At 70.9% G+C, this 112,517-nt stretch carries 103 protein-coding genes, 3 tRNA genes and 1 pseudogene (1 of these 107 cut by a window edge); 35 read left to right on the top strand and 72 right to left on the bottom strand.

From position 1 onward, the window contains the following. Window positions 1-149: 149 nt before the first annotated feature. Window positions 150-226 (bottom strand) — tRNA-Met (locus AC4BGC_RS06165). Window positions 227-293: 67 nt separating this feature from the next. Beyond that, on the bottom strand, window positions 294-1,928 hold the full coding sequence (locus AC4BGC_RS06160; RefSeq protein ID WP_490554829.1) for a DEAD/DEAH box helicase: 1,635 nt from the start codon (window positions 1,926-1,928) through the stop codon (window positions 294-296). Window positions 1,929-2,084: 156 nt separating this feature from the next. Between AC4BGC_RS06160 and AC4BGC_RS06155 the strand changes: the two genes are divergently transcribed. Next, the gene (locus AC4BGC_RS06155) at window positions 2,085-2,828 is read left to right on the top strand and encodes a PIG-L deacetylase family protein (RefSeq protein WP_490554828.1); all 744 of its coding nucleotides are present in this window, start codon (window positions 2,085-2,087) and stop codon (window positions 2,826-2,828) included. 4 nt (window positions 2,829-2,832) lie between these two features. On the opposite strand, the gene AC4BGC_RS06150 is transcribed toward AC4BGC_RS06155, so the two are convergent. From AC4BGC_RS06150 to AC4BGC_RS06140, 3 genes are all read right to left on the bottom strand, one after another. Further along, a complete protein-coding gene (locus AC4BGC_RS06150) occupies window positions 2,833-3,969 on the bottom strand; it encodes an SGNH/GDSL hydrolase family protein (RefSeq protein WP_490554827.1) in 1,137 nt (378 codons plus the stop codon). Window positions 3,970-4,041: 72 nt separating this feature from the next. Continuing rightward, window positions 4,042-5,400, bottom strand: coding sequence for an aspartate aminotransferase family protein (locus tag AC4BGC_RS06145; RefSeq protein WP_490544972.1), 1,359 nt, complete (start codon window positions 5,398-5,400; stop codon window positions 4,042-4,044). Window positions 5,401-5,410: 10 nt separating this feature from the next. After that, on the bottom strand, window positions 5,411-6,904 hold the full coding sequence (locus tag AC4BGC_RS06140; RefSeq protein ID WP_490554826.1) for a CoA-acylating methylmalonate-semialdehyde dehydrogenase: 1,494 nt from the start codon (window positions 6,902-6,904) through the stop codon (window positions 5,411-5,413). A 116-nt stretch (window positions 6,905-7,020) separates the two neighbouring features. Between AC4BGC_RS06140 and AC4BGC_RS06135 the strand changes: the two genes are divergently transcribed. Then, window positions 7,021-8,667, top strand: coding sequence for a PucR family transcriptional regulator (locus tag AC4BGC_RS06135; RefSeq protein WP_490554825.1), 1,647 nt, complete (start codon window positions 7,021-7,023; stop codon window positions 8,665-8,667). Window positions 8,668-8,727: 60 nt separating this feature from the next. Here the strand turns inward: AC4BGC_RS06135 and AC4BGC_RS06130 are convergent. The 3 genes from AC4BGC_RS06130 to dnaG all read right to left on the bottom strand — a co-directional run bounded on the left by AC4BGC_RS06130 (window position 8,728) and on the right by dnaG (window position 11,230). Continuing rightward, window positions 8,728-8,800 (bottom strand) — tRNA-Asn (locus AC4BGC_RS06130). 37 nt (window positions 8,801-8,837) lie between these two features. Then, the gene (locus AC4BGC_RS06125; RefSeq protein WP_490554824.1) at window positions 8,838-9,347 is read right to left on the bottom strand and encodes a hypothetical protein; all 510 of its coding nucleotides are present in this window, start codon (window positions 9,345-9,347) and stop codon (window positions 8,838-8,840) included. A 23-nt stretch (window positions 9,348-9,370) separates the two neighbouring features. Then, window positions 9,371-11,230 carry a DNA primase gene (gene dnaG / locus AC4BGC_RS06120; RefSeq protein ID WP_490554823.1) on the bottom strand — a complete coding sequence of 620 codons (1,860 nt, stop codon included), beginning with the start codon at window positions 11,228-11,230 and terminating at the stop codon, window positions 9,371-9,373. Between the two features lie 123 nt (window positions 11,231-11,353). Between dnaG and AC4BGC_RS06115 the strand changes: the two genes are divergently transcribed. The 4 genes from AC4BGC_RS06115 to AC4BGC_RS06100 are packed head-to-tail and all read left to right on the top strand — an operon-like array spanning window position 11,354 to window position 13,552. Then, window positions 11,354-11,812 carry a phage holin family protein gene (locus AC4BGC_RS06115; protein ID WP_490545034.1) on the top strand — a complete coding sequence of 153 codons (459 nt, stop codon included), beginning with the start codon at window positions 11,354-11,356 and terminating at the stop codon, window positions 11,810-11,812. Next, window positions 11,809-12,078 carry a DUF3618 domain-containing protein gene (locus tag AC4BGC_RS06110; protein WP_490554822.1) on the top strand — a complete coding sequence of 90 codons (270 nt, stop codon included), beginning with the start codon at window positions 11,809-11,811 and terminating at the stop codon, window positions 12,076-12,078. The genes AC4BGC_RS06115 and AC4BGC_RS06110 overlap by 4 nt, the downstream gene beginning before the upstream one ends. Next, entirely contained in the window at window positions 12,075-13,187 is a 1,113-nt protein-coding gene (locus AC4BGC_RS06105) for a YihY/virulence factor BrkB family protein (protein ID WP_490554821.1), read from the top strand. Before AC4BGC_RS06110 ends, AC4BGC_RS06105 begins: the two co-directional genes overlap by 4 nt. Beyond that, window positions 13,184-13,552, top strand: a complete 369-nt coding sequence (locus AC4BGC_RS06100) for a hypothetical protein (protein WP_490554820.1) — start codon at window positions 13,184-13,186, stop codon at window positions 13,550-13,552. The genes AC4BGC_RS06105 and AC4BGC_RS06100 overlap by 4 nt, the downstream gene beginning before the upstream one ends. Before the next feature lie 50 nt (window positions 13,553-13,602). On the opposite strand, the gene AC4BGC_RS06095 is transcribed toward AC4BGC_RS06100, so the two are convergent. From AC4BGC_RS06095 to AC4BGC_RS06040, 12 genes are all read right to left on the bottom strand, one after another. Further along, a complete protein-coding gene (locus AC4BGC_RS06095; protein ID WP_490554819.1) occupies window positions 13,603-14,538 on the bottom strand; it encodes a 2-hydroxyacid dehydrogenase in 936 nt (311 codons plus the stop codon). Beyond that, entirely contained in the window at window positions 14,538-15,887 is a 1,350-nt protein-coding gene (locus tag AC4BGC_RS06090) for a deoxyguanosinetriphosphate triphosphohydrolase (protein WP_490554818.1), read from the bottom strand. The genes AC4BGC_RS06095 and AC4BGC_RS06090 overlap by 1 nt, the downstream gene beginning before the upstream one ends. A 196-nt stretch (window positions 15,888-16,083) precedes the next feature. Then, a complete protein-coding gene (era, locus tag AC4BGC_RS06085; protein WP_490545046.1) occupies window positions 16,084-17,025 on the bottom strand; it encodes a GTPase Era in 942 nt (313 codons plus the stop codon). Beyond that, window positions 17,022-17,825 carry a siderophore-interacting protein gene (locus tag AC4BGC_RS06080; RefSeq protein WP_490554817.1) on the bottom strand — a complete coding sequence of 268 codons (804 nt, stop codon included), beginning with the start codon at window positions 17,823-17,825 and terminating at the stop codon, window positions 17,022-17,024. Before AC4BGC_RS06080 ends, era begins: the two co-directional genes overlap by 4 nt. Before the next feature lie 29 nt (window positions 17,826-17,854). Further along, complete coding sequence (locus AC4BGC_RS06075; protein ID WP_490554815.1) at window positions 17,855-18,934, bottom strand: glycoside hydrolase family 43 protein; 1,080 nt, start codon at window positions 18,932-18,934, stop codon at window positions 17,855-17,857. 96 nt (window positions 18,935-19,030) lie between these two features. Beyond that, window positions 19,031-20,335: a class I SAM-dependent methyltransferase gene (locus AC4BGC_RS06070; protein ID WP_490554812.1), complete on the bottom strand. Its 1,305-nt coding sequence runs from the start codon at window positions 20,333-20,335 to the stop codon at window positions 19,031-19,033. Next, window positions 20,332-21,750 (bottom strand): FAD-binding oxidoreductase, encoded by a 1,419-nt coding sequence (locus AC4BGC_RS06065; RefSeq protein ID WP_490554810.1) that lies wholly within the window; start codon window positions 21,748-21,750, stop codon window positions 20,332-20,334. Before AC4BGC_RS06065 ends, AC4BGC_RS06070 begins: the two co-directional genes overlap by 4 nt. 80 nt (window positions 21,751-21,830) lie before the next feature. Next, window positions 21,831-22,169, bottom strand: a complete 339-nt coding sequence (locus AC4BGC_RS06060; RefSeq protein ID WP_490554809.1) for a cytidine deaminase — start codon at window positions 22,167-22,169, stop codon at window positions 21,831-21,833. 43 nt (window positions 22,170-22,212) lie between these two features. Then, the gene (locus tag AC4BGC_RS06055) at window positions 22,213-23,550 is read right to left on the bottom strand and encodes a hemolysin family protein (RefSeq protein ID WP_490545057.1); all 1,338 of its coding nucleotides are present in this window, start codon (window positions 23,548-23,550) and stop codon (window positions 22,213-22,215) included. A 9-nt stretch (window positions 23,551-23,559) separates the two neighbouring features. Continuing rightward, window positions 23,560-24,078 (bottom strand): rRNA maturation RNase YbeY, encoded by a 519-nt coding sequence (gene ybeY, locus AC4BGC_RS06050; RefSeq protein WP_490545059.1) that lies wholly within the window; start codon window positions 24,076-24,078, stop codon window positions 23,560-23,562. Between the two features lie 7 nt (window positions 24,079-24,085). After that, window positions 24,086-25,141 (bottom strand): PhoH family protein, encoded by a 1,056-nt coding sequence (locus AC4BGC_RS06045; RefSeq protein ID WP_490545061.1) that lies wholly within the window; start codon window positions 25,139-25,141, stop codon window positions 24,086-24,088. 132 nt (window positions 25,142-25,273) lie between these two features. Beyond that, complete coding sequence (locus AC4BGC_RS06040; RefSeq protein WP_490554807.1) at window positions 25,274-25,648, bottom strand: histidine triad nucleotide-binding protein; 375 nt, start codon at window positions 25,646-25,648, stop codon at window positions 25,274-25,276. Between the two features lie 141 nt (window positions 25,649-25,789). On the opposite strand from AC4BGC_RS06040, the gene AC4BGC_RS06035 reads away from it, so the two are divergent. Then, window positions 25,790-26,329 carry a sigma-70 family RNA polymerase sigma factor gene (locus tag AC4BGC_RS06035; RefSeq protein ID WP_490545065.1) on the top strand — a complete coding sequence of 180 codons (540 nt, stop codon included), beginning with the start codon at window positions 25,790-25,792 and terminating at the stop codon, window positions 26,327-26,329. Beyond that, complete coding sequence (locus AC4BGC_RS06030; RefSeq protein ID WP_490554805.1) at window positions 26,326-27,300, top strand: Gmad2 immunoglobulin-like domain-containing protein; 975 nt, start codon at window positions 26,326-26,328, stop codon at window positions 27,298-27,300. The genes AC4BGC_RS06035 and AC4BGC_RS06030 overlap by 4 nt, the downstream gene beginning before the upstream one ends. A 6-nt stretch (window positions 27,301-27,306) precedes the next feature. On the opposite strand, the gene AC4BGC_RS06025 is transcribed toward AC4BGC_RS06030, so the two are convergent. The 3 genes from AC4BGC_RS06025 to hrcA form a co-directional block, all read right to left on the bottom strand. Next, window positions 27,307-28,038, bottom strand: a complete 732-nt coding sequence (locus tag AC4BGC_RS06025; protein WP_490554803.1) for a 16S rRNA (uracil(1498)-N(3))-methyltransferase — start codon at window positions 28,036-28,038, stop codon at window positions 27,307-27,309. Between the two features lie 19 nt (window positions 28,039-28,057). Then, window positions 28,058-29,230 carry a molecular chaperone DnaJ gene (gene dnaJ / locus AC4BGC_RS06020; RefSeq protein ID WP_490545072.1) on the bottom strand — a complete coding sequence of 391 codons (1,173 nt, stop codon included), beginning with the start codon at window positions 29,228-29,230 and terminating at the stop codon, window positions 28,058-28,060. 107 nt (window positions 29,231-29,337) lie between these two features. After that, on the bottom strand, window positions 29,338-30,360 hold the full coding sequence (gene hrcA / locus AC4BGC_RS06015; protein ID WP_490545074.1) for a heat-inducible transcriptional repressor HrcA: 1,023 nt from the start codon (window positions 30,358-30,360) through the stop codon (window positions 29,338-29,340). A 108-nt stretch (window positions 30,361-30,468) separates the two neighbouring features. Here hrcA and AC4BGC_RS06010 point away from each other — a divergent pair, with 108 nt between their 5' ends. Next, complete coding sequence (locus AC4BGC_RS06010) at window positions 30,469-31,317, top strand: MBL fold metallo-hydrolase (protein WP_490554801.1); 849 nt, start codon at window positions 30,469-30,471, stop codon at window positions 31,315-31,317. Window positions 31,318-31,333: 16 nt separating this feature from the next. Here AC4BGC_RS06010 and AC4BGC_RS06005 read toward each other — a convergent pair whose 3' ends face one another. From AC4BGC_RS06005 to AC4BGC_RS05995, 3 genes are read right to left on the bottom strand one after another with little or no spacing between them, the layout of a single operon-like run. Further along, window positions 31,334-32,767, bottom strand: a complete 1,434-nt coding sequence (locus tag AC4BGC_RS06005; RefSeq protein WP_490554800.1) for a short-chain fatty acid transporter — start codon at window positions 32,765-32,767, stop codon at window positions 31,334-31,336. Window positions 32,768-32,820: 53 nt separating this feature from the next. Then, complete coding sequence (locus tag AC4BGC_RS06000; RefSeq protein ID WP_490545079.1) at window positions 32,821-33,222, bottom strand: DUF1707 SHOCT-like domain-containing protein; 402 nt, start codon at window positions 33,220-33,222, stop codon at window positions 32,821-32,823. Next, window positions 33,222-33,917, bottom strand: a complete 696-nt coding sequence (locus tag AC4BGC_RS05995) for a PadR family transcriptional regulator (protein ID WP_490545082.1) — start codon at window positions 33,915-33,917, stop codon at window positions 33,222-33,224. Before AC4BGC_RS05995 ends, AC4BGC_RS06000 begins: the two co-directional genes overlap by 1 nt. 236 nt (window positions 33,918-34,153) lie before the next feature. On the opposite strand from AC4BGC_RS05995, the gene AC4BGC_RS05990 reads away from it, so the two are divergent. After that, the gene (locus tag AC4BGC_RS05990; RefSeq protein WP_490545084.1) at window positions 34,154-35,014 is read left to right on the top strand and encodes a DUF3097 domain-containing protein; all 861 of its coding nucleotides are present in this window, start codon (window positions 34,154-34,156) and stop codon (window positions 35,012-35,014) included. Window positions 35,015-35,167: 153 nt separating this feature from the next. Here AC4BGC_RS05990 and hemW read toward each other — a convergent pair whose 3' ends face one another. After that, entirely contained in the window at window positions 35,168-36,313 is a 1,146-nt protein-coding gene (gene hemW / locus AC4BGC_RS05985; RefSeq protein ID WP_490554798.1) for a radical SAM family heme chaperone HemW, read from the bottom strand. A gap of 99 nt (window positions 36,314-36,412) precedes the next feature. Between hemW and AC4BGC_RS05980 the strand changes: the two genes are divergently transcribed. Next, entirely contained in the window at window positions 36,413-37,372 is a 960-nt protein-coding gene (locus tag AC4BGC_RS05980) for an SMP-30/gluconolactonase/LRE family protein (protein WP_490554796.1), read from the top strand. 79 nt (window positions 37,373-37,451) lie between these two features. Here the strand turns inward: AC4BGC_RS05980 and AC4BGC_RS05975 are convergent, their stop codons facing one another. Beyond that, window positions 37,452-39,281, bottom strand: a complete 1,830-nt coding sequence (locus tag AC4BGC_RS05975; RefSeq protein ID WP_490554794.1) for an AMP-dependent synthetase/ligase — start codon at window positions 39,279-39,281, stop codon at window positions 37,452-37,454. A gap of 181 nt (window positions 39,282-39,462) precedes the next feature. On the opposite strand from AC4BGC_RS05975, the gene AC4BGC_RS05970 reads away from it, so the two are divergent. Continuing rightward, window positions 39,463-40,359 carry a glycoside hydrolase family protein gene (locus AC4BGC_RS05970; RefSeq protein WP_490554792.1) on the top strand — a complete coding sequence of 299 codons (897 nt, stop codon included), beginning with the start codon at window positions 39,463-39,465 and terminating at the stop codon, window positions 40,357-40,359. Here the strand turns inward: AC4BGC_RS05970 and AC4BGC_RS05965 are convergent. Continuing rightward, on the bottom strand, window positions 40,337-41,311 hold the full coding sequence (locus AC4BGC_RS05965; RefSeq protein ID WP_490554791.1) for a sulfotransferase family protein: 975 nt from the start codon (window positions 41,309-41,311) through the stop codon (window positions 40,337-40,339). The two genes, AC4BGC_RS05970 and AC4BGC_RS05965, sit on opposite strands and share 23 nt — an antisense overlap. A gap of 85 nt (window positions 41,312-41,396) precedes the next feature. On the opposite strand from AC4BGC_RS05965, the gene AC4BGC_RS05960 reads away from it, so the two are divergent. Continuing rightward, window positions 41,397-41,852, top strand: a complete 456-nt coding sequence (locus AC4BGC_RS05960) for a hypothetical protein (RefSeq protein ID WP_490554789.1) — start codon at window positions 41,397-41,399, stop codon at window positions 41,850-41,852. Continuing rightward, a complete protein-coding gene (locus tag AC4BGC_RS05955; protein ID WP_490545097.1) occupies window positions 41,849-42,154 on the top strand; it encodes a winged helix-turn-helix domain-containing protein in 306 nt (101 codons plus the stop codon). Before AC4BGC_RS05960 ends, AC4BGC_RS05955 begins: the two co-directional genes overlap by 4 nt. Here the strand turns inward: AC4BGC_RS05955 and AC4BGC_RS05950 are convergent. Further along, window positions 42,151-42,795 (bottom strand): MOSC domain-containing protein, encoded by a 645-nt coding sequence (locus AC4BGC_RS05950; RefSeq protein WP_490554787.1) that lies wholly within the window; start codon window positions 42,793-42,795, stop codon window positions 42,151-42,153. The genes AC4BGC_RS05955 and AC4BGC_RS05950 overlap by 4 nt on opposite strands. A 31-nt stretch (window positions 42,796-42,826) precedes the next feature. Beyond that, window positions 42,827-43,756, bottom strand: coding sequence for an aminoglycoside phosphotransferase family protein (locus AC4BGC_RS05945; RefSeq protein WP_490554786.1), 930 nt, complete (start codon window positions 43,754-43,756; stop codon window positions 42,827-42,829). 97 nt (window positions 43,757-43,853) lie between these two features. Between AC4BGC_RS05945 and AC4BGC_RS05940 the strand changes: the two genes are divergently transcribed. Beyond that, the gene (locus AC4BGC_RS05940; protein ID WP_490554784.1) at window positions 43,854-45,692 is read left to right on the top strand and encodes an MDR family MFS transporter; all 1,839 of its coding nucleotides are present in this window, start codon (window positions 43,854-43,856) and stop codon (window positions 45,690-45,692) included. A 4-nt stretch (window positions 45,693-45,696) separates the two neighbouring features. Here the strand turns inward: AC4BGC_RS05940 and lepA are convergent, their stop codons facing one another. Beyond that, the gene (lepA, locus tag AC4BGC_RS05935; protein WP_490545104.1) at window positions 45,697-47,577 is read right to left on the bottom strand and encodes a translation elongation factor 4; all 1,881 of its coding nucleotides are present in this window, start codon (window positions 47,575-47,577) and stop codon (window positions 45,697-45,699) included. Between the two features lie 242 nt (window positions 47,578-47,819). Here lepA and AC4BGC_RS05930 point away from each other — a divergent pair, with 242 nt between their 5' ends. Both AC4BGC_RS05930 and rpsT read left to right on the top strand, forming a co-directional pair. After that, entirely contained in the window at window positions 47,820-48,467 is a 648-nt protein-coding gene (locus AC4BGC_RS05930; RefSeq protein ID WP_490554783.1) for a Rossmann-fold NAD(P)-binding domain-containing protein, read from the top strand. 135 nt (window positions 48,468-48,602) lie between these two features. Continuing rightward, window positions 48,603-48,863 carry a 30S ribosomal protein S20 gene (rpsT, locus tag AC4BGC_RS05925; protein ID WP_490554781.1) on the top strand — a complete coding sequence of 87 codons (261 nt, stop codon included), beginning with the start codon at window positions 48,603-48,605 and terminating at the stop codon, window positions 48,861-48,863. A 121-nt stretch (window positions 48,864-48,984) separates the two neighbouring features. Here rpsT and holA read toward each other — a convergent pair whose 3' ends face one another. Continuing rightward, the gene (gene holA, locus AC4BGC_RS05920; protein WP_490545109.1) at window positions 48,985-49,968 is read right to left on the bottom strand and encodes a DNA polymerase III subunit delta; all 984 of its coding nucleotides are present in this window, start codon (window positions 49,966-49,968) and stop codon (window positions 48,985-48,987) included. 36 nt (window positions 49,969-50,004) lie between these two features. Next, complete coding sequence (locus tag AC4BGC_RS05915; RefSeq protein WP_490554779.1) at window positions 50,005-50,856, bottom strand: PhzF family phenazine biosynthesis protein; 852 nt, start codon at window positions 50,854-50,856, stop codon at window positions 50,005-50,007. Between the two features lie 105 nt (window positions 50,857-50,961). Here AC4BGC_RS05915 and AC4BGC_RS05910 point away from each other — a divergent pair, with 105 nt between their 5' ends. Further along, on the top strand, window positions 50,962-52,428 hold the full coding sequence (locus AC4BGC_RS05910) for a serine/threonine-protein kinase (RefSeq protein ID WP_490554777.1): 1,467 nt from the start codon (window positions 50,962-50,964) through the stop codon (window positions 52,426-52,428). 5 nt (window positions 52,429-52,433) lie between these two features. Here AC4BGC_RS05910 and AC4BGC_RS05905 read toward each other — a convergent pair whose 3' ends face one another. The 3 genes from AC4BGC_RS05905 to AC4BGC_RS05895 form a co-directional block, all read right to left on the bottom strand. Then, a complete protein-coding gene (locus tag AC4BGC_RS05905) occupies window positions 52,434-54,752 on the bottom strand; it encodes a ComEC/Rec2 family competence protein (protein ID WP_490554775.1) in 2,319 nt (772 codons plus the stop codon). Further along, window positions 54,749-55,645, bottom strand: a complete 897-nt coding sequence (locus AC4BGC_RS05900) for a ComEA family DNA-binding protein (RefSeq protein WP_490554773.1) — start codon at window positions 55,643-55,645, stop codon at window positions 54,749-54,751. The genes AC4BGC_RS05905 and AC4BGC_RS05900 overlap by 4 nt, the downstream gene beginning before the upstream one ends. Before the next feature lie 89 nt (window positions 55,646-55,734). Next, a complete protein-coding gene (locus tag AC4BGC_RS05895; RefSeq protein WP_490554772.1) occupies window positions 55,735-56,595 on the bottom strand; it encodes a DegV family protein in 861 nt (286 codons plus the stop codon). A 153-nt stretch (window positions 56,596-56,748) separates the two neighbouring features. On the opposite strand from AC4BGC_RS05895, the gene AC4BGC_RS05890 reads away from it, so the two are divergent. Continuing rightward, the gene (locus AC4BGC_RS05890) at window positions 56,749-57,414 is read left to right on the top strand and encodes an SDR family oxidoreductase (protein WP_490554770.1); all 666 of its coding nucleotides are present in this window, start codon (window positions 56,749-56,751) and stop codon (window positions 57,412-57,414) included. Between the two features lie 86 nt (window positions 57,415-57,500). Then, window positions 57,501-58,784: an ArsB/NhaD family transporter gene (locus tag AC4BGC_RS05885; protein WP_490554768.1), complete on the top strand. Its 1,284-nt coding sequence runs from the start codon at window positions 57,501-57,503 to the stop codon at window positions 58,782-58,784. A gap of 7 nt (window positions 58,785-58,791) precedes the next feature. Here the strand turns inward: AC4BGC_RS05885 and AC4BGC_RS05880 are convergent, their stop codons facing one another. Then, window positions 58,792-59,445: a response regulator gene (locus AC4BGC_RS05880; protein ID WP_490545123.1), complete on the bottom strand. Its 654-nt coding sequence runs from the start codon at window positions 59,443-59,445 to the stop codon at window positions 58,792-58,794. Next, the gene (locus tag AC4BGC_RS05875) at window positions 59,442-60,443 is read right to left on the bottom strand and encodes a sensor histidine kinase (RefSeq protein ID WP_490554767.1); all 1,002 of its coding nucleotides are present in this window, start codon (window positions 60,441-60,443) and stop codon (window positions 59,442-59,444) included. The genes AC4BGC_RS05880 and AC4BGC_RS05875 overlap by 4 nt, the downstream gene beginning before the upstream one ends. Window positions 60,444-60,678: 235 nt before the next feature. Between AC4BGC_RS05875 and AC4BGC_RS05870 the strand changes: the two genes are divergently transcribed. Beyond that, complete coding sequence (locus AC4BGC_RS05870; RefSeq protein ID WP_490545126.1) at window positions 60,679-60,987, top strand: hypothetical protein; 309 nt, start codon at window positions 60,679-60,681, stop codon at window positions 60,985-60,987. Window positions 60,988-60,989: 2 nt separating this feature from the next. Continuing rightward, window positions 60,990-62,510, top strand: coding sequence for a potassium/proton antiporter (locus tag AC4BGC_RS05865; protein ID WP_490554764.1), 1,521 nt, complete (start codon window positions 60,990-60,992; stop codon window positions 62,508-62,510). A 7-nt stretch (window positions 62,511-62,517) separates the two neighbouring features. Here the strand turns inward: AC4BGC_RS05865 and AC4BGC_RS05860 are convergent, their stop codons facing one another. From AC4BGC_RS05860 to AC4BGC_RS05840, 5 genes are all read right to left on the bottom strand, one after another. Further along, a complete protein-coding gene (locus AC4BGC_RS05860) occupies window positions 62,518-64,692 on the bottom strand; it encodes a glutamine synthetase III family protein (RefSeq protein ID WP_490554763.1) in 2,175 nt (724 codons plus the stop codon). 144 nt (window positions 64,693-64,836) lie between these two features. Then, window positions 64,837-65,880, bottom strand: coding sequence for a winged helix DNA-binding domain-containing protein (locus AC4BGC_RS05855; protein WP_490554762.1), 1,044 nt, complete (start codon window positions 65,878-65,880; stop codon window positions 64,837-64,839). A gap of 981 nt (window positions 65,881-66,861) precedes the next feature. Beyond that, a complete protein-coding gene (gene leuS / locus AC4BGC_RS05850; protein ID WP_490554760.1) occupies window positions 66,862-69,351 on the bottom strand; it encodes a leucine--tRNA ligase in 2,490 nt (829 codons plus the stop codon). A gap of 187 nt (window positions 69,352-69,538) precedes the next feature. After that, window positions 69,539-69,829, bottom strand: a complete 291-nt coding sequence (locus AC4BGC_RS05845) for a hypothetical protein (protein ID WP_490545135.1) — start codon at window positions 69,827-69,829, stop codon at window positions 69,539-69,541. A gap of 11 nt (window positions 69,830-69,840) precedes the next feature. Next, window positions 69,841-71,541, bottom strand: coding sequence for a sodium:solute symporter family protein (locus AC4BGC_RS05840; protein ID WP_490545137.1), 1,701 nt, complete (start codon window positions 71,539-71,541; stop codon window positions 69,841-69,843). Between the two features lie 108 nt (window positions 71,542-71,649). Between AC4BGC_RS05840 and galE the strand changes: the two genes are divergently transcribed. The 7 genes from galE to AC4BGC_RS05805 all read left to right on the top strand — a co-directional run bounded on the left by galE (window position 71,650) and on the right by AC4BGC_RS05805 (window position 77,371). Next, window positions 71,650-72,609 (top strand): UDP-glucose 4-epimerase GalE, encoded by a 960-nt coding sequence (galE, locus tag AC4BGC_RS05835; protein ID WP_490554758.1) that lies wholly within the window; start codon window positions 71,650-71,652, stop codon window positions 72,607-72,609. 69 nt (window positions 72,610-72,678) lie between these two features. Further along, window positions 72,679-73,452, top strand: coding sequence for an SDR family NAD(P)-dependent oxidoreductase (locus AC4BGC_RS05830; RefSeq protein WP_490545141.1), 774 nt, complete (start codon window positions 72,679-72,681; stop codon window positions 73,450-73,452). A gap of 54 nt (window positions 73,453-73,506) precedes the next feature. Then, window positions 73,507-74,010: a YflT domain-containing protein gene (locus tag AC4BGC_RS05825; RefSeq protein ID WP_490545143.1), complete on the top strand. Its 504-nt coding sequence runs from the start codon at window positions 73,507-73,509 to the stop codon at window positions 74,008-74,010. Window positions 74,011-74,055: 45 nt separating this feature from the next. Beyond that, window positions 74,056-75,501 (top strand): flavin-containing monooxygenase, encoded by a 1,446-nt coding sequence (locus AC4BGC_RS05820; protein ID WP_490554755.1) that lies wholly within the window; start codon window positions 74,056-74,058, stop codon window positions 75,499-75,501. A gap of 96 nt (window positions 75,502-75,597) precedes the next feature. After that, entirely contained in the window at window positions 75,598-76,575 is a 978-nt protein-coding gene (locus AC4BGC_RS05815) for an iron-containing redox enzyme family protein (protein WP_490545147.1), read from the top strand. Then, complete coding sequence (locus AC4BGC_RS05810; RefSeq protein ID WP_490545149.1) at window positions 76,572-76,757, top strand: CDGSH iron-sulfur domain-containing protein; 186 nt, start codon at window positions 76,572-76,574, stop codon at window positions 76,755-76,757. Before AC4BGC_RS05815 ends, AC4BGC_RS05810 begins: the two co-directional genes overlap by 4 nt. Next, entirely contained in the window at window positions 76,754-77,371 is a 618-nt protein-coding gene (locus AC4BGC_RS05805) for a methyltransferase (RefSeq protein ID WP_490545151.1), read from the top strand. Before AC4BGC_RS05810 ends, AC4BGC_RS05805 begins: the two co-directional genes overlap by 4 nt. Before the next feature lie 22 nt (window positions 77,372-77,393). On the opposite strand, the gene AC4BGC_RS05800 is transcribed toward AC4BGC_RS05805, so the two are convergent. Continuing rightward, window positions 77,394-77,861: a CinA family protein gene (locus AC4BGC_RS05800; protein WP_490545153.1), complete on the bottom strand. Its 468-nt coding sequence runs from the start codon at window positions 77,859-77,861 to the stop codon at window positions 77,394-77,396. A gap of 119 nt (window positions 77,862-77,980) precedes the next feature. Beyond that, window positions 77,981-78,925 carry a LysR family transcriptional regulator gene (locus tag AC4BGC_RS05795; protein ID WP_490554753.1) on the bottom strand — a complete coding sequence of 315 codons (945 nt, stop codon included), beginning with the start codon at window positions 78,923-78,925 and terminating at the stop codon, window positions 77,981-77,983. 38 nt (window positions 78,926-78,963) lie between these two features. On the opposite strand from AC4BGC_RS05795, the pseudogene AC4BGC_RS05790 reads away from it, so the two are divergent. After that, window positions 78,964-79,830, top strand: a pseudogene (locus AC4BGC_RS05790) (EamA family transporter); the annotation flags it as partial. Between the two features lie 47 nt (window positions 79,831-79,877). On the opposite strand, the gene AC4BGC_RS05785 reads toward AC4BGC_RS05790, so the two are convergent. Continuing rightward, on the bottom strand, window positions 79,878-80,171 hold the full coding sequence (locus AC4BGC_RS05785) for a MerR family transcriptional regulator (RefSeq protein ID WP_490554751.1): 294 nt from the start codon (window positions 80,169-80,171) through the stop codon (window positions 79,878-79,880). A 137-nt stretch (window positions 80,172-80,308) separates the two neighbouring features. On the opposite strand from AC4BGC_RS05785, the gene AC4BGC_RS05780 reads away from it, so the two are divergent. Continuing rightward, complete coding sequence (locus AC4BGC_RS05780; protein ID WP_490554749.1) at window positions 80,309-80,737, top strand: Hsp20/alpha crystallin family protein; 429 nt, start codon at window positions 80,309-80,311, stop codon at window positions 80,735-80,737. Window positions 80,738-80,876: 139 nt separating this feature from the next. Here AC4BGC_RS05780 and AC4BGC_RS05775 read toward each other — a convergent pair. The 15 genes from AC4BGC_RS05775 to AC4BGC_RS05705 form a co-directional block, all read right to left on the bottom strand. Further along, window positions 80,877-80,949, bottom strand: a tRNA-Ala gene (locus AC4BGC_RS05775). 55 nt (window positions 80,950-81,004) lie between these two features. Then, window positions 81,005-81,673 (bottom strand): histidine phosphatase family protein, encoded by a 669-nt coding sequence (locus AC4BGC_RS05770; protein ID WP_490554748.1) that lies wholly within the window; start codon window positions 81,671-81,673, stop codon window positions 81,005-81,007. After that, a complete protein-coding gene (rsfS, locus tag AC4BGC_RS05765; RefSeq protein WP_490545300.1) occupies window positions 81,663-82,043 on the bottom strand; it encodes a ribosome silencing factor in 381 nt (126 codons plus the stop codon). Before rsfS ends, AC4BGC_RS05770 begins: the two co-directional genes overlap by 11 nt. Continuing rightward, window positions 82,043-82,672 (bottom strand): nicotinate-nucleotide adenylyltransferase, encoded by a 630-nt coding sequence (nadD, locus tag AC4BGC_RS05760; protein ID WP_490545302.1) that lies wholly within the window; start codon window positions 82,670-82,672, stop codon window positions 82,043-82,045. Before nadD ends, rsfS begins: the two co-directional genes overlap by 1 nt. Before the next feature lie 35 nt (window positions 82,673-82,707). After that, window positions 82,708-82,851: a hypothetical protein gene (locus AC4BGC_RS05755; RefSeq protein ID WP_490545303.1), complete on the bottom strand. Its 144-nt coding sequence runs from the start codon at window positions 82,849-82,851 to the stop codon at window positions 82,708-82,710. Between the two features lie 118 nt (window positions 82,852-82,969). Continuing rightward, on the bottom strand, window positions 82,970-83,428 hold the full coding sequence (locus tag AC4BGC_RS05750) for a hypothetical protein (RefSeq protein ID WP_490545305.1): 459 nt from the start codon (window positions 83,426-83,428) through the stop codon (window positions 82,970-82,972). Further along, on the bottom strand, window positions 83,425-84,672 hold the full coding sequence (locus tag AC4BGC_RS05745; RefSeq protein ID WP_490554747.1) for a glutamate-5-semialdehyde dehydrogenase: 1,248 nt from the start codon (window positions 84,670-84,672) through the stop codon (window positions 83,425-83,427). Before AC4BGC_RS05745 ends, AC4BGC_RS05750 begins: the two co-directional genes overlap by 4 nt. A 33-nt stretch (window positions 84,673-84,705) precedes the next feature. Continuing rightward, window positions 84,706-85,023, bottom strand: a complete 318-nt coding sequence (locus AC4BGC_RS05740; RefSeq protein WP_490545310.1) for a DUF8830 family protein — start codon at window positions 85,021-85,023, stop codon at window positions 84,706-84,708. Between the two features lie 94 nt (window positions 85,024-85,117). Next, window positions 85,118-86,227 (bottom strand): glutamate 5-kinase, encoded by a 1,110-nt coding sequence (gene proB, locus AC4BGC_RS05735; protein ID WP_490554746.1) that lies wholly within the window; start codon window positions 86,225-86,227, stop codon window positions 85,118-85,120. After that, complete coding sequence (gene obgE / locus AC4BGC_RS05730; RefSeq protein ID WP_490554745.1) at window positions 86,224-87,738, bottom strand: GTPase ObgE; 1,515 nt, start codon at window positions 87,736-87,738, stop codon at window positions 86,224-86,226. The genes proB and obgE overlap by 4 nt, the downstream gene beginning before the upstream one ends. A gap of 146 nt (window positions 87,739-87,884) precedes the next feature. After that, window positions 87,885-88,142 carry a 50S ribosomal protein L27 gene (rpmA, locus tag AC4BGC_RS05725; protein WP_490545319.1) on the bottom strand — a complete coding sequence of 86 codons (258 nt, stop codon included), beginning with the start codon at window positions 88,140-88,142 and terminating at the stop codon, window positions 87,885-87,887. Between the two features lie 35 nt (window positions 88,143-88,177). Then, entirely contained in the window at window positions 88,178-88,480 is a 303-nt protein-coding gene (rplU, locus tag AC4BGC_RS05720; RefSeq protein WP_490545321.1) for a 50S ribosomal protein L21, read from the bottom strand. 224 nt (window positions 88,481-88,704) lie between these two features. Further along, entirely contained in the window at window positions 88,705-92,277 is a 3,573-nt protein-coding gene (locus AC4BGC_RS05715; protein WP_490554744.1) for an Rne/Rng family ribonuclease, read from the bottom strand. A gap of 200 nt (window positions 92,278-92,477) precedes the next feature. Then, on the bottom strand, window positions 92,478-93,221 hold the full coding sequence (locus AC4BGC_RS05710) for a TIGR03936 family radical SAM-associated protein (protein WP_490545325.1): 744 nt from the start codon (window positions 93,219-93,221) through the stop codon (window positions 92,478-92,480). 10 nt (window positions 93,222-93,231) lie between these two features. Beyond that, on the bottom strand, window positions 93,232-94,404 hold the full coding sequence (locus AC4BGC_RS05705; protein ID WP_490554743.1) for a winged helix DNA-binding domain-containing protein: 1,173 nt from the start codon (window positions 94,402-94,404) through the stop codon (window positions 93,232-93,234). Between the two features lie 77 nt (window positions 94,405-94,481). On the opposite strand from AC4BGC_RS05705, the gene AC4BGC_RS05700 reads away from it, so the two are divergent. Then, window positions 94,482-95,693 carry an MFS transporter gene (locus AC4BGC_RS05700; protein ID WP_490545329.1) on the top strand — a complete coding sequence of 404 codons (1,212 nt, stop codon included), beginning with the start codon at window positions 94,482-94,484 and terminating at the stop codon, window positions 95,691-95,693. A gap of 9 nt (window positions 95,694-95,702) precedes the next feature. Here the strand turns inward: AC4BGC_RS05700 and AC4BGC_RS05695 are convergent, their stop codons facing one another. Then, window positions 95,703-96,782 (bottom strand): ScyD/ScyE family protein, encoded by a 1,080-nt coding sequence (locus AC4BGC_RS05695; protein ID WP_490545331.1) that lies wholly within the window; start codon window positions 96,780-96,782, stop codon window positions 95,703-95,705. A 198-nt stretch (window positions 96,783-96,980) separates the two neighbouring features. Next, window positions 96,981-98,918: a TIGR03960 family B12-binding radical SAM protein gene (locus AC4BGC_RS05690; RefSeq protein ID WP_490554740.1), complete on the bottom strand. Its 1,938-nt coding sequence runs from the start codon at window positions 98,916-98,918 to the stop codon at window positions 96,981-96,983. A gap of 86 nt (window positions 98,919-99,004) precedes the next feature. Between AC4BGC_RS05690 and AC4BGC_RS05685 the strand changes: the two genes are divergently transcribed. Further along, the gene (locus AC4BGC_RS05685) at window positions 99,005-100,936 is read left to right on the top strand and encodes a sensor histidine kinase (protein ID WP_490554739.1); all 1,932 of its coding nucleotides are present in this window, start codon (window positions 99,005-99,007) and stop codon (window positions 100,934-100,936) included. A gap of 206 nt (window positions 100,937-101,142) precedes the next feature. Continuing rightward, a complete protein-coding gene (locus AC4BGC_RS05680) occupies window positions 101,143-103,113 on the top strand; it encodes a sensor histidine kinase (protein WP_490554737.1) in 1,971 nt (656 codons plus the stop codon). Between the two features lie 51 nt (window positions 103,114-103,164). Here the strand turns inward: AC4BGC_RS05680 and rodA are convergent, their stop codons facing one another. The 8 genes from rodA to AC4BGC_RS05640 all read right to left on the bottom strand — a co-directional run bounded on the left by rodA (window position 103,165) and on the right by AC4BGC_RS05640 (window position 111,437). Then, window positions 103,165-104,337 (bottom strand): rod shape-determining protein RodA, encoded by a 1,173-nt coding sequence (gene rodA / locus AC4BGC_RS05675; protein WP_490545338.1) that lies wholly within the window; start codon window positions 104,335-104,337, stop codon window positions 103,165-103,167. Beyond that, complete coding sequence (mrdA, locus tag AC4BGC_RS05670) at window positions 104,334-106,472, bottom strand: penicillin-binding protein 2 (RefSeq protein WP_490545339.1); 2,139 nt, start codon at window positions 106,470-106,472, stop codon at window positions 104,334-104,336. The genes rodA and mrdA overlap by 4 nt, the downstream gene beginning before the upstream one ends. Continuing rightward, window positions 106,469-106,987 (bottom strand): rod shape-determining protein MreD, encoded by a 519-nt coding sequence (gene mreD, locus AC4BGC_RS05665; RefSeq protein WP_490545341.1) that lies wholly within the window; start codon window positions 106,985-106,987, stop codon window positions 106,469-106,471. The genes mrdA and mreD overlap by 4 nt, the downstream gene beginning before the upstream one ends. Then, on the bottom strand, window positions 106,984-107,979 hold the full coding sequence (gene mreC / locus AC4BGC_RS05660; RefSeq protein ID WP_490554735.1) for a rod shape-determining protein MreC: 996 nt from the start codon (window positions 107,977-107,979) through the stop codon (window positions 106,984-106,986). The genes mreD and mreC overlap by 4 nt, the downstream gene beginning before the upstream one ends. A gap of 3 nt (window positions 107,980-107,982) precedes the next feature. After that, window positions 107,983-109,008 carry a rod shape-determining protein gene (locus AC4BGC_RS05655; RefSeq protein ID WP_490545345.1) on the bottom strand — a complete coding sequence of 342 codons (1,026 nt, stop codon included), beginning with the start codon at window positions 109,006-109,008 and terminating at the stop codon, window positions 107,983-107,985. Window positions 109,009-109,181: 173 nt separating this feature from the next. After that, the gene (gene ndk / locus AC4BGC_RS05650; protein ID WP_490554733.1) at window positions 109,182-109,604 is read right to left on the bottom strand and encodes a nucleoside-diphosphate kinase; all 423 of its coding nucleotides are present in this window, start codon (window positions 109,602-109,604) and stop codon (window positions 109,182-109,184) included. Between the two features lie 10 nt (window positions 109,605-109,614). After that, entirely contained in the window at window positions 109,615-110,007 is a 393-nt protein-coding gene (locus tag AC4BGC_RS05645) for a DUF4233 domain-containing protein (RefSeq protein WP_490554732.1), read from the bottom strand. Continuing rightward, a complete protein-coding gene (locus AC4BGC_RS05640; RefSeq protein WP_490554730.1) occupies window positions 110,007-111,437 on the bottom strand; it encodes a bifunctional folylpolyglutamate synthase/dihydrofolate synthase in 1,431 nt (476 codons plus the stop codon). The genes AC4BGC_RS05645 and AC4BGC_RS05640 overlap by 1 nt, the downstream gene beginning before the upstream one ends. Window positions 111,438-111,494: 57 nt before the next feature. Here AC4BGC_RS05640 and valS point away from each other — a divergent pair, with 57 nt between their 5' ends. After that, window positions 111,495-112,517: the start of a valine--tRNA ligase gene (valS, locus tag AC4BGC_RS05635; RefSeq protein ID WP_490554728.1), read on the top strand. 1,596 nt of this gene lie beyond the right edge of the window; the window shows 1,023 of its 2,619 coding nt (coding positions 1-1,023); the start codon lies at window positions 111,495-111,497; its stop codon lies beyond the right edge, outside the window.

Raw genomic sequence — 112,517 nt, 5'->3', positions numbered from 1 at the left:
CGGGAGTGGTCTCGACTGTCCGCTCACTGCGTTCGCTGCTCGACCACCGCGGGGTCGCCGCAGTGGTCACTGCTCGACCACCTTGGGGTCGCCACTGCGCGCGTTGCTCGACCACCTTGGGGTCGCCAGCGTTCGCTGCTCGACCACCTTGGTAGGGAGGGTGGGGCTCGAACCCACGACCCAAGGATTATGAGTCCTTTGCTCTAACCGACTGAGCTACCTCCCCGAGGCGGCTGAGCCTACCGAGGCGGGCGCGCCGCCGGTCGGCGGCACGCACGCCGTGGGGCTACGGCTCAGCTGTCCCGGTGCTTGTGGCGAGGCTTCTTGCCGCCGTGATGTGCCGGTCCGTCGTCGTTGAAGCGCTTGGGGCCCGACCGCGGGGCCGGTCCCTTGTCGCGCTGCAGGTCGATCAGGACACCGGAGATGCGGGTCGACGAGAGCCGGTCCAGGGTGTCGGCGGGGAGCTCCGGCGGGAGCTCGACGAGCGAGAAGCCGGGCTTGATGTCGATCCGGCCGAAGTCCGAGCGCTTGAGGCCGCCCTCGTTGGCCAGTGCACCCACGATCTGCCGCGGCTCGACATGGTGCCGCTTGCCGACCGAGATCCGCCAGCGGACCAGGCCGGTCGCGGGCTCGCGCCGCTCGCGACGCTCCTGGGCGGCGGGCTCGGGCATGTCCTCGAGGAACAGGGGCTCCCCGTCCTGGGCGAGTACGGCGATCGCGGCCGCGATGTCCTGGGCAGGGACGTCGTGCTCCTGCTCGTAGGCCTGGACCAGCTCGCGGAACATCCCGACCTGCGGGTCGGTGAGGGCCTGGCCGATCGCCTCGGTGAACTTGGCGACGCGGAAGGCGTTCACGTCCTCGACGGTCGGCAGGCTCATCGGCTGCAGCGTGGTGCGGTTGGCCTTCTCGATCGCGCGGAGCAGGTAGTTCTCCCGCGGGGTGACGAACGAGATCGCCTCGCCGCTGCGGCCCGCGCGGCCGGTGCGGCCGATGCGGTGCACGTAGGACTCGGTGTCCGTGGGGATGTCGTGGTTGATCACGTGGCTGATCCGCTCCACGTCGAGGCCACGGGCGGCCACGTCGGTAGCGACCAGGATGTCGAGCTTGCCCTTGCGGAGCTGGTCGATCGTCCGCTCCCGCTTGTCCTGGGCCACGTCACCGTTGATCGCCGCCGCCGCGAACCCGCGGGCGCGCAGGCGTTCCGCGAGCTCCTCGGTGGCGTGCTTGGTGCGCACGAAGACGATCATCCCGTCGAAGTTCTCCACCTCGAGGATGCGGGTGAGCGCGTCCAGCTTCTGGTGGTGCGCGACCTTGAGGTAGCGCTGGGTGACGTTGGTGGCCGTGCCCGACTTGGACTTCACGGTGATCTCGGTGGCACCGGGCGCGTACTTCTTGATGATGCGCCTGATCTGCGCCGGCATCGTCGCGCTGAACAGCGCCAGCTGCTTGCTGTCCGGGGTCCCGGCCAGGATCGTCTCGACGTCCTCGGCGAAGCCCATGTTCAGCATCTCGTCGGCCTCGTCGAGCACCACGAAGCGGATCTCGCTGAGGTCCAGCGTGCCCTTCTCGATGTGGTCCATCACGCGGCCCGGTGTGCCGACGACGACGTGCACGCCGCGCCGCAGTGCGCTCAGCTGGACGCCGTACCCCTGGCCGCCGTAGACGGGGAGCACGTGCAGTCCCTTGAGGTGCGCGGCGTAGCGGCCGAACGCCTCGGAGACCTGCAGCGCCAGCTCACGGGTCGGCGCGAGGACGAGGACCTGCGGCTTGGTCTGGGAGAGGTCGATGCGAGAGAGGATCGGGAGAGCGAAGGCAGCGGTCTTGCCGGTGCCGGTCTGCGCCAGCCCGACGACGTGCTGGCCGGCCAGCAGGGGCGGGATGGCCTCGGCCTGGATCGGTGAGGGAGTCTCGTAACCGACGTCACGCAAGACCCTCTCCACCTTGGGGTCAAGTCCTAGTTCGTCGAAACGGGGGGCTGATTCATTGCTCTCACTCACCGGACAATGGTAGGGCCGCGAAACGCTCGGACCTATTCGGCTCCGGTGGCGCTCCCCCGCCGTGCAGCGCGGGCGTAGGTTCGGCCCATGGACGCACCTGAGCCGCTGGAGCCCCTCGACGAGACCTGGCGCCGCGCCCTGTGCGTCGTCGCCCACCCCGACGACATGGAGTTCGGCGCAGCCGCGGCGGTCGCGAGGTGGACCGGACAGGGCAAGTGGGTCGGCTACACCATGGTCACCAGCGGCGAGGCCGGGATCGACTCGGTCCACCCCGACACGTGCCGCGTCGTGCGCGAGGCCGAGCAGGTCGACTCCGCGCGCATCGTGGGCGTGGACACGGTCGACTTCCTGCGCGAGCCCGACGGCATCCTGGAGTACGGCGTGCCGCTGCGCCGCCGGATCTGTGCCGAGGTACGCCGCCACCGACCCGACGTCGTCGTGACCGGCAACTTCCGCGACACGTGGGGCGGGCGCAACCTCAACCAGGCCGACCACATCGCTGTCGGCAAGGCGGTGCTCGACGCGGTCCGCGACGCCGGGAACCGCTGGATCTTCCCCGAGCAGCTGACCGACGGCACCGAGCCGTGGGGCGGCGTGCGTGAGGTCTGGGCCTTCGGCTCACCCCAGGCCCAGCACGCGGTCGACACCACCGACACCTTCGACGCCGGGGTGCAGTCGCTCGAGGCGCACCGCGCCTACATCGACGGGCTCGGCTGGGACAACTGGGACCCGCGCGAGTTCCTCGAGGGCGCTGCGCGGGCAGCGGGGCAACGCCTCGGGGTCGCCTTCGCCGCGCCCTTCGAGGTGATCCCGATGGGGTGGGGCGACTAGCCGGTCACCGGGCCTTGCTGATCGGCGCCTTCCGGCCGGGGACCCGGACCCGGGTGACCGGCCCGAGCGGCGTGGCCAGCCTGCCCCGGACCATCTGGATCCGGAACTCGTAGGTCGCCCGACGGGCCAGGAGCCCGGTGCGCAGCGTCGACCTCGGTCGCACGGCGACCGGGAACGACGCCTTGCGTCCCTTGCGACGGGTCCAGACCCGGACGCCGTCGATCGTCTGCCCGTCCCAGGTGAGCACCGCTCGACGCCCCTGGAGGACCACCCGGACGCGCGGCTGACGGTTCCAACCGGTGGTGCGGAACAGCGCCGAGGTCCGGGGAAGCACGCCGATCCGGTGGAAGGTCTCTGCCAGCCGCTGCGCGATCAGGGTCTCCCCCGTCGGGTTCGGGTGCAGGTTGTCGTAGGTGTGTGCCGCCGCCGACCACCCGCGAGCCGTGTCGGCCACGGTGATCGGCGAGACCGGCGTGCTCAGCTCCACCGCCGCGGACCGCAGCAGCCCGTTGTACTCCGAGATCCTCCGCCCCAGCGACGGGCGCGTGGGCATCGAGGACCCCAGCACCGGCGAGAGGACCAGGCGTACGTCGGGCCTCGCCTGCCTCGCGGCGTGGACCCAGGCACGCAGCCGTTGCGCCGTCTGCGCAGGAGAAGCGCCCCGGCGCAGGTCGTTGATCCCGGCTGCCAGCAGCACGATGTCCGGGCGCTGCGACCGGACCTCCCGCTCGATCTGCCCGGCGTGCCATGCCAGCAGCGAGCCACCCTGCGCGAAGTGGTTGCGGTCGAACCCCGGGGCGAGGTACGACGAGCCGGGGTAGCCGGGCGAGACGTACGGCGCGGAACGGGAACCGACGAAGTCGACCGCGACCCGCTGCCGACGGAACTCCCCCCACAGCCGGTAGCGCCAGGAGTAGTCCCCGTGGAAGCCGTGGGTGATCGAGTCCCCGGTCATCAGGATCCGCAGCGGTCCCCGGCTGGTCGCGGGAGTGACTGCGCGCGCCGCTGCCGGGGCCGCCGCCAGCACCGCTGCTGCCGGGCTGCCTGCTCCGGTGACGGCGTGGGTTGTCTCGGTCGGCAGCAGGGCCCCGAGCAGGGCCACGACGGCGAGCACGAGGGAGGTGGATCCGGTCCGAGACACCGCGAAATTACATCGGCCCAGCGGCCCGTTGTCCGAAGAATCCCGAAACCTCCCCTGGGTGGGTCAGTTCTCTCAGCCGGCGGACCCCTGGACGTGCGTGTCCGCGACACTCAGCGCCCGGTCCAGGATGGAGAGCCCGTCCTTCACCTCGGTGTCGGTGACCGTGCACGGCGGCACCACGTGGATGCGGTTGAAGTTCACGAACGGGAGCAGTCCCCCGTCCTTGCACGCCGCCACGACCGCCTGCATCGCCGGCGAGGTGCCGCCGTACGGCGCCAGCGGCTCGCGCGTCGCCGGGTCCCGGACCAGCTCCACCGCCCAGAAGACGCCCATGCCGCGGACCTCGCCCACGCTGGGGTGACGCTCCGCGAGGTCGCGCAGCCCGGGGCCGATCACGTCGCGGCCCACCCGCGCCGCGTTCTCCACGATGCCCTCGTCCTTCATGGCGCCGATACTGGCCACGGCTGCGGCACACGCCAGCGGGTGGCCGGAGTAGGTGAGGCCGCCGGGGTAGACCCGGTCGGCGAAGGAGGCCGCGATCCGCTCGGAGACGACCACTCCACCCAGGGGCACGTAGCCGGAGTTGGAGCCCTTGGCGAAGGTGATCAGGTCGGGGGTGATGTCCCAGTGGTCCACCGCGAACCACTCACCGGCCCGGCCGAACCCGGCCATCACCTCGTCCGCGACGTAGACGATGCCGTGCCGGTCGCAGATCTCGCGCACGCCGGCCAGGTAGCCGTCCGGCGGGACGAGGACACCGGCGGTGCCCGGGATGCTCTCCAGGACCACGGCCCCGATCGTCGCCGGTCCTTCGAAGGCGATCACCTGCTCGAGGTGCTCCAGGGCGCGCTGGCACTCCTGCTCGCTGTCGTCGGACCAGAACGGCGAGCGGTAGGGGTAGGGACCGAAGAAGTGCACCACGCCCGTGGCGCCCCCGTCGTTGGGCCACCGGCGGGGGTCGCCGGTCATCTGCACCGCGACCGAGGTGCCGCCGTGGTAGCTGCGGTAGGTCGTCAGCACCTTGTGCCGTCCGGTGTGCAGCCGCGCCATCCGCACGGCGTGCTCGATGGCGTCCGCTCCGCCGTTGGTGAAGAACACCTTGTTCAGGTCCCCCGGCGCCAGCTCGGCGATCAGCCTCGCGGCCTCGGACCGCTCGGCGTTCGCGTGCTGGGGGGCGATCGTGCACAGCTTGGCCGCCTGGGCCTGGATCGCGGCGACGACCTTGGGGTGCTGGTGACCGATGTTGGTGTTGACCAGCTGGGAGGAGAAGTCGAGGAACCGGTTGCCGTCGTAGTCCCAGATGTAGGACCCCTCGGCACCCGCGATCGTCATCGGGTCCAGCTGCTCCTGGGCCGACCAGGAGTGGAAGACGTGGGCACGGTCGAGCTCGTAGGCGCGTGCTCCGACCGGGTCGTGCGGCAGGTTCGACATCGAGAGCTCCTCAGGTGTTCTGCGGGAAGCCGAGGTTCAGGCCTCCGTGGCCCGGGTCGAGCCACCGCGAGGTGATGACCTTGCCACGGGTGTAGAACGAGACGCCGTCGGTCCCGTGCGCGTGTGTGTCACCGAACAGGCTGTCCTTCCAGCCCCCGAAGGAGTAGTACGCCATCGGGACCGGGATCGGGACGTTGACCCCGACCATGCCGACCTGGACCTCGTTCTGGAACCGGCGGGCGGCGCCGCCGTCGTTGGTGAAGATGGCCGTGCCGTTGCCGTAGCGGTTGGCGTTGACCAGGTCGAGTGCCTCGTCGTACGACGTCGCGCGGATGACCGAGAGCACCGGGCCGAAGATCTCGTCGGTGTAGATGCTCATCTCCGGCGACACGTGGTCGAACAGGGTGGGGCCGAGCCAGAAGCCGCCCTCGTCCCCGTCGAACTCCTGGGTGCGGCCGTCCACCACCAGCGTGGCGCCCGCCTCCTCGCCCGCGGCGACGTAGGAGACCACCTTGTCGCGGTGCTCCCCGGTCACCAGCGGCCCCATGTCGGTGCCGCGGCGGCCGTCGCCGGTGCGCAGGGTGGAGACCCGCTCCACGATCTTCTCGACCAGCTCGTCGCCGACGGGGTCGACGACGACCAGTGCCGAGATCGCCATGCACCGCTCACCGGCCGACCCGAAGCCGGCGTTGACCGCTGCATCCGCCGCGAGGTCGAGGTCGGCGTCCGGGAGGACGACCATGTGGTTCTTGGCACCGCCCAGGGCCTGCACCCGCTTGCCGTGCGAGGTCCCGGTCTCGTAGACGTAGCGCGCGATCGGGGTGGAGCCGACGAAGGACACAGCGGCGACGTCGGGGTGGGTGAGCAGCCGGTCCACGGCGACCTTGTCACCGTGGAGGACCGAGAAGACCCCGGCGGGCAGGCCCGCTTCCTCCCACATCTCGGCCAGCAGCATCGAGGCGGAGGGGTCCTTCTCGCTCGGCTTGAGCACGACGGCGTTGCCGCAGGCGATCGCGATCGGGACGAACCACAGCGGCACCATCGCGGGGAAGTTGAACGGGGAGATCACCGCGACCACCCCGAGGGCCTGCCGGATCGAGTAGACGTCGACCTTGGTGGAGACGTTCTCGCTGAACCCGCCCTTGAGCAGGTGCGGGGCGCCGCACGCGAACTCGACGACCTCGAGGCCGCGGGTCACCTCGCCGAGCGCGTCGGAGAGGACCTTGCCGTGCTCGGCCGTGATGGCCGCGGCGACGTCCTCCTTGCGCTGGTCGAGCAGGTCGCGGAACTTGAACAGCACCTTGGTGCGCACCGACAGCGAGGACTGGCCCCAGGCGCGCGCGGCGCTGGAGGCTCCTGCGATGGCCAGGTCCGCGGTCTCCCGGTCGGCCAGGTCGACCTGGGCGGCCACCTTGCCGGTGGCGGGGTCGAAGACGTCCCCGGACCGTTCCGTGGTGCCGCCGAACGGCTTGCCGTCGATCCAGTGGGTGATCCGTCGAGTCATCCGAGCCTCCGCAGCCGTCGCGTCATGGGGGTAGGTGTCCGAGCCTGCCGGGACCGGGGGTGCGCACACAAGGGACAACCTGGTCAGAGATGAACAAGAAGTCTTACAGTGTGTAAATGCTGCCCTCGGTCCGCGAGATCCTGGCCCTGCCCGTACTGCGTGAGGGCGGCCCCACGGTCGCCGCCGGCGCCGCCGGCCTCGACGCCCCCGTCCGGTGGGTGCACGTGAGCGAGCTGGCCGACATCGCCTCGCTGCTGCGCGGCGGCGAGCTGATCCTCACCACCGGGATCGCGCTCCCGGCACGGGCCGCCGGCCAGCGTGCGTACGTCGAGGAGCTCAGCAACGCCGGCGCGCACGGGGTGGTCGTGGAGCTCGGGCGGCGCTGGGCCCGGCTCCCGGCAGCCCTGGTGAACGCCGCCGAGGAGCACGACCTGCCCCTGGTCACGTTGGAGTCACCGGTGCCCTTCGTCGCGGTCACCGAGGCGGTGCACGCCCGGATCATCAACGCGCAGTACGAGCTGCTGCAGCAGTCCGAGGCGGCACACCGCGCGTTCACTACCTTGTCGGTGGAGGGGTCCTCCGTGGCCGACATCGTCTCGCGCGCGGCCCAGATGAGCGGGCACGCCCTGGTGCTGGAGGACCTGTCGCACCGGGCGGTGGCCAGCGACCCCGGGCCGTCCTCCACCCCGGCACTGCTCGTCGACTGGGAGAGCCGCTCCCGGGCGAACCGGGACCAGCCCCCCGCCGACGGCACCTGGGTGAGCGTCCCCGTGGGGCCCCGGTCCCAGCAGTGGGCCACCCTGGTCGCCCCGGAGGCAACACCCGACGACCTGCACCTCGCGATCGTGCTGGAGCGCGCCACCGAGGCCCTGGCCCTGCACCGCCTGCTGGAGCAGGACGAGGTCAGCCTCGAGCAGCAGGCCCACCGAGCGGTCCTCGAGGACCTGCTCTCGGAGCACGAGGAGGGGCGCACCACCGACGAGGAGGCGGCCCGGGCACGGGTCCGGGCGCTGGGGCTGCCGGTCGAGGACCGCGCCTTCGTGGCGGTCGCCGTCTGGTCCCCCTCCCCCGTGGCCCTGGACCCGATCGCCCTCGAGCGCCGGGACCGCTCCCTGGCCGAGATCGTCGCCCGGGCCGCTCGGCGGGGCCGGGTCGCAACCCTGGTCGCGACCGTCGCGTCGGGCCAGGTGCTCGTGCTGTGCTCCCTGCCCGCGCGTCCCACTGCCGACCTCACCCGGGCCGCGCGACGACTCTCGACCGCGGTCGAGGAGGAGCTGCGCAGCGCCGGGTGGTCGGCGCCGCACACCGTCGGGGTGGGCGACCCGGTCGGCACCATGGCCGAGACCGGCTCCTCCCTGGTGCTCGCGGCGCACGTCGCGCAGGTGGCCTCCGCACTTCCCGGCACCCGCCGCTCGTACTACGTCAGCGCCGACCTGCGGGTCCGCGGGCTGATCAGCGCGCTGGGCGACGACCCCCGCCTGGTCTCGTTCGCGGAGTCGGAGCTGGGCCGGCTGCGGGCGCACGACCGGCGCCACGACTCCGACCTCACGGCGACCCTGCACGCCTTCCTGGCCGCTCGGGGCAACAAGAGCGAGCTGGCCCGGCGCAGCCACCTGAGCCGGCCCGCGCTCTACGCCCGGCTGGCGAGGATCGAGCAGGTGCTGGGCGTCGACCTCGAGGACGCGGAGTCGAACGTCTCCCTGCACGTGGCGCTGCTGGTCACCGAGGTGCGCCGGCACCGTCGCGGACCCCACAGCGCATGACCTACCCCGGGAAACAGCGAAGGCCCTGATCCGCAAGGATCAGGGCCTTCGTCTTGTGTGCTCCCCCGGTTGGACTCGAACCAACAACCCTCCGATTAACAGTCGAATGCTCTGCCAATTGAGCTACAGGGGATCGCGCTCGCAAACCCTAGCAACTGAGTCCGGAGTTGCTAAATCGGCCCGCTGAAGTCCTCGCCGATCTCGCTGCGGGCACCGGCCAGGGCCGCGTCCGCCACCGCCGCCACCTCGGGGTCATCGGGGTCCAGGCCGCGGTCGTAGGCGTGCATCCAGGCGACCGGACCACCCACCGGGCTGCGGCGGCCGATCACGGTCACCGCCAGCTTCCCCCGCACGGGCACGCGGCGCTGCAGGACGATGCTGGCGGTCACCCGCTCGCGGACCAGCTGGAGCAGCAGCTCGGGGTCGTCGAGCTCGAAGACGTACGCCGGCCGCTGCTCGCCGTACGTGCCGATCTCGGTGACCTGCAACCGGTCGGTGTCCTGGTCCCAGGTGGCGTCCTCGACCTGCTCCCAGGGCAGCCGGCGGACCGGGGCGTCGACCGGCAGGATGAACAGCGACCGTCTGCCGCCCAGCAACCAGGTCCCGTCGGCCGCACAGGCGTGGGCGAGCAGCTTCTCGCCGCGTGGCAGCTCGATGCGTGCCAGCACCTCGGGGGGCACCCGCTCGCCTCGCCGGAACGTCCTCACTGGCTCTCCAGCGCGCGCTCGCGCAGGCTGCGCCGGTGCTGCTCGAGCGCGACCAGCTCGCCGAACATCCGGTTGTACTCGGTCGCCTGCTCCACCGGGTTGGTGCGCTGCAGGCGCGACTTGAGGTCGGCGATCCGGCGCATGGCGGTGACCTCCCGGAGCCGGTAGACGTGCTGGGCGACGTACGCGTCGTCGGGCTGCTTGTCCGAGAGCAGCGGCTCCACGGTGAGCGCGCTGATCAGGGACTGCAGTCGCTCGTCGGTCTGGGCGTCGCGCAGGGTGGAGGCCCAGTGCGCGTCCGCGGCGGTCGGGCCGCCCGCTGCCTGGATGCCGGTCCACAGGGCCCGGTAGGCGCCGTGGGTGAAGTCCTCGGGGGCCACGTCCCGGGCGGTGCGGCCGACCACCTGGGGGTACTGCACCACCAGCTTGAGCGTCTCGCGCTCCAGCAGCAGCCTCGGGTCGCGCGGGTCCGGGAGCTCGGCGGCCCGCCTGACCGGACCGTGGGCGCCGGCCGGACCGGGGCCGGAGACGCGCTGGGCGGCCCGGCGCACCTCACGCTGCACGTCGGCGGGCTCCACCCCGATCATCCCGGCCAGCTCGCGGGAGAACGCGTCCACCTTGGAGCGGTCGCGGATGGCGGTGACCAGCTTGGCCGCCTCACGCATCGCGTCCACCCGGCCGTCGGCCCGGTCGAGGTCGTAGCGCTTCACGACGTTGGCCAGCACGAAGCGGTAGAGCGGCACCCGGCGGGCCACGAGCTCGCGCACCTCGGCGTCACCGGACTTCAGCCGCAGGTCGCAGGGGTCCATCCCGGTCGGCTCGACGGCCACGTAGGTCTGGCCGGCGAAGATCTGGTCGCCCTCGAATGCCCGCAGCGCGGCCTTCTGGCCCGCCTCGTCGCCGTCGAAGGTGAAGATCACCTCGCCCCGGAACTCGTCGTGGTCGTGCAGCAGCCGGCGGATCACCCGGGCGTGGTCGTCACCGAAGGCAGTGCCGCAGGTCGCGACCGCCGTCTTCACCCCGGCGAGGTGGCAGGCCATCACGTCGGTGTAGCCCTCCACGATCACCGCCTGGCTGGCACGGGCGATCTCGCGGCGGGCCAGGTCGATTCCGTAGAGCACCTGGCTCTTGTGGTAGATCGGCGTCTCGGGGGTGTTGAGGTACTTCGCGTCGATCCGGTCGTCGTCGAAGATCCGCCGCGCGCCGAACCCGATGGTGTCGCCGCTGCTGTCCCGGATCGGCCACATCAGCCGGCCGCGGAACCGGTCGTAGAGACCGCGGCCTTCGCCGATGAGCCCGCTGGTGACGAGCTCCTCGTCGGTGAAGCCCTTCTGGCGCAGGTGCTTGAGCAGGTCCTCTCCCCCGCGCGGAGAGAAGCCGACCCCGAAGGTGGTCGCGGCGTCGGCGTCGAAGCCCCTGGAGTCGAGGAACTGGCGCGCGGTGAGCGCCTCGGGGGTGGCCAGCCGGTCGGCGTACCACTCGGCGGCGTGCTTGTGCGCCTCGACCAGCCGCGGCCGGTGCGGGCCGCTGCGCTGCCGGGGGGCCCCGCCCTCCTCGTAGCGCAGCTGGACACCGACCTTCTCGGCCAGCCGCTCGACGGTCTCGGTGAAGCCGAGGCCGTCCATCTCCATCACGAACTTGATCACGTCGCCACCGGCCTGGCAGCCGAAGCAGTGGTAAAAGCCGCGGGACGGGGTCACGTGGAAGGAGGCGGACTTCTCGTCGTGGAAGGGGCACAAGCCCTTCATCGAGCCACCGCCGGCATTGCGCAGGGTCACGTAGGAGGAGACGACATCATCGATGCGTGCCTTCTCGCGAACCTCCGCGATGTCTTCTTCCCTGATCCTGCCCGCCACGCTGCGGAGTCTACGGGCAGCCGGTCCGCCGCCGCCGGTGCTGCACAGGCCGTGATGGACTTATCACGTAAGTCCTCTCGGCCAGAGGGTTTAAATCGGCCCTGAATGGCTACCGGGTTAGGCATGACTGAACCAACCGTGACCCACACCGGAGCTGGCGCCTCACCGTCACCCCAGGACTCCCGCTCCCCCGGCACGGGATCGGAGCCGCCGCTGGGCGCCATCGTGAACCAGCTCACCACCCAGGTCCCCGAGCTGATCCGCTCCGAGATCCGCCTCGCCCAGGCCGAGGTCACCGAGAAGGGCAAGCGCGTCGGCATGGGCATCGGCATGTTCAGCGGCGCCGGCCTGATGGCCTTCTTCGGCTTCGGCACACTGCTCGCGACGATCATCCTGGCGCTGTCCCTGGTGATGGACGCGTGGCTGGCGGCGCTGATCGTGACCGTCGTGCTGTTCATCGTGGCGGCGATCTTGGGCCTCTTGGGCAAGAACAAGGTCCAGGACGGTACGCCGCTCCAGCCCGAGCGCGCCGTGGAAGGCGTCAAGGAAGACATCGCGACCGTGAAGGGACAGCACTCATGAGCACCCCCGAGGACATCCAGGCCGACATCGAGAAGCAGCGCGAGCAGCTTGCCGAGACCGTCGACCAGCTGACCCACAAGCTCGACGTCAAGGCGCAGACCAAGGCCAAGGTCGACGACGTGAAGTCCCAGGCGCAGGTCCGGCTCACCGAGGTCAAGGAGATGAGCACCACCGACGACGGCAAGCCCCGCCCCGAGGTGCTCGGCGCGGCTGCCGCCGTCGTACTCGGCGTCGCGCTCCTCATCTGGCTCAGGAAGCGCCGATGAGTCGTCCCGAGGTCAAGCAGGACGCAGCCAGCGAGGAGGACCGCGCCCAGCAGGAGATGCCCGACCCCGACGACAGCCGCAAGCCCGACGGTCCGGGGGACCTCGACAAGCGGTCCTGGTTCTACGTGCTGCGCAAGACCATGCACGAGTTCAGCGAGGACCAGTGCACCGACCTCGCAGCGGCGCTGACCTACTACGCGGTGCTCGCGATCTTCCCGGCGCTGCTCGCGCTGATCTCCGTGCTCGGCGTGCTGGGCCAGGCCGGGGAGGCCGTCCGCACCATCGAGGACACCCTGCGCCCGCTTGTCTCCGACCAGGTGCTCGACACCATCACCAAGGCCCTGGACCAGGTCGTGAACTCGCAGGGAGCGGGCCTCGCGCTGGTGATCGGTCTGGTGGCGGCGCTGTGGTCGGCGTCGGGGTACGTCGGGGCCTTCGGCCGCGCGATGAACAGGATCTACGAGATCGAGGAGGGGCGACCGTTCTGGAAGCTCCGCCCGATCATGCTGCTGCTCACCCTGATCGCGGTGACGCTGGCCGCGGTCGCGCTGCTGCTGCTGATCGTGTCCGGCCCGGTCGCGGAGTCCATCGGCAACGTGATCGGCCTCGGGGGCACCGCGCTGACGGTGTGGTCGATCGCCAAGTGGCCGGTCCTGGCCGTGATCGTGATCGTGGTCGTCGCCCTGCTCTACTACGCGACCCCCAACGTGCAGCAGCCGAAGTTCCGGTGGGTCTCGGTCGGTGCCGGCGTGGCCATCGTGACCTGGGTGCTGGCCTCGGTGGCGTTCGCGTTCTACGTCGCGAACTTCTCCAGCTACAACAAGACCTACGGATCACTGGCGGGCGTCATCGTCACGCTGCTGTTCCTGTGGATCACCAACCTGGCCCTGCTGTTCGGGGGTGAGCTCGACGCAGAGCTCGAACGCGGACGTCAGCTCCAGGCGGGCATCGCGGCCGAGGAGGAGATCCAGCTCCCGGCCCGCGACACCCGGAACATCAAGAAGGCCAAGAAGAAGCGGGACAAGGACGCCGCTCTGGGTCGCAGGATCCGCCGTCAGGCGGCAAAAACCAATGATCGGGAGCAGGGCTCCCAGAAGGAGGAACAATGATCATCAAGAGGCTCCCGCTGCTGATCGCAGGCGGCATCGGCTACGTGCTGGGGACCAGGGCGGGCCGTGAGCGCTACGAACAGCTCACCCAGACCTTCAACAAGGTCAAGGACGACCCCCGGGTGCAGGAGAAGGCCCACCAGGCAGCAGACATGGCCAAGGACAAGGCCCCGGGCCTCAAGGACAAGGTCAGCGGTGTCGCCAGCTCCGCGACCGGCAAGGTGACCGGATCTGGCAGTTCCGGGAACGACAAGGTCAAGCCGTCCGGCAGCAACGGGATCGGCTCCGACGAGCCGGCCGCCAAGCTCAACCCGGAGAGCACGGTCTTCCAGGACAACCCCGGGCCGCAGGGCCCGCTTCCCTGATTCTGGGCCCGACGCTCGGCTGACCTGGGCCCGGTCCTGCGGGGCCGGGCCTAGTAGTCGCCGGTCATCACGTTCGCGAGCGGCTCCCCCGCAGCAAAGCGGTGGAGCTGCTCGCGAACGAGCTTGTGCGCCCGCGGCTCCATCGCCGTGCTGTTGCCCCCCACGTGCGGTGAGATCAGCACGTTGGGCGCCGACCACAGCGGATGCTCCTCGGGCAGCGGCTCCGGGTCGACGACGTCGAGCGCCGCGTGGATCCGGCCCTTGCCGAGCTCGGCGACCAGCGCATCGGTGTCCACCACCGGTCCGCGCGCCATGTTCACCAGCAGGGCGCCGTCCTTGAGGTGGGCGAGCATCTCCGCGTCGAAGAGCCCCTTGGTCTCCTCGGTGCCGGGCACGATCAGCACCACCACGTCGGCGTGCGGCAGCAGCTCGGGCAGCTCGTCGATCGCGTGCACGCCGTCGCGGGCGCTGCGGGCGACCCGGGTGACCTCGGCCTCGAACGGCCTCACCCGCGCCTCGATCGCCTCGCCGATCTGGCCGTAGCCGACGATCAGCACCGACCTGTCGGCCAGCGAGGGCCGCAGGTCGGGCTTCCACTGACCGCTGTCCTGGGCGCGGACGAAGTCCGGGATGCCGCGCAGGCTGGCGAGGATCAGCGTCAGCGCCAGCTCCGCGGTGGAGGTGTCGTGGATGCCGCGGCCGTTGCACAGCTCGACCCCGTCAGGGACGTAGTCCCGGATGTGCTCCACGCCGGCCGACATCGTCTGCACCACCCTGAGCTTCGGCAGCCGCGCCAGCACCTCCCCGTCCGCGGGGCGGAACCGGTAGGGCAGCACGTAGAGCTCCACGTCGCCCGTGGTGTCCGGCAGGTCGTCGGGATCGATCTCCTGGTAGCGCAGGCCCTCGGGGAGGTCGCCGAGCACCTCGGGGTCGAAGGGCAACCAGACCAGGGGTCCGTCTCCAGGTGCGTACGCCGACGTCTCCATCACTCGCCTCTCCCGTGCATTGGTGACCGGCCGCCGACCAGCCTGGCGTGCCAGGTGAGGGCCGAGGCGTCGGTGAGGCTGGCGATCTGGTCGATCACCACGCGGGTGCGACCGGCGTCGTCCGCGGCCTCCTCGAAGTCCCCGCGCAGGGCCGCGTCGAGGCCCTCGCTCCCCCGCTTCCACAGCTCCTCGAACAGCTCCACCAGCAGGCTGCGCTGGCGCTCCATCAGGTCGATCCGGTCCTGGGCGCGCATCACGTAGTGCGCGGCGATGCCCTTGAGCACCGAGATCTCCTGCAGCGTCGTGTCGGGCACGACGAGGTTCGCCTGGTGACGCACCAGCGGCTGCTCGCCGTACTCCAGGCGGGTGGCGCGCTGCACGCTGCCGCAGAAGATCCCGATCAGGTCGCTGGTCAGGTTCTTCAGCGCGGCCAGGCCCCGCCTGGTGCCGTCGTAGGGCCGCTCGGGCCACGAGGTCACCGCACGCACCCGGCCCAGCGCCTCGTCGAGCAGCTCGTCGGTGGCGTCGGGGAGGTACCACTCCCGCACGGTCTGCCAGGTCGCAGCGCGCTCCTCGGAGTCGTCGAGCAGGCCCAGGTCGATGCGGCCACCCACGATGCCGTCCTCGAGGTCGTGCACCGAGTAGGCGACGTCGTCCGCGACGTCCATCACCTGCGCCTCCACACAGCGCCGGTCCCCCACCAGCCCGGCCCGCAGCCAGACGAAGACCTCGCGGTCGTCGTCGTAGACCCCGAACTTCCCCTGGGCCCTCGCCGCGGAGGTCGAGCCGTCCCCGTCGGTCGAGCCGTCCCCGTCGGCCGAGCTGTCCCAGTCGGTCGAGCTTGTCGAGACCCGCGGCCAGGGGTACTTCGTGCAGGCGTCCAGCGTGGCCCGGGTCAGGTTGAGCCCCACCGAGCGGCCGTCGCGGTCGGTGGACTTGGCCTCCAGCCGGGTGAGGATGCGCAGCGTCTGGGCGTTGCCCTCGAAGCCGCCGCACTCGGCGCCGAGCTGGTCCAGGGCGACCTCGCCGTTGTGCCCGAACGGCGGGTGCCCCAGGTCGTGGGCGAGCGCCGCGGTCTCGGCGAGGTCCGGGTGGCAGCCGAGCGGGTGCGCCAGGTCGCGCGCGATCTGCGCGACCTCCAGGCTGTGGGTGAGCCGGTTGCGGACGAAGTCGTCGGACTGGGGACCGAGCACCTGGGTCTTGGCGGCCAGCCGGCGCAGCGACGCGGAGTGCACCACGCGGGCCCGGTCGCGCTCGAACGGGGTGCGCTCGGGCGCGTCCACCCGCTTGGCGGGCTCGTCGACCAGGCGCTCACGCGACGCCTCGTCGTACAGCTCGTCCCAGGTCACGCCCCGACGCTACCGCCCGCCTTCCCCGCCCCGACCACCCAGCACGCCGACCGGGCGGCCAAGCCGGCCAGGAGACCACCTCAGGAGCCGCTACGCGCCGTTGGTCGCCGGCGCCCGGGCACGGCCGCAGTCGGCTGCGGGGCGGAGGCGGTCACCCGGAGCAGGATGCCAGAGCAGGGTGCCTGGGCAGCAGGGCCTAGAAGCCGAGCTTGCGCAGCTGACGGGGGTCGCGCTGCCACTCCTTGGCGATCTTCACGTGCAGGTCGAGGTAGACCGGCGTACCGAGCATCGCCTCGATCTGCTTGCGGGCGGCGGTGCCGACCTCGCGCAGCCGCTTGCCCTTGTGCCCGATCACGATGCCCTTCTGGGAGTCGCGCTCCACGAACAGGCTGGCGTGCACGATCAGCAGGGGCTTGTCCGCGGGACGGCCCTCCTTGAGCGCCATCTCCTCCACGAGCACGGCGATCGAGTGCGGCAGCTCGTCGTGCACGCCCTCGAGGGCGGCCTCGCGGATCAGCTCGGCGACGATCACCTCCTCAGGCGAGTCGCTGAGCTCCCCGTCGGGGTAGAGCGGCGGGCCCTCCGGGAGCAGCCCGATCAGCAGCCGCTCCAGCAGCCCGACCTGGTCCCCTTCCACAGCCGAGACCGGGACGATCTCGGCCCACTCCGTGCCGGTCTCCTGGCCGAGGGCGGCGATGTCCATCAGGTGCTGGGCGATCTGGTCCGGGGTGGCGAGGTCGGTCTTGGTGGCGATCGCCACCTTGACCGTACGACGGACCTTGCTCAGCTCGTTGACGATGAACCGGTCGCCCGGCCCGATCTTCTCGTTCGCCGGGAAGCACACCCCCACGACGTCGACCTCGGACCACGTGCTGGTGACCAGGTCGTTGAGCCGCTCGCCGAGCAGGGTGCGTGGCCGGTGCAGCCCTGGGGTGTCGACCAGGATCAGCTGGGCGTCGGGGCGGTGCACGATCCCGCGCACCACCGTCCGCGTGGTCTGCGGCTTGGAGCTGGTGATCACCACCTTGCTGCCCACCAGCGCGTTGGTCAGCGTGGACTTGCCGGCGTTCGGCCGCCCCACGAAGCAGGCGAACCCTGAGCGGTGAGCCGGGGCCTTCGTCGAGCTGTCGGAGCTCATGTGTCTTCCCTTCCCGGGGGCCGCTGCTCGACCCCAGGTTCCGTGGCGGCGGCATCGTAGTCCGCCCAGATCTGTTCGTTGGTGCGGCCGAGCGCGCGCCCGCGGGCGACGATCGGGCCCGGGTCGACCTGCCGTGCCTGTCGTCCCCGGCTGCCGCTCCAGTAGCCCATCACGTCGTAGTGCCGGGTGTCCCAGCCGAGGTCGTGGCGCGCGTGCCGGCGGATGTCGCGCATCTGCGCGGACTCACCGGCCATCCAGAAGTAGCCGGGCCCCTCGGGCCACTGGATCCCCCGGACGATCTCCGCGAGCTTGCTGGTCCCGGAAGCGGCGTCGTGCCACTGCACCGGCGCGTCGACGTACCCGGGCATCTCCCCGTCCGGCACCTCCGCGTGGATCTGCACCGGGACCGTCTCCGGGTCGAGGCTCTCCGCGATCCGGGCCATCGCCGGCAGCGCGGTCAGGTCCCCGGCCAGCACCACCCAGCGAGCGTCGGCCGGCAGCTCGAAGGACCCCTTCGGGGCGGAGATCCCCACTGTCTGTCCCACGCAGTCGGTCTGGGCCCACTCCGTGACCAGGCCGTGCTCGTGCACCACCACGTCGAGGGTCAGTACGCCGCCCGCGACCGAGCGAACCGTGTAGTAGCGGGTCTGGAACTGGCCGGGCACGGTCAACGCCACCCACTCGTCGGGGACACCGGTGGAGGTGAACCCCTCGGGGGTCTCGAGCTCCAGGCGCACCAGGTGGGGTCCGAGCACGTCACGACGGCGCACGACAGCGTCGAGGGGGGTCCGGGAGGTCACCGACCAAGGCTATCCGCCGCGCGGACCCCTCAGAACCAGCTGGAGAGCCGGAGCCGACCACGCTTCGCGGGGACCAGGTGGGCCAGGTGCAGCCGCCGCTGCGCACACCCGCGGGTGGCGGCACGACAGCTGGTGTCCGAGGCGTAGCCGACGTTGCCCGCCTGCCAGGCGTGGAAGGCCAGCCTCAGCCGCCCGGCCGTGTCCAGGAACGGAGTGGCCCCGCCCGGCCCCGCGACGTAGCGGCCGGTGGCCAGCAGCAGCCCCTTGCGCTTGCAGGGGCCGGTGACGCGCTTGCAGACGGCGTACCCGGTGGCGTAGCGCGAGGTGGTCCAGTTGTTGCCCGAGTAGAACAGGTAGAGCTTCTTGCGGAACCGGATCATCGCCGCGTTCTCCACCACGCCTCCCTCCCACCTCGGCTTGGGCTTCAGCAGCGGGTAGTGCCGGGTGCCGAGCGCGAAGCCGGTGAGGTTGGAGTTCAGCTGCCGCACGAACGTGCCGCCGCCGTACCCGACCACCTTGAACAGCAGCCAGGTCGCCCCGCGGTCGACGAAGACCTGCGGGTCGATCACCCCGGGACCGCAGAGCAGCGCGGTGCGCGAGGAGTCCACGAACGGCCCCATCGGCGAGGCGCTGCGTGCCAGCGAGATGCACCGGCGCCCGTCGCTCGCGCGCGGCACGGAGTACGCCGCCAGGTAGCCGACTCGGGTACGCGCCACCGAGGGCGCCCACGTGGCCATGAACGTGCGGCCACCCTGGGTCGTGCGCACCTGCGCCCACGGCGGCGGCGTCGGCAGGCCGTCGTTGCGTCCGGGCCTGGCCCGGTCGGGTGCCGCCCGGGTGGTCCAGGTGCGCAGGTTCCTCGAGGTCATCAGCGGCAGGCTCAGGCCCGCCACCGTGGTGGAGGCGGCGTAGTAGCGCGCACCCACCCGGATCACGGTCGGGTCCGGGAAGTCGCCACGGTAGGCCGCGCCGGGTCTGAACGGGTCGCTGCCGTTCGGCGCCGGAGCCTGGGTCTCGGCGTCGGCGACGACCTGCCCCGAGACGAGCAGGGCGGCCAGCACCCCACCCACCAGCAGGCACCGGACGGCACGTTGGGCTCTGGTGGCCATCGACGGGCTCCCGGGATGTAGGCGAACGTGTGCTCGCGCACTATCTCCCGGGCCCGGCCGGTGCGCACCCGCAACGGGAAAACGTCTCGGCGCGGCTCACCAGGTGGGCCGCAGCGGGAACCCGCTCCGGCCGTCGTCGCGGGTGCGTCCGGCGAGCACCTGGTGCAGCTGGATCTCGTTGCGGTCGAAGCTCATCCGCGAGCCCGCCATGTAGAGCCCCCACACGCGCGCGGTGCCTTCCCCGACCTCGGCGACCGCCTCGTCCCAGTGGCGTTCCAGGTTGGCGCTCCAGCCGGCGAGCGTCAGTGCGTAGTGCTCGCGCAGGTTCTCCTCGTGGTGGACCTCCAGCCCGGCGTTCTGGGCCTCGGTGATGATCCGCCCGGAGCCGGTCAGCTCACCGTCGGGGAACACGTAGCGGTCGATGAACGCGCCGGTCTGCTTGGGCTGGTTGTCGGGCCGGGTGATGCAGTGGTTGAGCAGCCGGCCGCCCGGGACGAGCTTGTCGCGCAGGAAGCCGAAGTACGCCGGGTACTGGTCCACCCCGACGTGCTCGGTCAGCCCGATGGAGCTGACCGCGTCGAACCCGGTCTCCTGCACGTCGCGGTAGTCGAGGTGACGCACCTCGACGAGGTGGTCGAGGCCCTCCTCGATGTTCTTCGCCCGGGCCCACTCCGCCTGCTCGCGCGAGAGCGTCACGCCGAGCACGCTGACGCCGTACTCCCGGGCCGCGTGGCGTGCCATGGCGCCCCACCCGCAGCCGACGTCGAGCAGCCGCTGACCGGGCTTGAGGTCGAGCTTGCGGGCCACCAGGTCGTGCTTGGCGAACTGCGCCTCCTCGAGGGTCTTCGACTCGGTCTCGAAGAGCGCGCAGGTGTAGGTCATCGAGGGGCCGAGCACCATCTCGTAGAACCGGTTCGAGACGTCGTAGTGGTGCTGGATGGCCTTGCCGTCGCGCTCCTGAGAGTGCCGGAACCCCTCGACCACGCGTCGCCACCGGGGCAGGTGCTCCTGCGGCGGGGGCGGCGGGGGCACGAGGTGGCTCAGCCCCACCGACCTCAGCAGGGTGAGCACGTCGCTGGGCGAGGGACGGCGGAAACGCATCGACCGCAGCAGCATCACCGCACCCGCGTAGGGGTCACCGGGGTGCACCCCGATCACGTCGAGGTCGCCGGACACGTAGGCACGGGCCATCCCGAGGTCTCCGGGCGCCGTCACCATGTAGGCGAGTCCGCGCTCGTTCTTGAGGTTCAGCCCCACCGGGGCATCCTCGGGGCCGTAGGTGCTGCCGTCGTAGGCGGTGAACCGGACCGGCGCCGGCCCGGCCAGGAGGGTCTCGAAGACCTGCGCCAGGGACAGCTTCGGGCTGTTCAGCGCGGAGGCCTGGTCCTTGATCTGCGTCACTGTCGTCGCACCGCCTTGTCGTAGAGACTGGTCAGCCTGTCGTCGGGGTCATAGCGTTTCTTCACTGCTGCGAGGTTGGCGCCGTCGTAGAGCCGGTCGAAGGTCCCGCGGTCGTAGAACGACTCCGAGTACAGCGACTTGTGCCCGTCGAGCTCGGCGACCTTGTCCTCGATCGCGCGGTTCAGCGGGCTGTTCGGGGCGTCCTCGCCCACCGGCACCGCGCCCCAGAACCCGACGTTGACGTAGGTCCGTCCCGGCTCCAGGGGGTACGACGGCCAGGTGGGTCCCGCCTGCCCGGCCACCGGGTCCGCCGGATCCGCCGGCGAGCGCAGCCGCAGCGGGCACAGCCACACCGGCCGCATCCCGACGCATCCGTCGAACCAGGCGAGGAACTCCCCGAGCCGCTCGACCGGGACCTCCACGTCCTGGATCACCCGCTCCCGCTGGGGGCGCCCCGCCCTGCGGTCGAGCCGGTCCATGATCGAGAACCGACGGTCCAGGCCGACGAGGCGCTGGTACGTGTCCGAGCGGCGCAGCCGGCGCGGCCAGACCCGGCGTACCCACGGGTTCTGGGCGCCGAAGGCCCGGGAGCACCAGAACCAGTCGGTGTCCCACCGCCACAGGTAGTCGTAGGTGGTGAGCAGGTCGATCTCGCGCTGCTGGATCGAGCGCCAGTAGATCTGCTGGCCCGCGTAGTCGGACCCGTCGCCGTCGGGGGCGTCGGTCCAGGTGCCGAGGGTGAGGTAGTACTCCCCCGGTTCGAAGGCGGTGCCGTCCATCGCGTCGATGCGCTCGCCGTGCCACTCGCCGGTCTCGGTGATCGTGGCGATCGCCCGCTGCAGGGACTCGGTGTCGCTGAACCGCACGTGGCGCAGCGCGACGTGTGACCTGACCGGCTCGAGCTCGATCCGCAGCCGGGTGGCGTAGCCGAGGGAGCCGTAGGAGTTGGGGAAGGTGACGAACAGCTCGGAGTGCTCGTCGGGGACCCCCGGAGCCGGACGCCGGGCGGTGACGACCTCGCCGGCGCCGGTGAAGATGTCCATCTCGAGCACGGACTCGTGCGGCAAGCCGTTGCGGAACGACGTGGACTCGATGCCGAGCCCGGTGACCGCGCCGCCCAGCGTGATCGTGCGCAGCTGGGGCACCACGAGCGGGATCAGGCCGTGCGGCAGGGTGGCGTCGACGAGGTCCTCGTAGGTGCACATCCCCTGCACGTCGGCCGTGCGGCCCGCGACGTCGATGCCGATCACCCCGTCGAGCCCGGACACGTCGAGACCGGAGCCGGCAGCGGCCTCACGGGGGCGGAACAGGTTGGAGGTGCGCTTCGCCAGCCGGACCGGGGAGTCGGGCGCCAGCGCGTCGTAGGAGCTCGTCAGCCGGCGTACGGCGTCATGGTGCTGCGTCAGCGAGTCCACATCGGCACCCTCCGGCTTTTGGTTGCCAGATGCAACCCGAATCGCGTCGTTGCTTAAGGATCCTCTCAGGATCCCCAAAATCAGGACCAGCGAGTTTCCTCGACCTGGCCCGCAGGGGTCCCCCGGTGGACCGGGGTCCCAGGGCCGGCGAAGTCGCGGACGACGTCGAGATCCGCCTCGCTGATCCCGGTCTCGGTGAGCACCACGACCGCTTCCGCGCCCCTGGCGCCGCTGGCCACGGCCATCGACACCGCGACGCCAACGGCGGAGACCTGGAGGGAGGGGAGGTCGACGGTGGCGGCGGCGTAGGTGCGACCGTCGAGGTCACGCAGTGCGGCGCCCTCGGCAGCACCCACGCGGGCCCGGGTCGCCCGGGCCAGCACGACCAGCTTGTTGTCCTCGGGAGGCAGCGAGATCACGTCGCTGAGTCTATGGCCCTCTCCGGAGCGGTGGCCGCGGGCCTCAGCGCTGTGCGCGGGCGTGGGAGCCGCGCTCGGACTCGTGGTCGGCCGGGCCGGTGAGGGCCGTGGACTTCGCCAGCGGCGTGATCAGCACCGTCCCGACCCGGTTGCGCCGGCCCTTGGCCTCCTCGGCGGTGAACCGGAGCCCGGCCACCTCGACGGTGGAGCCGGGGATCGGGACCTTGCCGAGGTGCTTGCCCATCAGGCCGCCCACGGAGTCGACCTCGTCGTCGTCGATCGAGATGCCGAGGATCTCGTCGAGGTCGTCCACGGGGAACCGCGCCGGGACCCGGCGCGAGCCGTCCTCGAGCTCCTCGACGGACTCCGCCTCGGCGTCGAACTCGTCGGTGATCTCGCCGACGATCTCCTCGAGGATGTCCTCGATGGTCACGATGCCCGCCGTGCCGCCGTACTCGTCGACGACCACGGCGATGTGGCGCCGTTGGGCCTGCATCTCGCGCAGCAGGTCGTCGACCGGCTTGGAGTCGGGGACGTGGAAGACCGGGCGCATCATCGACTCGACGTGCTCGGTCGTCTGGGCGGCCTGCCGGTCGAAGACGCGCTTGCTCACGTCCTTGAGGTAGACGAACCCGAGGATGTCGTCGAGGTCCTCCCCCACGACAGGGACGCGGGAGAAGCCGCTGCGCAGGAACAGCGACATCGCCTGGCGCAGGGTCTTGCCGCTCTCGATGTAGACCACGTCGGTGCGGGGCACCATCACCTCGCGCACGAAGGTGTCGCCGAGCTCGAAGACCGAGTGGATCATCTTGCTCTCGCCCGACTCGATCAGGCTGGACGCCTCGGCCAGGTCGACCATCTCGCGCAGCTCGACCTCCGAGGAGAACGGCCCCTCGGAGAATCCCTTGCCCGGGGTCAGCGCGTTGCCCAGCAGGATCAGCAGCCGGGGCAGCGGGCCCAGGACCCGGCCCACCGCGACCACCAGGCCGGCCGAGGCCAGGGCGATGGCCTCGCTGCGCTGCCGCCCGACCGTGCGCGGTCCCACGCCGATCAGCACGAACAGGACCAGGAACATCACCCCGATCGCGACGAGCACCGAGGTCCACCGGCCGGGGCCGAGCAGGTCGAGCACCACCGCGGTGGCGAGCACGACCGCCGAGGTCTCGGTCAGCAGCCGGACCACGAGGACCGCGTTGAGGTAGCGCGGTGCGTCCTCGAGCATCCGCAGCAGCTGGCGGGCGCCGGGGCGCTGCTCCTGCTCGAGCTCGAGGGCGCGGGCCCGGGAGAACCCCGACAGCGCGGCCTCGACACTGGTGATGACTCCGGCCAGCAGGACGAGGCCCACGACCACCACGATCAGGCCCGGACTGTCTCCACTCATCTCTGGGCCTCAGCCCTGGTCGGGGTCGGAGCCGGGGTCGGGCACATCAGGTACGTCGGACGCCGCGGCCCCCTCGGCTTCCCGGGCCAGCCACTCCTGGAGGAGCTGGGCCTGGAGGCCGAACATCTCCCGGTGCTCCTCGGGCTCCGCGTGGTCGTAGCCGAGCAGGTGCAGGATCCCGTGCACGGTGAGCAGGTCGAGCTCCTCGACCGTGGAGTGCCCAGCGGTCCGGGCCTGCTCGGCCGCGATGCTGGGGCACAGCACCAGGTCACCGAGCACACCCTCCTCGGGCTCCTCGTTGACCATCCCGGGACGCAGCTCGTCCATCGGGAACGCGAGCACGTCGGTGGGGCCTTCCTTCTCCATCCACTTCTCGTTGAGCTGGGAGATCGTGTCCCGGTCGACCGCGGTGACGCACAGCTCGGCGAGCGGGTGCACGCGCATCCGGTCCATCACGAACCGGGCCAGCCGCTGGGTCCGGAGCTCGTCGATCTCGACGCCGGACTCGTTGAGGACCTCGATGGTCATCGTCCGCTCACCGGCGTTCGTGGTCGCGGCGGCCGTCAGGACGGCGCTCGTCGTGGGCCTCGTACGCCGCGACGATCTGCCCGACCAGGCGGTGCCGGACGACGTCGTGGGCCGTGAGGCGGTTGAACGAGACGTCCTCGATGCCGCCGAGGATGTCCTCGACGACTCGCAGCCCGCTCCGGATGCCCGAGGGGAGGTCGACCTGGGTGACGTCACCGGTGACCACGATCTTGGACCCGAACCCGAGCCGGGTCAGGAACATCTTCATCTGCTCCGGGGAGGTGTTCTGCGCCTCGTCGAGGATGATGAACGCGTCGTTGAGCGTGCGTCCGCGCATGTAGGCCAGCGGCGCGACCTCGATCGTCCCGGCCGCGAGGAGCTTGGGGACGGTCTCCGGGTCGAGCATGTCGTGCAGCGCGTCGTACAGCGGGCGCAGGTAGGGGTCGATCTTCTCGCTCAGCGTGCCGGGCAGGAACCCGAGGCGCTCCCCTGCCTCCACGGCCGGGCGGGTCAGGATGATCCGGTTGACCTTCTTGGCCTGGAGCGCCTGCACGGCCTTGGCCATCGCGAGGTAGGTCTTGCCGGTGCCCGCGGGGCCGATCCCGAACACGATCGTGTTCTTGTCGATCGCGTCGACGTAGCGCTTCTGGTTCAGCGTCTTGGGGCGGATCGTCCGGCCGCGGTTGGACAAGATGTTGAGGGAGAGCACGTCGGCGGGACGCTCGGAGGTCTCGGCGCGCAGCATCGTGATCACCCGCTCGACCGTCTCGGTGGTCATTCCCTGCCCGGTACGGATGATCGTGACGAGCTCGTCGAGCATCCGCTCGGCGAGCGCGATCTCCGAGGGCGCGCCGCGCAGCGTGATCTCGTTGCCGCGCACGTGGAGGTCGGCTTCGAAGGCCTTCTCCATCGAGGCGAGGTGCTCGTCGGCGGGGCCCAGGAGCGAGACCATGTTGATGCTGGTGGGCACCACCACGAGGTGCTGGGTCTCGTCGGGGCCTCCGGGACCGGAGGCGGGTTGCGTGCCGGTGCCGACTGTGTCGGCCTTGCTGGTCTCAGACATGGATGCCCGGTGGGGGGCGGCCCTTCGTTCGGAAGTACTGACGGGTCAATGCTACGCAGCCCGCGCACGGGGCGCACCCGGGTTGTGGATCGTGGGCAACACCCAGCCCGGATCGGCCCGGATCAGGCCCGCTCAGCCGGGGGGCCAGCCCATGGTGCGGCCGCCGATGAGGTGCATGTGCACGTGGAACACGGTCTGGTTCGCCGCGGGCCCGGTGTTGAACACCAGCCGGTACCCGTCCCCGAGCCCCTCGCTCTGCGCGATCGCCCCGGCTGCGGCGAACAGGTCCGCCGCGGTCGTGGGCTCCCCCGCCGCGAGCGCCGCGGCGTTCGGGTAGTGGCTGCGCGGGATCACCAGCACGTGGGTCGGCGCCTGGGGGCTCAGGTCCCGGAACGCCACGGTAGTGGGCGTCTCGTGCACCACGTCCGCCTCGATCTCGCCGGCCACGATCTTGCAGAACAGGCAATCCTCGGCCGGGTTGTCCTCGGTCACACCATCTGTGCTCATCGCCCCAGCATGCCCGATCGGGCGCCCGGGATCGATCTCGCCCGATTTGCCGGGTCGGCGGGTAAACCGATCCATCCACCCCCGCGTCCCACTAGCGTGACCATCGTCTTGCCGGCGCAGCAGCCCGGCCCAACCCAGGGGGTGCCCATCCACGCAGATCCGTGGGCCGACGCGGCCCTGGAGCGGCTCTACGACGAGCACTACGTCCGACTCGTGCGGCTCGCCGTGCTGCTGCTCCGCGACGCGGGCCGCGCCGAGGAGGTGGTGCAGGACACGTTCGTGGCGATGTACCAGCGGTCGCAACGATCCGGCTCCGCCGCGATGCCCGACGACGCGCCGGCGTACCTGCGTCAGGCGGTGGTCAACCGGTCGCGCTCGGTGCTGCGCCACCTCGCGGTGGTCTCGCGGCACCCCGCCGAGTCGCTCTCGCCCGACCGCGATCATCCCGGGGCGGACCACGACGCGCTGCACGCCGTACGCCGCCAGGCGGTGCTGGAAGCGATGGCGCGGCTGCCGCGCCGGCAGCGTGAGGTGCTCGCGCTGCGCTACTACCTCGACCTCTCCGAGCGGGAGATCGCCGAGACCCTGGGCATCAGCGCCGGGGCCGTGAAGAGCCACGCATCGCGTGGGGCAGCCGCCCTGCGTCTCCACCTCTCAGCCTTCCTCGAGGAGACCTCATGACCACTCCGAACAACGACGGCCCGACCAACGACGAGCCGGAAATGCGCGCGCTGCTCGGCGACGCCGTCTCCGACGTGCACCCCACCGGCACCAGCGACGACATCCGTGCCCGCGTGAAGCGGCCCTCGGCTGCCCGCGGCTGGCTGCCGGTCACGGTGGCGGCCGCCGTGGCGACCGTGCTGGTGATCGGCGGGACCTCCTGGCTGGCACAGCGCGACCCCTCGGCCCCGGCGGCGTCGCCGGGCACTGCCGAGGCGGATCCTGCGCCGACCGACGTCGAGGTGCCCGCCTACTACCTCGGCGCGACGGCGGCGGGCCAGCGACTGTTCAAGGAGACGCACGCACTCCCCGACGGCGCCGACTCGGAGCTGCAGGCCGCGGTGGAGCAGACGATCTCGGGGCGTCCCCTGGATCCCGACTACACCGCGTGGCGGTTTCCGGTGACGCCCACGGCCAGCCTCGGCAGCGACCGGATCACCATCGACCTCGCCTTCCCGGCAGCCGCCACCGTCGCGATGCCGGCCGACCCCGAGCGACTCGTCGAGGCGCTCGTGCGCACCGCCCAGGACGCGACCGGCACCAAGCTGCCCGTGCTGATCACGGTGGACGGGAGCCCCGGGGACCTCTTCGGGGTCGACACCCTCGAGCCCCTGCAGCCCACCGGTGCCGACACCATGCTGGCCCCGGTCTCGATCGCCACGCCGACGCAGGGCGCGACGGTGGGCACCGAGTTCGAGGTCACCGGCCAGGCATCGGCCTTCGAGGCCAACGTGGTCTGGGAGCTCAGGCAGGGCGACCGGGTCGTCCGCACCGGCTTCGCCACCGCGAAGGAGTGCTGCACGCTCTCGCCGTACGAGTTCACGGTGACCGCCGAGCCCGGCGACTACACGCTCGTGGTGCGCGACACCGACGAGTCCGACGGAGAGGGTGTCGGCGTCAGCCAGGACACCAAGGAGATCACCGTCGAGTAGGGGCGTTCAGCCCCAGCGCGGGGTCCGGGACAGCAGCGCTGCCACGGCGGCGAGCCCGGCGGTGGAGGTCCGCAGCACCGACTCCCCCAGGCGTACGACGTGAGCCGCGCCGAGGACCTCGAGCTCCTCGTCGCTGATCCCGCCCTCGGGGCCGACCACCACCACGATGGACTCCACGCCCTCCAGGGAGAGCGCCGAGAGCGGGGCCGACGCCGCCTCGTGGAGCACCACGGCCAGGCCGGCGGCGTCCACGAGGGCGGCGACCTCGGCCGTCGTGGCCATCTCGGTGACCTCGGGCAGCCAGGACCGCCGCGACTGCTTGCCGGACTCGCGGGCGGCCGAACGCCACTTGGCCAGCGACTTCTGGGCCCGCTCGCCGCGCCACACGCCGACCGAGCGGGCCGCGGCCCACGGAACGATCCGGTCGACGCCCACCTCGGTGAGCACCTCGACGGCGAGCTCGGCCCGCTCGCCCTTGGGGATCGCCTGCACCACGGTCACGTGGGGCACCGGCGCCGGCGCCAGGGCCACCGAGGTGACCGTGGCGGTCATCGACGACTTCGAGGTCGCCTCCACCACGCACGTGGCGGCGGTGCCGCGGCCGTCGGTGAGCACGACCTGCTCCCCCACCCGGATCCGGCGCACCACGACGGCATGCCGGGCCTCGTCGCCCTCGAGGACCACGGAGTCCCCCGAGGCCGTCCCCGTGACGGGTCCCAGGAAGACCGGCAGCGTCACCGGGCGACCCGGACGGCGCTCACTTGAAGGCGTTCTTCAGGCGCCCGAACACCGACTTGTGCGGCGAGTGGAGCTGCCCGTCGGGCGTCTCCTCGTGCCGGAGCCGGGCCAGCTCGCGCAGCAGCTCCTCCTGCTGTTCGTCGAGACGACCGGGGGTCTCCACGTCGACCGTGACCACCACGTCACCGCGGACCTGGGAGCGCAGGTGCGGGACGCCGCGCCCGCGCAGCACCGTCTCGGTGCCGGACTGGGTCCCGGGCCGGACCTCGAGGTCCACCCACAGCTCCATGTCGGAGTCGCCCTCGGCCACGTCGGCCTCGAGCAGGGGCAGCTGGATCGTCGTACCGAGTGCCGCGGCGGTCATCGGCACCGTCACGCGACAGCGCAGGTCGGTGCCGTCGCGGGTGAACACCGGGTGCGGCACCACCTGGATCTCGACGTAGAGGTCGCCGGCGGGACCACCGCCGGGGCCGACCTCGCCCTGCTGGGCGAGCTGGACACGGGTGCCGGTGTCGACGCCCGGGGGGATCTTCACGGTGATCGAGCGGCGCGAGCGGACCCGGCCGTCCCCGGAGCACTCGCGGCACGGCTCGGGAATGATCTCGCCGAAGCCCCGGCAGGCGGCACAGGGACGCACGGTGCGGATCTCGCCGAGGAAGGAGCGCTGCACCTGCTGGACCTCGCCGCGGCCGTGGCAGGTCTCACAGGTCACCGGCTTGGAGCCGGGCGCAGCGCCGCTGCCCTCGCACACCGTGCACAGCACGGCCGTGTCCACCTTGAGGTCGCGGGTGACGCCGAACGCCGCCTCGGCGAGCTCGATCTCGATGCGGACCAGGGCGTCCTGCCCGCGGCGCATCCGCGGACGCGGGCCGCGGCCCTGTCCGCCGGCCGCGCCACCGGCCTGGCCGCCGAAGAAGGCGTCCATGATGTCGGTGAAGGAGAACCCGGCACCCTGGCCGGGACCGCCGCCGCCGCGACCGAAGGGGTCACCACCGAGGTCGTACATCCGGCGCTTCTCGGGGTCGGCGAGCACCTCGTAGGCGGCCGACACCTCCTTGAACCGCTCCTGGGTCTCCGGGTCGGGGTTGACGTCGGGGTGGAGCTGACGGGCAAGACGCCGGTAGGCCTTCTTGATCTCGTCGGCCTCGGCGTCCCGGGAGACGCCGAGGATCTCGTAGGGGTCCTGGCTCACGTGTCATCTTTCGGCTGGGCGGAATCTCTGGGCGGAATCTCTGGGCTGAATCTCTGGGCGGAATCTTGGGTCACTTGCGGGTGGTGCTGGTCTGCGGCAGGCGCGGGTCAGGCCTGGTCGAGGAGGGTGGAGACGTAGCGGGCGACCGCGCGTACGGCGGCCATCGAGCCCGGGTAGTCCATCCGGGTCGGCCCCACGATGCCGAGCGACCCCACGGGCTCCTCCCCTGGACCGTAGCCCGTGGCGACCACAGAGGTCCCCGAGAGCTCCTGGAAGGGCCCCTCGTGCCCGATCCTCACGGTCAGGGAGTCAGAGGAGGTCGCCTCGCCGAGCAGCTTGAGCAGCACGACGTGCTCCTCGAGCGCCTCCAGCATCGGCTTGATCGACTGGTCGAAGCTCTCCCCGAAGCGGGCGAGGTTCGCGGTCCCACCGACCACCACCCGCTCGGTCTGCCGCTCGCTGGACATCGCCTCGACCAGGGCGGTGGTGATCACCGCCACGTGCGTGCGGTCGAGGTGGTCGGTCTGGTCGGTGAGCGCGCCGAGGGCGTTGGAGGCATCGGCGATCGACTTGCCCACGCACGCGAGCAGCACCCGGGAGCGGAGGTCTGCGAGGGCGTCGGTCTCGAGCTCGACGGGCAGCTCCACGACCCGCTGCTCGACCCGGCCGGTGGACAGGATCAGCACGGCCAGCAGCCGGGACGGGGTCAGCGCGACGAGCTCGACGTGCCGCACGGTGGACCGGGCCAGCGATGGGTACTGCACGATAGCGATCTGCCGGGTCAGCTGGGCGAGCACCCGCACGGAGCGCTGGATCACGTCGTCGAGGTCGTAGGCGCCCTCGAGGAACGTCGAGATCGCGCGGCGCTCGGCCGCCGACATCGGCTTGATCTGGGTCAGCCGGTCCACGAAGAACCGGTAGCCCTTGTCGGTGGGGATCCGGCCCGCGCTGGTGTGCGGCTGGGCGATCAGCCCCTCCTCCTCGAGGGTGGCCATGTCGTTGCGCACGGTGGCCGGTGAGACGCCGAGCTGGTGCCGCTCCACGAGCGCCTTGCTGCCGACCGGCTCCCGGGTCGAGACGTAGTCCTCGACGATCGCCCGGAGCACGGCAAGCCTGCGGTCGTCCTGCATGTCGCTCCTCCAGTGTCCTGTCCGGCGCTGTCCCTGACCCGTGCCGACCGGTCTAGCACTCGTCGCGCCGGAGTGCCAATCCTACTAGGCAAACGTAGGGTCTCGTTCGTGTCGGACTTCACGGAGATTGGCCAGCGGATCTGGGTGGCGCGCTACGAGTGGTACGACGTGAACGTCACCGTCGTCGAGGGCGAGGCGGGCCTCCTCGTCGTGGACACGCACGCCTCGAGCAGGGCCGCGGGCGAGGTGATCGCCGACCTGCGGCGACTCTCCTCGCGTCCGGTGGTCGGGATCGTGAACACCCACGACCACTTCGACCACACCTTCGGCAACAGCGCCTTCCGAGAGGCCTGGGGCGCGGTGCCGATCACGGCCCACGAGGCCACCGCCCAGACCACCGTGGCCACCGGCGAGCGGGCCAAGGAGCAGCTGCGCGAGGCCGGCGACGACCGCGCCGCCGAGGTGCTCGAGACGCCGGTCGTCCCGGCCGACACGACGTTCTCCTCGGTCGCGGCGATCGACCTCGGCGACCGCTCGGTCGAGCTGGTGCACCCCGGACGCGGGCACACCGCCGGGGACCTCGTCGTACGCATCGACGACGCGGACGTGCTGCTGGCCGGCGACCTCGTCGAGGAGTCCGACATGCCGTCGTACGGTGAGGACTGCTTCCCGCTGGAGTGGCCGCTCTCCCTCGACCTCGTGCTGCAGCTGATCGGGCCGGCCACCGTGGTCGTGCCCGGGCACGGCGCCCCGGTCGACAAGGAGTTCGTGGAGGAGCAGCGCTCGGCGATCGGCGTGGTCGCCGAGACCATCCGCGACCTCGCCGGGCGCGGCGTACCGCTGCGCGACGCACTGGAGGCAGCGGCCTGGCCCTACCCGAGCGAGCGGCTGGGCGACGCCGTACGACGTGCCTACGAGCAGCTGCCCCGCGACGCGAAGCGACTGCCGCTGATCTGAGTGGCCGCCGGCGGCGTCAGGGCACCTTCGGGGGCACGAACTCGAAGGTCATCCCGAGGAGCCACAGCAGCAGGAGCACCACCGGCAGGTGGAAGAGGAACTGCACGAACGTGAACCCGATCAGGTCCCGGGCGCGCAGCCCCAGGACCGCCAGCAGCGGCAGCATGAAGAACGGGTTGACCAGGTTGGGCAGGGCCTCGGCCGCGTTGTAGATCTGCACGGTCCAGCCGAGGTTCATCCCCACGTCGGTGGCCGACTGCATCACGTACGGCGCCTCGACCAGCCACTTGCCCCCACCGGAGGGCACCAGGATCCCCAGGATCGCGGTGTAGATGGCGATCACGATCGCGAACCCGCCACCGCCGCCGAGGTCGGTGAACAACTCGGCGAGGTGCTCGGAGACCGAGAGCCCGCCACGTCCCGCGGCGCCGGTGAGGACCGCGGCCATCGCGGCGTAGAGGGGGTACTGCACCAGGACGCCCGCCGTGGTGGGCACCGCCTTCGCGGTCGCGTCCAGGAAGCCCCGCGGGGTGCCGTGCAGCACCAGCCCGAGCACGACGAAGACGAGCAGGTAGGTGTCCAGGCTGCTGATCACGCTCAGGAACGGGTTGTCCAGGAGCTGGTAGACCAGCCACAGCAGCGCCAGGGCCCCGATGAACAGCGGCAGGATCATCGACCGCTCCAGCCACTCCCCCGGGCGGGTGCTCGGCGGGGGCGGGTCGACGGTGTCGTCGAGGTCGACGCCGAGGTCGTCGGCGGTCTTGATCGCCCCGCCCTGCGGCGCGGAGAGCCACGCGATCACCACGGTGAGCACGATCAGGATGCCGGCCATGGTCAGCGACTGCCAGGTGAGGATCGTGTCGCCGAAGTCGAGCACGCCGGTGATCTTGAGCAGGTCGGGAGGCAGCGATGACGCGGTGGCCTGGAGCTGCGCCGCGGAGGAGGAGAGCCCCAGCGCCCAGACCGCACCGAGTCCCATGTACGCCGCCGCGCCTATCGCCCGGTAGTCCACCGTGAGGTCGTCTCGCCGAGCGATGGCCCGGGCGAGGAGCCCACAGAAGACCAGGCTCAGCCCCCAGTTGAGCATGGAGACCGTGCACGAGATCAGCGAGACGAAGGCGACCGCTCCCCGCGGCGTGGACGGCACCCGCGCGATCCGCACGATCGCCTTCGCCGCCGGCGGGGAGGTCGCGACGACGTAGCCGCTGAGCACGACCATCGCCATCTGCAGGGTGAACTCGGCCAGGCCCCAGAAGCCGCCGCCGAAGGACTCCGCCACCACCTTGGGGCTGGAGCCGTTGACGAGCGCGGCGAGGGTCACCACCACGACGCCGCCGAGGGCGAAGACGTAGGCGTCGGGGAACCACTTCTCGGTCCACCCGGCGAGTCGCTGTGCGAACCGCGCCAGTCCGCGTTCCTGGACCTCTGCGGTCGATGAGGTGGTCGCCATGGCGTCCCTTCCCGAAAGGATGGGATCAACCTAGGCCCGGGATCGCTCCGCGGCTAGTGCCTGCTCGTTCGGCACCTGCTCCACGACGGGGTCGCGATGCCGAACCGGCGCGAGAGCACGAACCAGATCAGCAGCCCGACCAGCACGATCGGGAGGTGGGTGAGCACGGTCAGGGCGATCAGCACGAACAGCACCGGCGCCAGTGGGAACGGCGGGCGTCGCCATGCCCGGGTGGCCGAGGTGACGGCGCCCGCCGTTCCCGCTGGCGCCATCGAGGACGAGCGCACCGGCAGGTCGGCGAAGAGCGGGACGAGGTCGCCCCGCGTTCGCGCCGACCACACGGCATCGCTGCGTTCGTCGAACTCGTCCTTGGTCAGCCGGCCCTCGGAGTACTGGTCGCCCAGGAGTCCGACGGCCTCCGCACGTTCCGCGTCGCCGATCCGCAGCGTGTCCATCACTCCTCCTCGAAGGCGTCGTCCGGCTCGGTTCCGTCAGGGCCCTCGGCGAGCAGGCCGTAGAGCCGCCTGCGGGTGTCGCCGAGGATCTCGATCGCCTTCTCGCGCTGGTCCGGCGTGCCGGTGGTCGCCACCTGCACGATGGCGCCGACGGTCTGGCCGATCACCTGCTTGAAGTTCACGGCCTCCTCGTCGTCGGCCTCGGTCACGAACGGCGCCCAGACCGCTGCCATCTCCTCGGGGTGCGCCTCGACGTACGCCGTGCCCTCGGCGGTGAGCCGGATCGCCTTGCGGCCGGTGGGCGCGTCCTCGACGAGGCCCTCGTCCTCGAGCTGGGCGATGGTCGGGTAGACCGAGCCGGGGCTCGGCTTCCACACCCCGTCGGTGCGCTCGGCGATCTGCTGGATCACCTGGTAGCCGTTCACCGGCTCGTTCGAGGTGTGCAGCACGTCGAGGATCGCGGAACGGACGTCGCCGCGGCGTACCCGGGGGCGGCCGCGGCCGCCGCCGCGTCCTCCGGAGAAGTCACCTCCGAAGCCGGGGCCGAACATCTGCGCGACCCAGGGCGGCGGTCCGCCCATCGGGCCGGCCCAGGGGCCGCCCCAGCCGCCGTGCGCGCCGTGCCGGCCGCCTCCACGCCCGCCGCGCTGGCGCCGGGTCGGTTCGAAGTCTGGTGTCCACATCGGGTGTCCCATGTCGAGAGCTCCTTTCGTCGGCGTGCCGGTCCCGGTGGTGCTCCTCGGGTGACAACGACACTGTCTCGATATGTTGACGATATATCGCGAGTGTTCGTGAGGCAAGACCGGATCTCCGGGTAGTCCCGATCATTTGGCACCCTGATCGACCCCGTGGACCGGCCGATCGAACGGGACTACCCGGATCTCGGGCGAGCCGGTCAGCGCCCGGTGGGCCGGCGTCGTAGCGTTTCCCGGTGACTCCTTCCCCGCACGACCGCTACGGCTCCGACGTCCTCGCCACCGACTGGCGTACGCCGAAGAAGGGCCGGGCCGTCGAGATCGACGCCGACCTCGGACTCGTGGTCGAGGAGGTGACCACCGACTGGTGCGGCGAGATCGTCAAGGTCGAGCGCGACCTCGGCACGGTCACGATCGAGGACCGGCGACGCAAGCGCCGCACGTTCCCGCTCGGGACCGGTTTCCTGCTGGAGGGGCGCCCGGTGATCCTGGTCCCGCCGACCCGCAAGGGACCCGAGGCCCCGACCCGGACGGCGTCGGGCTCGGTGGCGGTGCAGGGCGTCAAGGCCCGAGTCGCCCGCGGCAGCCGGATCTTCGTCGAGGGGCGCCACGACGCCGAGCTCGTGGAGAAGGTGTGGGGCGACGACCTGAGGATCGAGGGCGTCGTCGTGGAGTACCTCGAGGGCATCGACGACCTCGGCGAGAAGCTGCGCGACTTCGGCCCCGGGCCCGAGCGGCGGGTCGGCGTACTCGTGGACCACCTCGTGCCCGGCTCCAAGGAGAGCCGGATCGCCGCGTCGGTGCGCAAGTCGGCCGTCGGCAAGCACGTGCTGATCGTGGGCCACCCGTTCATCGACATCTGGGCCGCGGTCAAGCCCGAGCGCCTGGGCAAGAAGGCCTGGCCGCAGATCCCGCGCAACGTGGAGTGGAAGCACGGCGTGTGCCAGAGCTTCGGCTGGCCGCACCGCGAGCAGGCCGACATCGCCCGCGCCTGGAAGCACATCCTCGGCGGCGTACGCGGCTTCCAGGACCTCGACCCCGCCCTGCTCGGCCGCGTCGAGGAGCTCATCGACTTCGTCACCCAGCCCGGCACCTGATCCCTGCCGTCCACTGAGTCCCGGTCCAGATCTCGCACACGCGCGGACACAAGTTCGGAATCGCGCACCGCTTCACGCTCAGCCGGGCCGCTCGACCGGTACTTCTGTCCGCGCGTCTGCGAGAGGAGGGGCGCTCCCAGGTACGTCGGGGAGCTAGTCGACGAGGTCGCGGACCACGGCGTCGGCGAGGAGGCGGCCGCGGCGGGTGAGGACGAGCCGCTCCCCTCCGAGTACGGCGAGCCCGTCCTCCACCACGGTCTCGGCGCGGGAACGGTCGACGAGATCGAGGGGGAGGCCGTCGCGCAGGCGCACCTCGAGGAGCACCCGCTCCAGGTGACGGGTGTCCTCGTCGAGCAGCTCACCGTCGAGGGCCGGAGACTCCCCCGCGGCGATCCGGGCGGCGTAGGCGCTGGGGTGCTTGACGTTCCACCAGCGCTCGCCGCCGACGTGGGAGTGCGCGCCGGGACCGATCCCCCACCAGCTCGCGCTGGTCCAGTAGAGCTCGTTGTGCCGGCACCGCGCGGCCTCGCTGCGGGCCCAGTTGGACACCTCGTACCACTCCAGGCCCGCCGCGCCGAACGCCTCGTCGGCCAGGACGTACTTCTGCGCCAGGTCGTCGTCGTCGGGCGAAGGGATCACCCCGGTGCGCACCTGCCGCGCGAGGCGGGTGCCGTCCTCGACGATCAGGGAGTACGCCGAGACGTGGTCGGGCCCGCAGGCCAGCGCAGCGTCCACCGAGCGCTGCCAGTCCGCGACCGACTCCCCCGGCGTGCCGTAGATCAGGTCGAGGCTGACCTGCTCGAACCCCGCCTCGCGCGCCCACGCCACCGCGCGGGCGACGTTGGCCGGGTCGTGGGTGCGCTCGAGCACCCGCAGCACGTGCGGCACCGCCGACTGCATCCCGAAGGAGATCCGGTTGAAGCCGCCCGCACGCAGGGCGGCGAGGCTCTCGGGGGTGACGCTGTCGGGGTTCGCCTCGGTGGTCACCTCGGCTCCGGGCACCAGCCCGAAGGTCGTGTCGATCGCGGCCAGGACGGCGACCAGGTCGGCGGCCGGCAGCAGCGTCGGGGTGCCGCCACCGAAGAACACCGTCTCCACGGGCGGCCGGTCCGGCCCGAGCACCCGTCCGGCGTACTCCACCTCCGCGACCGCGTGCCCGGCGTACGCCGCCTGCGACCCGCCCCCGCCGAGCTCGGTCGCGGTGTAGGTGTTGAAGTCGCAGTAGCCGCACCGGACCGCACAGAACGGCACGTGCACGTAGACACCGAACGGCACGCCGGGTGGAGCTTGGGGAGACACCGCCCCAGTGTCACACCGGCTGCCACCCGGAGAGAAAACGAGCCGTGACGGGGCCGCACCGACGGAGGTAGCGTGACGAAAAGTCGAAGGGATCCCCAGATGACTCTCGGACGCCTCGCCCGCACCCTCACCCCGGCCCTGACCAGTGGCTTGGCGACCGTCGTCGCCACCGGCCTCACGGTCGGGCTCACCGCCGCCCCGGCCCAGGCCGACTCGGCGCGACCGGCACCCACGCGGATCAACCTCCCCGCCGGGTTCCAGCCCGAGGGCATCACCATCCGTGGCGGCCCCACGGCCTACCTCGGCTCCCGCGCCGACGGCAGCATCTACGCCGCGAACCTGCGCACGGGCAAGGGCCGGGTGATCAGCAGGGGCGACGGCACCCCCGCGGTCGGCCTCAAGCTCGACGGCCGCGGCCGGCTCTGGGTGGCCGGCGGCGACGACGGTGACGCCAAGGTGGTCAGCGCCCGCACGGGACGCGTGCTGGCGCAGATCGACCTGGCGAGCGGCGACTCCTTCGTCAACGACGTCGTGCTGCGCGGGAGGTCCGCCTGGTTCACCGACTCCTCCCGGGCGGTCCTCTACCGGGTGACCCCGCGCAACGGCCAGCCCTCCCAGGCAGCGGTGCGCACCGTCGCGCTGCGCGGCGCCTGGCAGCAGCAGCCCGGGGTGATCAACGCCAACGGGATCAGCACCACCCCCGACGGCCGCGCCCTGCTGGTGGTGCAGTCGCCCACCGGCTACCTGTTCCGCGTGAACCCCCGCACCGGCGTCGCCACCCGGGTGGCCCTGGGGTCGGCCACCCTGACCAACGGCGACGGCATGCTGCGCCGCGGCCGCACCCTGTACGTCGTCCAGAACCGGCTCAACAAGGTCGCGGTGCTCGAGCTCGGCAAGCGCGGGAAGGCCGCCCGGCTGGTCCGGACCCGCACCTCCGGCGACTTCGACGTCCCCACCACCATCGCCCGGTACCGCAACCGGCTCTACCTGCCCAACGCCCGGTTCGGGACGCCGGAGACACCGACGACGCCGTACTGGATCACCCGGCTGGGGCGCTGAGCTCCCCCGGACGCGACCGTGCCCGGCGCCAGCGTCGGCTGGGACCGGGCACGGAGCGATCCGATCGGCGAGCGACTGCTCAGGTGTAGAGCTTGTCGATCTCCGCGGCGTAGTTGCTCTCGACGACGTTGCGCTTGACCTTCATCGAGGGGGTCAGCTCACCGGACTCGACCGAGAGGTCGTGGTCGAGCAGCTGGAACTTCTTGACCGTCTCCCACCGGTTGAGCTGGGAGTTGAGCGTGTCGACGTACCCCTGGACCATCTCGCGGGTCTTCGGGGCGGCAACGATCTCCGCGTAGGACTTCCCGCCGAGGCCGTTCTCCTTGGCCCAGTCGGCCGCGGCGTCGGGGTCGAGGGTGACCAGCGCGACGCAGTAGTTGCGGTCGTTGCCGAACACCATGAACTGGCTGGCGTAGGGGCACACGGCCTTGAACTTCGCCTCGATCGCCGGCGGCGCGATGTACTTGCCGCCGGAGGTCTTGAACAGCTCCTTGATCCGGCCGGTGATCGTCAGGAACCCCTCGGAGTCGAGCGATCCCTTGTCACCGGTGCGCAGCCAGCCGTCCTCGGTCAGCGTCCTCGCGGTCTCGTCGGGCAGGTTGTGGTAGCCGTCCATCACGTTGGGGCCGTTGATCTGGATCTCGTCACCCTCGCCGAGACGGACCCGGCTGCCGGGGAAGACCGAGCCGACGGTGCCGAACTTGTAGGAGTCGGGGTGGTTGACGAATGCGCCGGCCGAGGTCTCGGTGAGGCCGTAGCCCTCGAGGATCAGGATGCCCGCGGCGTGGAACCACTCAGCGATGTCCTGGTTGAGCGCAGCGGCGCCGGAGATGAAGAACCGGACGCGTCCACCGAAGCGGTCGCGGATCTTGGAGAACACCAGCCGGTCGAAGAGTGCGTGCTGCACCTTCAGCGGCAGCGGGACCGACTTGCCGTCCCGCTTGAGCGCGTCCACCTTGCGACCGACCTCGAACGCCTTGAGGAAGATCTTCTCCTTGGCGCCGCCCTCGGCGGCCTGCATCGTGACGATGCGCGCGTGCGCCTTCTCGAAGATCCGCGGCGCCGCACCCATGAAGGTCGGCTTGACGACCGCGAGGTTCTCGATGATCTTGTCGACGCGGCCGTCCACCGCGGTGGCGAAGCCACAGGCGAGCTGGGTGGAGAGCAGCACCTTGCCGAAGGAGTGCGCCATCGGCAGCCACAGGAACTGCACGTCGCTCTCGTCGAGGATCTGCTGGGCCTGGATCGCCGCACCCTCGTAGGTCCACGAGGAGTGCCGCAGGCGAACGCCCTTGGGCTTGCCGGTCGTGCCGGAGGTGTAGATCAACGTGGCGAGGTGCTCCGGCTCGATGGCCGCCGTCGCGTTCTCCACCGCATCGGCGTTCGCCGCGAGGTGGGCGTCACCCAGCACGCTCAGCTCCTCGAGGCTGATCACCCAGTCACCGTCGCCCTCGCCGTCGATCAGGACGACCTTGGACAGATGCGGCAGCTCGGACTTGTACTTCGTGAGCTTCTCGACCTGGCTGGCGTCCTCGGCGAAGACCACGCGGCACTCGGAGTCGGCGAGGATGTAGGAGACGTCCTCGGCGTGGGTCGTGGGGTAGACGGTGGTCGTCGCACCCCCCGCACACATGATCGCGAGGTCGGCGAAGATCCACTCCACCCGGGTGTTGGAGGCGATCCCGACCCGCTGCTGCGGCTCGAGACCCAGTGAGAGCAGGCCTGCGGCGATCCGGTCGACCGCGTCCTGGGTCTCCTTCCAGGTGTACGACGGCCAGGGCTCCCCCTCGGCGCCGGGGCGGCTGTAGGCCACCAGGTCGGGGGTCTTGGCAACGCGTTCACGGAACTGGGCGGCCACGTTCGGCGACCGGTTCTCGATGAACGACGTGTCAGTTGCGACGGGCGACATGGGGTGCTCCTGGGGTGGCTGAACAGGCCCGCCGGGCGGACCAAGGGTGGGTGACTTGTGAGTAACCTAGATCACAGGTCAAGTCCGCACCCCCCACAGGCACTCGGTCGCGCCAAAAAATTCCGCCCCGAACCGCGTCCCGGCGACCCCCTTAATTCGACTCTTTTAGTAGACTAAACCGATGGAACTCGTCGCGGTCCCCCTTCCCACGCTGGACGATCCCCGCGTCGTCGTACCCGCACCGGGATCGGGCCCCGGCAACTGGGCCGGCGCCGCCTCGGCAGTACTGGTTGACGGGGTCACCTATCTCACCTACCGGTTGCGGCGCCCCCTGACCCAGGGCCGCGGAGTCGCCACGGTGGTGGCGCGGTCCACCGACGGGCTCATCTTCGAGCCGGTCTGCGAGGTCTACCGCGACGACTTCGGCGCGGAGTCCTTCGAGCGCCCGGTGGTGCTGCGGCGCCCCGACGGGGGCTGGCGGCTCTACCTCTCCTGCGCGACCCCGGGCAGCAAGCACTGGTGGATCGAGGCCCTGGACGCGGACCGGCCCGAGGACCTGCCTTCCGGCCGTCGCACGGTGGTGCTGCCCGGGAGTGCGCAGGTGGCGGTCAAGGACCCCGTGATCACCCTGCACGAGGGGAAGTGGGAGATGTGGCTGTGCGAGCACCCGCTCACCGACCCCGGGCACGAGGACCGCATGTCCACGTCGTACCTCACCAGCACCGACGGGCTGGAGTGGACTCGTCACGGCACCGTGCTCGCCCCGCGCCCCGGGGCGTGGGACTCCCGCGGCGCCCGGGTGACGACCGTGCTCAGCCACGACCCGCTCGTGGTGCTGTACGACGGCCGCCCCACCGCCGAGGACAACTGGCACGAGACGACGTCGGTCGCCCGCGCCGACGCCACCGGCCTGCTCCAGGCCGACCCGGAGGCGCCGGTGCTGCGCTCACCGGACTCCGACGGCGCCCTGCGCTACGCCTGCGCCGTGCCCCAGCCGGACGGGAGCACGCGGTTCTACTTCGAGCTCGCCCGCCCCGACGGCGCGCACGACCTGGTCACGACGCTGAGTCCTGCGTGACCGTGCGCCTGGTGTGGAACGAGCCGCCGTCGCGGTAGGTCCGCCACTGCTCGAAGGACTCCCCGGTGATCTGCTCGAGGACCGCGATGTCCTCGAGGTGCGGGGCGAGCAGCCGCTCGCGCTGCTCGGGCGTGAGCCGCGGCCGGGACGGGTCGCCGCCCTTGTGCAGCTGGCTGATCAGCGGCTTGCTCACCGTGCGCCAGACCTGCGGCGGCAGGAACTGCCCCACGGCCGCCCCCGCACGGATCACCGGCCCCACGGTGCGGGCCCGGACGCCGTCGCGAACGAAGACCCGCGAGTTGTCCGAGGGGATCGAGTCGACCTCCGCCCCGTCGACGCCGAGGAAGCCGAAGACCCGGTTCAGCGTCTGGTCGGGCTCGTCGACGAGCTCGCGGTAGCGCAGCAGCAGCACCTGTCGCCGTGGGAAGTGGTCGTAGAGGTCCGCCAGCTGACGGCCGTACATCCCCAGCCGGGAGTAGTGCCAGAACGGCGCCCACCCGGCCTCCACACGCTGCGGCTCGCGCGCGACGGCCTCCACCACGTCGGACTCCGGCTCCAGTCCGTCCATCCACAGGTGCATCCAGTTGGAGTACGCGCGGTCCACCGGGTCGCGCAGCACGGCGATCAGCTTCGCGTCCGGACGGTCCGCCGCGATCCGTCGGCGGGCGTCGCGGTTGTAGAGGTAGAACGGCGTGCTCTCCCCGCGCAGCATGCCGGGGGGTGCCGCGTCGAAGAGGTCGAGGTAGCGCTGCCGCTGCCAGATCCACTCCTGGTTGCTGTGCGCGTCGCCCGGACCCTTGTACGCCGGCGGCGGGGAGTCGCCGCACATGTAGTACTTCGGCTCCTTGACCGGACTCATGAACAGGCCCGGGTGCGCCGCCAGGGCCGAGTGCAGCGCGCTCGTCCCTGCCTTGGGGGCACCGATCAGGAAGAAGTCAGGCGGACGACTCATCGCATAAGTCTATCGACATTGTGGCGATTGGGCGATGCCCCAGAAGTACTTGCCACCCTGGAAAGTTCACTGCATACTTTCCATCATGGAAACTCCCCTCGACCCCGCCACCCAGCTGCACGAGCAGGAGCGGGCGGCCGCCCTTCCGTGGCTCGAGTACCCGCGGACCCCCTGGTTCCCGCTCGCCGGGGGACTGTGGTGGACCGCGATGCTCGCCACCTACCTGTACCTGTGGCGCAACCCATGGTTCGTCGCGGCGGTGATCGTGCTCGTGGGCCTCGAGGGGGCCTTCTTCGGCTGGTACCGACGCAAGCGGGGCACGTGGCCTTCGCTGCGTCGTGCCCCACGCGAGTTCCGATCCGCCACCACGGCGTACTTCGTGGGTCTCGCCGTGGTCGTCGCCGCGGTGGCCCTGTGCGTGGCCACACTCCCGGCAGCGGCAGCCGTGGCGATCTGCTTCGTGCTGGCCACCGGTGGGCTGCAGGCCTACGAGGTCGCCTACCAGCGCGCGGCCACGGCCACGCGGGCCCGGCTGGGATGAGCTTCGCCGACCTGGACCCGGTCATCCACGCGCCCAAGCGACTGGCGATCATGTCGGTGCTCGCCACCACGACCTCCACCGACTTCGGGTTCCTGCGCGAGCACCTCTCGGTGAGCGACTCCGACCTGTCCAAGCAGATGTCCGCGCTCGAGGCCGCCGGCTACGTCACGGTGACCAAGTCGCGCGGACGCGGTGGCGTGACGTCCTACCGGATCACCCGGCAGGGCAGCGCCGCGTTCCGCAAGCACGTGTCGGCGCTGCGGGCGATCGTCGGCGAGACCGTTCCGGACGAGCGCGGTTAGAACGAATCCACGAAGGCCTCGAGCCTGGACCGGGCCTCTCGGGCGAGGTTGTCGACCTTGCGCAGCTCAGGGAGCAGGAACCGCTCGCTGGTCAGCGCCCGGAACATCATCGAGACGGTCACCCCGTGACCGGGCTGGTGCACGACCTCGAGGTCGTCCCCAGCCTGGATCTCGCCCTCCTGGACCACGCGCAGGTAGGGGCCGGGACGCGCCCGCTGGGCGAACCGCTTCACCCAGGCCCGGCTGTCGTAGCCGCTGAGGTCCTGCCAGCTCTTGAAGTCGTTGCACGGGATCCGCACCATCGCCACCTCGAACGTGGCGGTGCCGATGCGCCAGCGCTCCCCCACCTCGGACTCGTTGACGTCGAGTCCGCGGGTGGTGAGGTTCTCGGCGAACTGGCCGTCGCGGATCTCCTGGCCGAGCTCCTGCTGCCACCAGTCGAGGTCCTCGCGGGTGAAGGCGTAGACCGCCTGGTCCACGCCACCGTGGTACTTGGTGTCACCGACCTGGTCACCCTCCAGCCCGAGCCGGTGCACCGCCACCGGTCCGTGCACCGGCTGCTTGTCCATCGCGGTGCGGCCGATGCCGGCCCACGCGGCCTCGCGCACCCTGCCGACGTTGACGGAGATCACCTGTGCCATGCGGGCAAGTGTGTCAGTCCGGCGCAGCGGCTCAGTCCTGAACGGCCTTCGCCACCGCGATGCACATCGTCAGGTAGTCCTCGGTGCCGATCTGCCGTTGCGCCTCGGGAGGGTCCTGGAGCCGGTCGCAGGCGTTGGCGAGCATGCGTACGACGACCCAGTCCCGGGCGCGCTGCTCGTCGAGCTCGGCGTGGTCGACCAGGGCGTGGAACCGCATCCTGATCCCGTCCCGCACGGTCCCCACGGCGGTGGGCGCGGAGAGCTCCTCGAACCTGTTCCACAGCATCGGCGCCGGCTCGTAGTGCGGGTCCCCGTTCACCGGCTTGGGGTCGATCGCCAGCCAGGGCTCCCGGTCCGAGGCCATCACGTTCTCGTAGTGCAGGTCCCCGTGCACCATCGTCCCGGTGGTGGCGGGGTCGGAGGCGAAGTCGCGCGACAAGGAAATGGCCTGCTCGACGAGCCGTCGCGGCAGCGGGGCGTTGCGCGGCAGCTGCCCCAGCGAGTCGGCCACCCGGGCGGCGTACGACGTGAGCGTGCGCAGCTGCGGCAGCGCAGGCACGTGCAGCAGGCGGTAGAGACCGGCGACGACCTCGCACGCCTCGAGGTCCCACATCTGGTCGAGCCGCTCCTGGTGCAGGCGCTCGAGCAGCATCGCGCGCCGGTGCGGGTCAGCGCGCAGCAGCTTCACCGCACCCCGGCCGCCCCAGTGCTGTAGCGCCAGGTGCTCGTGCCGGGTCTCCTCGTCGGCGAAGCTGATCTTGAGGACGGCGGCCCGTCCGCCCGCCGTGCGCACGGGTACGACGAGCGCGACGAAGCCGTGCATCATCAGGCCGTCGGGGGTCAGCTGCCACTCCTCCACCACCGTGGTGAGCAGGCCGGGCAGCCGGTCCACCCAGGCGGCCCACTCCGGTCCCCGCCGGGCCATGCCGAGCACCCCGTCGGGCAGCTGTGACGCCTTCACGGACCGATGATCCCACCACCCGGATCCCACCCCGCCCAGACGCTTGTGCGCCACAACCATCTGGTCAGGCAACCGGTTGAGGGAGAGGATTGGTCAGGTGACCTCCACCACACCCAACGGGGACGGCTCGGTCGGCCCCAGAAGCCAGGCACAGGCCGACGGGCAGGCCCCGGAGCCGGCCCCGGAGCAGGCACGGCAGCAGCCACCGGCAGGACCGCCGGAGGAACCCGGGGCCCGGAAGCCGGGCCAGGGCGGGGAGGCGACCGGGGACGCACCCGGTGAGTTCACCCACGCCCAGATCCTCACCATCCTCTCCGGGCTACTGCTCGGGATGTTCCTCGCAGCGCTGGACCAGTCGATCGTCGCCACCTCGATCCGCACCATCGCCGACGACCTGAACGACTACTCGGCCCAGGCCTGGGTGACCACGGCCTACCTGATCACCTCGACGATCACCACCCCGATCTACGGAAAGCTCGGCGACATCTACGGGCGCAAGAAGCTGTTCCTGTTCGCGATCAGCGTGTTCGTGCTGGGCTCGGCGGCATGCTCGTTCGCTGATTCGATGTACCAGCTGGCTGCACTGCGTGCCCTCCAGGGCCTCGGTGCCGGCGGCCTGTTCACCCTGGTGCTGGCGATCATCGGCGACATCGTCTCGCCGCGGGAGCGCGCGAAGTACACCGGCTACTTCATGGCCGTCTTCGCCACCTCGAGCGTGCTCGGCCCGGTCCTCGGCGGCCAGTTCGCCGGGCAGGCCTCGATCCTCGGGATCACCGGGTGGCGCTGGGTCTTCCTGGTGAACGTCCCGATCGGCATCGCGGCGCTCTTCGTGGTGACGCGCAACCTGCACCTGAACCAGGTGCGGCGCAAGGCCCGCATCGACTGGTGGGGCGCCGTGTGCCTGGTGGTCGCGCTGGTCCCGCTGCTCACCGTCGCCGAGCAGGGCCGGACCTGGGGATGGGGCTCCCCGCGCTCGATCGGGTGCTACGTCGTGGGCCTGATCGGCGCAGCCGCCTTCGTGGGCGCGGAGCGGCTGATGCACAACGACGCACTGATCCCCCTGCGGATCTTCCGGCTGCGGGCCGCGGCCGTGGTGATCGGCTCCAGCGTGATCGTGGGCGCCGGGATGTTCGGGGCGATCACGGTGCTGCCGCAGTACATGCAGATCGTGCACGGAGCCTCCCCCGAGGAAGCCGGGCTGATGATGCTCCCGATGGTCCTCGGGATGATGACCGCCGGCGTGGCCGTCGGCCAGGTGACGTCGCGCACCGGCCGGATCCGGATCTTCCCGATCTTCGGTTCCGCCATCGCCTCCGCGTCGATGATCGCCCTGTCCTTCGTGGGAGCCGACACCAGCCTGGTGTGGGTGATGGCCGGGATGCTCGCGCTCGGGCTCGGGCTCGGCCAGTGCATGCAGCCGCTGACGATCATCGTGCAGAACGCCGTGCCCCCTCGCGAGATCGGGGTCGCGACGAGCTCCGCGACCTTCTTCCGTCAGCTCGGCGGCACCCTGGGGGTCGCGGTCTTCCTCTCCCTGCTGTTCAGCACCCTGGGCACCAACGTGCAGGATGCGTTCAAGTCGGCGGCGCCGGAGATCCAGCGGGCCGCGGCCGCGGGCCAGGTCCCGCACACGCCCCTGAACGACGAGGTGCTGGCCGGCCTGAGCGGCAAGTCCCAGGGCGGCGGTGGCGTGTTCGCCCGGATCCAGAACGACACCTCGATCATCAACGACATGAGCCCGGTGATCGCGCACCCGTTCAAGGTCGGCTTCGCCGACTCGATGGGCACGGTGCTCCTCGGTGGCGGCCTGATGATGGCCCTCGGGTTCCTGATCCTGCTGCTGCTGCCCCCGATCACGCTGCGCAAGACCTCGGCCAGGACCGCGGCAGCTGAGGAGGAAGCGGCCGCAGAAGCCGCTGCCGAGCCCCCGATCTGAGGCGCTACTTCTTGGGCTTGTCCCCGGGCGCACCGCTGGTGGAGAGGGCTGCGATGAAGGCTTCCTGGGGGACCTCGACACGGCCCACCATCTTCATCCGCTTCTTGCCCTCCTTCTGCTTCTCCAGGAGCTTGCGCTTGCGGGTGATGTCACCGCCGTAGCACTTGGCGAGCACGTCCTTGCGGATCGCGCGGATGGTCTCGCGCGCGATCACCCGAGCCCCGATCGCAGCCTGGATCGGCACCTCGAACTGCTGGCGCGGAATCAGCTCGCGGAGCTTGCCCGCGAGCATCACGCCGTAGCTGTACGCCGCGTCGCGGTGCACGATCGCGCTGAACGCGTCGACGGTCTCGCCCTGGAGCAGGATGTCGACCTTGACCAGGTCGGCTGCCTGCTGCCCGGTGGGTTCGTAGTCCAGGGAGGCGTAGCCCTTGGTCTTCGACTTCAGCTGGTCGAAGAAGTCGAACACGATCTCGCCCATCGGCAGCGTGTAGCGCATCTCGACCCGGTCCTCGGAGAGGTAGTCCATCCCCTCGAGCTGCCCGCGCTTGGACTGGCACAGCTCCATGATCACGCCGATGTAGTCGCTCGGGCTCAGGATCGTGGCCTTGACCACCGGCTCGAGGACCTTCTCGATCTTCCCGGCGTTGGGGTACTCGCTCGGGTTGGTCACCAGCTGCTCGCTGCCGTCCTCCATCACCACGGTGTAGACGACGTTCGGCGCGGTGGAGATCAGGTCGAGGTTGAACTCACGCTCGAGCCGCTCGCGCACGATCTCCATGTGCAGCAGCCCCAGGAACCCGCAGCGGAAGCCGAAGCCCAGCGCACCGGAGGTCTCCGGCTCGTAGGCGAGCGCGGCGTCGTTGAGCTGCAGCCGCTCCAGCGCGTCACGCAGCGTCGGGTAGTCGTCGCCGTCGATCGGGTAGAGCCCGGAGTACACCATCGGGTTCGGGTGGCTGTAGCCGCCGAGGGGCGTCTCGGCGCCGTGGTGCTGGCTGGTGACGGTGTCACCGACCCGGGACTGGCGCACGTCCTTCACGCCGGTGATCAGGTAGCCGACCTCGCCCACACCGAGGTCGCCGGCCTTCACCGGCTCGGGGCTGATCACCCCGACCTCGAGCATCTCGTGGACCACGCCGTTGGACATCATCTTGATCCGGTCGCGGTGGGTCAGCTTGCCGTCGACCACGCGCACGTAGGTGACCACGCCGCGGTAGGTGTCGTAGACGGAGTCGAAGATCAGCGCGCGCGGCGGGGCGTCGGGGTCCCCCACCGGGGCGGGGGTCTGGGCGACGATCTCGTTGAGCAGGTGCTCCACGCCCATCCCGGTCTTCGCCGAGACGTGCAGCACGTCGGAGGGCTCGCAGCCGATGATGCCGGCCAGCTCCGTGGCGTACTTCTCCGGCTGGGCGTTGGGCAGGTCGATCTTGTTGAGCACCGGGATCACGTGCAGGTCCGCGGCCAGGGCGAGGTAGAGGTTGGCCAGCGTCTGCGCCTCGATGCCCTGGGCGGCGTCGACGAGCAGCACGGCCGCCTCGCACGCCTCCAGGGATCGCGAGACCTCGTAGGTGAAGTCGACGTGGCCGGGGGTGTCGATCATGTTCAGCACGTAGGTGCCCGGCTCGGCCAGCGCGTCGTTGTCCGGGGCCACGGTCCAGGGCATCCGGACCGCCTGGCTCTTGATCGTGATGCCGCGCTCGCGCTCGATGTCCATCCGGTCGAGGTACTGCGCGCGCGCAGCCCGCTCGCTGACCACGCCGGTCAGCTGCAGCATCCGGTCGGCCAGCGTGGACTTGCCGTGGTCGATGTGCGCGATGATGCAGAAGTTGCGGATGATCGCGGGGTCGGTCTTGCCCGGGACGGGCGCAGCGCTGTTCGGGGGCACTAGGGCACAGACGACTCTCGTTGATGAGCAGGGGACGCCCTCATTCTCCCATATCGGCGGAGCCCGACCGCGCCCCGCCGACCCCGGTCCGGTTTCCCAGGTGATGAACCCGAACTGCCTCTTCACACACCCCACGCCGTGTGTGAAGAGGCAGTCTGCTGTGTGGAGTCCGAGGCGTGGAGTACGACGGCCGGCGGCCGCCTCCGCGAGCCCGCCGCCTCGCCCGCCCCTAGGCTGACCGCGTGGACGCACAGGGACGAGTCGCGGTACTGGCAGGCGGGACCGGACTGGTCGGGGGACACCTGCTGCGACAGCTCCTCGAGCACCCGCGCTGGGATCGCGTCGTCAGCATCGGCCGGCGCGAGATCGACCTGCGCCACGACAAGCTCGAGCAGCGCGTCACCGCCCTGCCCGACGTCGGGGAGCTGCCGGTGTGCGACGACGTCTTCTGCGCACTGGGCACCACCATCAAGAAGGCAGGCAGCCGGGCGGCGTTCCGGTCCATCGACCACGACGCTGTGGTCGCGCTCGCTCGCGCAGCCGCAAAGGGCGAGGCATCCAGCTTCCTGCACGTGACCTCGATGGGCGCCGACGCCGGCTCACGCGTGTTCTACAGCCGGGTCAAGGGCGAGACCGAGCGCGACGTCGCCGCGGCCGGGATCACCACGACCGTGGCGTTCCGGCCCTCGATCATCGACGGCGAGCGAGGCGAGTCGCGTCCCGCCGAGCAGGTCGGACTGGTCGTGATGCGGGCGCTCGCCCCCGTCCTCGGCCGGTTCCGGCCCACGCGCGCCGAGGACATCGCCACGGCGATGATCCGTGAGGCGGAGCGACTGGATCCCGGCGTACGCACCGTGTCCGCCGCCCAGATCCCCCGACCGGCACACTGAGAGTCGATCCGGCACGAATCAGGTGGGCCGCCGATTTGGGCACGCCCGCTGCGCGCTGATATCGTTTCTCTTCGTGTGTGGACACTTGGCCAGACACCCCCCGAACCTATTCTCAGCAAACGAGGCGAGCCTGTAGTGGCGAACATCAAGTCCCAGATCAAGCGCAACAAGCAGACCGAGAAGGCGCACGAGCGCAACAAGGCTGTGAAGTCCGCACTGAAGACCTCCGTGCGCAAGTTCCGTGAGGCCGTTGCCGGCGGCAACGCCGACGAGGCGAGGACGGCTGCTCTCGACGCCGCCAAGCGCCTCGACAAGGCCGCCTCCAAGGGCGTCATCCACAAGAACCAGGCCGCGAACCGCAAGTCGGCCATCCACAAGCAGGTCTCCTCGCTCTGAGGTCCACCACCTCCAGCGAGTCCAGGGGCTGACCAGCCCCTCGCAACAGGCGTCGCCTCCCCTCGGGGGGACGGCGCCTTCTTGCTGTCCCCGTGCGGCCCGCAGAGCAGACCGGGCCCGGCTACCTGCTGGGGCGCGCGCGGACGATGTCGAGAACCATCTTCTCCAGCGCGTACGCCGGGTCGCTGGCGCGTCCCTTGATGTCGGCATCGGCACGGGCCACCACACGGATCGCTCGGCCGACCCCGTCCTCGTCCCAGCCGTGCGACTGACGCCGCAGGGCGTCGAGCTTCCACGCGGGCACGCCGACCTCGCGCATCAGGTCGTTGTTGCGCATCCCCCGGGGCGCCGCCATGAACTTCGCCAGGCTGCGCAGCCCGCCAGCCATCGCGCTGGTGACCAGCACCGCAGCGGTGCCGCGGTCCAGCGCCCAGCGCAGCTCCTCCAGCGCCCGTGCGGTCTGTCCGTAGAGGGTGTGGTCGGCGACGGCGAACGACTTCGCCTCCGCCCGGCCACCGAAGTACTGCTTGACCATCTCCACGGTGATCGGCTTGCCCTCGAAGTCGTCGGCGAGCTGACCGGCCGCGCCGGCCAGTGATCGCAGGTCCTGCCCGACCGCCTGGATCAGGAAGTCGGCGGCGTCGGGGTCGATCCGCACCTTGCGCGCCCGCAGCTGGTTGACCACGAAGCCGGGGAACTCCCGGTTGGTCAACGGCGCGGACTTGACCTCGGTGACCGCCGGCAGCTTGCGCAGCTTGGTGAGCAGGCCGCTCCCCTTCTGGCCGCCGCTGTGGGCCAACACGAGGGCCACGTCCTCGGCCGGAGCCGCCGCGTAGTCGAGGAGACCGGCCGCGGACTCCTCGGGCAGGTCCTCGAGGCGGCGTACGACGACGCAGCGGGTCGTCGAGAACAGCGAGGGCGCGGCCAGCTCGCCGAGGGTGGCCATCGTCAGCGAGCCCGCGGAGGTCTCGGAGAACTCGGCCTCGACGTCGTGGCGGCGTACGGCGGAGCGGACGTCGGCCACCGCTCGCTCGCCGAGGAACTCCTCGGGCCCGGTCACCAGGGTGACCTTGCCGAGCACGTCCTGCGGCTGCGGGTTGACCATGAGCGCAGCCTCTCACGCGGCGGTGACACCGCTGGGTCAGAGGGTCAGCGTCCCGCTCACCACGGTGCGGCAGGACCCGCCGACCCACACCTGGCCGGCGTCGTCGGTGCTCACCAGCACCCGGCCGTCACGGTCGATCGCCGTCCCCTGCCGGACGACGTACGCCGGCGGCAGGTGCCCCTCCCCGGTCAGCCACAGGGCCAGCCCGGCGTTCAGGCTCCCGGTGACCGGGTCCTCGGGCACCGAGTACCCCGGGCAGAACGCACGCACCTCGTGGTCGGCCCCGACCGCCTCGCGCTGCTGCTCGTCCAGGGCCCCGACCACCCCGAGCTTCAGCTCTCCCATGGCAGCGAAGTCGGGCCTCAGGCCGAGGACGTCGTCGGCGCTGCGCAGCTGCAGGCCGATCCAGCCGGGCCCGTTGTCCACCCAGGCGGCACGCAGCACCCGCTCCCGGGCGATTCCGAGGGACGCGACGGCCTGGGCCAGGTCCTCCTCCCCGACGCTCCCACTGCGCAGCAGTCCGGGCGCGCGGAAGGCCATCGCCTGGTCCTCGGCGCGCAGCTCGACGAGACCGACACCGCACTCCTGGACGAGGCGTCCGGGGGCTGTCGGCACTCCGCCGGCGGCCAGCCAGGCGTGCGCGCTGCCGAGCGTCGGGTGGCCGGCGAAGGGCAGCTCCCCACCGGGAGTGAAGATCCTCAGCCGGTAGTCAGCGGCAGGATCGGTCGCGGGCAGCAGGAACGTGGTCTCGGAGAGGTTGGTCCAGCGTGCGAACGCCGCCATGGTCGCGTCGTCGAGCCCGGTCGCGTCGTGCACCACCGCCACCGGGTTGCCTGCCAGCGGGCGGGGCGCGAACACGTCGACCTGGGTGAAGGCGTACGAAGACACCGGCCCACCCTGCCACCTCCTGTGGCCCGCGACACGCGTAGGGGCGCGTGCGGCGGGTATGCCTAGAGAGTTGGAAGCAACCGAGACCACCCGTGAGAGGAACCCATGCAGCCGGAGCTGATCGGCGGCCGCTACCGCGTGCAGTACGCCATCGGCCAGGGAGGCATGGGGACCGTCTGGCTGTGTCGCGACGAGACCCTGCACCGCGAGGTTGCGGTCAAGCAGGTCGGGCTGCTGCCGGGTGAGTCGGTCACCGACTCGACCCGCGCGTTCCGGGAGGCCAGGTCGTCGGCGGGCCTTAACCACCGCAACGTGGTGACGATCTTCGACGTCGTCGAGGAGTCCGGCCACATCTGGCTGGTGATGGAGCACGTGCCCGGACGCTCGCTCTCCCAGATCATCAAGCAGGACGGCCCGCTGCCTCCGGAGGTCGTGGCCGACATCGGCGCGCAGGTCGCCGACGGACTGGCGGCACTGCACGCAGCCGGCACCGTCCACCGCGACGTGAAGCCCGGCAACGTGCTCGTCCGCGAGGACGGCGTCGCCAAGATCAGCGACTTCGGCATCTCGCGGACGGCAGGCGACCCCTCCCTGACCCAGTCGGGCTTCCTGACCGGCACTCCCAGCTACTTCTCCCCCGCTCTGGCACGCGGTGCCGAGCCGGGCACCGCCGACGACGTCTGGGCGCTCGGCGCGACGCTGTACGCCGCGGTCGAGGGCCGGGCGCCGTACGAGAAGCAGAGCAACCCGGTCGCGGTGCTGCACGACATCGCCTCGAACCAGCCGTCGGCACCGGAGCGGGCGGAGTTCCTCGGCCCGGCGCTGCTGCGGATGATGGACCGCGACCCCGCTTCCCGGTGGTCGATGCTCGACGCAGGCCACGTCCTGCGCCAGCTCGCCGACTCCCACCGGTCCGACTCGACCCTGGAGGCCACGCTGCGCCAGGTGGAGCTGGCCCCCTCCCCGGCGCCCGCCCAGGTGCCCGACCCGGACCCGGAGCCGACCTCGGTCGGCACCCCGACACCTGCTCCGCCGAGGCTCCCCAGCCGCGGCCGAACCGCCGCTCGCAAGCCCGCTCGCAGCTCGGGTGGCAGGTCCGGCCGCGTCCTGCTCGCCCTGGTGGTGCTGCTCCTGGTCGTCGGCGGCGCGGTCCTCCTGGTCAACCGTCCCGACGGCGGCAACGAGGCGGGCAGCTCGGAGAACTCGAAGCCGGCGAACCCGGACAAGGGCAGCACCGACGCCAGCGGCTCCGGCAACGAGAGCTCCGCCGAGGAGGCCAAGGAGCAGTTCGTCCGCGACTACTACGAAGCGGCGCCCGGTGGCAGCGACGAGGCGTGGGAGATGCTCGGGCCCGGGCTCAAGGAGCAGGGCCGCGCTCCCTACGACGGCTTCTGGAGCACGATCGAGTCGGTCGAGGTCCGGGAGGCCGAGGCCCTTCCCGAGGAGGACACGGTCGAGGTCACCCTCGTCTACCGCAACACCAAGGGCGCGACCAGCACCGAGCGCAAGATCGAGACCCTGACCCCGACCGACGACGGCTACCTGCTGGAGTCCGACGAGCCGGCGAGCTGACCCGGTCAGGGAGCTCGGCCCCGTCCGCGTACTCCCAGCCGTCCCTCGGTCGAGGTGACCGCGACGTCGCCCTCCTGGTCGGTGCGCACGACCCGCATCCGCGCGTCGCGCAGCAGCGCCAGCAGTGACGGCGCCGGGTGGCCGTAGTCGTTCTCGGCGCCCACGCTGATCACCGCCAACCGCGCCCCCAGTCCCCGGAGCAGGGCAGGGTCCTGACGGGCACTGCCGTGGTGGGCCACCTTCACGACGTCGACGCGCAGCGCCCGGCCCGTGTCCCGTCGCAGCTGCGCCTGGGAGGCGTCCTCCTGGTCGCCCATCAGCAGCACCCTCGTCCCGGCCACCTCCACGAGCAGGACCAGGCTGGCGTCGTTGGCCGGGGACTCCGACCCGGTCGGGGGCGGGCGCGAGGGGGCCAGCACCTGCCAGCGCAGCGGACCCACCCGCCTGCTCACGCCGTACGCCGCCCGCTGCACCGGCACCCCGGCACGTGCCGCCACCGCCTCCACCAGGCGCACCCCGGAGAGCGGATCGGCCAGCGTGGTCACCTCGACCGCACCCACCTGCCGCCCCGCGAGCACCCCGGCCAGGCCGTCCACGTGGTCGGCGTGGAAGTGCGTGAGCACCACCAGCGGGACACGGTCGATGCCGAGCCGGTCCAGGCACCGGTCCATCGCGGTGGGGTCCGGGCCGGCGTCCACCACCACCGCGCTGCCGGCACCCGCGTTCAGCACGAGCCCGTCACCCTGCTCGACGTCGCACGCGACCAGCACCCACCCCCGTGGCGGCCAGCCCAGGGTCGGCAGCGGCACCAGCAGAACACCCACCATCACCACGCCGAGGCACAGGGTCGCGCCCCGCCTGGCCAGCAGGGAGCCCAGCAGCAGCGCGAGCCCGCCGCACACCAGGGTCAGGGTGGCGATGCCGAGCAGACCGGCGGACCACCCGACCGCGGCCACGGGCAGCTCGGCGCTGCGCTCGGCCACGGCGATGATCCACCGCGCGCACCAGGCCGCGGGCGTTGCGGTCACCCGCCCGAGCGGCTCGGAGAGCAGGCCCAGCACCCCGCCGGCGAGCCCGAGAACGGTGGCCGGCCCGACCGCCGGGGCGGCCAGGAGGTTGGCCACCACCGCGACCAGGCTGACCTGTCCGGAGAGGGCCGCGACGAGCGGGGTGCACGCGAGCTGCGCGGCCAGCGGGACCGAGATCACCTCGGCGAGCCAGCGCGGCATCCACCTCATCAGCCGGTCCCGCCACCCCGGGGCCAGCCACAGGATCCCCGCGGTGGCCAGGGCGGAGAGTGCGAACCCCAGCGACAGCGCCAGCCACGGGTCGAGCAGGAGCAGCAGGAGCACCGCGGCCCCGAGGGCACGCGTGCCGCGGCGGCGGCCGTGCTGGCCCATGCCGAGGAGCCCGACGGTGCCCATCGCGGCTGCCCGGACGACGCTGGGCTCGGTGCGGGCCAGCAGCACGAAGCCGACCACGCCGAGGGCACCGACCACCATCAGCCCACGTGCGCGTACGCCCGCCCACCGGGCCAGGAGCAGCAGGCAGCCCACGACCAGGGTGAGATTGGTGCCGGAGACGGCCAGCAGGTGGGTGAGCCCCGCGGTCCGGAAGTCCTCGGTGAGCTCCTCGGGCATACCGCCGTCGTCGCCGTCGACCAAGGCGGGCACGAGCACCCGCGGCCCGGTCGGCTGGTGCGAGACCGCTTCCCTGATGGAGGAGCGCAACCCGTCGGCGGCACGCATCCACGGCGCCGGCCGCGAGACGAGGACCGGCGGCCCGCGGGTGCTCAGCACCCCGGCGAGCTCGCGGGTGCTCGCCACCTGCAGTCCCCCGGACGCCTCCACCCGCGAGCCGGGTGTCAGCCCGGACCAGCTTCGGTCGGCGAGGACCAGCACCGGCGCTCGCACCCGGTGCCGGATTCCTCGCCCGGTCACGGACTCGGTCCGGGCCCGCAGCACGACGTAGTCGCCGAAGCGCCCCTCGCGGACCACCGGGTCGGAGGTCACCACCAGCCGGGTGAGCACCGACGCGTGCTCCCGGGCCAGCCCCTGCACAGCGTTGTCCTGGACGGCGTCGGCGCGCAGCAGCGCGGACACGGCGACACCGCAGGCGGCGACCACCCAGGCCACGTGGCTGAGCACCTCGCGGCCGCGGCGGCGTCGCTGCGCCAAGTGCAGGAGCGCCAGCGCGAGCGCCGTACCGACCACCCAGGCAGGGGCCAGCAGCGCGGTCAGTGCGGACGCCCAGGCGACCGCGGCCAGCACCGGTGCGCGCAGGTCGATCCGGGCGCGACCCGCGGATGGAGCGGGTGCTTTCACAGGGTGACGTGTGGCGCCAGCTCGGCCAGCGTCTTCTCCCCGATCCCGTCCACCTCGAGCAGCTCGTCGACCGAGGAGAAGGCCCCGTGGGCACCGCGCCAGTCCAGGATCTTCTGGGCCGTGACCGGGCCGACGCCGGGGAGGGTGTCGAGCTGCTCGGAGGTGGCGGTGTTCAGGTTGACCAGGGCTCCGGTCGCGTCCGGCGCGGCCGTGCTGGCGCTCGCGGCGATCCCCCCGGGCTGGACGGCGCGCCCGACCAGGATCTGCTCACCGTCGACCAGGACGCGCGCGAGGTTGAGCGCACTGAGGTCGACCCGTCCCCGGGGCCCTCCGGCCCGTCGCAGCGCGTCGACGACCCGGGAACCGGCCGGCAGCGTGGTCACCCCGGGCCGGCGCACCTTGCCCGCGACGTCGACCGTCACGCTGCCGGTGCCTGCCGTGCCACCCGCGCCAGCAGCCGCCGAGGTCGCCCCGCCGGGCGTGGGCACCGGCACCAGCGGCGACGCCGACCCCGAGGGAGCACCGAGGGCCGTGGGCCGCGTGACCGGCTCCGCGTCCCCGCCGGTGCGCCACACCACCACGGCCGCAGCGAGCACCGCGACAGCGGCCAGCGCTGCGACAAGGAGCACCGACCCCGACTCCAGCCCGACGCGCCCGCGCAGCGTGTCCGGCACCTGGTCGCCGAGCCATCCCCGCAGCCGGCGCACCACCCCGGGCCGGCCAGGTCTCAGGTGTCGTCCGGCGGGCGCCACCGCGGATGCGGGCGGAAGCTCCGGCTGCTCCTCGGGTTCCTCCTCGAGACGTCGCAGCCCCGCGCGGTCGAGCTCCTGGCCCAGCAGGTCGAGGCGGCGACGCGCCGCGGCCGAGACCTCCTCCTGTGACTGCCTGTGCATGCCCCGACGCTAGGAACCGCAGCCACCCCGGCGGAAGGCCGTTCGGGCGACCTGTGGACAACTGCCGTCCGGCAGCAGGCTGTGCGGGCTCAGGTACGCCGGGACATCGCGACCGCGACCATCCCGGGGCCCACGTGGGCGCCGAGGACCGCCCCGATCTCACCCAGCGACACCTCACGGTCCCCCAGGCCGTCGGCCAGCCGGTTGCCGAGCCGCTCGGCCAGGGCCGCGGCCCGGTCGGGGCTGGCGAGGTGGGCCACCGCGACGTCGACCTCCGCGTCGCCGGCCGCCTCCACGATCAGCTCCTCCAGGCGCGAGAGGGCCTTGCCTGCGGTGCGGACCCTCTCGAAGGGACCGATCCGGCCGTCGTCGACCTTGAGGATCGGCTTGACCGCCAGGGCGGAGCCGAGCAGCGCCGCAGCAGCGCCCATCCGGCCGCCGCGGCGCAGGTACTCCAGGGTGTCGACGTAGAACAGCGAGGTGGTCTCGGCTGCCCGGTGGCGCGCTGCGGCGCCGGCGGTCTCGGCGTCGGCTCCGGCGGCGATCGCCTCCGCGGCGGCCAGCACGGCGTACCCGGTGCCCATGCCCACCTGCCGGGAGTCGACCAGCGTCACCGGCACCGGTGACCGCTTCGCAGCGAGCTGCGCGGACTCGAACGTCCCGCTCAGCTCGGCCGAGATGTGCACCGAGACGATCGAGTCGAACCCGTCGGCCGCCAGCTTCTCGTAGGTCTCCAGGATCACCTCGGGGTTGGGTCGCGAGGTGCTCACCGGGGTCCACGCCTTGAGTGCCTCGGCGAGCATCTGCGGGGTGACGGAGCCGTCCTCCCCGGACTCGTCGTAGGACGTGGCACCGATGATGACCTGCAGCGGGACCACGGTGACGCCGTGCGCAGCGGCCGTCCCGGCCGAGAGCGAGGCGGTCGAGTCGGTGACCAGGGCGACAGGCATGGGCAGAGGCTATCGCCGCGACCTCGCGAGGCCCCACCCCAGCGTGCCGGGCCGCCCCTGGCGGCGTGGAGTTCGGCTGGGGTGGGTACACATGACGCAGGAGCCGTGGCCTCGTCCACGGCACAGACCGAGCAGAACCAGGACAGGAGATCCATGCGCATCGTGATCGCAGGCGGCCACGGGCAGATCGCCCGGCAGTTCGGGAAGCTGGTCGCCGCCGCCGGCCATCACCCGGTCGGGATGATCCGCAAGGCCGAACAGGTCGGTGACCTGGAGAAGTACGGGATCGAGCCGGCGATGATCGACCTGGAGGACACCGACGTCGTCGCGATGTCCGACATCATGCGCGGCGCCGACGCCGTCGTCTTCGCCGCGGGTGGCGGCCCCGACGGCAACGCCCAGCGCAAGGAGACCGTGGACAAGGGCGCCGCGATCATGCTCGCCGACGCCGCCGAGCTGACCGGCGTACGCCGCTACCTGATGGTGTCCGCGATGGGGACCGAGCAGGCCGCTCCCCCGCCCGCCGACGGCTCGGAGGAGGACGTGATGCAGGTCTACCTGCGGGCCAAGCAGGAGGCGGACGACTACGTGCGGGGCCGGAGCCTGGACTGGACGATCGTGCGTCCGGGGGCCCTGACCAACGACGTCCCGACCGGACGGGTCGAGGTCGGCCGGCTCGACTACGGCTCGGTCACCCGGGGGGACGTGGCGCACGTGCTGGCCGTGACCCTCGAGCGCGAGCACACCATCGGGATGACCTTCGACGTGATCAACGGCGACAAGTCGGTGGACGACGCGATCGCCTCGCTGCGCCCCTGACGCTTCCCTGAGTGCCTCGCTGGCGCCTCCAGGATGGGGAGCAGACCCAATGGCGGGGTCTGCCCCCGACCGCCAACCTCTCCCGGGTGGATGTCTTCCTGGCCTGCGCCATCTTCCTCGTTACCTATGCACTGATCGCCACGGAACGCATCCACCGGGTGACCGCCGCGATCGGCGGCGTGGCGCTGATGATGTTCGTCGGGGTGACCGACACGGAGACGGCCTTCGGCTCCCCCGAGAGCGGTGTCGACTGGAACGTCATCTTCCTGCTGTTCGCGATGATGCTCATCGTCGGCGTGCTGGAGATGACCGGCCTCTTCGAGTTCCTCGCCATCTGGGCCGCGCAGAAGTCGCGGGGCCGACCGTTCCGCCTGATGGTGCTGCTCATCGTGCTGACCGCGGCGGCGAGCGCGCTGCTCGACAACGTCACCACGGTGCTGCTGATGGCACCGGTCACCCTGACGACCTGCCGGCGCCTGGGGCTGCGGAGCGCGCCGTACCTGATGACGCTGGCGTTCGCCTCCAACATCGGCGGCACCGCGACCCTGATCGGTGACCCGCCCAACATCATCATCGCGAGCCGGGCTGGGCTCAGCTTCAACGACTTCCTCATCCACCTGGCACCGCTCGTGGTCGTGCTCGTGGGGGTCCTGGTCCTGCTGTGCCGGGTGATGTTCCGCAAGCACCTCGTCGGCAATCCTGCGCGGGCTGCGGAGGTGATGGGGCTGCGGCCACGCGACGCGATCACCGACCCGGTGCTGCTGCGGCGCAGCCTCGCCGTCGTCGCCCTGGTCACGGTCGGCTTCGGCCTGCACAGCGCCCTGCACATCGAGCCCTCCCAGGTCGCGCTGCTGGGGGCGTGGGTGCTGATCCTGATCTCCAGGGCCACCCCGCAGAAGTTCCTGGCCTCGGTGGAGTGGCCGACGCTGGTGTTCTTCATGGCGCTGTTCGTCCTCGTCGGCGGACTGGTCGAGGTCGGCGTGATCGGCTGGCTCGGCGAGCGCGCCATCGAGGCCACCGGTGAGAACTGGCTCGGCGCCGCCACCGCGCTGCTCTTCGGCTCGGCCGTGCTCGGCGCGTTCGTCGACAACATCCCCTACACCGCCGCGATGGTGCCGATCGTCCAGGACCTCGTGGCCGCCGCCCCGGGGAGCCAGGGACAGGGGCTGTGGTGGGCCTTCGCCCTCGGTGCCGACCTCGGCGGCAACACCACTGCCGTCGCGGCGGGCGCGAACGTGGTCATCCTCGGGATCGCCGCGACGAAGGGCGAGCCGATCAGCTTCTGGACCTTCACCAAGTACGGCCTGATCGTCACCAGCACCACGCTCGTCGTCGCGTGGCCCTACGTCTGGCTGCGCTACTACGCCTAGGACCGGCTCACGGCTCGATCAGGCCGACGCGGATCGCGTAGCGGGTCAGCTCGGTGCGGTCGCGCATCCCGAGCTTCTGCAGGATGTTCTCCCGGTGCCGTTCCACGGTCTTGACGCTGATGGTCAGCTCCTTGGCGATCTCACGCGAGGACCAGCCCTCCGCGATCAGCTTGACCACCTCGTCCTCGCGCGGGGTGAGCACCGCCCTTGGGAGCCGTTCCCCGCGCCGCATCCGCTCGAGGTAGTCCTTCACCAGCGCGCTCTCCGCCCCCGGGTAGAGGAACGACGCCCCGCGCAGCGCGGCCCTGCAGGCGTTCACGAGGTCGCGGTCGGCCACCGACTTCAGCACGTAGCCGGAGGCCCCGACGCGCAGCGACTCGAAGAAGTACTGCTCGTTGTCGTGCATGGAGAGCATCAGGATCTTGGGCGGGTTCGGCAGCCGTGAGATCTCCCGGGCCGCCTGGAGCCCGGTGAGCCGCGGCATGGCGACGTCCAGGATCGCGAGGTCCACCTCGGTCTCCCGGACCAGCTGGACGGCCTCCATGCCGTCCTCGGCCTCGGCGACGACCTCGAGGTCCGGCTGCGTCTCCAGGATCATCCGTACGCCGCGGCGTACCAGCCCGTGGTCGTCGGCCAGCAGGATCCGGGCGGGCGCGCTCACCGGCTTGCCTCGGGCAGCGGCACGCGCAACCGCACCACGGTTCCACCACCGTCGCGGCGCCGGACCTCCAGCGTGCCGCCGACGAGCAGCGCCCGCTCGCGCATGCCGCGCAGGCCGGTGCCGTCGGCCCGGTGACCGATGCCCACGCCGTCGTCGCTGACCACCAGCTCCACCTCGTTGCCCACCACGCCCAGCGTCAGCTCCACGGTACGGGCCTGCGCATGGCGAGCGACGTTGGTCATCGCCTCCTGGGCGACCCGGAACACGACCAGCTCGACGGCGTCGTCCAGCGGCGGGAGGCCGGGGTTGATCCCGCGGCGTACGTGGGTGTCGACGTGGGTGAACAGGTCGGTGGTGAGCGCGGCGAGCGCGCTGCGCAGCCCGAGGTCCTCGAGCACGTGCGGCCGTAGTCGCCGGGCGACCTCGCGGACCTCGTCGAGGCCGGACCGGGTGCCCTCGCGCAGTCGCTCCAGCGCCTCCCTGGTCGGCTGGGTCTCCACGAGCATCCCGGTCTCGAGCAGGAGCGCGGTCAGTGACTGGCCGACGCCGTCGTGCAGCTCCTGGGCGATGCGCGAGCGCTCGGCCTCCTGGGCGGCGAGCGCGGCGATGTTGCTCTGCCGCCGGCCTGCCTCGATCCGGTCGAGCAGGTCGTTGACCGACGTGGCCAGCCGGGCCGCGATCCCCGAGGACGGCACCGGGAGGCGCTCGATGGGCTCGGTGCTGCGGGCCCGGTCGAGCTGCCTGACCAGCCGGTCGAGCGGGCGCAGGGCGGCCGCGACCAGGAGGGCGTTCGCCGCGATCATCACGCCCAGCCCCACCACCAGCACCGCGACCTCGGACAGCAGCGGGTCGGAGGAGACGGTCGCCGGCGAGAACGCCAGCAGCGCCGTCCCGAGGGCGAACAGCAGCCCGTTGGTCAGCACCACTCGCGTGGTCAGCGAGAGATCGGGCATGGACATCATCTGGTCACCCTTGCCGACGGCGTACGCCGTGTCCACGCGGCCCACCTCACGCCCGCGGAAGTGGGGACAAGGCCCCATGTGATCCGGTGTCCCCCTCGACAACACTGACGGTGCGGGGCCCGAACCACATACCTGGGGGGCGGGTCACCGCACCAGCCTTGAGGAGGTCGAGATGTCGTTCCTGCGACGTGCACTCCACCGGCTCCTCGCGCCGGGACAACGTTCCCGTCGTTCGCGCGCACCACTGCACCTGTGGGCGACGGTGACGGCAATGACCGCGGACGGAGTCACCGCCCACCTCCAGACGGAGTTCACGATGCGGCCGCTCGGGGGGACGGCCGGGGACTCTGCAGTCTCCGTGGACCTCGCGGACCTCGCCATGGACGCAGTCGAGCGCGTGCTCCGGCGAGAGATCGGGAGCCGGACCGCCACCGAGCTGCCGTCCGTGGGGTCCGCGGTGGACTGGGTCCCGGTGGACCTGGTGCCCGGAGCAGTGATCGAGGCAGTGCACGTCCTGGGGTCCGACATCGAGGTCACCCCTGAGCTGCAGCGACTCCTCGCAGGTTCCCTGACCACCTGAGGATGGACCTCAACCTCGCGATCCTGCTCGGTGCGCTGGTGCTCCTGGTCGGTGTCGCTGCCGTCCGCGTCTCGGCGCGCGCCGGCCTGCCCAGCCTGCTGCTGTACCTCACGATCGGGCTGGCGCTGGGAGAGTCCGGTCTCGGCCTCGGCTTCGAGGACGTCGACCTGACGATGGTCCTCGGCACCCTCGCGCTGGCGGTCATCCTCGCCGAGGGTGGGCTGAGCACCAAGGCCGAGGTGATCCGGCCCGTGGCGTCGCTGGCCGGGCTGCTCGCGACGCTCGGGGTGGCGGTCAGCGTGGCGATCACGGCGGGCATCACCTACGCGGTGCTCGACGTGGACCTGCGGACCGCGTTGCTGCTCGGCGCGGTGGTGGGCTCCACGGACGCCGCGGCGACCTTCTCCATCATGCGCCGGCTGCCGATCAACGCCCGGGTGCGCGCCACCCTGGAGGCCGAGTCCGGGTTCAACGACCCCCCGGTGATCATCCTGGTGACCCTGGTCGCCAGCGACGCGTGGTCGTCGGCCGACCCGCTGCAGATCGGCGGACTGCTCGTCTACCAGTTGCTCGGCGGCCTGCTGATCGGGTTGGCGGTCGCGCGCGCCGGCCAGTGGCTGCTGCAGCGCAGCGCGCTGCCGGCGGCGGGGCTCTACCCCCTGGCCACGATGGCGATCCTGTTCCTGGCCTTCGCCCTGGCGGGCACGGCGCAGGCCAGCGGCCTGATGGCGATCTACGTGGCCGGGATGTGGCTGGGCAACGCCCGGCTCCCCCACCGGCAGGCGACCGCGGGCTTCGCCGACGGGTTGGCCTGGCTCGCCCAGATCGGGCTGTTCGTGATGCTGGGGCTGCTCGCCTCGCCGAGCCGGCTGCCCGAGGCGCTGGTGCCCGCCCTGATCGTGGGGGTGGCCCTCACCTTCGTCGCCCGGCCGGCCTCGGTGGCCCTGTGTGCCCGGTGGTTCCGGGTGCCGTGGCGGCACCAGCTCTTCATGTCATGGGCCGGTCTGCGGGGCGCCGTACCGATCGTGCTGGCGACCATCCCGATCGGGCGCGGCCTGCCCTCGGCCGACCGGATCTTCGACGTGGTGTTCCTGCTGGTGGTCGGCTTCACGCTGGTGCAGGCACCGACGCTGCCCTGGCTCGCGCGACGTACCGGGGTCGCCCTCGAGGGCACCCCGAACGAGCTGACCGTCGAGTCGGCGCCGTTGGAGGAGATCCACGCCAGCCTGCTGCAGCTGCAGATCCCACCGGGCTCACGGCTGGCCGGCCTCTACGTCATCGACCTGCGGCTGCCCCGGAACGCAGCGCTCGCCCTGGTGCACCGCGAGGGCCAGATCTTCGTGCCCGACGAGCACACGTCCCTGCGGGTGGGCGACCATCTCCTGCTCGCCGTCTCCGACTCCGCACGGGCCGAGACCGAGCACCGGTTGCGGGCGATCGGTGCCTCCGGGCGGCTCGGCGTCTGGTACGGCGAAGCGGGCTCACCGGACGCCGAGCCCGTCAGGCTGCGCAGCGGCCCCTGACCCGGCCTCAGAGGATGTAGAGCATCTCCTGGTAGGTGGGCAGCGGCCACAGGTCGTCGGCCACGACGCCCTCGATCAGGTCACCGGCGGCTCGCACCGCCGCCATCGCGGGCAGCAGCGCGTCCCTCGCGTGCTCCGCCTCCGCGACGGGAGTGCTCGCCGACTCGTCCGCGAGCGCCTCCCCCAGGGTGGCGAGGGCCGCGCGGAGGTCGGCCAGTGGCACGGAGATCGCGTCCAGGGCCGAGGTGTCTGCGTCCACGCCGGCAGCCTTCAGCGCTCCGAGGTTGAGCGCCACCTCGGTCTGGTAGCGCATGGCGGCCGGGAGCACGGCGGTGTTGCCGATCTCCAGCGTGGACCTCGCCTCCACCCCGATGCTGAGGGCGTAGTGCTCCAGCCCGATCTCGTAGCGGCTGTGCATCTCGCGGTGGTTGAAGACCTTGTAGTGCTCGAAGAGCTCCATCGCCTCCTCGGTGATCAGCTCGGGCAACGCGTCGAGCGTCGTACGCAGGTTCGGCAACCCACGCGCCTCGGCTTCGGCCTCCCACTCCTCGGAGTACCCGTCGCCGTTGAACACGGCTGCGCCGTGGTTGGCGATGATCTCGGCGAGGACGTTCTGCACCGAGGTGTTGAAGTCGGTGCCCTCGGCCTGGGCCGCCTCCAGGTTGGTGGCGATGTGGTCCAGGGCCTCGGCCATGATCGTGTTCAGCGTGACCATCGGGCCGGCGACCGTCTGCATCGATCCCGGTGCGCGGAACTCGAAGCGGTTGCCGGTGAAGGCGAACGGGCTGGTCCGGTTGCGGTCACCCGGGTCGGTCGGGAGGACGGGGATCGTGTCCACCCCCACCATCAGGGTGCCGTTGTCCTTCGAGGAGGTGGCGCCCCCCTTCGCGATCTGGTCGAAGACGTCGGCGAGCTGAGCACCGAGGAAGATCGAGATGATCGCGGGAGGCGCCTCGTTCGCCCCGAGCCGGTGGTCGTTGGAGGCCGAGGCCACCGACGCGCGCAGCAACCCACCGAACTTGTGCACCGCTCGGATCACCGCGGCGCAGAACACGAGGAACTGCGCGTTGTCGTGCGGGTTGTCACCCGGCAGCAGCAGGTTGCCCTCGGTGGCGTTGCCCAGCGAGAAGTTGACGTGCTTGCCGGAGCCGTTGACGCCCTCGAAGGGCTTCTCGTGGAACAGGCACTCCATCCCGTGCTTCTTCGCGACGGTCTTGAACGTCGTCATCAGCAGCTGCTGGTGGTCGGCCGCGACGTTCGCACGCTCGAACATCGGGGCGATCTCGAACTGCCCGGGAGCGACCTCGTTGTGCCTGGTCTTGGCCGGGATACCGAGCTTGAACAGCTCTCGCTCGGTGTCCATCATGAAGCCCAGCACGCGCTCGGGGATGGCGCCGAAGTAGTGGTCGTCGAACTCCTGGCCCTTGGGCGGCTTGGTGCCGAACAGGGTGCGCCCGGAGTTCAGCAGGTCCGGGCGGGCCAGGAAGAAGTGCCGGTCGACGAGGAAGTACTCCTGCTCGGCGCCGCAGTAGGAGACCACGCGGTCCGGCTCGTGCCCGAAAAGCCGCAGGATGCGCTCGGCGTGGTCGGCCATCGCCTGCTGCGAGCGCAGCAGCGGCGTCTTGTGGTCGAGGGCCTCACCGGTCATCGACACGAACACCGTCGGGATGCACAGGGTGTTGCCGTGCGGGTTCTCCAGGACGTACGCCGGGCTGGTGGCGTCCCAGCCGGTGTACCCACGGGCCTCGAAGGTGTTGCGCAGCCCGCCGTGCGGGAAGCTGGAGGCGTCGGGCTCGCCCTGGACCAGGGTCTTGCCGGAGAACTCCGCGAGGGCGGAGCCGTCACCGGCCGGCTCGAGGAAGCTGTCGTGCTTCTCCGCGGTGAACCCGGTCAACGGGTAGAACACGTGGGCGTAGTGGGTCGCCCCCTTCTCCATCGCCCAGTCCTTCATCGCCGACGCGACGGCGTCGGCCATGGTCGGGTCGAGAGGAGCGGCGTGCTCGATCGTGGCGAGGACGGACTTGAAGACCGACTTGGGCAGCCGCTTCTGCATCACGGTCTTGCTGAAGACGTTCTCACCGAAGATCTCGCCGGGAGTCTCGGTGAGCGCGAACGTGGTTGCGGGAGGAACATGGGCCTCGACGGCCTTGATCGCTTCGAGGCGAACGTTGTTTCCACTCACTGATGACATCCCTTGATGAGTCCGCTGGGCGGCGACGGAGAAGCTGACTCATCCAACCTAGGAGCGCTTCCGCACTGCACGAGTCGGCGGTGTTTCGGTCTCGTGAACCAATGCCACGTCTCGCCCATGCAGGCTCCAAAGGGCTCAGCGGGACAGGAGCTCGGTGACCCGCTGGACCTCGTCGTCGAGCTCGGCCGCCTGGCTCCGGGTCGGCTTCACGAACAGGTCCGTGACCACGCGGCCGTCGCGGAACCACCACAGCCCGGCCATGAAGCCGTCCACGAAGATCGTGTGCCCGACTCCCCCGTTCGTCCCCGCCCAGCGCGGGCGAACCTCCGCCGGGACGATGTGGTCACGGCTCGCCGTGGAGAGCCAGACGTTGTCGTAGGTGCCCAGCAGCCTCACCGGCGCCGGGGTGTCCCCGTCGGCGTACGGCGCGTCCGGGACGTCGTAGCGCCTCCGCCCGTCCTCGCACTCCACCACGACCAGCTCGTCCTGCATGGACGCGAACACCGGCCCGAGCCTGGTCACCCGTGACCACGCCGTCATGTCGGCGGCGGTGCCGGGACCGAACGCCCGCAGGTAGCGACGCACCAGCTCCGGGAGGTCGACCTGCTTGGGGCTGCCCAGGTAGTTCTCCACGGTGTCGTAGACGACCCCACCGGAGCGCTTCCAGAGTCCCCGCGGGGGCAGCTGCACCAGGGGCACCCGCTCCCGCGCCACGTGGGCGAGCGCGCCGGGCGGCACCCCGGTGAAGGTCTCGGCCAGGCGCTCCCCCAGCTGCTTGACCGGGAGCGGGCCCGCGGTGGCGAGCACCCGTCGTACCTCGGCGACGACGTCCTCGACCGGTACGCCGCGGGCAGCCCGGTTCATCTGGTTGGAGGAGCTCTGCTGGTCCAGCGTCCGCTGCACCCACGGCCGCAGCGTGAGCGCGTCGTCGGGCAGCAGCACGTGGATGGTCCCGCGCATGGTCAGCAGCCGCACGGCCTCCCGGCTCTCCAGCGCCGCGGAGAGCTCCAGCGGGTCGAACCCCTCGATCCGCGCCGCCAGCGACAGGTACGGCGGCAGGTTGTCCTGCGCCTGCAACCCGATCAGGTGCCTCACCATCCCCAGCGCCGGCATCTCCACCCGCTCCAGCAGGTGCTGCCGCAGCAACAGCGTGCGGTTCAGGTCGCGAAGGCTCAGCACCCCGGCAGCCTAGATCGCCGAGCCCCGACGGCCCTCCCAAGGTGGTCGAGCAGCGAGCGCCAGCGAGCGCCGGCGCGGCTCCGACCCAAGGGTGCGTAGCCGGGCGCGCGCGACCACAAGGTGGTCGAGCAGCGAGCGAAGCGAGCGGATAGTCGAGACCACTAAGGTGAGCTCGGAGCGGGACGTACGACGGCGCGGGCTCCGCCCCAGGCGTACGCCGGGGCAGGCCACCCCTCAGGTGGTCGAGCAGCGAGCGAAGCCTCGCGTCGAGCAGCGAGCGCCAGCGAGCGGACAGCCGAGACGAGCGGATAGTCGAGACGAGCGGATAGTCGAGACCACTCAGGTGAGCCGGGAGCCAGACGTACGACGGCACGAGGGCCCCACTCGGACGTACGACGGGACAGCCCACCCAAGGTGGTCGAGCAGCGAGCGCCAGCGAGCGGACAGTCGAGACCACTCCAGGTGAGCCCGCAGTCAGACCCACCCCACGCAGAGAGGGCGGAGTCAACAGAAGTGCGGCGGCGCGTCCGGCCGCGGCGGCGGCCGATCCGCGGTGACATCAACCGTCCCGTGGTGATCCCGCAGGAACTGGAGCCCGTGCGGGTTGGTCCAGTTTCCGGCGAGAATCCCCTTGTTTCACTGGGGATCGGGAAAATAGTTGGAGAGATTTTCGAGTTCCTGCCCCCGGGCCGGCCGGGTCCTTTGCGTGCCTCGGGTCTGCTTTCCGCCTCACCCAGCGTGGTCTCGACTATCCGCTCGTCTCGACTGACCACTCGCTGACGCTCGCTGCTCGACGCAAGGCTTCGCTCGCTGCTCGACCACCGTGGGGTTGCGTGCCCCGTCGTACGTCTGCGGGCACGGAGCCTCTGCCGTCGTACGTCTGGCTCTCGCCTCACCCAGCGTGGTCTCGACTGACCGCTCGCTTCGCTCGCTGCTCGACCACCTACGGGTCGGGTGCGCCGTCGTACGTCTGCGCGGCCGTCAGCTGACTACGAGGTTGACCAGCTTGGGGGCGCGGACGATGACCTTGCGGACTGTCTTGCCCTCGATGGCTCGCTGGACCGACGGGTCGGCCAGGGCTGCGGCCTCGAGGTCGGCCTCGGTGATGTCGGGCGAGACCTCCAGGCGGGCGCGGAGCTTGCCCTGGACCTGGACCACGGCCGTGACCGACTCCTCGACCAGCAGGGCCTCGTCGACCACCGGCCAGCCGGCCTTCGCGACCGTGGGCTGGTGGCCGAGGCGCTCCCACATCTCCTCCGCGGTGTACGGCGCCACGAGGGACAGCAGGATCGCCACCGCCTCCGTGGCCTCGCGCACGGCGGGGTCCTCGGGGCCGCAGCCGGAATCGATCGCCTTGCGGGTGGCGTTCACCAGCTCCATCATCCGGGCGACCATCACGTTGAACCGGTGCGACTCGATCAGCTCGGCGGCGTCGTGCAGCGTCCGGTGGGTCACCCGGCGCAGGGCGACGTCGCCTGCGTCCGGCGAGGTCCCCGCCGGGCTGGTCACGTCGCCGGACAGTCGCCAGGCGCGCTGCAGGAACCGCAGCGACCCGGCAGGCGACATGTCGGCCCAGTCGATGTTGTCCTCCGGCGGACCCGCGAAGACCAGGGTGAGCCGGACGGCGTCCACGCCGAACTCCTCGAGCTGGGCACCGAGGTCGACGCCGTTGCCCAGCGACTTGCTCATCTTCTTGCCCTGGTTGATCACCACGCCCTGGTTGAGCAGCGCGGTGAACGGCTCCTCGAAGTCCACCAGGTCCATGTCGAAGAGCACCTTGGTGAAGAACCGGCTGTAGAGCAGGTGCAGCACCGCGTGCTCGACACCGCCGACGTACTGGTTGACCGGCAGCCACTGCTTGACCAGGTCGGGGTCGAAGGCCTGGGTGTCGTCGTTGGGCGAGGCGTAGCGCAGGAAGTACCAGCTCGAGTCGACGAAGGTGTCCATCGTGTCGGAGTCGCGCTTGGCGGGTCCCCCGCACTTCGGGCAGTCCACGTTGACCCAGTCCTCGGCCGCGGCCAGCGGCGAGACGCCCTTGGGCTTGAGGTCGGCGCCCTTGAGCTCGGGCAGCACCACCGGCAGCTGGTCCTCGGGTACGTCGACCTCGCCGCAGGCCGGGCAGTGCACCACCGGGATGGGGCAGCCCCAGAACCGCTGGCGGGAGAGCAGCCAGTCGCGCAGCCGGAAGTTCACAGCGCCGCGCCCGGCGCCGCGCTCCTCGAGGTAGCCGATGATGGTGCGCTTGGCCTCGTCGACGTCCATGCCGTCCAGCGACACGGACTCGTTCGAGGAGTTGATCGCGGGGCCGTTGCCGGTGAACGCCTCACCCTCCCAACCCTCGGGAGGCTGCACGGTGCGCACGATCGGCAGGCCGAACTTCGTCGCGAACGCCCAGTCGCGCTGGTCCTGCGCGGGCACCGCCATGATCGCGCCGGTGCCGTAGTCGGCCAGCACGTAGTCCGAGGCCCACACCGGCACCCGCTCGCCGTTGACCGGGTTGAGCGCGTAGGCGCCCAGGAACACCCCGGTCTTGGGGCGGTCGGTGGCCATCCGGTCGATGTCGGAGGCCTTGCGGGTCTCGGCGAGATAGTCGTCGTACGCCGCCCGCTGCTCCGGCGCGACGATCTCCTCGGCCAGCTTCGCGTCGGCGGCGACCACCATGAACGTGGCACCGAAAAGCGTGTCCGGGCGGGTGGTGTAGACGCTGACCGTTCGGGTCGCACCGGTGCCCTCAGTGGTGACCTCGAAGTCGACGTGCGCGCCCTCGGAGCGACCGATCCAGTTGCGCTGCAGCGTCAGGACGCGGTCGGGCCAGTCCAGGGTCTCCATGTCGTCGAGCAGCCGCTGGGCGTAGTCGGTGACCTTGAAGTACCACTGGGTCAGCTCACGCTTGGTGACCTCGGCACCGCAGCGCTCGCAGGCGCCGTCCACGACCTGCTCGTTGGCCAGCACGGTCTGGTCGTTGGGGCACCAGTTCACCGGGCTGGACTTGCGGTAGGCCAGCCCACGCTTGCGCAGCTGGAGGAACAGCCACTGGGTCCAGCGGTAGTACTCCGGATCGGAGGTGTGCAGCCGCCGCGACCAGTCGAAGCTGATGCCGTAGCGGCGGAACGACGCCGCCTGGGTCTCGATGTTGGCGTAGGTGTACGTCGCCGGGTGCTCGTTGCGCTTGATCGCGGCGTTCTCGGCCGGCAGGCCGAAGGAGTCCCAGCCGATCGGGTTCATCACCTCGTAGCCGCGCTGCCACCAGTAGCGGGCGATCACGTCGTGCAGGGCGGTGACCTCGGCGTGCCCCATGTGCAGGTCGCCGCTCGGGTAGGGGAACATCGTCAGCGCGTAGCGCTTCTCACGCGGGCTGTCGTCGTCGGCCCGGAACGGGTCCAGCTCGTCCCACACCGGAAGCCACTTGGCCTCGGTGGCGTGGACGTCGTAGCCCTCGATCGGGGCTCGGGTCTGGTCCTGCTCGCTCATCGTCTCTGACAACTTCCTGGTTCGTCGTGCTCGGGAAGGGCGCCTGCAGCGGGCACAAAAATGCCCCTCGGGAAGAGGGGCAGCCGCCTCGGAGGTACGACGCGGCTAGTCGAGGAGCGGGGCGCGCTTCATGGGACCATCCTATCCCCGCCGTTCACGGGCGCCCACGGCCCTCGGTCCCGGCTCCTCAGTGCGCCGGCCCATCGGCCTGAGGGGCCTCCTGGGACGCCTCCCCCTCGGGCTCGGGAGGCACCACGATCGGCCGCAGCCTCGCCCAGGTGCCGAAGACGATCCCGGCGACGAGCATGCCGATACCGGCCCACAGGTTGATGTTCAGGTCGTCGGCCTTGGCCATCTGGGAGTCGCTGGTGAACAGGCCGGCCACGATGAGGATCAGGCCGTAGATCCCGATCAGCGACCCGATGATGACGCGGATGTCGAAGAGTCCGGCGCGGTGCGGTGCTTCGTTCTCAGCCATGTGGGCGCTCCTTACCAGAACACGATGTTGAGGATGATGACCATGACGAGGCCGACGCCCGCGAGCTTGGTCGGCTGCTGGTACCACGCGAGGACACCTTCGTTCTCGTCGTGGAAGTCCGACCTCGGCGTGAGCGAGTAGACCAGCCCCCTGAGCTCGGACTCCGGCTTCGGCCGGGTCATCAAGGTGACCACGACGCTGACCACGATGTCGGTCACGAACGCCGCACCGGCCGCCACGAAGCTTGCGCCCTGGCCGCTGAGCGAGATCAGGTTCAGCGACATCGGCCCGAGCACGTCGGTGCCGATCACGCCGACCACGATGGCGGCGAGCGTGCCGCTGACCAGCCCCACCCAGGCAGCGGTCGGCGACATCCGCTTCCAGAACATGCCGAGGATGAAGGTGGCGAACAGCGGGGCGTTGAAGAACCCGAACAGCGTCTGCAGGTAGTCCATGATGTTCTGGTAGTTCCTGGCGATCAGCGCGGTCCCGATCGCGACCACCGTGGCCCCGACCGTGGCCACCCGCCCGATGCGCAGGTAGTAGTCGTCGTCGCGGTCCTTGACCACGTAGGTCTGCCACAGGTCGTAGGAGAAGACCGTGTTGAACGCCGAGATGTTGGCCGCCATACCGGCCATGAACGAGGCCAGCAGACCCGCGATCGCGATGCCCAGCATCCCGTTGGGCAGCAGGTCGCGGATCAGGTAGAGCAGCGAGTTGTTGTAGTCGAAGTTCGGGTCCCCCGACGCCTTGGCGTTGGCCACCTCGGAGGCGACGACCGCGGCGATCATGCCCGGGAAGATCACGATGAACGGGATGAACATCTTCGGGAAGGCGCCGATGATCGGCGCGCGCTGGGCCGCGGAGATCGAGCTCGAGGCCATCGCGCGCTGGACCTCGACGAAGTTGGTGGTCCAGTAGCCGAACGAGAGCACGAACCCGAGACCGAAGACGAGACCGATCACCGACAGCAGCGGGCTGTCGATGCCGGTGAGGTTCGTGCCCGGCCAGGAGGACAGCTGCGCGGTCCCGTCGCCGGCGGCGATGATCTTCTCCTTCAGCCCGCCGTACCAGCCCACCTTGTGCAGCCCCACCAGGGTGAGCGGCAGCAGCGCCGCGACGATCACGAAGAACTGCAGCACCTCGTTGTAGATCGCCGCGGAGAGGCCACCGAGGGTGATGTAGGACAGGACGACGATCGCTGCGACGACCAGTGAGAGGTAGAGGTTCCAGCCGAGCAGGATGTTCACGATCTTCGCCAGCAGGAACAGGTTGATGCCCGCGATGAGCAGCTGCGCGGTCGCGAAGCTCAGCGCGTTCACCAGGTGCGCCCCGGTGCCGAACCGCTTGCGCATGTACTCCGGGACCGAGCGCACCTTCGAGCCGTAGTAGAACGGCATCATCACGACGCCGAGGAACAGCATCGCCGGGACGGCGCCGATCCAGAAGTAGTGCACCGTCGGGATGCCGAACTGGGCCCCGTTCGCGGACATGCCCATGATCTCGACCGCGCCGAGGTTGGCGGAGATGAACGCCAGCCCCGTGACCCAGGCGGGCAGCGAGCGGCCCGAGAGGAAGAAGTCGATGCTCGAGGAGACCGAGCGCTTCGCCATGACGCCGATGCCGATCACGAACGCGAAGTAGAGCGCGACGATCAGGTAGTCGATCCAGTTCGCGTCCAGCCGGAGCTGTGCGTCTGCTGCCAGTACCATCGAGCCTCCCGGAGATCGGACGTCGGATCCAACCCGACTACAGCACGTTACCTTCCCGATCGCCGTGGGCTCGCCCGCCATGAAGCACTTCTCGTCCTGGAGGAAAACATGTCCTGGTTGGTGACCGGAGGTGCCGGCTACATCGGCGCGCACGTGGTGCGGTCGTTCCAGGAAGTCGGCATCGACGTCGTCGTCGTCGACGACCTCTCCAGCGGCCACCGTGAGTTCGTCGCCCCCGACGTGCCCTTCGTCGACGGCAGCATCGTGGACACCGCGCTGATGGAGCAGACCATGCGCGATCACGCCGTCGAGGGCGTGGTCCACCTCGCCGGGTTCAAGTACGCCGGCGTCTCGGTCGATCGGCCGCTGCACACCTACACCCAGAACGTGACCGGCACCGTGAACCTGCTCGAGGCCATGGAGCGCACCGGGGTGCAGTCGATGGTGTTCTCCTCCAGCGCCGCCACCTTCGGGACCCCCGACACCGACCTGGTCACCGAGCAGACGCCCACGCACCCGGAGTCGCCGTACGGCGAGACCAAGCTCATCGGCGAGTGGGTGATCCGCGACCAGGCCCGCGCCACCGGCCTGCGGCACACCTCCCTGCGCTACTTCAACGTGGTCGGCTCGGGCAGCGACGACCTCTACGACACCAGCCCGCACAACCTGTTCCCGATCGTCTTCGACATGCTGCTCGCGGGGAAGACGCCGCGGATCAACGGCGACGACTACGACACCCCCGACGGGACCTGCGTGCGTGACTACGTCCACGTCAGCGACCTCGCCGCGGCCCACGTGGTGGCAGCGCGGCGACTGGCCGCCGGGGACGACCTCGACCCGGTCTACAACCTCGGCAGCGGGACGGGCTCCTCGGTGCGCGAGATCATGGACGCGATCGCCGCGGTGACCGGGATCGACTTCACGCCCGAGATCGGCCCCCGCCGGCCCGGGGACCCCGACCGGATCGTGGCCACCGGCGAGGCCGCGGCCCGCGACCTGGACTGGGCCAACCGGCACCCGCTGGAGGAGATGGTCCGCAGCGCCTGGAGGGCCCGCAGCTCGCACTGAGCGGCGCCCTCCGGCACGACGGGCGCGCGACCAGCGCATGAGCGGGCCCGGAACGGGCATGATCTGCCCATGACTTCCCACAGCCCGATCACCGACCTGTTCTCACTCGACGGCAAGGTCGCCGTCGTCACCGGGGCCTCCTCCGGCCTCGGAGTGGCCTTCGCCCAGGCCTTCGCGGAGGCCGGCGCCAACGTCGCGCTCGGCGCCCGGCGGGTGGACCGGCTCGGAGCGACCGCTGACCTCGTCGAGGCGGCCGGCCGCAGCGCCGTCAGCGTCGCGACCGACGTCTCCTCCCCCGAGTCGTGTGCCGCGCTGGTCGAGGCGGCGATGCAGGAGTTCGGCCGCGTCGACGTACTGATCAACAACGCCGGCATCGGCACCGCGGTCCCGGCCACCCGGGAGACGCCCGAGGAGTTCCGGCAGGTGATCGACGTCAACCTCAACGGCTGCTACTGGATGGCGCAGTCGTGCGGACGGGTGATGGAGCCCGGCTCCTCGATCATCAACATCTCCTCGGTCCTCGGCATCACCACCGCCGGGCTCCCCCAGGCGGCGTACGCCGCCTCCAAGGCCGGCCTGATCGGGCTGACCCGCGACCTCGCCCAGCAGTGGACCGGCCGCAAGGGGATCCGGGTCAACGCCATCGCACCGGGCTTCTTCACCTCGGAGATGACCGACTCCTACCCCGAGGGCTACCTGGAGAGCCAGCAGTCCCGCATCCCGGTGGGGCGCAAGGGCGACCCGCGCGAGCTCGCGGCCACCGCGGTGTTCCTCGCCTCGGACGCGGCGGGCTACATCACCGGCCAGACACTGGCGGTCGACGGGGGCATGACGATCACCTGACCTGCGCCTTTGCGTCCCGGTGACGCTCACCACTGCGGTGGAAGACTCTGAAACATGAGCCAGCAGCGAAGCGCCAGGTTTCCCACGTCGGCACTCAGCCTGGAGTTCCCGATGTCCCTCGGGGTCTACGAGCACTACGCGAAGGCCCAGGAGGCGGTCGACTTCCTCGCCGACCACGAGTTCCCCGTGGAGAACTGCATGATCGTCGGCACCGACCTCAAGCAGGTCGAACGCGTCACCGGGCGGCTCACCACCGGCAAGGTGGCCCTGGGGGGCCTCGCCTCGGGCATCTGGATGGGCCTGTTCGTGGGCCTGGTGGTCTCGCTGTTCAGCACGGCCAGCACCGCGCTGGCGATCATCTTGTCCACGGTGCTCTTCGGTGCGCTGTTCGGGCTCGTCTTCGCCCTGGTGGGGTACGCCGTGAGCCGCGGTGCGCGCGACTTCACCTCCGTGTCCCAGGTCGTCGCGACCCGCTACGAGGTCCTCGTCGAGCACAAGTTCGCCGACCAGGGACGCCAGCTGCTCGCCACCATGCCGGGCGCGACGCAGCAGGCCTGAACGACTCCTGACAGGGCTTCCTGTCAGATCCCCTAGGGTGCTGCCATGCAGCAGCCCTCAATCACGATCATCGGCGCCGGTTTCGGCGGTCTCGGCGCGGCCGTCGAGCTCACCCGAGCCGGCTACACCGACGTCACCATCCTCGAGAAGGCCGCCGGTGTGGGCGGCGTGTGGCGGGAGAACAGCTACCCCAACGCCGCGTGCGACGTCCCGTCCTCGCTCTACTCCTGGTCGTTCGCCCCGAACCCGCGCTGGCCGCACCGATACTCCCGGCAGGACGAGATCCTCGCCTACATCGAGCGCACCGCCGCCGATCAGGGAGTCCTCGAGCTCGTGCGCACCGGCGTGGAGGTCACCGCCGCGGCGTACGACGAGTCCACCAGCTCCTGGCACCTCACCACTGCCGCCGGCGAGCACCTGGAGACCGACGTGCTGGTCACCGCGACCGGGCAGCTGTCCCGGCCCGCGATCCCGCCGCTGCCCGGCATCGACACCTTCACCGGTCCCTCGTTCCACTCCGCTGAGTGGCGCCACGACGTCGACCTGCGCGACCAGCGCATCGCGGTGCTCGGCACCGGCGCCAGCGCGATCCAGTTCGTCCCCGGCATCCAGCCCGACGCCGGGCACGTGACCGTCTTCCAGCGGTCGGCCCCCTACGTGGCGCCGAAGCTGGACCGGGAGTACACCTCGCTGCACCGCTGGCTGTTCAAGAGGTTCCCGCGCACGCAGGCGTTCGGCCGCCAGCTGACCTGGGTGATCACGGAGCGGTTCAACAAGGCGCTCCTCGAGGACGACTGGCTGAAGAAGGCCGTGAAGCTGTACTGGCGGGCGCAGCTGCACCTCCAGGTCCGCGACCCCGAGCTGCGCGCCAAGCTGGTGCCCGACTACGAGTTCGGCTGCAAGCGGGTGCTGTTCTCCAACGCGTGGTACCCCGCGCTCGCGGCCCCCAACGTCGACGTCGTCAACGAGCCTGTCCTCGAGGTCCTCCCCGAGGGCGTGCGCAGCGCGGACGGCCAGGTGCACGAGGTCGACGTGATCATCTATGGCACCGGCTTCGCGGCCACCGACTTCCTCGCCCCCATCACGGTCACCGGCCTCGACGGCGCGGACCTGCACGAACGATGGGCGAAGGGCGCGCACGCCTACCTCGGGATGTGCGTGCCGGACTTCCCGAACCTGTTCGTGGTCTACGGCCCGAACACGAACCTCGGCGGCAGCTCGATCATCAACATGCTCGAGGCCGCCTCGGGGGCCATCGTCAGGCTGCTGCAGCACACGGAGGCGAAGGGGGCCAGCTCGATCGTCGTACGCCGCGAGGCCGAGGACCGGTTCGACGAGGAGATCCAGCAGCGCCTGGGCGACAGCGTCTGGGCCAGCTGCGACAACTGGTACCGGGACGGCGGCCGGATCAGCACGAACTGGCCGGGCCTCGTGGTGGAGTACCAGCGTCGCTGCGCGGAGATCGATGTGGATGACTTTGTGACGACCTGAGATGGTGGGTGGTCCGGGAGATCTGCATCACCTAGGTGTGACGCAAGCGGTCCACGGGGTAATGGACCAGCACTCACCATCATGGAGGTACGACGCATGCGCCTTCCCCAGGAACGGGGACCCATCAGCCGGCACGTCATCGAGACGCTGACGATCGCGCGCGAGCAGACCACGCTTGCGCTCGGCCCCGGTCCGATCATGACCGACGAGGACGCCCAGCTCGCGCTGTGGATCATCTACGAGCTCCACTACCGGGGCTTCGAGGGTGTCGCCGACGACCGCGAGTGGGACCTCGGGCTGCTCTCGCTGCGCCTCGACCTCGAGCGGCGCTTCGAGCGCGAGCTGCGGGAGGCGACCCGCGAGACGGTGCAGGCCGTGCCCACCGACGGTGACCTCGGGGCGCTGCTGCTGGCCCTCGTGGCCGCCGACGACGGTCCCGCCGCCGCCGCGTACATGCAGCGCAAGGCCACCCGCGAGCAGCTGGTGGACTACCTGCGCGAGCGCAGCGTGCAGCAGCTCAAGGAGTCCGACGCCCAGTCCTTCGTCCTCCCCCGGCTGGCCGGCGCCGCCAAGGCCGCGCTGGCCGAGCTCCAGTACGACGAGTACGGCGGTGGCCGCGCCGAGCGGCTGCACGCGACGCTGTACGCCGACGCGCTCGAGGCAGCCGGTCTCGACCGGACCTACGGCGCCTACATCAACGACATCTCGGCGCTGAGCCTCGCCTGCACGAACCTGATGACGATGTTCGGGCTCAACCGTCGCCTGCGGGGCGCGGCCATGGGGCACCTGGCCGCGTTCGAGGCGTCGAGCTCGGTGCCGTGCCGCAAGATCGCCGGCGGGCTCGAACGCGTCGAGCTGCCGGACGCCGTGGCGGTGTACTTCCACGAGCACGTCGAGGCGGACGCGGTGCACGAGCACGTGGCCGCGCACGACATCTGCGGCTCGATGGTGGCCGAGGACCCCACGCTGCGCGAGGACATCCTGTTCGGCGCCGCAGCGTGCCTCTACGTCGACGGTGCGGCCGCCGGCGAGCTGCTCGACCGCTGGACCGCCGAAGTGGGGGTGCCGGCATGAACGGCGACGTCTCCGTGCGGCTGTGCCCGGGCGGGCCGCTGCTGGTCCGCGGCGCCGACACGGTGAGCGACGACGACGGTGTCGAGCACGAGGTCACCCGTCCTGTCGTGGCCGTGTGCGCCTGCGGCAAGTCGAACCGCAAGCCGTGGTGCGACAGCACGCACAAGTCCATCCCGGCATGACCGAGACGATGGACTTCGGCGGTCTCACGATCGCCTTCGACGACCGCGTCCTGCGTCCCCGGACCTGGACCGCTCAGCAGTCGCTGTGGGCCGCAGAGCTGCTCCCGGACCTGCCTGCAGGCGACGTGCTCGAGCTGTGCTCGGGGGCCGGGCAGATCGGGCTCCTCGCCGTGGCGGAGTCACGCCGACGGCTGGTGTGCGTGGACGTGAACCCGGTCGCGGCCGAGCTCACCGTGGCCAACGCGAAGGCCGCAGGGATCAGCGAGCGCCTGGAGATGCGTCATGGACCCATCGAGGAGGTGCTCTCCCCCGGCGAGAGCTTCCCGCTGATCATCGCCGACCCACCGTGGGTACCCCGGGCCGAGACGCAGCGCTTCCCCGAGGACCCACTGCTGGCCATCGACGGCGGGGACGACGGGCTCAGCGTGGTCCGGGTGTGCCTCGCGGCGATCGTGGAGCACCTCGCCCCCGGAGGCGTCGCGCTGCTCCAGCTCGGACCGCGCGAGCAGGCCGCCGCGGTCGCCCAGCACCTCGAGGGCACCCGTCTGGTGGCGGGCGAGGTGCGCGAGTTCGGCGAGCGCGGCGTACTGCTGCGCCTCGATCCCCGGGACTGAGCGGCGCTCGGCCCCGGACAGTTCAGTCGGCGCCGAGCACCTCCTCGAGGAGGCTCAGGCACTGCGAGGTGGTCTGCTCGAGCACCTCGTCGGGCTTCCCCTCGAGGGAGAGCTCACGCACGTCCACCCCGTCGACGGTGGCCACCGCGACGATCACGGTGCCGGCCGGCTTGCCCTCGCTCGGGTCGGGACCGCCGACGCCGGTGCAGGAGACCGCGACATCGGCCATGAGCAGCTCTCGCGCACCACGGGCCATCTGCTCGGCGCACTCGCGAGTGACCACCGGACCCTCCGGAACACCGAGGACATCGAACTTGATCGGCTCCTGGTAGGCCACGATGCCGCCCCCGAACCACTCGGCCGCGTTCGGGCCCGCCCCCAGCGTCGCCGCGACATTGCCGCTCGTCAGCGACTCCGAGGTCACCACGCGCACCTTCCTCGCTGCTGCGAGATCGGCGATGCGCTCGATGCGGTCAGGGTCGATGCTCATGGGTCACGCTCCACTCGGTTGGGGGTCAGGGAAGAGAGGGGTCGGGACTCCGACGCCGTCGGACCTTCTACCCATTGCGGCGACGACCCTCACACCCCGAGCTCCGTGCGTGGTGTGACTCACTTTGCCGATTCACCCGTTGGGGCTGGTTCTCCGGGCCACCGACCCGCCCGCCCAGTCCTGGCGCCTTCCGCTACGGCGTCGGCGACGTCGCGGAAGGCCGCCAGGACGCGGCGGACTGCGAGGCGTTCGGCGCGGTCGGGGCGCATCAGGGCGTAGATGTGGCGGGCGGCGAGGACGCCGACCAGGGGGCGGAGGACGACGGGACCGGAGGGAGTCGTGAACCGCGGGAGTACGGCGACCCGGCGGCTGTCCGCGACCAGCGCCTCGATCAACCGGTTGTCGCGCAGCCGCAGGCCCACCGCGACGGGGCGGCCGACCGACTCCTCGACCGCGAGCCGGACCGCGTCGAAGGGGAACCCGATCGGCACCCCGATCCACTCCTCGTCGGCGAGGTCCGCGGCCGTGAGCACGTCCCGGGCGGCCAGCGGATGGCCCGCGGCGAGCGCGACGTCCAGCGGCTCGCGGACCAGCAGCGATGCGCCGGTCGGCAGGGCCCGCGAGGTGCTGTGCCCCACCACGAGGTCGTGGTCGGCTGCGAGGGCCGGGTAGGCGTCCTCGGAGAGGTCCACGTCGCGGCAGTCCAGCTCGATCGGCAGCCCCGCGAGAGCTCGGTAGACCCCCGGCAGGAGGAAGGTTGCCGCGCTCGGCAGGGCGGCCACGCTCACCGTCCCCGCGGGCTGGCCGTGGAACTCGTCCCAGCGGGCCTGCACGCGTTCCAGGGCCGCGGAGACCTCGCCGCCACCCGCGGCCAGGAGCCGCCCGGCATCGGTCAGCCGGATCCCCCGACCTGCCGGCTCGACCAGCGGCGTGCCCAGCTGCCGCTCGGCGGTCTTCAGCTGCTGCGAGACCGCCGAGGGGGTGCGGTGCGTGGCTCGTGCCACGGCGGTGATCGACCCGCGCTCCGCCAACTCTCGCAGCAGCGTGAGGTGACGAACGTCCATGTAGGCAACCTACAAGATCTTGGTAGCAGTATTCGCTGGTGCTTAATGCTCAGACGCACCACGATGGGACTGTGCCCGTGACCCATCGCCTGCTCGCAGCCTCGGTCGCCGTGATGTGGGGACTCAACTTCCTGGCCATCGACGCGTCGCTGCAGCAGTTCCCACCGATCTTCCTGGTCGCCCTCAGGTTCGGACTGATCGCCATCCCCACCCTGCTCCTGATCCCGCGGCCCGACGTGCCGCTGCGCTGGCTGGTTGGGTACGGCGTCGGCTTCGGGATCCTGCAGTTCCTCTTCCTCTACCTCGGCATGGATGCCGGGATGCCGCCCGGCCTGGCGTCACTGGTCCTGCAGTCCTCGGCCCCGTTCACGGTGCTGCTGGGGGCCACCGTGTTCCGCGACCGGGTCACCGGACGGCAGCTCGCCGGGCTGCTGCTCGCGTGCGGGGGCATGACGGTCGTGGGGTGGGCCCAGACCGGGACCGCCACCCTGGTGCCGTTCCTGCTCGTGGTGGCCGGCGGGTTCGGGTGGGCGATCGGCAACGTCTGCGCCGCCCGAGCCAAGGCCGCCAAGCCGCTGCACCTGGTGCTGTGGATGTCGGTGGTGCCGCCCGCCCCGATGCTCGCGGTCGCCCTGGCGATCGAAGGGCCAGGGCGGGTGGGCCGGTCCCTGACCGGCTGGAACGACTCGACCGCCCTGCTGGCCCTGGTGGGGCTCGCCTACACGATCCTGGTCGGCACCCTGCTGGGCTCCGGGATCTGGAGCTGGCTGATGGCGCGCCACCCGGCCGGGATGGTCGCACCGTTCTCGATGCTGGTGCCGGTCGTGGGGATGAGCACCGCGTGGCTGCTGCTCGGCGAAGCCAGAAGTCTCCCGGAGATCGCCGGCGCCGTCGCCGTGGTGGGCGGGGTCGCGCTGGGCAGCACCCGGTTCGGCTCGCGGGGCGGGCCGCCTCAGCCCCTGGCCGCACCTCGCCGCAGCCTCGCGTTGGCCCGCTCGAGGCGGCGCACCTCCTCCTCCAGCGCCAGCACGCGCGAGATGCCGGCCAGGTTGAGCCCCTCGGCCAGGAGGTCCCGGATCCGGGCCAGCTGATCGAGGTCCTCGTTGCTGTAGAGCCGGGTCCCTCCCGGCGTACGTTCCGGTTCAACCAGGCCGTGGCGTTCGTAGACCCGCAGGTTCTGCACCTGCATGGAGAGCATCTGTGCCGCGACCGAGATGGCATAGACGCCCGTAGTGCGATCCGCCATCGGCTCCTCCAAGAAAGTTCGTAGGTGGGGCTTGACCGTAGCCGTGCTGCTGAGTATATAAAGCCTATAACTCTCAATACAGATTCCGGGTTCCGGCCACCAGCCGTCGAGCCCGACGAGATGACCAGGAGGACACCATGCTGCTGCGCAACACCGACCCGTTCCGTGACTTCGACCGGCTCACCCAGCAGCTGCTGGGGACCACGAACCGGCCCATGGTGATGCCGATGGACGCCTGGCGCGAGGGCGATCGCTTCGTGATCGAGTTCGACCTCCCCGGCGTCCGCCCCGAGAGCATCGACCTCGACGTCGAGCGCAACGTGCTCACGGTGAGCGCCGAGCGCGTGGCCCGCAACGGGGACTGGGAGATGCTCGCCTCGGAGCGTCCGCGAGGCCGGTTCAGCCGCCAGCTCGTGCTCGGAGACAACCTCGACCTCGACCACATCGAGGCCGGCTACAAGGACGGCGTCGTACGCCTCGTGGTGCCGGTCGCGGAGAAGGCCAAGCCCCGCAAGATCCACATCCAGCAGGCACCCGAGCAGGAGGCGACCGCGATCAACTCCTGATCGGATCATCACAGGGCCACCGCACCGGTGGTGGACCCGGTGGAACGTGATCCCAGCGATCGGTGACCAGGCCTGGCCACGGAAAGCAGCAAGGCTCCTCTCGCATTCGGCGAGAGGAGCCTTGTTTCTTGATACAGGGTGGAGCTGAGGGGATTCGAACCCCTGACCCCTTGCATGCCATGCAAGTGCGCTACCAGCTGCGCCACAGCCCCCCATTGCCCTCGTCCGGGCAACGTCGGGAATCTTATCCAACGTCCTCCGGTGACGCTAATCGGGGGGTGGCTGCGTCGCCGTCCGGTTGTAGGAGGAGAGCCGGAGCCGCCCGGGACCGGTCTCCGCCAACGTCGCCCAGGCGCAGTTCTGCATCGCCTCCATGCCGTCGGCTGCCGACAGCGGCCAGCCCAGGATGCCGGCGATCGCCACCCGCAGCGAGGCGCCGTGGGTCACCACGATCGCCGTCTGCTCCTCCCCCAAGGAGTCCAGGACCTCCTCGAACGCAGGGAGCACCCGGGCCGCGAGCTCCTCGGGGGACTCCGCTCCGGGCACCTCGACGTGCGCGTGCACGTCCCACCACCCCTCGAACTGCACGCCGATGCGCTCCCCGAACTCGGCGAGGGTCAGCCCGGCTCGCTCGCCGAGGTCGTATTCCCGCCACCGCGGGTCCTCAATGGCGGTGAGGCCGGTCTGCTTCTCCAGGAAAGCCGCGGTCTCGCGGGCCCGCGTGAGGTCGCTGGAGACGAGCAGGGTCGGTTCGATGTCGGCCAGGGCGAGCGCCATCGCCTCGGCCTGCTGCCGCCCGGTGTCGTCGAGGCCGACGTCCAGGTGGCCCTGGGCACGCCCCTCGGCGTTCCAGGCGGTCTGCCCGTGCCGGACCAGGATCACCCGGCGTCCGCGCCCGCCCGGGTCGAGCACCGGCGGCGACGCGTCAGCGGCCACGGCCGGAGGTCACGTCCTTGGGCAGTGCGATCACCGGGCAGTCGCGCCAGAGCCGCTCGAGGGCGTAGAACTCGCGCTCCTCGGTGTGCTGCACGTGCACCACGATCTCGGCGTAGTCGATCAGCACCCAGCGGCCGTCACGCTCACCCTCGCGGCGTACCGGCTTCGCGCCGTGCTCGCGGAGCTTGTCCTCGATCTCGTCGACGATGGACCGGACCTGCCGCTCGTTGCCACCCGAGGCGATCAGGAACGCGTCGGTGATCACCAGCTGGTCGCTGACGTCGAAGGCGAGGATGTTCTCGGCCAGCTTGTCCGAGGCCGCACGTGCGGCCGCGTGCACCAGCTCGACGGCGCGCTCTGTTGCGGTCATCAGGTCTGCACCTTCATGGAGTAGAGGTCGTGCTTGGCGATGTACTGGACCACGCCGTCGGGCACGAGGTACCAGACGGGCTCGCCCTTCGCGCGACGCTCGCGGCACTCGGAGGAGGAGATCGCCAGCGCGGGGATCTCCAGGATCGTGACCCGGTCCGCAGGGATCCCGTGCAGCGTGCTCGGCAGCATCTCGTAGCCCGGGCGGGTACAGCCCACGAACCGGGCCAGGCCGAACAGCTCCTCGGCGTCACGCCAGGTGAAGATCTCGGCGAGCGCGTCCGCACCGGTGATGAAGTACAGATCCGAGCCGGGCAGCGCCTCGGTGAGGTCGCGCAGCGTGTCGATCGTGTACGTCGGGCCACCGCGGTCGATGTCGACGCGGGAGACGGTGAACCGCGGGTTGGAGGCGGTCGCGATGACCGTCATCAGGTAGCGGTGCTCGGCCGTGGAGACCTCGCGGTCCGACTTCTGCCAGGGCTCCCCCGTCGGGACGAAGACGACCTCGTCGAGGTCGAACCACGCCTGCACCTCGCTCGCGGCCACGAGGTGGCCGTGGTGGATCGGATCGAAGGTGCCACCCATCACGCCGACACGGCGACGTGGCGGCGCGGGTGCGGGCTCGTCCACGATCGGGTCCGGCGAGACGGAGGAGGTGGCGGCGCTCAGGAGTGCTCGCGTCCCTTGCCGAAGGCCAGCAGCGCGAAGAGCATGGCCAGCAGGACCAGCAGGGCGCCGATACCGATGGCGAACGGCGCCAGTCCGGCGCCTTCCTCGGCTTGCAGCGGCAGCAGTAGGAGATTCAGCATGGGCACAGCCTAACGGCACCGGCTCCCCGTGGCGCCCGCGGCATCGCAGAGGCTGAGGGGCTGCTCGCGGAGCCGCCTGCGCGGCCGCGGCGCCGGTTCGAGGACGCGGTCCGGAGCCTCAGTTGAAGATGAGTCCCACGCCCACCAACCAGGCCCAGAAGAACAGCGTCCGGCCGGCCAGGCCGGCGAAGAAGAAGACCACCACGTTCATCCGCAACGTGCCGGCCACCATCGCCATCGCGAAGAACGGCGGGAAGCCCACGGCCGCGGAGACGAACGTCAGCAGGCCGCTCATCGCCGGTCGGCCCTGGACGTAGCTGCGCCACTTGTTGAAGCTTGCCTGCCGCTTGGGGGTGTCCATCCGCTTCTTCAGCCAAGGGATGTCCAGGGCTCCGAGGGACAGGTAGTACCAGACCAGCTTGCCGATGTTCTGTCCCAGCGAGCCGACGAAGGCCAGCGCCAGCGCGGAGCGCTCCGGGTTGTTCGCGTACATCACCGAGATGTACGCCTCCATGTTGAAGATCGGGATGACTGCGGAGACGGCGCCGAACCCGAAGGTGAGCCAGATCAACCTCACCGGACGTGGCCGTCGCCCGTGACGACGTACTTGCTCGACGTCATCTCGGGCAGGCCCATCGGCCCACGCGCGTGCAGCTTCTGGGTGGAGATGCCGATCTCGGCGCCGAATCCGAACTCGCCACCGTCGGTGAACCGGGTGGAGGCGTTCACCAGCACCGCAGCGGAGTCCACGGCCGCGACGAAGCGCTGCGCGCTGGACTGCGAGTCGGTGACGATCGCCTCGGAGTGGCCCGAGGAGTGCTCGCGGATGTGCGCGATCGCGGCATCGAGCGAGGGTACGACGGCAGCCGAGATCTCCAGCGCGAGGTACTCGGTGCCCCAGTCCTCCTCGGTGGCGGGCACCACGTCCGCCTCCTCGGCGAACACGTCGTCGCCGTGCACGGTGACTCCGGCGTCCTGGAGCGCGCGCACGATCCGCGGTACGAACTCGGCGGCCACGTCCGCGTGCACCAGCAGCGACTCCGCGGCGTTGCACACCGAGGTGCGCTGGGTCTTGGCGTTCAGCACGATCCGCTCGGCCATGTCGAGGTCGGCGGCGGAGTCGACGTACACGTGGCAGTTGCCGACGCCGGTCTCGATCACCGGGACGGTGGACTCCTCGACCACCGAGGCGATCAGTCCGGCGCCGCCTCGCGGGATCAGCACGTCGACCAGGCCACGGGCGCGCATCAGCTCCTTGACCGACTCGTGCCCCTCCCCCGGGACGACCTGGACCACGTCCGGGGACAGCCCCGACTCCTGTGCCGCACGCCGCAGGGTGTCCACGATCGCGGCGTTGGACCGTGCCGCGCTGGAGGAGCCGCGCAGGAGCACGGCGTTGCCGCTCTTGAGGCAGATGCCGGCGGCGTCCGCGGTGACGTTGGGGCGAGCCTCGTAGATGATCCCGACGACCCCGAACGGCACCCTGACCTGGCGCAGCTGGAGGCCGTTGGCGAGGGTGGAGCCGCGCAGCACCTCACCTACGGGGTCGGGCAGCGCGGCCACGTCGCGCAGCCCCTGGGCCATCGCTGCCAGGCGGTCGGGATCGAGGCGGAGCCGGTCGAGAAGGTGCTCGGGGGTGCCCGACGCGGCCGCCGACTCGAGGTCGGCGGCGTTGGCGGCCAGCAGTCTCTCGGCGTCGTCGAGCAACGCCACTGCCATCGCCTCGAGGGCGGCGTCCTTGGTGGCGCGGGTCGCCAGCGCGAGGTCGTTGGCGGCTGCCCGGGCACGCGTGGCGACGGTGGTGAACGCGGAAGTGGGCATGGTGCAAGGATATCGAGCAGTGACCGGTACGGGTCAGGCGCGTCGCCCCAGGGCGCTGCGCTTCTCGCGAACGTCCTTCTCCACGATCTCCAGGCCGACGATCTCCCAGTCCGGGAGCCGGGCCGAGTCACGGTGGTCGGTCCACAGCCGCATCGCCAGCGAGGCGACGTCGAGCATGGTCTCGCCCTCGTCCCAGAACTGGATCTCGACCGAGTGCCCCGTGGACTGCACGGAGTCGAGGAACTGGTGCTCGTCGCTGAGTCGCTGCATCGCGCTCCGGACCAGGAGTGGTTCTGCGGGCGCGCCGGCAAGCGTCAGCGTCACGTGCCAGTGGCGTACGGCCTTGATCACTCAGCTCCCCCGCGAACCTGCCGTGCAGCTGCCCGGCACCTCAAGTGTCCACCACCTGGACAGCGCGTGGAGGGAAACCGGGAATTCGGCGCGCTCACAGCACGATCAGGTCGTCACGGTGGACGACCTCACGCTCGTACGCCGCACCGAGCTCGCGTGCGAGGTCACGGGTGGAGCGGCCCAGCAGCCCGGGAAGCTCCTTGGCGTCGTAGTTGACCAGCCCGCGGGCCACCACCCGGCCGCGCTCGTCGACGAGGTCGATCGGATCACCGGCCACGAACCCGCCCGCGACCCCGGTGATGCCCGCAGGCAGGAGCGAGGCCCGCCGCTCGGTGAGCGCACGGACGGCTCCCTCGTCGAGGACCACCCGTCCCTTGGCCTCGGTGGCGTGCGCCAGCCAGAGCAGCCGGCTCGGGCGCCGGCGCCCGGTGGGATGGAAGAACGTGCCGGTGGTCTCGCCGGCCACGGCCTCGCGGGCGTGCGCCATGTCGGTGAGCACCACGGGGATGTCGGCGCCGGTGGCGATCCGGGCGGCCTCGAGCTTGGTGTTCATCCCGCCGGTCCCGACTCCGGAGCCCGCACGACCCACCCGGACGCCCTCGAGCTCGCTCCAGTCGGTGACCTCGTCGATACGGCGGCTGCTGGCCAGGGACGGGGGCGCGTCGTAGAGCCCGTCGACGTCGGAGAGCAGCACCAGCAGGTCGGCGTGGACGAGGTGGGCGGTGAGCGCCGCGAGCCGGTCGTTGTCGCCGAACCGGATCTCGGAGGTGGCCACGGTGTCGTTCTCGTTCACGATCGGGACGACACCGAGCTCGAGCAGCTTCTCGAAGGTGCGCTGGGCGTTGCGGTAGTGGCTGCGCCGGGTCACGTCGTCCAGGGTGAGCAGCACCTGGCCGGTGACCTGGCCGTGACGGGCGAACTCCACGGTGTAGTGGTGGACCAGGAGTCCCTGCCCCACCGACGCGGCCGCCTGCTGGCGAGCCAGGTCGCGGGGGCGTCGCTTGAAGGCCAGGGGCGACAGGCCGGCCGCGATGGCTCCCGAGGACACCAGGACCAGGTCGGCCCCACGCTCACGGACGCCGATCAGGCTGTCCACCAGGTGGCGGACCCGGGCGACGTCGATCCCGCCGGCAGCGGTGGTCAACGAGGACGACCCGACCTTCACCACGACCCTGGCCGCACTGGTCACGCGCTCACGCGTCACGCGTGACCCTCTTCCTCGTCCTCGCTCTCGCTCGTCGAGGACTGGTCGAGGCGTCGGGCGACGTCGGCACGGACCTCGGACTCACCGCGCTCGGGCATCAGCTCGTCGATCGCGCGACGTCGTCCGGCCGCCGGCCGGTCCTCGCGCAGGCGCTGGTCCTCGCCGCGGCGCCCGAGCATCTGCGCTCCGGCGTCGACGCTGGGCTTGAAGTCGAAGACCACCGCGTTGGACGGGTCCCCGATGAGCACCGCGTCACCCTCGACCGCTCCGAGCGCGATCAGCTTGTCCTCCACGCCGAGGCGGTTGAGGCGGTCGGCCAGGAAGCCCACCGCCTCCTCGTTGCCGAAGTCGGTCTGGCGGATCCAGCGCTCGGGCTTCTCGCCGCGGACCCGCCAGCCGTCGGCGCCGTCCTCGGTCTTGACCGGCTTGACGGTGAACTCGGTGGCTCCGGTGACCGACTTGGGCCGGATCACGATCCGGGTGGTCTCCTTGACCGGCTCCTCGGCACGACGCGCTGCCACGACGCCGGCCATCGCGAACATCAGCTCGCGCAGGCCCTCGTGGCTCGACGCGCTCACCGCGAAGACCTGCCACCCCAGTGCGCGGACGTCGTCGGCGACCATCTCGGCCATGTCGCGACCGTCGGGGACGTCGACCTTGTTCAGCGCGACCAGGCGGGGACGGTCCTCGAGACCGCCGTACCGCTGGAGCTCCTGCTCGATGACCTGGACGTCGCCCAAGGGGTTGCGGCCCGGCTCCATCGTGGCCAGGTCGACCACGTGCACGATCGCGGCGCAGCGCTCGATGTGCCGCAGGAAGTCGTGTCCCAGGCCGCGGCCCTCGCTGGCGCCCTCGATCAGCCCGGGTACGTCGGCCACGGTGAACGTGGTGTCACCGGCCTTGACCACGCCCAGGTTGGGGACCAGCGTGGTGAACGGGTAGTCCGCGATCTTGGGACGGGCCCGGGACAGCGCGGCGATCAGGCTCGACTTGCCGGCGCTGGGGAACCCGACCAGGCCCACGTCCGCGACGACCTTGAGCTCGAACCGGACGACGAGCTCCTGGCCCGGCTCCCCGAGCAGGGCGAACCCGGGTGCCTTGCGCTTGGCCGAGGCGAGCGCGGCGTTGCCCAGTCCGCCGCGACCACCCTCGGCGATCACCATCTCGGTGCCGGGGCCGACCAGGTCGGCCAGGACAGTGCCGGACTCGTCGGTGACCACGGTGCCGTCGGGGACGGGCAGGACCAGGTCCTCGCCGTGGTGGCCGTTGCGGTGCCCGCCGGCGCCGTGACCGCCGTGCTGGGCGACGCGCTTGGCGCTGTGGTGGTAGTCGATCAGCGTGGTGACGTCGGGGTCGACCCGCAGGATCACCGAGCCGCCCGGCCCACCGTTCCCGCCGTCGGGACCACCCAACGGCTTGAACTTCTCCCGGTGGACGGAGGCCACTCCGTTTCCTCCGCGCCCCGCGACGATGTGCAGCGTCACGCGGTCGATGAACGTCGGCACTGCCATCGTCGGCTCCTCTCGATACAGGTGGATCAGGGGTCGGTGAAAAGACACAAGGACGCTCCCGATGGTCTCAGGAACGCCCTCGTGGGTGGATCGGTGTCGCGGTGCTCGTCGCGAGGTGAGCGCTCAGCGCCCTCCCCGCGCGAGCGTCACTCCCCTGCGGGGGCGATGTTCACGACGCGGCGGCCGCGCTTGGTGCCGAACTCGACAGCACCCGCGACCAGCGCGAACAGCGTGTCGTCGCCGCCGCGGCCGACGCCGGAGCCGGGGTGGAAGTGCGTGCCGCGCTGGCGCACGATGATCTCGCCGGCGTTGACGAGCTGACCGCCGTAGCGCTTGACACCGAGACGCTGGGAGTTGGAGTCGCGACCGTTCTTGGTCGACGCTGCACCCTTTTTGTGAGCCATGTGTTCTGTCCTTTAGCTGATGGGCGATGCGGGAGTCAGACGCTGATGTCGGTGACCTTGACCTGGGTGTACTTCTGGCGGTGCCCCTGGCGCTTCTTGTAGCCGGTCTTGTTCTTGAACTTCTGGATCACGATCTTGGGACCCTTGGCGGCGCCGAGGACCTCGACGGTCACGCCGGCCTTGTCCAGCCCGGTGGCGGTGACCTGGTCCCCGTCCACGACCATGACCACGGGAAGCGTCAGCGACTCGCCCACACCGGTGTCGATCTTGTCGATCTCGATGACATCGCCCACAGCAACCTTCTGCTGCTTGCTGCCAGCGCGCACAACTGCGTACACGGCGTTCTCACTTTCCTCGGGTCTTCAACGTCTGGAAAAAATCCTGGTCTGCCTCCGCGCACGAGCCACCCGGGTCTAGCCGGGGGCGCGATCCGCGCAGAGGGTTGGGGTGCGCACGAGCACACCGAGGGTCAACATTACGGGCTCGCTGGCCGCACGGTCAAAACGGGCCCGCCAGATCGGCTGGTCCACGCTCTCCCCCCGCGGTTCGCGGCTCGATCACCTCAGCGTTTGCGCGATCCCTTGCGCTTGATCGGCACGTGCGAGAGCGAGATCCCGGTGCCGGACTCCCCCTCGTCGCCCTCCTGCTCGCCGTTCTCCGCCTCGCCCTGGTGTCCATCGTCACCCTCGTGACCCTGGTCACTGCCGGCGTGCGGCGCCGCCGGAGCCGGCTCCTGACCGGCACCGGACCCGGGGGTGGTCTCACCCACGGGGCTGGGCGGGCCGGCGGGACGACGTGCCGTACGACGGCGCGTGCTCGTCACCACCCGGACCGCGGGCGTCGGTGCTGTCTCGGAAGCCGGTTCGGCAGCCTCCTCGGCGACCGGCTCCGCCACCTTGTCAGCGGCCTTCTCGGCGACCGGCTCGGTCACCTTCTCGGCGACCGGCTCGGTCACGTTCTCGGCGACCGGCTCGGTCACCTTCTCAGGTGCCGCGGGCGTCGCCGGTGCCTGCTTCTCGCGCTTCTGGGGCTGCTCCACGGCGGGGGCGGCGTGCGAGTCGGCCCCCGTGTCGACCTTGGCGTCCGTGTCGACCTTGGCGTCCGTGTCGACCTTGGCGGGCGCCACCGGGGCGTCCGCGGAGGACCCGTCGGCAGTGCTCGACGCTGGGCTCGACTCTGGGCTCGACTCCGGGCTCGACTCCGGGCCTGACTCTGGGCTCGACTCCGGGCCCGACTCCGTCTTCTCCGGGGGCCGCGACCGCGCGAGGTCCGCGGGCGTCGGGGTGACGGGGATGGCGGGGGTGCCGCCACCGTTCTCACTGCCCTTGCCCGAGCTGTTGCCGGACCCGTTGCCACCTGGCCCGCTGTTCCCACCCGAGCCGGAGTCGCCGCGTCCGCGGTTGCGGCCACCTCGGCCACGCCCACGACCACGCTCGTCGTCGTCGGCGCGCGTGCCGGAGGCGACCGGGTGGTCGTGCAGCACCAGGCCGCGGCCCTTGCAGTGCTCGCACTCGGTGCTGAACGCCTCGACGAGGCCGGTACCGATCCGCTTGCGCGTCATCTGCACGAGCCCCAGCGAGGTCACCTCGGCCACCTGGTGCCGGGTCCGGTCACGACCCAGGCACTCGACCAGCCGGCGCAGGACCAGGTCACGGTTGGACTCCAGGACCATGTCGATGAAGTCGATGACGATGATGCCGCCGATGTCGCGCAGCCGGAGCTGGCGGACCATCTCCTCGGCTGCCTCGAGGTTGTTCTTGGTGACCGTCTCCTCGAGGTTCCCGCCCGAACCGGTGAACTTGCCGGTGTTCACGTCGACGACCGTCATCGCCTCGGTGCGGTCGATCACCAGCGAACCGCCGGAGGGCAGCCAGACCTTGCGGTCCAGGCCCTTGGCGATCTGCTCGTCGACCCGGTAGGCCGAGAACAGGTCGGACTGCTTCTCCGAGGCGTCCGCCGGCGGCTCGAAGCGCTCGAGCCGGTCCTGCAGGTCCGGGGCCACGTGCGAGACGTAGTTGCTGACCAGGTCCCAGGCGTCGTCGCCCTGGACGACCAGCTTGGTGAAGTCCTCGGTGAACAGGTCGCGGACGACCTTGAGGGTGAGGTCGGGCTCGCCGTACAGCAGCTGCGGCGACTTCCCGGCCTTGACCTTCTCCTCGATGTCGGCCCAGCGAGCGGTGAGCCGCTCCACGTCGAGGGTGAGCTCCTCCTCCGAGGCGCCCTCCGCGGCGGTGCGGACGATGACGCCCGCGCTGTTGGGCACGATCTCCTTGAGCAGGGACTTGAGCCGGTTGCGCTCGGTGTCGGGGAGCTTGCGGGAGATCCCGGAGGTGTTGCCGTCCGGGACGTAGACCAGGAAGCGGCCGGGAAGGCTGACCTGGCCGGTGAGCCGGGCGCCCTTGTGGCCGACCGGGTCCTTGCTGACCTGGACGAGGATCGTCTGCCCGGAGGAGAGCACCGACTCGATCTTGCGCTGCTGGCCGTCCTTGTGACCGACCGCCGACCAGTTGACCTCGCCGGCGTAGAGCACCGCGTTGCGGCCCTGGCCGATGTCGACGAACGCCGCCTCCATCGAGGGCAGCACGTTCTGCACGCGGCCGAGGTAGACGTTGCCGATCAGCGAGGTCTGCGACTCGCGGGCGACGTAGTGCTCGACGAGCACCTTGTCCTCGAGCACGCCGATCTGGGTCAGGTCGTCCTTCTGCCGGATCACCATCACCCGGTCCACGGCCTCGCGCCGGGCGAGGAACTCGGCCTCGCTGACGATCGGGGCACGTCGGCGCCCGGCCTCGCGGCCCTCGCGGCGGCGCTGCTTCTTGGCCTCGAGACGGGTGGAGCCGCCGATGCTGGTGATCTCGTCCTCGGGGTTGCGCTGCTTGCGCGCCCTCGGGGAGGTGTTCTCGGTGTCCTCCGAGCCGTCCCCGTCCTCGCCGGTACGGCGGCGACGGCGACGACGACGCGAGCCGTTGCCCGACTCGGAGTCGGAGTCCGAGTCCGAGTCCCCGGCGTCGCCGGAGGAGTCGGAGGAGTCGGAGTCGGAGTCGTCGGACTGGTCCTCGCCGTTCTCGGCGTTGTCCCCGTCGGACGGCTTGCGACGGCGACGGCCGCCACGGCGGCGACGACGACGTGCGCCGCCCTCGCCGTCACCCGAGTCGTCGTCGCGCTCGTCCTGGTCGTCCTGGCCCGACTCGCCGTTCTGGTCGGACTTGCCCTTCTGGTCACCCTGGCCGGCCTGGTCGCCCTCGTCGGACTGGTCCCTCTGGTCGCCCTGGCTCTCGGCGGCCTCGGCGTTCGCAGCGCCCTGTCCGGCCCGGCCTCGGTTGCCGCCCTGGCCGCGGCCGCGGCCACGTCCCCGGCGCTGACCCTCGTCGGAGTCCTTGGCCGACTCCTCGCCGGTCGACTCGGCCGCGGTCGCGGCCGGGTCGACAGCGTCGGTGTCGTCGGCGGACTGCGCGCCGGTCTCGTCCTCGGTGGTCCCGGGACTGGTGCCGGGGCTGGTCTCCTCGGCGGTGGTCTCCTGCGCAGGGCGCGCGGCGGAGACCTTCCGGGTGGTGCGCTTGCGGGCCGGCGCGGTCGTGGGCTCCGGAGCCTTGAACAGCACCGGGGCCACCGCGGGGGCAGCCTGGTTCGTCTCGGCCGCGTCGGAGCTGGTGTCCTGGTCGGCTGCCGCAGCGACCGGGGCGTCCGTCGTCTCGGGCGCGCCCTCGTCCACCGGTGCGGATCGCTTGGCGGCCGCCCGCTTCCGCGGGGCCGCGGCCTTCTTCTTCGGCTTCTCGGCCGGCGCCTCGATCGGCACGTCGAGCGGCGCGTCCACCGCCACGTCGGCGGTCTCGTCGGCCGCACCGGTGTCGGCCTGCTCCGGGGTGTCCTGCGCGACGGCCTTGGCGGGCTTCTTGGCGGCCGCCTTCTTCGCGGTCGCCTTCTTTGCCGGCGCCCTTGTGGTCCGCTTGGCAGCGGCCTTCTTCGCCGGGGCCTCCGGCTGCGTCTCGGCCGGGGTCTCCCACTGGCCGCCGGAGTCGGCGGTGCCGGTCACCTCGGGCGTGTCGTGCGCCTCAGCGGCCGGACCGGGGTCCTGGACCGGCATCCCGGCTGGTGCCGATTCGCCGGAGGGGGTGGTGTTCTCGTTGTCGAGCACTGGTGAGCTCCTCGTGCACGTTGCTGTGGGCTCCCACCCTGGCAACGGTGCTGGTCGGGGGTACGCCGCGACGAGCTTCTCGCTGCGGTGTACTCCAAAGCCTTCGGTCGGCGGCGACCCCTCCGCGCCATCGCGTCGCTGGGCTGCCCTGAGCCACCAACCGCGGTCGCAGGGCCGTCACGTCTGTGAAGCTGTCACCTTCACTGACCAGCCGCGTCGCGGTCGGGTGTCAATGGATCACCCACCGTGCCGTCCTCATGATCGACCGGCCCCTGCGCCAACCGCTGCTGGAGGGCGGCGGTGACACGAAGACCGGACGTCTCACGAAGAGCGGCGAGAACGTCGTCGGGTCTCACGGACGGCGAGCCGTGACGCAAGACCACGTCGAGTATCGCACACGACCGCTCTGCCGAGACCTCATCTGAGACCGACAGCGACAGGATCGCCTCGCGCGCGTCGAAGCTGCGCAGGCCTTTCTTGGTCATCCGCTCCACGATCACCTCGTCGGTGGCCAGCAGCGCCTCGACCGCTGCACGCGCCTCCTCCACGGGCGTGTCGAGCAGCGAGAGCCGCCACCAGGAGCCCTCGAGGAGGTCCGCCAGCGAGCCCCCGGCACTGGGCACGACCTCGAGCACGTCGAGCCCGTCGGGCAGCGCCTCGTCGATGTCGGCGTGGGCCCGGGCCGGGTCGACCACCTCGGCGAGCGCGATCTCGACGTACTCGGCCTCGCTGGCCGAGCCCATCGGCGCCGCACCCATGTAGGAGATGCGCGGGTGCGGGTTGAAGCCCGACGAGTACGCCATCGGCACCCGGGCACGGAAGACGGCACGCTCGAAGGCGCGGCTGAAGTCGCGGTGGCTGGTGAAGCGCAGGCGTCCGCGCTTGGCGTAGTGGATCCTCAGCCGCTGCACCGGAGGGGCCTGTTGCTCTGGCTGTTCACGCACACGCAGAACCCTACGTGGCCGCCGCGGACCTCATCAGCGCGGACGGGTAGACGGTGCCGACGCGTTGGCCCTCCAGCCACCGGGTCAGCCGCTCCGCCTCCGCTTCGAGGGCGCGCACGCCCTCGGAGCCGACGTCGTGGGACAGCAGGACGGAGACCACCCCGTCGGGGTCCTGCACCCAGCAGCCGACGATGCGGCCGTTCCACCAGGCGGTCGTGCCCGCGTTGCCGTTCGTGTCGAAGAGGTGCTCCACGTCGGCGTCGTCGAGGTAGAAGCCACGCTGCCTCCACCCCATCGTCGTCGGGTCCAGCACCGGCAGCAGGGCCGCCCACGGCTCCTGCGGCGCGACGTCGTCCAGGTCGTCGGGCAGCAGGTAGCCCACCCCCTCGACGAGCGAGACCTCCACGGCGCCGAGGTCGGCGAGCGCCCGGCGTACGGCGCCCTTGGTCGCACCCAGCCACCAGACCAGGTCCGCCTCGGTCCCGGGCCCGAACGTGCGCAGCCAGCGCTCGACCAGGACGCGGTACCCCGCCGCCGGGTCCAGGCGCTGCGGCGGCTCGCCCAGCCACTGCTCGGTGAGCGACCAGCGCGGCCGGTTGACGTTCCAGCCTGCCTCGTTGACTCCTCGCAGGATCCGGCCGCTGGCGGCGACCGCGCCCAGCAGCCTCGGGGCGATCGGGAAGTGACCGCCGTACTTCTTGCCGGGGCTCGTCTCCAGCCGCAGCGAGAGGGGTGGCAGGCGCTCACGCAGCTCGGCGGTCGTGGCCGGTCCGTGCTCCGCGAGGCAGGTGAGCACCTCCTCGATCCGTAGCGCCACCCAGGCAGCGCCATCGGGTGCGATGTCGTTCTGCTCCACCTCCTTGGCCAGCCGGGCGAGGATCTGGGAGCAGACCCGGTCGGCGGCACTCCCCCAGACCGCAGGCAGCAGGGCACGGGGGAAGGCGAACAGGGTGCGCCGCATCCCGAGCTGCTTGACCACCGTGCGGTCCTCGTAGAGGGCACGGTCGATGTCGGCCCGGGTCGTCTCGGCCCGGGCGAAGGCGGAGAGGTAGACGCTGGCCGGCTCGGTGGCATGCAGGCAGGTCATCTGCTCCACCGCCTGCTCGACCGAGGTGGCCCGTTGGGCGAGGCCGTGCCGGGTCCCCAGCCGGGCGCGCCGCTGGTCGTCGGTGACTTCGAGCATGGGGACGATCCTGCCAGTCGCCCCGCCCGGGCGAGGCCTGTGCGCCCGGCGAGGGAGCGCTGGGGCACGATGATGACGTGAGCCTCACCTCTCGCGGCAAGGCGCAGTCGGCGCTCGTGGTCATCGGCGTCGTCGCCCTCGCGTTCAACCTGCGCCCAGCGGCGGTCAGCGTGGGGCCGATCCTCGGCGAGATCAGCGCCGGCCTGCGGATGTCGGCGACCCAGACCGGGTTGCTCACCTCGTTGCCGGTCCTCGCCTTCGCGATCTTCGGTGCACTGGCTCCCCGCGGCGCCAGGCTGATCGGGGTGCACCGGCTCACCCTGGTGGCGCTGCTGTGCCTCGTCGGCGGCCTGCTCGGCCGGGCCACGGTGTCCTCACCGTGGCCGTTCCTGGCCCTCTCGCTGCTCGCCCTGGCCGGGATGGCCGCGGCCAACGTGCTGCTGCCGTCCCTGGTCAAGCTGCACTTCCCCCACCGGATCGGGCTGTTCACCTCGATCTACTCGACCGCGCTCGCGATCGGCCTCACCGCCGCCTCCGTGCTCACGGTCCCGGCCAGCGAGGCCGGGGACGGCTGGCGCACGGGGCTGCTGGTGTGGTCGCTCACCGCCGCGATCGCCGTACTCCCCTGGCTCGCGCTGATCGCCCACGACCGCAAGCCGGAGGAGGTCCCCAGCCGGATCGGGCTCCTGGACGTGGCCAGGACGCGCCTGGGCTGGCTGATGGCGATCTTCTTCGGCCTGCAGTCACTGCAGGCCTACTCGATCTTCGGCTGGTTCGCGGAGCTCTACCGCGACGCCGGCTTCTCGGCCCACGACGCGGGACTGCTGCTCGGCGTGATCACCGGGGTGAGCATCCCGCTGTCGTTCATCATCCCGACGCTGGTGGCCCGTTCCTACAACCAGACCGCGCTCATCTGCGCGGTGATGGTCTGCTTCCCGGTCGGCTACCTGGGCCTGGTCTTCGCACCGCACGCCGGAGCGGTGCTGTGGGCGGTCCTCGTGGGGGTCGGCACCACCACGTTCCCGTTGATCCTCACCCTGATCGGCCTGCGGGCACGGACGCCCGGCGGCACGGCGGCGCTCTCGGGCTTCACCCAGGCCGCCGGCTACCTGATCGCTGCCGCGGGGCCCTTGGCCGTCGGGGTGCTGCACGACGCCTCCGGCGGCTGGACCGTGCCGCTGATCGTGCTGCTGGCGCTCAACATCCCCCAGCTGGGGGTTGCCCTGGCCGTGTCGCGTCCGGCGTACGTCGAGGACGAGCTCGACGCAGCCGGACGCGACCGCGTGTGAGTCAGCCGGTCAGCGCGGAAGCCGGACGACCTTGCCCGGTGCCGACGGGCCCGATCCCATGGCGCCGATGTAGAGGTGCTTGCGCGTGGCCTCCACCGAGACGGCCCCGGGGACGGTGTACCTGGTGAAGCGGCCGCCCTTGCCCAGCTTGGTGACCTTGCCGCTGAACAGCTCGGTCACGTAGAAGCGCCCACGGACCGAGGCGAGGTTGGTCGCCCCCAGGAACCCGGTCGCCATCTTGGTGACCGAGCCGCCCTTGATCCGGTAGAGCGATCCCCGAGCGCCGAGGGCCGGGCTCTCCGGACCACCGGGCAGGGTGGTCACCCACAGCGCCTTGCCGACCCGCTCCACGTCGGTGGGGACCGACTCGAACGCGTAGGTCACCCCGGCACAGGCGGGCGCACCGAGGGCGCCGGCCTGGGCAGCCGTGAGGGTGATCGGCTGCGGCGGCAGCACCGCGATCGTGGAGATGCGTCCCTTGGCCCCCACCCGCAGGATGGCGTTGCCACCGGACTCGGCCACGGCGAACGCGCCGCCGGGCAGCGCCGCCAGCTGGTAGGGGTGCGCGTCCTTGATGCCGGTGTACGTCGCCGGCCCACCGCTCAGGGACTCGACCTGGGTCCGGCACGCGGCACTGGCAGCGCCCCGGACCCCGTAGGTCACGGACTTGTCGGGGTTCACGTTCAGCTCGTAGCGGCCGACCTCTGCCACGACGGGAGCCTTGCCACGACGGAACAGGCTCACGCGCGCCGTGGGCGTCGCCGGGCCACCGCCACCGTGCGCGACGGCCATCACCTTGCGGTTCTTCGAGAACTCCACCCCCGAGACGTTGGGCACGTTGCGCACCGGCTTGGGCCCTCGCTTGGTGACCTTCATGATCTTGCCGGCCATGCCGTCGGCGTAGAACACCGTCTTCCCGCGGCGGGCGATCTGGAACGGGGCTCCCACGCCGGAGGCCAGGACCCGCTGGCCGGGGGCGTTGTCAGCAGGACGTGCGGCCGGGGTGGCCACCGCCATGGTGCCGGCGGTCGCTGCGAGAGCGCTTCCGGCGGCAGTGAGGATGAACAGGGTTCGGTTGAGCGTGTGCACGAGCAGACTCCCTATCGAGGCGCCGGACCGGCGGACGCACGGCCCGATTGACGGCCAGGGGGGAAACGCCGGTGGAGCAGACGCTACTGATAACGGACTCGCCCGGAATCCACGAACCGTATTGTCCGGTTTCCGGTCTATCCCGCCCAGAATCGACCCTTGACGCGGAGGGGTCGCCTGCGAGAACGGGAGCTGCGCTCAGACCACGCTGAGCGGCAGCAGGGTCTGCCCCGTGGGCCCGATCTGGATGTCGGTGCCCATCTCAGGACACACGCCACAGTCGTAGCAGGGCGTCCACCGGCAGTCCTCGACGTCGACGGAGTCCGAGTCGAGCGCGTCCTCCCAGTCCTGCCACAGCCAGTCCTTGTCGAGACCCGAGTCGAGGTGGTCCCACGGGAGCACCTCGCCGTAGGTCCGCTCACGGGTGGTGAACCAGTCGAGGTCCACGCCGGTGCCGGCCAGGCCGGTCTGGGCCGCCGAGATCCAGCGGTCGTAGGAGAAGTGCTCGCTCCAGCCGTCGAAGCGGGCACCGTCACGCCACACCTGCTCCACGACCCGGCCCACGCGCCGGTCGCCGCGGGACAGCAGCCCTTCGATGATCCCGGGCTTGCCGTCGTGGTAGCGGAACCCGATGGCCCGGGCGTACTTCTTGTCCGCGCGGACCAGCTCGCGCAGCTTGCGCAGCCGGTCGTCGGTGGTCTCCACGTCGAGCTGCGAGGCCCACTGGAAGGGCGTGTGCGGCTTGGGCACGAACCCGCCGATCGAGACCGTGCACCGGATGTCGTTGTGCCCGGCGACCCTGCGGCCCTCGGCGATCACCCGCTTCGCCAGGTCCGCGATGGCCAGGACGTCCTCGTCGGTCTCGGTGGGCAGGCCGCACATGAAGTACAGCTTCACCTGCCGCCAGCCGTGGGAGTACGCCGCGGAGACCGTGCGGATCAGGTCGTCCTCGGTGACCATCTTGTTGATCACCTTGCGCATCCGCTCCGACCCGCCCTCGGGCGCGAACGTCAGCCCGGAGCGGCGCCCGTTGCGGGAGAACTCGTTGGCCAGGGTGATGTTGAACGCGTCCACGCGCGTGCTCGGCAGCGACAGGGAGACGTTGGTGCCCTCGTAGCGGTCGGCCAGCCCCTTGGCCACCTCCCCGATCTCGGAGTGGTCCGCGCTGGAGAGCGACAACAGGCCGACCTCCTCGAAGCCGGACTTGCGGACGCCGTTCTCCACCATCTCCGCGATCGTGGTGATCGAGCGCTCGCGGACGGGGCGGGTGATCATCCCCGCCTGGCAGAACCGGCAGCCACGGGTGCAGCCGCGGAAGATCTCGACACTGAACCGCTCGTGCACCGTCTCGGCCAGGGGCACCAGGGGGTTGCGCGGGTAGGGCCAGGAATCGAGGTCCATCAAGGTGTGCTTGCGCACGCGGTCGGGTACGCCGGGCCGGTTGGGCCGGGTCCCGAGCAGGGACCCGTCGTCGGCGTAGCTCACGTCGTAGAACTTCGGGACGTATACGCCGCCGCTGGCAGCCAGGCGGAGCAGGACCCCGTCGCGGCCGCCCGGACGCCCCTCGGCCTTCCACTCCCGGAAGACCTCGGTGATCGCGAGGACGATCTCCTCGCCGTCCCCGAGCACGACGGCGTCGAGGAAGTCCGCGACCGGCTCGGGGTTGAACGCCGAGTGACCACCGGCGAGCACGACCGGGTCGTCCTCGGTGCGGTCGACCGCGTGCAGCGGGATACCTGCTAGGTCGAGGGCGGTGAGCATGTTGGTGTAGCCGAGCTCGGTGGAGAACGAGATCCCGAACAGGTCGAAGCCGCGCACCGGGCGGTGGCCGTCGACGGTGAACTGCGGGATGCCCTGCTCGCGCATCACCGCCTCCATGTCGGGCCACACCGAGTAGGTGCGCTCCGCGAGCACGCCCTCGGCCTCGTTGAGGACCTCGTAGAGGATCTGGACGCCCTGGTTGGGCAGTCCGACCTCGTAGGCGTCGGGGTACATCAGGGCCCAGCGGACGTCGGTCTCGGCCCAGGACTTCGAGACCGAGTTCAGCTCGCCACCGACGTACTGGATCGGCTTCTGCACCCGAGCCAGGTGCGGCTCGAGGGTGGCGAAGACAGATTCACCAGGTGGGACGGGCATGGTTGAACCTTCCACTTGAGGGGGAGGTAACAAGACTACGTCCCGACCGGTGTACCTTCCCAACCCAAAGCCGAAGGGGGAACCGGGTGGCTGACCATGCCCTTGCCTGGCGTCCTTCGAGACGCCTCTCGGTACGGGCGATGTGGTCACTGTGGCTGGTGTGCCTGGTGCTCACTCCTGGGTCGCTCGTACTGCAGCAACTACCCGCGCTGCAGGTCGCCTCGATCACCTCGATCCACGCCGCTGGGCTGATCACGTTCCTGTGGCTGGCGCTCGCCTGGCTCTGGCCCGTCCGGGTCCAGCGCAACCAGATGCTGGGCCTCACCGTGGGGCTGGCCCTGCTGGTCCACCTGTGGACCGGTGTCGCCCTCGAGGGCGACGGCCTGATCTCGGCACGGGTGGCGGTCGCCACTGTGGCGCAGGCCGGGGCCACGCTGGCGTTCTACCGGTGGCGCATCGGCGACGACAACCTCACCCCGCACCGCCCCAGCGACATCGTCGACCTGCTCCTCGCGAGCGCCGTGGGCGCCGTGGTGGTCATCCCCCTCGGCCCGACCCCCGAGGTCTGGCTGAACAGCTCCGCCTTCGACCTGTTCTGGTGGACGGCGCTGAGCACGGCGTACGTCTTCGTCGGCAGTGCCTGCGTGATGCTCCTGATCCAGCGCCGCCCACGGACCGAGGCGATCCCCACCCGGCTGATGGACGTCTATCTGCAGCTGGTGGTCACCGCCCTGTGCATCGGCGCGGTGTTCACCTTCGACCAGTACCCGCTGACCTGGATCGTGATGCTGCCGGCCATCTGGGCCGGGCTGAGCCTGGGGCCGTGGACCTCAGCGGCGTACAGCCTCACCGGTGCCTCCGCGGTGGTGATCGCCCAGGCGATCCCGGCGGCAAAGGACACCTACGGCACCTCCGACCTGCCCAACGTGCTCCTGCTCGACAGCCTGATGGCCGCCTTCGTGTTCGTGGTGCTGCTCCTCTCGCTGGTGCGCGACCAGCGTGCCCACCTCGCCGGCGAGGTGGTGCGCCGTCGCCAGGAGGCGCTCGACCAGGCCGGCCTGCTCGGGACCGTGTTCGAGTCCATCAACGAGGCCCTGGTCCTGATGGACACCCACGGCGTCGTTCAGCTGCACAACTCGGCCGCCCTGCAGATCCTCGGGCGCGAGAAGCTCACCGCGGAGCCCGGCCGCTGGCTGGACCGCAAGGAGGCCGACCCGGCGTTCACCTACTCCTTCCACCGTGACGGCTCCGAGGACGGCGTGCGCATCCTCGCCGTACAGCTGGCCCCGGTGCAGTACGCCGGGTCCGACAGCGTGGTCGCGATCGTCCGGGACGTCACCACCGAGCAGCAGCGCATCGAGGAGCTGGCCAGCTTCGCCGCCGTCGCCGCGCACGACCTGAAGAGCCCGCTCGCCGCGGTCACCGGCTGGATGGAGGTGGCCGAGGACGCGCTCGACGGCGACCCGGAGCTGGCCCTGCAAGCACTGCAGCGCGGCCGGCACGCCACCGACCGGATGTCGCGCGAGATCGAGGACTGGCTGACCTACAACGTCGCCCGCGAAGGGGTCGTGCAGCCGGAGTCGATCCCGCTCCAGCCCTGCGTGGACTCGATCGCCGCCACGTTCCCGGGGGTCGACTTCGTCGTACGGACCCCGCACACCGTGCTGGTGGACCCGACCCTGCTGCGGCACCTGCTGGCGAACCTGATCGGGAACGCGGTGAAGTACACCGCTCCGGGGGAACGACCCGCGGTCACCGTGCGCAGCTTCGCCGGCGGCGACGACCAGAACTGCGTCCGGCTCTACGTCGTCGATGCCGGCATCGGGATCCCCGAGGGCGAGGAGGTCGCGGTCTTCGAGCCCTTCCGGCGCGCGTCGAGCGTGGTCGGCACCTACGAGGGCTCCGGACTCGGGCTCGCCCTGTGCAAGCGCATCGTGCGCCGGCACGGTGGCCAGATCAGCGCGGCCCGCAACGAGGGGCCGGGCACCACGATCACGGTCACGCTCCCCCGTGGCTGACCACGCCCGTCCGAGCCGGGGCGGATCCGATGCGACCGGTGCTGGTCCAGGGACGCCGAGTCGATCGATCCCCTGATCCTTGATAACCGGACGAGGGCACCGACTGGCAGCCTAGACTGAGTCCGGACAGAAAAGGGCAAATGGTACGCGACGACCTGGAAGATCCTGTGGAGCGTCCGCACACTGGTGCGCACGCACACTCGGCCATGTCGTTTCGCCAAGCCGCTCCCTACTTCGGGTTCGCGTTCGCGTGCTACTGCGTGGCCCCGTTCCTGGGCCTGGACAGCCGCGACGTCGACCCCCGGATCGCCGAGGTGTGGCCCCCGGGGGGCGTCGGCTTCGTGCTGCTGAGCACCATCTGGTTCGCAGGCAGAGGGGTGGTCGTCGCCACGCTCACCGCCATGTTCGCCATCTTCGCGAGCACGGCTGCCGCGATGGGCTACTCCCCGCCGATGGCGGTCTGGCTCGCGTTGACCGGTGTCGGCCAGCCACTGCTGATGACCTGGTGGTACCGCCGCCGCCTCAGCCACCCCGGGTGGGCGCCCGAGAACCCCGGCGAGGTCGCAGCCCTGCTCTACGCCTCGGTCGGCACCTCGCTGCTGCTCGGGCTGCTGGGCGGCTTCCCGCTCCTCTCCCCCACCGAGCTGCCCTCGGAGGTGCTGCTGTGGTGGGTGCTGCGCAACACCGTGTTCTGCTTCGTGGGCGGCGTCACGTTCATGGTGATGTTCTACGGCCGGCGCTCCACGATCCTCCCGGCCAGCTCGGTGCTGAACCGGGTCGCGCTCGCGGTCACCTCGGTGGTGTGCGTCTACGGCACCTACTACGACCCGTCGCTGCCGCTGTCCTGGCTGCTGATCGTCCCGAGCGTCTGGGGCGGCCTCACCCTCACGGTCCGAGGCACGGGCTACCTCGCCATCACCGTGGCGCTGCTCTCCGCGGTGATGACCTACCTCCCCCAGAACGCCCGGTTCGGGTACGACGGCGTACTGCCCGCCTCCTCGATCGTCGACCTGCTGATCATCGCCAGCACCGGCTTCCTGCTGCTGCTGACCCTGATGCGTGAGCAGCGCGGCATCCTGATCGACCAGCTCGACCGCAACGGCAAGGAGTCGGAGAAGCAGCGGCAGGTCCTCGAGACGGTGTTCAACTCCATGACCGACGGCGTGATCATCGTCGGGGACTCCAAGGTCTCGATGTTCAACCAGGCTGCCCGCCAGCTCCTGGGCCGGCCCCTGCCGGCCCAGACCCCCGAGTCGTGGACCGGCACGTTCGGCCTCAGCAGCCCTGACGGCGGACCGCTCGACGACGCCATCCTGACCAGGCACCTGTTCGAGAACCACCGGGCGCAGGGCCAGTCCAGGCCGGTCGAGGTGCGGGTGGGGACCGACGCCGCCCCCCGGATCCTGGAGGTGACCGCGCAGCCACTCGGGCAGGCACCGGATCGCTCCAGCATCCTGCTGCTGCACGAGGTCACCGCCCAGCGGGCCCGCCTGCGCGAGCTGAGCAACTTCGCCGGCATGGTCGCCCATGACCTGCGCGGCCCGCTGACGGTCCTCGACGGGTGGCTCGAGGTCGTCCAGGACTGCGGGACCGAGGAGGACCAGCGCGACGTCGTCGACAACGCGGTCGCCAAGGCGCGGGACGCGAGCAGGCGGATGCGCCAGGTGATCGAGGACTGGCTGAACTACACCGTCGTGCAGAACGGCCAGCTGCGTCCCGAGGCGGTCAAGCTGGAGGACGTCACCACCGAGGTGATCGCAAGCAGGCGGGCGCACTGGGTGGAGGCCGACGAACCGCGCTTCGTGGTCGCCCTGTCCCACCAGGTCGCGGCCGACCCCGGGCTGCTGCGCCAGCTCCTGGACAACCTCGTCGGCAACGCCATCAAGTACACGCCGGCCGACCGGGCCCCGTGGATCGAGATCAGCTCCGCCCCCGACGACGAGTCCGGCTGGATCAGGGTCAACATCGTCGACCGCGGGATCGGCATCCCGGAGGGCCAGGAGGAGAACATCTTCCAGGAGTTCCACCGCGGCGCGGTCGAGGGACGTTCGGCGGGCACCGGGCTGGGCCTGGCCCTGACCCGGCGCATCGTCGAGCTGCACGGCGGCGAGATCTCGGCCAGCACCGAGGCCGACGGCGGTGCGAGGTTCAGCTTCACCCTGCCCGAGGCCCAGTGATCGGGAGCCCAGTGATCCAGAGCCCAGTGATCCCCCACTGACCCGAGGCGGCTAGCGCGGCCTGGACCCCGCGCTGCCGCGCATCGCGATGTTGAGCAGCAGCCCGACCGCCATCATCGAGGCGAACATGGAGGATCCTCCGTAGGAGACCAGCGGCAACGGCACCCCGGTGACGGGCATGATCCCCAGGCACATCCCGACGTTCTGGAAGGTCTGGAAGGCGAACCAGCAGGCGATCCCGGCGGCGGCGACCCGGCCGAACATGTCGTCGGCGTGCATCGAGATGTGCAGCGCGCGCCACAGCAGCACCGCGAACAGCAGGATCAGGGCCCCGGCGCCGATCAGGCCGAGCTCCTCCCCCGCGACGGTGAAGATGAAGTCGGTGTGCTGCTCGGGCACGAACCGGGACCGGGTCTGGGACCCCTCGAAGAGGCCCTGGCCGAACAGGCCGCCGTTGCCGATGGCGATGCGCGCCTGGGTGGTGTTGTAGCCGGCCCCGCGGGGGTCGAGCCCGGGATCGGTGAACGCCATGAACCGGTTGATCTGGTACTGCTTGAGCAGGCCCAGCGAGATCGCGAGCACGGCGACGGCCACGCCCGCGGTGAACAGCGAGACCAGCCAGCGGCGCGGCACGCCCGCGACCGCGAGCACCCCGAAGACCGTGGCCGTGAGCACCAGCATCGTGCCGAGGTCCGGCTGCAGGATGATCAGCACGGCGGGGATGCCGGCGATCGTGCCCAGCAGGGCGATGTCGACCGACCCGATCTGGCGGCTGCGGGAGTTCTCGGTGCGCTCGGCGATCACCATCGCCATCGCGATCACCACCGCGAGCTTGGCGAACTCCGCGGGCTGGATGGACAGTCCCCCGATCATCAGCCAGGAGCGCGACCCGTTGATCGTCGTACCCATCGCGAGGACGAGCAGCAGGCCGATGATCGAGCCGACGTAGACCAACGGGGTGACGATGCGCACCCACCGGTGGTCGGTGGCCATCACCGCGGCCGCGAGCACGAGGCCGATCATCAGGTTGACCAGGTGCTTGTGCAGGTAGGCCGTGGGGTCCCCGCCGGTCAGCGACTCGTTGTTGGCGGTCGCCGACCACACCAACAGGGTCCCGATCGCCACGATCGCGGCTGCCGCCCCGACCAGGATCCAGTCCAGGCGGGGTACGACGACGCGGCTGCGGCTGACCGTGGTGCGGCCGGGTGGCAGGAGAGTGGTCACTGTCCCCCCTTCGGCGAGGGCGGCAGGATCGAGCCGTCCTGGGCGAAGGTCGGCAGCTCACGCGGGCTCGTGGTCCCCGGGATCGCTGCCTTGGACGGCTTCACGGCGGTGCCCTTGACGCCGTACAGGTGCTCCCAGATCTTGCGGATCGCCGGGCCCGACGTGCCGGAACCGGTGCCGCCCTGGCTGACCATCATCACCACGACGTAGTCCTCGGTGTAGGAGGCCACCCAGGAGGTGGACTGCTTGCCGTAGACCTCGGCCGAACCGGTCTTGGCCCGCACCTTGACCTTGTCCAGCGGGAACTCGGTCAGGCGCCAGGCCATGGTGCCGGTCGTCGAGACGCCCTTGAGCGCGTCGTCGATGAACTTGAGGTACTCCTTCTTGACCGGGACCTTCGCCTGGACCTTGGGCGGGAACGCCTTGATCAGCTTGCCCTCCGGGCTGACGATGGCCTTGGCCACGCGGGGCTCGTAGAGCGTGCCGCCGTTGGCGATCGCCCCGTAGGCGCGGGCGAGCTGGAGCGGGGTCACCACGGTGTCGCCCTGACCGATGGCGAAGTTGACCGCGTCACCGGCCCGGTAGGCGAACCCCTCGAGGCAGAACTCGCGCGCGAACCGGTGCAGGAAGTCGTTGCCGTCCTCCTTGCCGACCTTGCAGTAGTACTTCTTCATCGACTCCCAGTAGGCGAGCTTCCACTTCCGGTCGGCGATGCGGCCGCTGGCCTCCCCCGGTACGTCGATCCCGGTGACCTTCCCGAAGCCGAACTTCTTCGCCATCGCGACCAGGGGGTCCTTGGCGTCGACGTCGGCGACGTCGGTGCCGTACTTGCGCCAGTAGTCGTAGCCGATCCGGTAGAAGAACGTGTTGCAGGAGACCTCGAGGGCCTTGGCGAACCCGATCGAGCCGTAGGCGCCGGACTCGTAGTTCTTGAACACGCGGTTGCCGACCTGGAAGCCCGAGGAGCACGCCAGGGTTGAGCTCTTGGAGTAGCCGTTCTCCAGCGCACCGGCGGTCATCATCGGCTTCCACGTGGACCCGGGGGCGAACTGTCCCTGGGTGGCGCGCGAGAGCAATGGAGTGCCGGTCGACTCCGAGTAGAGCCGCTCGAGCTCCTTGCTGCTGATGCCGCCCGCCCAGACCTCCGGGTCGTAGGTGGGCTGGCTGGCCATCGCGACCACGCGGCCGGTCTTCGCGTCGAGCACGACCGCGGCGCCGCTGTCCGCGGCGTACTTGCGGCCGGTCACGGTGTCGGTGGTGGCCCGGGCGGTCTTGATCGTCTCGTTGAGCTGCTTCTCCACGAACGACTGCACCTTGGAGTCGATCGAGGTGACCAGCGTGTTTCCGGGGGTGGAGTCGGTCTCGCCGGAGTCGCCGAGCACGCGGCCCATCGAGTCCACAGCGACCTTCTTGTAGCCGGGCTCACCACGCAGCCACGTGTCGTAGGCCTTCTCCACGCCCGCCCGGCCGACCACCGAGGCACCGTTGACCGAGGTGTCGTCGTCCTTGCCGGCCTCGTCGAGCTCGCCCTCGGTGATCGGGCTGAGGTAGCCGAGGAGGTGGGCGGCGTTCACGCCGTACGGCGCGGGGTAGGCGCGCACGCTCTCCTGCTGGGCGAGCACCCCGGGGTAGTCCTCGGACTTCTCGAGCACCTTGACCGCGATCTTCTGCGGCACGTCACGGGCCACCGGCACCGGTTGGTACGGCGAGCCGTTCCAACAGGTCCCGCGCTTGGAGTCGGGCTGGCCGCACAGCAGCATCCGGGCCTCGATGGCGTCGACCTCGACCCCGACGACCCCGGCGAGCTTGTCCAGCGTCTGCGCGCGCACGTCCTCGGGCAGCTTGCCGAGCAGGGTGCGGTCGACGCTGACCACCCAGCTGCTGCGGTTGGCGACGAGCGGACGGCCCATGGCGTCGACGATCAGGCCGCGCGCGGGCTGCACCACCACGTCGCGCACAGACTGCTGGGCGGCCTGCACGCGGTAGGCGTCGCCGGTGAGCACCTGCATGTACCACAGCCGCGCGAACAGCGTCAGGAACAGCGAGAGCACCAGCGCCTGGACGACGAAGAGCCGCAACCGGCTCTTCTGCGAGGCGTTGGGACGGATCCGCGCAGCGGCCATCAGACGAGTCATCCTCGGTACGCCAGCTCGGCGGTCCGGGAGCGCTCGAAGAGCGCCATCAGCCCGGGGAGCAGGAGCGGGGCCACCACGATGTCCCAGAGCAGCGCGATCCCGATCACCTGGAGCATCTCCGAGACGGGCAGGGCGTGGTCGCCGAGGACGACCCCGCTGAGCGCGAAGACCGACGTGGCGACGAACGAGCACACCGCGACCGTGGCCAGGGCCGCGAGCGGGCTGCGCTGGGCGTCGGCGCGCACGCGGCCGGCCAGGATCGCCGCCAGCACGAGTGCGAGCGCCCAGCGGCCGGCGACGTGGTCGGCCGGCGGGGCGAGGTCGAGCAGCAGACCCGCGACGAGCCCGACGGTGGCGCCGAACTGCGGGCCGCGCGCGACCGTGGCCGCGACCACGACCACGAGCGCCAGGTTGGGCACCACCCCGTTGACCGAGAACAGGCTGAACACGGCCACCTGGAGGATGACCGCCAGCACGACGACTCCGCCGACGAGACCGGCGCGGGCGAGGCTCATCGGTCGTCCTTGCTCTTGCCGGCTTCCGCGGTGCCGCCGTTGATCACGAGGCGGTCACCCTTGGTGGCACGGGGTACGACGACCCCGACCACGTCGAGGGCGGTGAAGTTCACGAAAGGGTCGATCACGGCGTGCTTGGCCAGCTCGCGCGGCGTGGAGTACACCGACTCGACCTTGCCGATAGGGATCCCGGCGACGTAGGGAACGCCGTTCTGGCTCCCCCAGGTCACCACCACGTCGCCCTTGGCCGGGGAGACCGAGTTGTCCACCAGGTCCAGGTCGAGGCGGCCGCGGTTGCCCGTGACCCCCCGGCCCCGCAGGAAGCCGATCTCCATGTTGGACCCGAGCCGGCCACCGACCACGGAGTCGGTGTCGAGGACGAGCAGCACGACGGCGGTGCGCCGGGTGGCGCTGATCACGCGGCCGACGAGCCCGTCGTTGTTGAGCACGGTCATGTCCGGGCGGATGCCCGAGGACGTCCCGGCGTCGATCGTGACCGTGCGGGAGAACGACTGCATCGGGCCCATCCCCACCACCCGGGCGGCGACGAGGGCGTAGCCGGTCTCGTTGGCGGTCGCGGTGAGCCCGTCGAGCTCGCGCAGCCGGTTGCGGTCCAGCGGTGCCTGCTCGACCTCGGAGCGCAGCTGGGAGTTCTGGGCCGAGAGGCGGGCCACGTCGGCGCGCAGGTCGTGGTTGGAGCTGAAGTAGGCCAGCGTGTCCCGCACCGGACGTGCGACGGTCGCGGCAGTGGCCTCGATCGGACCGATCACGTTGCCCACCGCCGTACGCGCCGGGTCGAGCGGCGAGCCGTCGTCGCTGGCGGCATCCACGGTGATCACGGTCAGCGAGGTGGCGACGAGCAGCCCGACGACCAGGCGCGAGGATCCACCGCGCTGGCGGCCGAAGCCGGTCCGGACGTCGTCGTTGACCGCGCGCCCGAGTGCGGGCCCGCGGACGTTGCCCGTCCTTGGGCGAAGACGCTTCCTGTCCACCCGTTACCGCCTGTGGTCCGAGACGAGCACCTGCTGCAGCGCCTCGAACTCCTCGACGCACTTGCCGGCGCCGAGGGCCACCGAGGTGAGCGGGTGGCTGGCGATGTGCACCGGCATCCCGGTCTCGTGACGGATGCGTTCGTCGAGGCCCATCAGGAGGGCGCCTCCGCCGGTGAGGACGATCCCGCGGTCCATGATGTCGCCGGCCAGCTCGGGGGGCGTCTGGTCGAGGGTGGTGCGCACCGCGTCGACGATGGCGTGCAGCTGCTCCTCGAGCGCCTTGCGGATCTCGGGGCTGCCTACGGTGACGGTGCGTGGGAGGCCGGAGACCATGTCGCGCCCGCGGACCTCGGCCTGACGCTCCTGCGGCAGCGGGAAGGCGGAGCCGAGGGTCATCTTGATCTCCTCGGCGGTGCGCTCCCCCAGCATCAGGGAGTGCTCCTTCTTCATCCAGGTCACGATCGCGTGGTCGAGCTCGTTGCCCGCCGTACGCACCGAGAGCGTGGTGACCAGGCCGCCCAGGGAGATGACCGCCACGCCGGTGGTGCCACCGCCGACATCGACGACCATGTTGCCGGTGGCCTCGTGCACCGGGAGCCCGGCACCGATGGCAGCCGCCATCGGCTCCTCGATGATGTAGACCCGGCGGGCGCCGGCCTGGTAGCCGGCCTCCTTGACGGCGCGCTGCTCAACGGCGGTGACGCCGCTGGGCACGCAGATGATCATCCGGGGCTTGGTGAAGTAGCGGCGCTTGTGCACCTGCTGGATGAAGTAGCGCAGCATCTCCTCGGTCGCGTCCAGGTCGGCGATCACGCCGTCCTTCAGCGGCCGGATCGCGGTGATCCCGTCCGGCGTACGGCCGATCATCCGCTTGGCCTCGTGGCCCACGGCGAGGATCTCGTGGGTCTGGCTGTTCATCGCCACCACGGAGGGCTCGTCGACCAGGACGCCCTTGCCCCGCACGTAGACGAGCGTGTTCGCCGTACCGAGGTCGACCGCCATGTCGCGGCCGATCAGACTGTTGGCCATCGGTTCCGCCTCGAAGCTGCAGTGGTGGGGAAGCGGTGTGGCACGACACGCGCCCCACCGTCATCGAAGCCTAAGAGGCGACCCGACGACTTCTCGGGAGGACACGCGGCCCCACGGTGTGAGCTTGTCGCCCGAGCGGGCGGTCAGGCGGTCAGGGGCAGGCGGTCAGGCGGTCAGGCGAGCTCGGGGAACCACAGGGCGATCTCGCGGGCGGCGGACTCGGGGCTGTCCGAGCCGTGCACGAGGTTCTCCCGGTTGGACAGCGACAGGTCGCCGCGGATCGTGCCCGGGGCGGCCTTGCGGCCGTCGGTGGCGCCGTTGAGTGCGCGCACGACCTCGATCGCCTGCTCGCCCTCGAGGACCGCCGCGACGAGCGGGCCGCTCGTCACGAAGTCGCGCAGCGGGGGGTAGAAGTCCTTCTCCACGTGCTCGGCGTAGTGCGCGTCGGCCTGGGCCGCGTCGATGTGTCGCTGCTCCATCGCGACGATGCCCAGGCCCTTGGCCTCGAACCGGGACAGGACCTGGCCCACCAGCCCCCGGCGTACGGTGTCGGGCTTGAGCAGAACCAGGGTGCGCTGTGCTGTGCCGTCGGTCATACCCACCAGCCTAGTGCGGGTGGCCAGCCGGATCGGCCTGGGCCTGCCCGGCCGCCTTCCCGGGGTAGTTCCCGGTGCGCTCCCACTCCGCCCGCTCGGCCTCGATCTTGCGGCCGAGAAAGTACGCCGTGGCCCACAGCGCGAGGAAGACCGCGCCGAGGAAGAACATCGTCGGGACCGCGAAGCCGAGGGCGATCGCAGCCACCTGGATCACCCAGCCCAGCCAGTAGGCCCAGGCGAAGCGCAGGGTCCCGGCCGCCACGACGCAGGCGAGGGTGAGCCCGAGGCCCACCCACAGCGCCAGCGCGGTGGAGACGCCGGCCACCGAGATCAGCACCGGCGTGGCCAGGCCGAACGCGATCGCCTCCAGCGCGAGGATCGCGGCGCAGAGTCGTCGCTGCATCAGCCCTGGTCCTGTTCCCGGCTGCGGCTGCCGTCGGGGTTGCGCCGCGAGCGCAGCATGCTGCGTGCCTCGCCAACAGTGACCACGGATCCCGTGACCAGCACCCCACCGGAGCCGATCGCGTCGCCGAAGGCACCGCCTGCCTCGGCCAGTGCCGCGGCCTGGTCCAGGGCGTCGGCCAGCGAGGGGGTCTCGCTGACCCGGTCCTGCCCGAAGATCCCCAGCGCCGCCTCGGCCAGCTCGGAGGCCGGCATCGAGCGCGAGGTGGAGTTCTGGGTGCACACGATGTGGGACAGCACCGGCTCGAGCTCGGAGAGCAGGCCCTCGTAGTCCTTGTCGGCCATCACCGCGACCACGCCGATCAGCGGCGAGAACTGGAACGAGTCCTCGATGGCGGCGACCAGCGCCGTCGCACCGTGCGGGTTGTGCGCCGCGTCGAGCACGATCGTGGGCGAGCGGCGGATCACCTCGAGCCGACCGGGAGAGGTCACCTCGGCGAACGCCTCCAGCACCAGGCCGGCCTCCAGCACCTCGTCACCGAGCAGCGCCTCGACCGCCGCGAGCGCCAGTACGGCGTTCTGTGCCTGGTGGGCGCCGTAGAGCGGGAGGAACACCTCCTCGTAGGCACCGCGCAGCCCCTGCAGGCCGAGCACCTGCCCACCGACGGCGGGCACCCTGCTGGTCACCCCGAAGTCGAGGCCCTCACGCAGGAGCGTGGCGCCCACCTCGGTGCACTGCTCCACGATCACCTGGGCGACCTCCTCGGACTGCACGGCCGAGACCACCACGGTGCCGGGCTTGATGACCCCGACCTTCTCCCGCGCGATCGTGGCCGGCGTCGAGCCGAGGTAGCTCGCGTGGTCGACCGCGATCGGCGTGAGCACGGCGACCTTGGCGTCCATCACGTTGGTGGCGTCCCAGGTGCCGCCCATCCCGACCTCGACGACGGCCGCGTCGACGGGGGCGTCGGCGAAGGCGGCGTACGCCATGGCGACGATGGTCTCGAAGAAGGACAGCGGGTGGTCGTGGTCGGCGTCGACGAGGTGGGTGTACGGCGCCACGTCGTTGAACGCGCGGACGAAGTCCTCCTCGCTGATCGGCTCGCCGTCGAGGCTGATCCGCTCGGTCATCGACTCCAGGTGGGGGCTGGTGAACCTCCCGACCCGGAGCCCGGCCGTCGCGATCAGGGTCTCGATCATCCGGGCGGTGGAGGTCTTGCCGTTGGTGCCGGTGATGTGGACCACCGGGTAGGTGCGCTGGGGGTCGCCGAGCAGCTCCATGAAGTCCGAGATGCGGTCCAGGGTCGGGTCGAGCCGGCTCTCGGGCCAACGGCTCAGCAAGGCATCGGCGACCTCGTCGTAGGACTCGGCGAGACGTGCTTCGGGGGCCGCATCAGGAGCGGAGGCATCGGGGAAGGGGGTGGTGTCCATCGAGTGGAAGTCTAGGTCGTGACGAGTGGGGACCTGCATCTCCGTAGGATTCGCATCATGACTGACTCCCCCGAGAACACCGCACCCCGCGAGACGGCCGCCGCTGCCGTCGTACCGGACCGCGCCGCGCTCGAGGGCCTGGAGGCCAAGTGGTCCGCGCAGTGGAAGGCCGACGACACCTACGCCTTCGACCGGACCCGCCCGCGCAGCGAGGTCTACTCGATCGACACTCCCCCGCCGACCGTCTCCGGGTCGCTGCACGTGGGCCACGTCTTCTCCTACACCCACACCGACCTGGTCGCGCGGTTCCAGCGGATGCAGGGCAAGTCGGTGTTCTACCCGATGGGCTGGGACGACAACGGCCTGCCCACCGAGCGCCGGGTGCAGAACTACTACGGGGTGCGTTGCGACCCCTCGCTGCCCTACGACGCCGACTTCACCCCGCCCGCCAAGCCTGACCCCAAGCGCCAGGTCCCGATCAGCCGGCCCAACTTCATCGAGCTGTGCGAGCAGCTCGTCGAGCAGGACGAGCAGGTCTTCGAGGACCTGTGGCGCACCCTGGGGCTCTCGGTCGACTGGAGCCAGCACTACACGACGATCGGCCCCAAGGCGCAGAAGGTCAGCCAGCGCGCGTTCCTGCGCAACTTCGCCCGCGGCGAGGCCTACCTCCAGGAGGCGCCGACCCTGTGGGACGTCACCTTCCAGACCGCGGTGGCCCAGGCGGAGCTCGAGGCGCGCGAGTACGCCGGGCACTACCACCGGGTCGCCTTCCACGCCGGTGACGAGCCGGTCTACATCGAGACCACCCGCCCCGAGCTGATCCCGTCGGTCGTCGCGCTGGTCGCGCACCCCGACGACGAGCGCTACCAGCCCCTGTTCGGCACCACCGTGACCTCGCCGGTCTTCGGCGTGGAGATCCCGGTGCTGGCGCACCCGCTGGCCGAGCCCGACAAGGGTGCCGGCATCGCGATGTCCTGCACCTTCGGCGACCTGACCGACGTCACCTGGTGGCGCGAGCTGCAGCTGCCGGTGCGCACGCTGATCGGCCGCGACGGCCGCCTCTCCCGCGACACCCCCGAG

The sequence above is a fragment of the Nocardioides sp. Z38_18 genome, assembly GCF_058215695.1.
This window is presented reverse-complemented; position numbering and strand designations above follow the sequence as displayed.

Excerpts from the sequence above, each read along its gene's own strand:
- AC4BGC_RS06155 (WP_490554828.1), top strand. The coding sequence starts at position 2,085 with ATGGACGCACCTGAGCCGCTGGAGCCCCTCGACGAGACCTGGCGCCGC.
- AC4BGC_RS06145 (WP_490544972.1), bottom strand. The coding sequence starts at position 5,400 with ATGTCGAACCTGCCGCACGACCCGGTCGGAGCACGCGCCTACGAGCTC.
- AC4BGC_RS06140 (WP_490554826.1), bottom strand. The coding sequence starts at position 6,904 with ATGACTCGACGGATCACCCACTGGATCGACGGCAAGCCGTTCGGCGGC.
- AC4BGC_RS06135 (WP_490554825.1), top strand. The coding sequence starts at position 7,021 with ATGCTGCCCTCGGTCCGCGAGATCCTGGCCCTGCCCGTACTGCGTGAG.
- AC4BGC_RS06115 (WP_490545034.1), top strand. The coding sequence starts at position 11,354 with ATGACTGAACCAACCGTGACCCACACCGGAGCTGGCGCCTCACCGTCA.
- AC4BGC_RS06110 (WP_490554822.1), top strand. The coding sequence starts at position 11,809 with ATGAGCACCCCCGAGGACATCCAGGCCGACATCGAGAAGCAGCGCGAG.
- AC4BGC_RS06105 (WP_490554821.1), top strand. The coding sequence starts at position 12,075 with ATGAGTCGTCCCGAGGTCAAGCAGGACGCAGCCAGCGAGGAGGACCGC.
- AC4BGC_RS06100 (WP_490554820.1), top strand. The coding sequence starts at position 13,184 with ATGATCATCAAGAGGCTCCCGCTGCTGATCGCAGGCGGCATCGGCTAC.
- AC4BGC_RS06095 (WP_490554819.1), bottom strand. The coding sequence starts at position 14,538 with ATGGAGACGTCGGCGTACGCACCTGGAGACGGACCCCTGGTCTGGTTG.
- era (WP_490545046.1), bottom strand. The coding sequence starts at position 17,025 with ATGAGCTCCGACAGCTCGACGAAGGCCCCGGCTCACCGCTCAGGGTTC.
- AC4BGC_RS06075 (WP_490554815.1), bottom strand. The coding sequence starts at position 18,934 with ATGGCCACCAGAGCCCAACGTGCCGTCCGGTGCCTGCTGGTGGGTGGG.
- AC4BGC_RS06055 (WP_490545057.1), bottom strand. The coding sequence starts at position 23,550 with ATGAGTGGAGACAGTCCGGGCCTGATCGTGGTGGTCGTGGGCCTCGTC.
- ybeY (WP_490545059.1), bottom strand. The coding sequence starts at position 24,078 with ATGACCATCGAGGTCCTCAACGAGTCCGGCGTCGAGATCGACGAGCTC.
- AC4BGC_RS06045 (WP_490545061.1), bottom strand. The coding sequence starts at position 25,141 with ATGTCTGAGACCAGCAAGGCCGACACAGTCGGCACCGGCACGCAACCC.
- AC4BGC_RS06040 (WP_490554807.1), bottom strand. The coding sequence starts at position 25,648 with ATGAGCACAGATGGTGTGACCGAGGACAACCCGGCCGAGGATTGCCTG.
- AC4BGC_RS06030 (WP_490554805.1), top strand. The coding sequence starts at position 26,326 with ATGACCACTCCGAACAACGACGGCCCGACCAACGACGAGCCGGAAATG.
- hrcA (WP_490545074.1), bottom strand. The coding sequence starts at position 30,360 with ATGCAGGACGACCGCAGGCTTGCCGTGCTCCGGGCGATCGTCGAGGAC.
- AC4BGC_RS06005 (WP_490554800.1), bottom strand. The coding sequence starts at position 32,767 with ATGGCGACCACCTCATCGACCGCAGAGGTCCAGGAACGCGGACTGGCG.
- AC4BGC_RS06000 (WP_490545079.1), bottom strand. The coding sequence starts at position 33,222 with ATGGACACGCTGCGGATCGGCGACGCGGAACGTGCGGAGGCCGTCGGA.
- AC4BGC_RS05995 (WP_490545082.1), bottom strand. The coding sequence starts at position 33,917 with ATGGGACACCCGATGTGGACACCAGACTTCGAACCGACCCGGCGCCAG.
- AC4BGC_RS05980 (WP_490554796.1), top strand. The coding sequence starts at position 36,413 with ATGACTCTCGGACGCCTCGCCCGCACCCTCACCCCGGCCCTGACCAGT.
- AC4BGC_RS05975 (WP_490554794.1), bottom strand. The coding sequence starts at position 39,281 with ATGTCGCCCGTCGCAACTGACACGTCGTTCATCGAGAACCGGTCGCCG.
- AC4BGC_RS05970 (WP_490554792.1), top strand. The coding sequence starts at position 39,463 with ATGGAACTCGTCGCGGTCCCCCTTCCCACGCTGGACGATCCCCGCGTC.
- AC4BGC_RS05965 (WP_490554791.1), bottom strand. The coding sequence starts at position 41,311 with ATGAGTCGTCCGCCTGACTTCTTCCTGATCGGTGCCCCCAAGGCAGGG.
- AC4BGC_RS05960 (WP_490554789.1), top strand. The coding sequence starts at position 41,397 with ATGGAAACTCCCCTCGACCCCGCCACCCAGCTGCACGAGCAGGAGCGG.
- AC4BGC_RS05955 (WP_490545097.1), top strand. The coding sequence starts at position 41,849 with ATGAGCTTCGCCGACCTGGACCCGGTCATCCACGCGCCCAAGCGACTG.
- AC4BGC_RS05950 (WP_490554787.1), bottom strand. The coding sequence starts at position 42,795 with ATGGCACAGGTGATCTCCGTCAACGTCGGCAGGGTGCGCGAGGCCGCG.
- holA (WP_490545109.1), bottom strand. The coding sequence starts at position 49,968 with ATGGTCAACCCGCAGCCGCAGGACGTGCTCGGCAAGGTCACCCTGGTG.
- AC4BGC_RS05910 (WP_490554777.1), top strand. The coding sequence starts at position 50,962 with ATGCAGCCGGAGCTGATCGGCGGCCGCTACCGCGTGCAGTACGCCATC.
- AC4BGC_RS05900 (WP_490554773.1), bottom strand. The coding sequence starts at position 55,645 with ATGCACAGGCAGTCACAGGAGGAGGTCTCGGCCGCGGCGCGTCGCCGC.
- AC4BGC_RS05895 (WP_490554772.1), bottom strand. The coding sequence starts at position 56,595 with ATGCCTGTCGCCCTGGTCACCGACTCGACCGCCTCGCTCTCGGCCGGG.
- AC4BGC_RS05890 (WP_490554770.1), top strand. The coding sequence starts at position 56,749 with ATGCGCATCGTGATCGCAGGCGGCCACGGGCAGATCGCCCGGCAGTTC.
- AC4BGC_RS05870 (WP_490545126.1), top strand. The coding sequence starts at position 60,679 with ATGACCGCGGACGGAGTCACCGCCCACCTCCAGACGGAGTTCACGATG.
- AC4BGC_RS05865 (WP_490554764.1), top strand. The coding sequence starts at position 60,990 with ATGGACCTCAACCTCGCGATCCTGCTCGGTGCGCTGGTGCTCCTGGTC.
- leuS (WP_490554760.1), bottom strand. The coding sequence starts at position 69,351 with ATGAGCGAGCAGGACCAGACCCGAGCCCCGATCGAGGGCTACGACGTC.
- AC4BGC_RS05845 (WP_490545135.1), bottom strand. The coding sequence starts at position 69,829 with ATGGCTGAGAACGAAGCACCGCACCGCGCCGGACTCTTCGACATCCGC.
- AC4BGC_RS05840 (WP_490545137.1), bottom strand. The coding sequence starts at position 71,541 with ATGGTACTGGCAGCAGACGCACAGCTCCGGCTGGACGCGAACTGGATC.
- galE (WP_490554758.1), top strand. The coding sequence starts at position 71,650 with ATGTCCTGGTTGGTGACCGGAGGTGCCGGCTACATCGGCGCGCACGTG.
- AC4BGC_RS05830 (WP_490545141.1), top strand. The coding sequence starts at position 72,679 with ATGACTTCCCACAGCCCGATCACCGACCTGTTCTCACTCGACGGCAAG.
- AC4BGC_RS05825 (WP_490545143.1), top strand. The coding sequence starts at position 73,507 with ATGAGCCAGCAGCGAAGCGCCAGGTTTCCCACGTCGGCACTCAGCCTG.
- AC4BGC_RS05820 (WP_490554755.1), top strand. The coding sequence starts at position 74,056 with ATGCAGCAGCCCTCAATCACGATCATCGGCGCCGGTTTCGGCGGTCTC.
- AC4BGC_RS05815 (WP_490545147.1), top strand. The coding sequence starts at position 75,598 with ATGCGCCTTCCCCAGGAACGGGGACCCATCAGCCGGCACGTCATCGAG.
- AC4BGC_RS05810 (WP_490545149.1), top strand. The coding sequence starts at position 76,572 with ATGAACGGCGACGTCTCCGTGCGGCTGTGCCCGGGCGGGCCGCTGCTG.
- AC4BGC_RS05805 (WP_490545151.1), top strand. The coding sequence starts at position 76,754 with ATGACCGAGACGATGGACTTCGGCGGTCTCACGATCGCCTTCGACGAC.
- AC4BGC_RS05800 (WP_490545153.1), bottom strand. The coding sequence starts at position 77,861 with ATGAGCATCGACCCTGACCGCATCGAGCGCATCGCCGATCTCGCAGCA.
- AC4BGC_RS05795 (WP_490554753.1), bottom strand. The coding sequence starts at position 78,925 with ATGGACGTTCGTCACCTCACGCTGCTGCGAGAGTTGGCGGAGCGCGGG.
- AC4BGC_RS05785 (WP_490554751.1), bottom strand. The coding sequence starts at position 80,171 with ATGGCGGATCGCACTACGGGCGTCTATGCCATCTCGGTCGCGGCACAG.
- AC4BGC_RS05780 (WP_490554749.1), top strand. The coding sequence starts at position 80,309 with ATGCTGCTGCGCAACACCGACCCGTTCCGTGACTTCGACCGGCTCACC.
- rsfS (WP_490545300.1), bottom strand. The coding sequence starts at position 82,043 with ATGACCGCAACAGAGCGCGCCGTCGAGCTGGTGCACGCGGCCGCACGT.
- AC4BGC_RS05755 (WP_490545303.1), bottom strand. The coding sequence starts at position 82,851 with ATGCTGAATCTCCTACTGCTGCCGCTGCAAGCCGAGGAAGGCGCCGGA.
- AC4BGC_RS05745 (WP_490554747.1), bottom strand. The coding sequence starts at position 84,672 with ATGCCCACTTCCGCGTTCACCACCGTCGCCACGCGTGCCCGGGCAGCC.
- obgE (WP_490554745.1), bottom strand. The coding sequence starts at position 87,738 with ATGGCAGTGCCGACGTTCATCGACCGCGTGACGCTGCACATCGTCGCG.
- rpmA (WP_490545319.1), bottom strand. The coding sequence starts at position 88,142 with ATGGCTCACAAAAAGGGTGCAGCGTCGACCAAGAACGGTCGCGACTCC.
- AC4BGC_RS05705 (WP_490554743.1), bottom strand. The coding sequence starts at position 94,404 with ATGCTCGAAGTCACCGACGACCAGCGGCGCGCCCGGCTGGGGACCCGG.
- AC4BGC_RS05690 (WP_490554740.1), bottom strand. The coding sequence starts at position 98,918 with ATGCCCGTCCCACCTGGTGAATCTGTCTTCGCCACCCTCGAGCCGCAC.
- AC4BGC_RS05680 (WP_490554737.1), top strand. The coding sequence starts at position 101,143 with ATGTCGTTTCGCCAAGCCGCTCCCTACTTCGGGTTCGCGTTCGCGTGC.
- mrdA (WP_490545339.1), bottom strand. The coding sequence starts at position 106,472 with ATGACTCGTCTGATGGCCGCTGCGCGGATCCGTCCCAACGCCTCGCAG.
- mreD (WP_490545341.1), bottom strand. The coding sequence starts at position 106,987 with ATGAGCCTCGCCCGCGCCGGTCTCGTCGGCGGAGTCGTCGTGCTGGCG.
- AC4BGC_RS05655 (WP_490545345.1), bottom strand. The coding sequence starts at position 109,008 with ATGGCCAACAGTCTGATCGGCCGCGACATGGCGGTCGACCTCGGTACG.
- ndk (WP_490554733.1), bottom strand. The coding sequence starts at position 109,604 with ATGACCGACGGCACAGCACAGCGCACCCTGGTTCTGCTCAAGCCCGAC.
- AC4BGC_RS05645 (WP_490554732.1), bottom strand. The coding sequence starts at position 110,007 with ATGCAGCGACGACTCTGCGCCGCGATCCTCGCGCTGGAGGCGATCGCG.
- AC4BGC_RS05640 (WP_490554730.1), bottom strand. The coding sequence starts at position 111,437 with ATGGACACCACCCCCTTCCCCGATGCCTCCGCTCCTGATGCGGCCCCC.